The sequence below is a fragment of the Psychrobacter sp. CX21 genome (genome assembly GCF_057396255.1).
The window spans coordinates 1-115,343 of the sequence record NZ_JBXYJG010000001.1 but is presented as its reverse complement, the minus strand read 5'-3'; the positions used below and the strand labels follow the sequence as shown (position 1 = coordinate 115,343).

The window sequence follows — 115,343 nt, the reverse complement described above, 5'->3', positions numbered from 1 at the left end:
ACATACGGGTGCTTTATCCTCAAGATTTGGTAAACGCTCAAACCCATTTACAGGACGATCTTCTGAATTTCATCATGGATTGGATTTCAAAGGCTCAACCGGACAGCCGATTAATACCACGGCCGACGGGGTTGTAATTACTGCAGGCAGGTTAGGCGGTTATGGTTTGGCTGTAAAGGTAAAACATGGTTACAACTATATTACGTTATATGGTCATCTATCTGAGGTGGATGTAAAAGTGGGTCAGAAAGTAAAAGCGGGCGACATCATAGGTAAGCTTGGCTCTACAGGACGCTCTACAGGGCCTCATTTACATTATGAAGTACGCCAGGGTAATGAATTTTTTGATCCAGAGGGATTTATCAGCCTTAATTCTACGATATAACTTATACCATATAAATCTGATCCCATAAAAAACCATATATCATTCCTTTAAATTTAGTTCGTTCTACTAAACCTGTTAGAGTTAGTCCATTAAAGTTAGTCCGTTCAAACAAGTTAATAAATATATAGTCTACAACCAGTTACTTAATACGATTGATTAATGCAGTTTATTATTAGGGTTAAAAAATACGGTTAATAATTAGGATTAATTAATAAGATTGAAAAAAATATGCTTGTCAAAGCAGGTATGGATATGGACGAATAATGGTCAACGAATTTCTCTTATCTATGCTCAATACTATGCTTATGACTATGATCATGACTATGCTCGCCGCCATGCTATTGCCCAAGCTTTTGCTCATTTAAAATTAACACCAATTTCATTTAAAACAACTCCTTAAGGAATATAAATGTTCGGTAACCGCAACGATAAAGAACAAAGTAAAGCCAATCCCATTAGTTTTGCCTCTACGACCAGCTCAAATAGTATTGATACGCTAATCAGTGATGCATGTGAAATTCAGGGCAATATAAATAGCGATAAGTCTATAAAAATTGATGGCAAGGTTATTGGGGATGTGACCGTTAAAGGAACTGTCGTCATATCTACTAGCGGCTGCGTGACAGGAGATATCAATGCAGACGCTTTGATTGTGTATGGTACGCTCGATGGTGATAGCACCACACAAGATATTCACTTACAAGAAAGCGGTCATGTTGAGGGCAATATAAAGACTCAAAGCTTACAAGTAGAGCCGAACGCTACTTATAACGGTGTGGTAACAATGAGTGCGCAGTCTACTAATTCAAAGCCAGTGTTAAATTATGATCAGAAGAAAAATACGGCAACCGATGACGTAGCGTCCTAATCAGTGTTAATCTGCGTATTGGACGTCACTTCAATAGGCAGTATTAAACCCCGTGCATATTCATCTGAGATAACATAATTGAAGCGACTGGGTTCAACATGTGGCGCCGTATAGACCCTAAGTACACCGTCTTTTTCTGAAAAACTATGAGATTGATACCGATCACCGAGTTGATTCAATAATGCATCAACAGGCTCATTGCTTACCATACCTAGTGTTAAAATATGTTGAGCTTGCTGCGGGGTGATATTAGAAAAGGAAGCTTGCGCTTTGACAGGGGAGCTCTCTACTTCAAAAGGATAGTTGAAACTGCTAGGATCAACTGGTTCAATGCCTTTATCAACTTTAGACCAATCTATCTTAAGTACGCCATCAGGTGTTGAAGCTTTTTGAGGCATACCATCACTATTTATGTCCGAACCAGCATTCAAGTCAGCGTTTAAATCAGCATTCGAGTCAATGTTAACATCAATATCAACAGCAGCATCAGTTTCGTTTAATCCAGCATTTGAACTGGTGTTTGAATTGGTTAAAGTGCTATCAGAGGTGCTAGCTGGGTTTGAGGAGTCGTTACACGCAGTTAATCCCAATGCTGCAACGGTTGACATGAGCGCAATTGCAAACATTAATTTTTGACATGACTTTATAACCACAAATGATTGAGACAACATAATCAGAATTCCAAGATAGTATTATACCTTTTTTAAAAATAACCTATAGTCAAAGAAGTCTAAAATGGTTACAAGACAACCGAGTGCAAGTACTACTTCACTAGGATTAGCGAGGTTAACACCGTAACCGTTTAGTGGTTCGATGACTATATTTTTGTCAAACTCGCTGAACCTACCACTTGTAGCGATTGCATTCGTTATCTTCGATATCTAAATTTTAAGATTAGGTATTAGTTTAATCCAGCGCCGATGCTAACTCGACTAATTTGATAAATTCACGTCGACTTCCCGTACTGTCGTTGGGACTATCTATCCCTGATTTGGCCAAATTGGCAACGTCAGCATAGTTATAATCATTCACGTATTTACTTTGCGTTAGTAGTTGACCATATCCTGCGACTGCCATTGCAAAGTTTGTATCGGGTGATGCGACCGTGGTTCTGTTGGCTATTGGAAATGAAATAAGCTGTGAAGTATCACCATTTGGTGCTTTATAGCGAATCTTTAAAAAGCCCAACTCTTTTTTGTTAGTCATATTACTCGTTGATGTTTCCAAATTTTGGTAACGACTAGGTTCTAACAACCCTTTTTCACCAACAGGCGTGACTTCGAATAAAGCAACGACAGACTTACCCGCGCCAAGCTCTCCTGCATCGACTTTGTCATTATTAAAATCTTCTTTTGCTAATACTCGGTTTTCATAACCGATTAAGCGCCACTCCGATACAGTCGCTGGGTTGAATTCAACCTGAATTTTAACATCCTTAGCGACGGTATTAAAGGTTGCTGACATCTCATCAATGAGAACTTTTTTAGCCTCTGATAAGTTATCTATATAGCTATAGTTGCCGTTACCATTATTAGCAACTTGTTCCATCATATGATCGTTATAATTGCCTTGACCAAACCCAAGTGTCGATAGTGAAACACCACGATCGCGATTATCGCGTACGATGTCTAGCATTTCATCTACACTGGAGACACCCACGTTAAAATCGCCATCTGTCAGCATCAATATTCGATTAATACCTTGAGGTTTAAAGCTCTCATTAGCCTGTTGATAAGCCAGATTGATAGCCGCTTCACCGTTGGTAGAGCCTTGAGCGTTTAAATTATCGATGGCATTAAGAATTTTTCGATACTGATTGCCAGGCGTCGGTGGTAATACCACCTCCGTATTACCTGCATAAGTAATCAAGGTTATCGTATCTTTAGCATCTAAATGTTTGGTTAACATCTTAAGGCTAGATTTGGCCAATTGAAGCTTATCAGTTGAGCCCATGGAGCCTGACACATCTAATAAAAACACTAAGTTTGCAGGCGGTTTGATTTGTGAACCAATGGTCTCATCTTCTGATTTTATACCTACTTTTATAATACGATTGGTTGGATGCCAAGGTGCTTTAACCACTTCGGTGCTTACTAAAAATGGCGCTGAGCCCTGCTTTTGCGCCTTACTAAAATCATAATTAAAATAATTAATGAGCTCTTCTACCCTGACGGCGTCCGTAGGCGGAAGGCTTCCATTGTTTAGAAAACGCCTAACATTGGCATAGCTTCCGGTATCTGTATCTATGCTCAATGTCGCATAAGCTTGTTCACTAGTGGCATTGACCGCATTGCGTTCAATATCGGCATAGTTTTCATTTTCATCCAAGTTTATGGGCCTAACTTCGCTTGATGGCTCGACAACGATTGCGGGTGCATACAATGCCATGCTATCTCTATTTTGCGCAGGTGGCATGCGTTTTGCTTTACTTGTCATGGAACGCTGCTGAGAAGGGGCAGCCTGTTCGTTACTGATCGTTGATGAGCTTTCGGCTGATTCGTATTGTTGCTGTCCACAAGCAGTTAAAATCGCTAAACTAAGCACGCTCAAGCCACTTAATAAATAGTGACGCGGCTGTATACCACGAGTCTTAGTATCAGATTTATGAGCTTTTGCATGGTCTGGAGAATGAATCATTAAAATTTCCTTATTAAATGGCCTAGTATCGCATACAAAATTGTTATACCGTTTATATAGCTATGTGCAATGGCGTTACAATAAACGCTATTCACTAAACGCTATTCACCAAATAATATATGCGCTGTGACTCTATTCGCGTACTTATTTGGATACTAAAAAGACAGAAAAATACCGTTAAAAATAAATAAAAATTTGAGTAAATATCATTTATTTAGGCTCTATTCGATAACTAATTACAATCGCAGTATAGAAATAGTGCCCCGACACTATAAACTTTAACCTAATATTAAGAATTAATCATGGAAATATTTTGATTATTAGATGTAAATTTTGGCTCATAACGACACTGTAGGAAGAATAGCAATCTGATCATCATTATTTATAATAGCTATATTTATAGTTTATAACACCTATAACTATCATCACTAGATCAAAAGTAGCTTTTTTTATAGTAGTTTTTATAGTAGTTACATTCATCATAGCGGTGCAGTATGAGTACTAAACGATTGAGGAGATTTTATGGCAGGCGGTAGTTTATTATTGTTGCTCGACGATATCAGCTTACTGATGGATGACGTATCAGTAATGACCAAAGTGGCGGCTAAAAAGACAGCCGGCGTACTTGGAGATGATTTGGCTCTTAATGCCGAGCAAGTAACTGGTGTTAAGCCAAGTCGAGAATTGCCCGTTGTCTGGGCGGTGGCGAAAGGCTCTTTTGTTAACAAGCTAATATTAGTGCCAGCGGCGTTACTAATCAGTTATTTCATACCGTGGTTAATTACGCCACTACTCATGATTGGCGGATTATTCTTGTGTTTTGAAGGGGCAGAAAAGGTCATTCATAAATTTTGGCCAAAGTTATTGCCACATGATGAAGAGCATGAAGCGAGAATGGCGGCGAATGCGGATGGTAATGTGGATTTGGTAGAACTTGAAAAGAATAAAGTTAAAGGGGCCATACGAACTGATTTTATTCTATCTGCTGAAATTATCGTGATAGCCTTAGGAACGCTTACAGCGGCTAGCATGCTAAACAAAACACTTGTTCTATCCATTCTTGCTATTGGGGTAACAATTGGTATTTATGGTTTGGTTGCGGGTATTGTAAAAATTGATGACCTAGGCCTGCATTTGCTACAAAAGCCGGATTCAAGTGAAGGTATGAAAAAGGTAGGTGAATTTTTATTGGCGGCTGCACCAAAGCTTATGAAGTTTCTATCGGTAGTGGGTACTATTGCTATGTTCTTAGTCGGTGGGGGTATTATTGTACATGGGATTGGATATTTAGATCATGCTGTTGAGGATATTGCGCATTTAACCGGTATATTTGAAGGCCTTTCAACGACATTACTTAATGGAGTTATCGGGTTTGTCATAGGAGTAGTTGTATTGGCTATTGTGACAGGCATTCAAAAGGCCCGTGGTGCTCATTAACATTACCACATAATATAAAAGTTCTTTACACATAAAAATAGACCACTGTTTTACAGTGGTCTATTTTATTGCGCTAAACGTTTTAATAACATGAGTTATATCATAGGTAGCTCATATCTTTTATGAATAACATAGATTAGTCGTCATTATTACTGTTTGAATCTGCATCACGCTTATCATCATCACTGGTTTTACGGCTTCGTGATTTAGGTGCTTTATGTGATGTCAAATTCAACAAACCAGTTTGAGGCAGCAATTGCTCAGAGATGTTCTCAATCATGCTTTTGTAGCTCTCGATACTGGTCTTATTCGAATTATCCTCTTCTGATGCTTCTTGCTCCTCAGCACGTTGACTGTGGGAGCTTTGATCAGTTTCAGCATGACCATCAGCGTCTAACTCGGCAGCGTCTAACTCAGCAGCGTCTAATATCTCTGCATTGTCACTAGTGACGTGCTCTACATTTGGCTCATTAGTAAGCGCATCTGCAGGTTGATCTACGCTTTGATCCACATCGCTTTGATTGTCAGAGCTTTGTTCAACATGTTCATCTTTTTGCGATGATGGTTCGCTTGAGTCGTTAGATTGAACCGCAGCTAAGAACACATCCCAAGGCTGGCTTAACGCTTGTAAGAAGGCAGACTCCGTTTTACCCGACTCAATAAGCGTATTACCCTCGGTACCAAGTACTCTACTGACAAAATTACCAACATTAAGCTTTAGTAGCTCAGACATAACATCAGCGGCTGAAAGCTCTTTTGATGCTTGATGATCATCTGATTGTTTGTTTTGATCCTCTGATACATCCTCAGCCAAAGAGCTTGATGACTTAGTCTCCATTTGCGTATTTTGCTTATCAGAACTGACATCTTGACCGTCGTCGTGGACATATTGTTGCGCATTGTCCTGACTTGCACTTGATTCATTTTCAACAGGCGTATAATCAGGATGCTGCCCGCGTGGGTCGTTAGTAGCACGTGGACCTACTGGCATACTCTCAGTTTCAGTTTTGCCTTGTTCGGTACTGTGCGTTGCCACGGCAGAAGTCATTTTTTCAAAGCGCTCTAAATAACTTGGAGACAAAGACTGATAGCCATAATTCACAAAACTAAAGGTCTGTGGTGCTTTAGCCTCAGGGCTCTTAGACCTATTAACAGTGGATTTTGACGCGCCTGAACCTGACGTTTCTTTATGCGCATTTAAGGCCGCTAAGAAGCAGGTAATAACACCATCTTTAGCCAAGCGCATACTCGGCTGCGCTAAGTGAGTATGTATAAACTGACCCACTGAGCCGCTAATCGTCGTAACTCGAGACGCTTGCTCTTCTGCTGCCGGCTTAGAAGCTTTATGGTACGCTGCTTTAATAATGCGTGGATCATTAGCAGCTTGGCCAAACTTCTGAGCAGCAACGTAGCGATCAGCGAATAATGACTCGACATCGAAGGTTAATGATGTGGTATCTTCACTGTCATCAACATTAGCGTCTTTGACCTCAGCATCTTTAACCTCAGAAACGTCATCTTTAGTAGCACTAGAAGATGTGGCTGTTGACTGATCTTGCTGCGAGTCATCTTGATGAGGTTTTGACTTAGTATCTTGCGATTCAGATGACTTCTCAGACTGTACATCAGTCTTATCAGAGTCACCACTGTGCGAACCTTGATTATCAGTATCCACGGTTTGATGGGTATTTTGTTGCTCAGAATCTGCATTTTTAGAATCTGCAGCTTTAGAACCTGTTTCAGTAGCGTCTTCACCATTATCACTACTGTGTTTTTCTTGATTAGCAGACTTGTCAGATTTAGAGCCATCAAGTGATATGTGCACCACTTCCACTTCTTTAAGTGGGCTTTCAGCTTCTGTTACCCGTAAGTTTACTTCATTTGGATCTACCTGATTGTCAGTCTGTGCGCGCTCAGACTTAAATTGGTTCGTTTTATCATTCTGCTGAGACTTATGTTCAGAACGAGGCTCAGAACCATTTTCAGAACGATGATCAGATTTGGAAACCTGTTTAGCGTCACCTCTTTGTATTGGACCTCTTGATTCACGCTTGCTATTCGGGTCACGTTTTTGAAGTTCTGCTGAACCCAATTCACTTTGTACGTTTGATTTATTATTCGTACGATTATCTGAACGGTTGTCCGAGCGAGTGTCAGATTTTTGATGCCTATCGTTTGATTTTTTATCACTGTCTTTATCATGACGACGTCGATTATCTGATTTATGACGCTCATTACGTTTGTCATGTTTGTTACGATTACGTCCACGCGAGCGACGACGGTCTTTGTCATCATCTTTATCACTATCCGTCTTAGCTTGGGTCGACGCGCTAGCAGAGCTAGACTGATCCTTGGTTTCGGTACTTGTTTCTGACCCTGTCAATGCAGCCGCGCTTACATTACCAAATGCGCCGCGACTTTCAGCGCCCGAATTTACGATTGCTTCAATGGCTTGTGCCGCATCCGTACTGCTAATAGTAGATGCCATTTGTGCTTGCGGAGTTGGCGCAAACAAGTTCGATAGCCAAGCAACGGCCGCAGGCTTAGCATTATCAAGCTCAGCCTTGTTTTGATGCGTAGCCTGTGTTGATGAGGGCGGTAAAGTAGGGTTAGCTACAGCGCCCGTTTGTTTGTTATCAGCCGAGTTGCTATTAGCCAAATTTGAATTGTTAGAGGATGCATTGTTAGAGGATGCATTGTTTTGCGTTTTCTTACTTTGATCTTCCGCATCTTGTCTAGGTTGGCGCGTTGGCTGCTGCTCTGGACGTTCAGAATCAGCAGTTTGCCAATCAACATCATATCCAAGACCACTGGTTTCTTGCTGCTGAGTATCTGTAACCCGCTCATAACTTGCCGGCGCAAAGCCATGATGATTAAAATGGATATTAAAGTTAGGTGACTCTAGATGAGCATGCGGTAAAATTGTGATACGCGTGCCACTGTCCTGTTCTAAGTAGACTAAACTTTCACGTTTTTCATTCAATAAAAACGCTGCAATATCAGTAGGTACTTCGGCTTGTACTTCACCGTGACGCTCTTTTAGAGCCGTCTGTTCGATTTGACGCATGATAGAAAGCGACAACGAACGCAGGTCGCGAATCATGCCATTACCATGACAGCGAGGACATATGTAGCCTGTTGACTCTTCAAGTGAAGGACGCAGACGCTGGCGACTCATCTCCATCAAACCAAAGCGTGAGATATCTCCAAATTGAACACGGGCGCGATCGTACTTAGTGGCTTCAATTAAGCGCTTTTCAACTTCTTTTTGGTTTTTACTGTCATTCATATCGATAAAATCGATAACAATTAAACCACCCATATCACGTAGGCGTAATTGACGGGCAATCTCATCAGCGGCTTCTAAATTGGTATGAAAAGCAGTCTCGGCAACGTCGGCGCCTTTGGTGGATTTAGCAGAGTTAATGTCAATAGAAACCAAAGCTTCGGTTTGATCGATAACAATTGAGCCTCCAGACAATAGACGTACTTCACGCTGATAAGCCGTTTCTATTTGACGTTCAACATTAAAGCTTGTGAACATGGGCTCATAATCAGTGTACTTACGTAATTTATCAACCTGTTTTGGCATTACAGCTTTTACAAAGGTTTCAGCCTCAATAAACGCTTCTTCATTGTCTATCCAAATCTCAGAGATATCATCGCGCAAATAATCACGAACTGCACGTGTCACCACGCCAGCTTCTTGATGCACCAGACGTGGAGATGCATATTTTTTGTTTTGATCCTGAATGGCATTCCAGATATTGAGCAAATGATTTAAATCATGTTGCAAATCTTCTTGAGTTTTACCGATACCAGCGGTACGCACAATGACACTCATGCCCTTAGGTAGATCTAAATTGCCAAGCATACGCTTCATGTCTTCACGTAATTTACCAGAAATCTGACGGGAAATGCCGCCACCTTTTGGGTTATTCGGCATAAGTACAAGATATCGGCCTGCTAATGAGACGTAGGTAGATAAAGCAGCGCCTTTGTTGCCGCGCTCTTCTTTTTCGACTTGAACAATGAGCTCATCGCCTTCTTTGATGAGCTTACGGATATTTTCTTCACGTGGATTACCAGATAGATACTCACTAGCAATTTCGCGAACGGGAAGAAAACCTTGACGTTTAGAACCGTATTCAACGAATACAGCTTCAAGTGAAGGCTCTACACGCGTGACGTGACCTTTATAAATATTGGCTTTCTTTTGTTCGCGGGTGCGATTTTCAAGATCAAAGTCGTATAAATGGTTGCCTTTACATAGTGCAACACGTACTTCTTCGTTATGGGTAGCATTAATTAATATGCGCTTCATGGTGTGTCCTATTTGTCATGACACACAATGATTAAGGTTAGGATAGGAGCGTTTAACGTGATAAATGATTGAGAAATTTGATTTTCAAAATTTGATTCTCAATTGTATCGACGGCGTAGCCTTAGATAGCTTAAATAAAGCTAAAAAGACCGCGTTATTACTTACAAATTTTAAATATATTCCAAAGTCAAATGTAGATAATAATTAAGTTATGATCAGGTTATAAAATTAACTTTTTATAAGTAGTTATCTATTTATAAGTAAGCATCTATAAAGTATAAGTCTGCAAACCTTATATTTCAGTTGCGTTGTTATCCAAAGCCAAATAGGAGTGTAAATCCCTTTAAAAAATTCCAATCAAATTTATCTTGGAATAGGCTTTGTATAACTATTAGGCAAAGCGTTCATGTCTATTAAAGTTATTAGCATATGCAGGTGTTGTAGGCACCGTATAATATAAGCATTTTAACGCTAGTATTTGCTAAGACTAATATTTTGAACGCTAATAATGATTGCTAGTTGATTCTGAATACAGTCAAGGGTAGGTTTTTTTGACAAGATAAGTTGTAAGGTTACCTTGAGTCTAATTTGGCCACTTTAACAATACTGTCTGAAAAAGACTGTTATGTAGCGCCTCAAACCTATTTAAGCGTTGTATTCAATATACTTAATAAATCCTAACTTAATGTTTTTATAACTTGTGTCATTATAACTGCAGCTTATTAGGCAATCATTTATTAAATTGATCTGCCGATAAAGCTACTTTATAACTTGTAATTAAAAACTTTTAATTATTAAAACTTGAAACTCTAAATTTGTAAATGTGCACAAAGTTTGACGGGGCGTACTTGGCAAATAATAGTTTTTAAAATAATAAACGCAGGATTATTTATGCGCTTAATTACAATTATTTGACCGTCACTTAGGTGCAATCTCGTCTTTTATTTATCATGTTTTACCAAAACCAATCGTCGTTGTTTACAGTATCAAGCACAAGTTGTAAATTTGCACTAATAGAGGAACAACATCGGTTGTTTGGTGTTAAATAGCGATGGTTAATTAGTTAATAACCAATATCCAAGGCTAATAAATCCCAAAAACATTAAAACATTGTGTTCATGTTAATTTTAAAAGGGTAGTGGTGCCAAATAAGTCGTATTGACAACGGCAGTTGTAAGCTGCTTGAGCCACTTTACCCGTACAGAGTTTATAAAAATAACGTTGTGGGCTGACTTTAATAATTTTTAATCAATATAAGACGCCTTAAAAGTAGGTGTCTTATACGATGTACTTAAGAACCCAGTAAAGTAATAGCACACTCAAATCGAGCTTTTGCATATATCAATACACGGGATATAAAGTCAACGTGTTAGACTATACCAAATCTTTTGCAAAATACCTAACAAAATATGTCAAAATCTAATCGTAACCCTAATAAAAATACATATCAAAACCCTACCAAAGACGCCACTTTAGAGCGAGATATGGAAGGCCTATTGTCCAGTGTGGGGGCTAGTGTTGGGGCAGTTGTAGAGACCAATGTAGACGCTGAACAACTGACGACGCGCCGTAACTCAACCCGTGCTCGTCCCCAAAGTGCTGATGAGGATATCGAAGACTTTGGCCAAGTCAATCATTTGGAAGTTACTCGTAATCAGCATGGACAACGCATCGATAATTTCTTATTGGCCCGTCTTAAAGGCATGCCGCGCGCTCATATCTATAAAATGATTCGTTCAGATGAAGTGCGGGTGAATAACAAACGCTGCAAACCCTATGACAATCTCGAACGTGGTGATGTGGTACGTATTGCGCCAGTCAAACTTGCTACGCGTGAAAAGCCTGTCATCAGTAAAGAATTTGCAAACAGTCTGCTTGATCGGGTGGTTTATGAAGATGCGGGGCTATTAATACTTGATAAGCCGTCAGGTATGGCAGTACATGGGGGAAGTGGTGTGGATTTTGGCGTTATTGAAGCGCTGCGAGAGGTGACGGGTAAGAAATATCTTGAATTGATTCATCGTATTGATAAAGACACCTCCGGGCTTTTGATGATTTCAAAAAAACGCTCTACCTTAAAGCTTTTACAAAATCATTTGCGTGAAAAGACGATTCAAAAACATTATCTATGTATCGTAAAAGGTCAGCCCGCGCTTAATGACGTTAATATTGATGCCCCACTGCTTAGATATAAGTTACAAAGTGGAGAGCGCCGAGTTAAGGTGGATACTACTGATAAAGATGCAAAACCGAGCCAGACGATATGTCATGTCTTAGCTAGATTTGAAATTAACGGTCAACCAGTGAGTCTCATTGAAGCTAAGCCATTAACAGGTAGAACACACCAAATCAGGGTGCATTTGGCTTATATTGGTCATCCCATATTAGGTGATGATAAATATAATGAGCAAGACACGACAGGTGTGAGACGCTTATGTTTACATGCTTGGCAGCTTAATATACCTGAATATAGTGAGGCTATACGTGCACCGCTACCAAAGGATATGCAGTCTATCTTGCCATCAGATGTTAGCCTTTAAAAAAACCATTTAAATAGGTCTACTAGAACACTATCAGCTATAAGCTGACTTTAGTTGACTCGGTATAAACTTATCCGAGTATGACTCAAAAAGCTTTTCTAGTTATAAGCACTACTAATACAAGCACAACTAATATAAGCACTACTAATTATATGACTAAACCTCAATCTGCATTGAAACAAAAGTTGCAGGCTTATATTCAGCTGACGCGGTTCGACAAGCCTGTCGGTATCGAGTTATTGCTATGGCCAACGTTGTGGGCGGTTCTACTTGCAGCGTTAGGTGCTTCAGCGATAAATCATGATAGCGCTGCAATCGATTCGTCTATAACGGCACCTATAGATTGGTACACCCTAAAAGTCTTTTTTATATTCGCATTAGGGGCTATTCTTATGCGAGCAGCAGGCTGTGCTATTAACGACTTTGCCGATCGAAAAGTCGATGGTGCGGTTGAGAGAACAAAAGGACGCCCGTTAGCAGAAGGAAGGTTGTCTGGCACTGAAGCCATTGGGGCTTTTGTTATATTGACATTACTTAGTGCAAGTTTGTTATTTTGTTTGCCTATAGAGGTGTTTTATTGGTCTTTAGGCGCTGTAGTGTTAGCGTTTATTTACCCCTTTATGAAGCGCTTTACCCATTTGCCGCAAGTGTTTTTAGCGGCGGCATTTGGTTGGGCGATACCTATGGCGTATGTGGCCATTCAAGGAAAGCCAGACGGTTGGGCATGGATATTGTTTGTAGCTTATATGTGCTGGACTGTCGCTTATGATACGCAATATGCCATGGCAGATCGGAAGGACGATTTAAAAATTGGGGTTAAGTCCACCGCTATTCTATTTGGCAAATACGATGTGTTGATCATTTCGGTATTGCAAACCCTGTTTTTATTGCTCATGGGCGTGGTGCTGTATCACTACTTTGTAGATACTGTTCTTGGTCTTCTACCTATATTTGCATTAGGCGTGGTCGCAATCATGTTTGGTCAACAAAACAAAGCGTGTGCCACAAGAGAGCCAGCGGCTTGTTTTAGAGCGTTTTTGGCTAATATATGGGTGGGTAGATACTTATTTTTATTGATAGCGGTGAGCTATATTTGGGTAACTTGGTTTTGAATAAAGGTAGTTAATTTAGGGGTTCGGATTATACAGCAGTTAATACTTATAGCAGTTAGCGTTTAGAACAAACAAAGAATAAAGTGGCCAAGATTTGAGTGGCCAAGATTTGAGCGGCTAAAGAAAAAGCGGATGTCATATAAATGGTAAAACACACACGTCATACCCAGCTGGATAATAAAGACTTTGATGCCATATTAAAGAGTAAAGGTCTCACACGGGGGCAGATTATTGAGATGGAGCGTGGCTTAGCCAAGTTTGCCAATACTATGGACTCCGCAGTGCGCATCCCTTTTACTAAGCAAGGCGTCGGTGCAGATGCTGCCTTGTCGACTGTGCCAGTTGTAGGCGATGTGGCAGGATTGGTCTTGACAGGATATGCCTTTATCTTGGGCATTAAGATGGGAGTGCCAGTCAATAAGCTGACTCCGGCTGTTAGACTTGCATTGGTAGACTTAGTGGTGGGTATCGTGCCTGGCGTGGGCACACTCATGGATATATTTATCCGCCCAAGCCGCAGAACTCTTGAAATAGTTCGAGATCATATTCAGGATGAATACGGTATCAAAGAGACCTCGCACATCGACAGACCGTTTATGCACGAATCCCTGCAAGCCAAACAGCAACATTCTAAGTTTTGGCGAAATCCAGTTGTCGCATGGATATATTTACATATTCCAGATATTCTTGGCGTTATATTTTTAGTGCTTATTGGAGTGGTTATATGGACGATTGGTAGCTGGATTATTGATTTATTTAATAAATCATAGTACGGCACTGTATCAATAACTTATGCCTGTACGGTAATCACCAAACGTCTTCCATTGGCATGATTTCTATGCTCACACAAATACACCCCTTGCCACATTCCCAAGCCTAATTTGCCGTTTATTAGCGGTATCGATAGGCTTACCCCGAACATCATACTCTTAAAGTGAGCCGGTAGGTCATCAGAGCCTTCAAGTGTGTGGCGGTATTCGGGCTGATCACTAGGCGCTATTTTATTTAACCAGTCTTCTGTATCCATACGAACATCAGGATCCGCATTCTCATTTATAGATAGACTTGCAGAGGTATGCTGTAAGAATAAATGTACCATGCCAACTTCTGCTTCATTTGGTAGCAAATCACTTATAGTGCGCTCAATGATATTGGTAATGATATAAATACCACGCGCTTTTGCTGGTAGAGTGACGATGTTTTGATAATGTGCCATGAGCTTACCTGTTTATAAAAGCTATTAATTTCTTATAAAAGCTATAAATAATATTGCTTACTATAGTCAAAGAAATCTAAAATGGTTATAAGGCAACCGAGTGCAAGTACTACTATAGTAGGGCAAGCGAGGTTAACACCGTAACCGTTTAGTATTTAGCTGACTATACCTCAATGTTGTATTTAATCCACGTTAATAAATAAAAGTGACAGCCAGTAAAAAGCCTTCAAAGTTTAAAAAAGCCATTATCGAGTAAGTACTGAGCTTGTGAAACTTTGCTTTTTAAGGTGGTGTGTAGCGACTGTAACGTATCGGATGGGATAGTCCCAGTTTCATATTGCTGTTTCGCAGTGCGTTTTAATCGGATTAAGCAGTCGTTAAGCAGTTGTTGAACACGTGATATTTTTTGCGTTAAGAGTTGTTGCTGGCTTTCTGATAACTCAATATGTGCTTGGGTTTCACCATCTTTAGCTGCTTTAGATGGTTGCAAAATCTGATCATTTAGACTGGCACGAAGCAGGTCAGGGAGGGCTCTGGTAAGAATGTCGTTAAATGAGCTTAATGTCAAAGGATCGCTTAAAAGCGCATCGCTATACGTCTTGGTTTGTTCAGCAGTTAGCGTTAGCGTACCAAGCTGCTTGATGATCGACTCTCCCAAAGCTGAGGTATATTGACTAAGGGCTAAATGGCTGTCCGCTTTCTGAGCGGTTTGAGCTATTCGATCGGTCTGAGCATTATCATTTGAATCGTCGCTAGAATCATTTGACAGAGAATGGGAGATAGAATTGGACGTCAAGTTGGGTTGCAAGCTTGAAAATTGATGTGCCGAAGGGGTCAAATTGACTGCATTATCGCAGTCTTGCAAATAATCTTTGCCGCGCTCAAGTAGAGATTGTTCAGTAGGTTGGTCTAATTCACTACTTTGTGAATGTTCTGGTGCTTTTATGGTTTGTTGACCAGGGCCTGCATCTTCGCCTTGATGGAATTCACCATATACGGTTTGTAAATAATTACGATTGGCTAAAATGTTGCTCGCAACTTGTGCTTGTCCATCGTTTTGAGAACGCACCATAAAATCTAGCATAGATGAGAGTTGACCATAGGTAACGTCTTTACTCGTAAGGTCATGTTCACTATCAATAATGGTGTTTTCAGCGTAATCGATCTCTAGTTTTAGATAGTCGTCTAATATTTCAGGAAGGCGGGTGCTGGCTAGTTTATCCATAGTGAAACGCTGGTCAGGTGCTAAATTTACACTATTTAAAGTTACATATTGTGCATGAATTTTACCCAGTAATTGTCTAAAACTGATGGGTAATGAAGGATGTCTACGATAACGATCAATAGTCTCTGCAATTTGTAGTTGCTGGGCAGTTGCTTTCGTAGGCTGTCCAGAGCTGCCTTTATATCCGATATGTTGTTGCCCCTTATTCTTATTCGCTAGCAAATTCTGTGACGACTTTTTTCTAACAACAAACGCCGTTGGCACGATAACCAACATACTGACAATAAGTAATAAAAGAGGATAGGACATAATTAATAATCTTCAATATAAAAGGGTGATAATTAAATAAATTTAAGCGATTAAGAGAAGCTGTTAATCATAGTAGAAGAACTGATAATCAATGCAGTTTAAACATTAGAGATGGCTTGCGCATAAAAAAGTCAGATTCATATACTGTGATTTCATGGTAGTAATATTGACTACCCTTAACCAGTACCAGTTTTAGAATCTGACCATCAATTACGGCTTTAAATTTTAAAACCTGACATCATTAACTTATCAATGAGTTTTAAGCCTACTGAACCCGAGTTTGGTAATCCCCTGTACGAGTATCTACGCGAACCACTTCGTTTTGCTGAACAAATAAAGGCACGCGAACGGTGGCGCCTGTTTCAAGCGTGGCAGGCTTGCCGCCCCCGCCAGATGTATCACCGCGCACACCTGGATCTGTCTCTACTATTTCAAGCTCAACAAAGTTTGGAGCGGTAACAGACAACGGCACACCATTGAACAAAGTGATGGTACATAAATCGTTACCGTTTTCTTTTAACCATTGCTTCGCATCTTCCATTGCAGTAGCATCTGCCTGAAGCTGCTCATAGGTTTCTGGGTGCATAAAATGCCAAAACTCACCATCATTGTATAAATAGTTCATTTCGGTATCTACAACGTCTGCCGCTTCTAGACTTTCACCTGATTTGAAGGTTTGTTCCAAAACTTTACCGGTACGCAAGTTACGCAGTTTGACACGGTTGAATGCCTGACCTTTACCTGGTTTTACAAATTCATTTTCAATGATTGCACAAGGGTGGCCGTCATACATAACCTTTAGGCCAGCTTTAAATTCGTTGGTTGAAAAACTTGCCACAATATTGCTCCTGATACTAATTAAATTTATAACTCATAATCATTTATAATACGCTCCATGATAAACCATTTGAACAAACAAACAAACCTGAAAATACCGATTTACACCGCAAACACTAGTGATATCAAGCATGCAATCAGTGTAAAACAATGGGGATCCGCCCCAAACGCAGAAAAAAGCACTTGGCAAGCTAAGTTAGCGGATGTAATTACTGACGTCGATACTCTATTGTCGCTGCTAAATTTGAGCGAATACAAAAATGAGCTTTATGGGCCGTATCGTTCTTTACTGTCGGATAGCTCTGAGATAACCAGTAACTCTGAAATGATGCAAAGCCCTGATATGCCAAGTAGCTGGGAATTACCCCATGCATTTAAACTAAGAGTACCAAGAGATTTTGTCAAAAAAATGCAGCTTGGCAATATAAACGATCCCTTATTACGTCAAGTTTTGCCAGATCCTCGCGAATTAACAAAGATAACTGGATTTGTGACAGATCCGCTTGCAGAAAATGAGATGAACCCTATTCAAGGTTTACTACATAAATACCAATCACGTATTTTAGTGACCGTTACGGGGGCCTGTGCGATACATTGTCGCTACTGCTTTAGACAGCATTTTGACTATCAAGCCAACATACCTAAAACCGAACAGTTAGTAGTTATAAAGCAATATATTCGTCAACATCCTGAGGTTAATGAGGTCATATTGAGTGGGGGTGACCCTCTAAGTGTGACCAATCGCCGCTTGTTCTTATGGTTAGAAGCACTCGAAGATTTGCCGCAAATCACCACCATTCGCTTGCATACACGATTGCCCATCGTCATACCAGAGCGGTTAGATAATGAGTTGCTAAAACGATTGCAATCAAGCTGTTGCCATATAGTTATGGTCGTACATACCAACCATGCCAACGAAATAGATAATCATACGGCACACTATTTGATGCAGGCTAAGGCCAGTGGTATTACGCTTTTGAATCAGGCGGTGCTACTTAATAATATTAATGATACCGTAGCGGATCAAGTCGCACTAAGCGAGCGTTTATTTGAAGTCGGCATATTGCCATATTATCTACATTTGCTTGATAAAGTAGAAGGCGCTGCCCACTTTGATATGCACCAACAAAAAGCCGTCGCTTTGTACTGGCAAATGTTGGCCAAGCTTCCAGGCTATCTGGTTCCTAAATTGGTGCAAGAGCTACCTAATAAGCCCTTCAAAACCCCTGTAGATGTGTATCAATTTCAATCGAAGGATTAACCGGATATTGCTAGACTTTAAACTAGGGCGTGTCTTCATTTGGAACTTTAAGATTTATGGGCTAAAAGATGGCTATATTTTAGCCAAACTGTGTCTAATTTCTAGCTAATATATCTATATTATTTGCGAAATTATCCTTGTTTGACAAAAATCTATCTCACCTTTAGCCACATAATCCAATTGAAGACACGCCCTAATAATTATAGATAGCTTGTATCAAACCATCATTTCATAAATATAGAATAGTGAGTGTAAAATGTCTTTACGTTTTCATAGTTTAATTGCCAAAAAATGTGTTTTGAAATTAAATGAACACTCTAAAAAATCCAATCAGCTACTTAATAATCCTTTTTGCTTTAAAAGCCTCTGCTTTATAAGGCTGAGCTTTAAAACCCCGCTTCCTACAAACCTTAGCAGGTTGTCTGTAGGTATAGCCATTCTGACAATGTTTGGCTGTACACCAACACCGCCAGATCACCGAGCGCAGGTGACAGCGCCTATTTATGAAGGAGGTGATGCAGATAGAGGTAAAGAGCTGTACGAAGAATACTGTGAACAATGTCACACACTGCGTCCAGGCAGCAACAAAAAAGGCCCGCAACTCGTTGGGGTTTATCATTCGCCCTCTGGTGTATTGGATGATTATAATTATAGTGATGTCATGGACAATGCAAATTGGATCTGGGATTTTGAAACTTTAGACCCTTATATTGCTGACCCTGAAGCTGTGCTTCCTGATACGCGTATGCTTTCTGATCCAATTCCTGATGCGCAAATCCGAAAAGATATCATTGCCTACTTATCCACGTTAGGACGAGATGCGCCGCCCGTAGAGAATCAAAATCAGTAATTAAGGGCTTAATCCTAAGACGTACAGTGGTTGCGTCTTAAATTTTGCCTACCGCTATTTGTGCTTACCGTTATTTCTGCAATAGAGGGTAAGGGTTTACAGCACCTGATGCAGTGTATACTCCATAATGAAGATGGGGCGGGGTGCCTTTGGCATTACCACTATCGCCAACATAACCTATGATATCTCCAGCCTCTACCCAGTCACCTACCTTAATGTCTCCATAATCCTCAAGGTGTGCGTAATAATGACCGACACCCCCGGGACCAGTAATAGAAACAATATTGCCGCCTAGGGTATTCGTTCCTACTTTAAGCACAATGCCCTGAGTGGTGCTCATAATGGGCGTATGCCGCTCCGCAAATATATCTATCCCTTGATGCGATCGCCCATTACTACGTGCAGCCCCCCATGTATCTGTCAAATGAGCGCCCGCTACAGGATTCGGTAAACTATTTACCGATGGCGGCTCTCGCCTTAGAAGTTTTGTATAATTGATAGAGTAATTGATTCGGCTTACAGTTGATTCAAGTTCGTTTGTCACACTTTTGGGTAGTTTATCAGCTGCTTTGTCGATAAAATTATCTGACAAATAATCTAAAAATGGCTCAGGAATATAAGCGGCATAATAATGACTAGGAATAACCACAACTAAAGCCCCTGCCAGTACCATTAAAGATACTAATTTAAACACCCATTTAATCATCCTAAAAATGGGATTAGCACGTGAAGACGATTTGGCAGGTGAGACTTTTTTCGAAGAAGGTTTTAGCATAGAAAAATGTGACGTGACTGATAAATAGTTAAGATCGAAGAATGAAGCATAAAGCCTTAAAAGCTAAAAAATAGCTAATAATCGTCTAATTATTATCTAATAAATAGTTAAAACCGTACCATCTAGGTACGGCTGGTTTAAATCTTAATGAGTTTTAGGGTTAACTAAACGCCTAACCTTAGATAGAGTGACCTTAATCTAAGACAAGCTATCAATCCCAATATGGTCACAAAGTTACTAGTCATATGAACATCACTACGATGCAGTTAATCATCGTGTCGCTTGGATGAATTTGATTGGTTGTGAGCGTTTAAACGAGACTCAGCTTCCCGTTGATGATTTCGAGCCATACGCTGCTCAAGGGTCATCTCCGCATCACGAATTCTAGGATCTAAAGCTTCGACATCTGGATGGGCATCATTGAAATCTGTTTGATCAACGTTTTTTTGAATCGTATTTTGTTCATCGGCCATGGTAACATCGCCATCTTGCTCGTACCCATGTGCGCGATTCTCATCGCCAGTATGTTCCTCTATGTCTAAATTATTTCGTATACCCTCTTGTGCATCGTAATTATCAATGGCTTGAGCATCTTTATCAAGATCTTTAGCAATTGAATCAGAATGAGACGCACTCTTCGGGTTTGCAATGGCTTCGATGACATAAGGCGTTAGATTCTCAGCCGCATTTTCTAACGTGTGCGAATTTTCACGCGGCTGTGCATATTCTAAATGCTCATCAAAGGTGTCTGTTAATAAAGCATCAAAACGAACGGCGTTATACTCAATCAGCTGTTCTGATTCTTCACTTGTGATATTACCATCCCTAAGCGCGGTTAATACGTGATCCTCAAAGGTTAACCCCATGAACTTACCTTTGTGTTCAGCTTTTTTGAAGTTTTGCCATAAAGGTTCTACTTTGAGCAGCATTTGATACGCATTTTCTAAACGGCCCGTGGTGTCTTCAGGATCGGTCGTATAATAAACAAACTTTTTAAGCTGATCACGAAATGGGTTGTCTGCGCCATCCTGCATTATCAGATCACCCACGAGGCGTCTTAATTCATCACTAGGTTTATCAACAAACCTGCCACCAGGGAAGCAAACAAACTTAACTAGTCCTGCCGCCATACGGTTTGGAAAGTTGGCATAAAACTCAAAAAAGGCATCTTGGATAGTGTTTAAAGAATTTTCAAGCGCCAATTGAGCATGCTTTTTTTCAGATTCAGACTGAGTGCCATGCGCGTAAAACTGCAAAATGGCCGTCATAATAAACAAATGGGCATGAATGTCAGCTAAGCGACCAGAGAGCATCTCTTTACGTTTTATATCACCCGCCAAGATACCTAAGGCCATATCTGCCGTTAAGGCAAAGTTTGCACTCAAGCGGTTAATGGTCTTGTAGTAAGGGCGTGTAAAGCTGTCTGCAAAGTCAGGCGCTTTACTACTACCCCCAAAGTAACCGGCAATAAACGACTTAGCGCCGCGATTGAAGGTATATCCTAAGTGTTTAAAAAACATGTTGTCGAAATCTTTTAGCGCTTGCTGTTTATCATCGCTTTGAAGCATTTGTAGCTCATCAAACAGATAAGGATGGCAGCGCATAGCGCCTTGCCCAAATATCATGAGCGAACGGGTTAAAATATTCGCGCCTTCAACCGTGATAGAAACTGGAATAGCTTGATATGGCAAGGCTAAAAAGTTACGTGGCCCTAACTGAATGGCTCGTCCACCCACAATGTCCATACCATGATTAACCAAATCACGCATGGTTTCAGTCGCATAATACTTCGCCATTGCTGTCATAACTGAGGGCGTGCCGCCTTGGTTAAGACCACATGTTACCAAATGACGAAATGCTTCGAGCATATAGGTTTTGCTTGCGATGTCGCTACTGGCTTCTTGTACGCCTTCAAATTTGCCCACAGAAATTTTAAACTGCTCACGAATTTTAGAAAATGCACCGACATTTAAATAGCCCATTTCACCAGCTGCAGTAGATAAAGCAGGCAATGAGATACCGCGACCCACCCCTAAACACTCCATAAGCATACGCCAGCCGCGCCCTGCATTTTCAATACCACCAATAATAAAATCGAGGGGTATAAAAACATCTTTACCAACGACGGTACCATTCATAAAGGGTGAGCCAGGGTTATGACGTGGACCAACCTCTACCCCTTCATAATCTGCTGGAATAAGGGCGCACGTAATACCATAGTCCGTTTTGTTTTTATCCCCTAACAGCCCCTTTGGATCGTGAAGCTTAAAGGCCAGTCCGACCACTGTTGCTATGGGGGCAAGTGTAATCCAGCGCTTGGAGAAATTCATGTTTAAGCCAAGTACTTCTTCACCTTGATACTGTCCATAGCAAATAACGCCAGTATCAGGTATAGCGCCTGCATCAGATCCTGCTTCAGGTCCCGTTAAGCCAAAACAGGGGATTTCAGTACCATTGGCAAGCCCGGGTAACCAGCGCTGTTTTTGCTCCTCACTACCGTAATGCATGAGTAATTCACCCGGTCCAAGCGAGTTTGGAACCATACAGCTCACCGCTGCGGTCAAACTACGTGAGCCGATTTTGCTCATAACTCGGCTTTGTGCATAGGAGCTAAATTCACGACCTCCGTAACTTTCAGGAATAATTAATCCCAAAAACCCATTATCTTTAATAAATTGCCAAACGTGTGGCGGTAAGTCTTTTTCATGATGATGAATTTGCCACTCATCGAGCATTGAGCATAGCGTTTCGGTCTCATTATCCAAAAACGATTGTTCTTTATCAGATAGCGTGGGAAAAGGGTAGCTTGAGAAGGTTTCCCAATTTGGCGCCCCCATAAATAGCTCTTTTTCCCACCAGCTCGTGCCCGCATCCAAGGCTTCGCGCTCGGTATCGCTCATGCTTGGCATGGCTTTGCTTAACGTATTATAGACAGGCTTACTTATTAAGGATTTTCTTAGGAACGGAATGAATAGAATTAAACAGATCAAAATTATTGGAATGCCCAGTACTAATGACCAAGGGTTTATAAATGCAGCAGCGATGGCAACTAAGATAAGAAGCGCGGCGCCAACTGTTCGACTAAGTCCCATTAAAAACACCAGCAATAGTGCAAGAAGCTGCATTAATATTGCAAGTATCAGTAAGCCAACAAAAGAGAATGCGATCATAGTCATAAAACCAAAATAAAGTGTTTAAATCAAAAGTATTTTAAATATGCCAAAGTAAGCACGTCACACAAATAAAGCAATAACGAGAGCTTAATTTAAGCTTATATACTATTTATAACAAATTTAGCGTAAAAATTTATTGTTTTATAGTACAAAGTATGAAGATTTAACGCTTTATCAACGAAATTATCAGTTTGATAGCTCTAGCTGATTCTAACTGGCCGTTATTTATATTAATTTTTATAAAATAAGTTTTTGATAAAGTGGGTTTTTGATAAAATAGTTTTTGGGCAAGACAATGTAATCTAAGTGTGTTTTAAGTTGAATGAACAACTGGGCTGAAACGACAGCTTAGAAACCGTTCGTCTAGACAAAATTAAGTAGCAGAAAATGTAAAAATAGAAAGCTTTAAATAATTAATTTAAAACGACTATTGACTTAAAACGATGATCGACCTTAAACGGCTAATGATTCAAAACGACTATTGGCTAAAAATTAGTCTCAGCCAAAGCAAGCATTCTAGGGCATGTGCCAAATATAGACCATTTAATATGATTTGATTAATATGATCTTATTAATAGGGTGGTTTGATATGATTTGATTAATATAGTGGTTTGATATGTCCTGTCTAATAAGGATAAGTGCCTTGTTCGGCAAAAGACAAGGTTTGATTGCGCCCAACGATGATGTGATCCGCTAAGTTTAAATCAACAAGATCACAGGCCTGTTTTAACTTTTCAGTCAAATGAATGTCTGCTTGCGATGGCGTCGCGTCTTGATTGGGATGATTGTGAGCGACAATAAGCTGACTGGCGCCATGTTCGATCGCATGACGTAGTACTTGTTTGATACAGACTGAACAAGATGAAATGCCGCCCACAAATAGCACTTTATAATCCAGTAATGACAAGCCATTATCTAAGCACAATACTGCAAATACTTCTTGGTTCTCGCGGCGTAGCTGCGTAGTCACATAATCCTTGACGACCTGAGAGCGGTTCAAACGATTGCCCGTTTTAAGCTCACTATTTAAATAGCGTTTGCCCATCTCCAAGCTGGCGAGCAATTGGGCATATTTTGCACTACCAATACCATGACAGGACAGCACCGTCTGCTTTGGCGCAGCCAGTAATTCTGCGATACCTCCAAACTCATGAATAAGGCAACGTGCCAGATCAAGTGCAGAGTGCCGTTTGGTGCCTGTACGTAAAAATATGGCCAGTATCTCTGCATCAGTCAAACTTTCTGCACCATGATTCAGTAGCTTTTCGCGCGGTTGGTCGTCCTGATGCCAGTCTTTTATTGCCATATATAAGTAACTTGAGTAAAGAGGTTTAAAGAAATGTATAACAGACCCTAATTTATAGTCATAATATACAATTTAAGGCCGTAGTTTATCAAAACTCAACAGTATATGGGCTTAAATTGCGTTTAAATAATTGTAATTTAAAAAATAGTTTCAGTATATAAGTTTTCAGAAATTAAGCTTTTAAATTAATTAGCTTCAAAAATTGATTGGAACATTTGCAAAAAAGTTTCAATATAGTCAAATAAATCTAAAATGGTTACAAGGTAATCGAGTGCAAGTAATAGCATAGTAGGGCGAGCGAAGTTAACACCGTAACCGTTTAGTATTTCGCTGACTATAATAGGTGAGAGCAGTAACTTATTAAGATCTCTGGCCAAAAAGTTGTCCAAAATGCGTCTAAACTTGTTACCATATGCGTTTATGTTTTAGCTCACTAAATTACTCGAAAAATCTTAGCTCAGCTGCTATTAATAACTATAATCAACAATAGCTATCACCAACTGCAACAAAAGGTATCCTTACCCTATGAGCCAGATATTCACTCCGGTCACTACGCAAACCAACAGTATAAAAAATATCATTGTTGCAATTACTGGGGGTATTGCGGCGTATAAAGCGGCCATACTGGCCCGTTTGCTAATAAAAGCAGATTTTGAGGTACGCGTAATAATGACTCAGGGAGCAAAAGAATTTATAACACCGCTAACCTTTCAAGCTTTGACAGGTAATGAGGTTCATACAGAGTTGTTAGATACCACCGCTGAAGCTGGCATGGGACACATAGAATTGGCCAAGTGGGCGGATTTGATGATTATTGCTCCTGCTTCAGCCAATACCCTCGCGAGATTAGCAATGGGTATGGCGGATGATTTGCTAACTACGGTAAGTTTGGCCACTGCAGCACCGGTGGTAATTGCACCGGCAATGAATCAACAAATGTGGGCGCATCCAGCAGTTAGACTCAATATAGATACCTTGGCTGATTTAGGTTATGACGTCATTGAACCTGATAGCGGCATTCAAGCCTGTGGCGATACAGGATCAGGCAGACTTCCAGAGCCTGAGGTTTTGCTACAGCATATCTTATACCGCCAAGCCAAACGTTTGGTACCACAAACATTACAAGGTAAACGAGTCACCATAACGGCAGGGCCCACCGTTGAAGCGATTGACCCTGTAAGATTCTTGTCGAATCATTCATCAGGAAAAATGGGCTTTGCGTTAGCACGCGCGTGTCAGAATGCTGGTGCTGAGGTGACCTTGATTGCAGGCGGTAAGGTAAGCTTAGATACCCCGCTGAATGTCAATCGTATCGATGTTCTCTCAGCCAACGATATGTTACAAGCAGCGACCCAATCAGCAGAGTTAGGGTGTGATATATTTATTGCTACTGCTGCTGTTGCAGACTACCGCACTCGAGATGCAGCGCCGCAAAAAATCAAAAAAACACAAGAGACGATGACATTAGAGCTGGTTAAGAACCCTGATATCTTAGCGACTATTTCGCACGCTCATCCAGATATGTTTGTCGTTGGGTTTGCCGCAGAAACTCAAGATGTTGAAAAGTACGCTCGTGGCAAATTGGCATCAAAAAACCTAGATATGATTGCTTGTAATGATGTCTCTCGTTCAGATATAGGGTTTGCTAGTGATGAAAACGCCATGACGGTATATTTTGCAGATAAGTACCAGCAGCCACCTTCAGCCTTAGATAAAGCTAGTAAGTATAATATTGCAAAACAGCTGGTACAGCTAATTGGTGAAACTCTTTAAACGCAAACGTTTAAAAAAGCGTTATATGGCACACTCACGACTATAAGTAAATTGTTAAGGGCAGCAATGATGCAACATAATACGATGAACCAAAATGCCGTCGACCAAGCCGACGTTATGAACTCAACCATTAAAACATTATTAGAGCACCGCTCAGTGCGTCAGTTTACCGACGAGCCTATCAAACCTGAGGTGCTAACGACTTTACTTGAAGCCGGGCGTGCGGTCTCTACATCAAACTTCTCCCAAGCCGTTAGTGTGGTGCGTATTACCGAGCCGAGCCTACGTGAGCAATTCTTTCAAATCTCAAATAATATAGATGAAGACGCTTATCAAAAGGCCTTAGGGTCTGGTAAAAAATTTGGACATACTTACGTCAAGTCAGCGCCAGAGTTTTTGGTATTTTGTATGGACACACACCGTCACAACCAAGTAGTTCCAGAAGCACATTCCGATTGGATGGAAGTCACTTTAATAGCTGCGGTAGATGTTGCTTTGTTTGCTCAAAATGTATTAACTGCTGCTGAGTCATTAGGCCTTGGCGGGGTTTATATCGGTAGTATGCGAAATGATATTACCCGTGCTAGTAAACTGATCAAAGCGCCAAAGCATGTGGTTCCACTATTTGGTATGTGTTTGGGTCATCCAACTCCAGAGGCAAAACAGGTGGGGTTAAAACCTCGCTTGCCTTTGTCTGTGCTATTATCTGAAAACCAATACTGCCCAGCCAGTGATGAGGCCTTGCAAGAATATAACGACACAGTGCGCGCCTACTATGAGCAGCGAGGGGATAAAGCCTCAGACTGGACACAGCATATGGTCAAAACCTATGGCGAGCCATTGCGCCCAGATGTCATGGATTACCTAAATCAGCAAGGGTTTGCTAAACGCTAAATACTTTACTTATCTAAACGTTATAGGGAATGTAACCATGTTAAATATGACTATGCCTGACATTGGTTTGAAAACTCTAGATTCAATCAAACCCGATAATGTAGTTAGACCACAGCGAGTAAACCAGCATGCATCAAATTTGCAATTCGCTAATCAGCGACTTATAGGGCGGAGTCTAAAAGAGCTGCATCTTAATAATCGACATATTCACATGCAGTTGCTGTTTTAATATGTCAGCTGAAACGCTTTTAAATACATTTATCTTTACCATAGCATCGTTACTACATGGTATTAGCGGATTGGGAGTTACGCTCGTTACGACCACCGCTTTGGCAAGTATGTATCCGCTGCAATATGCCATCATTCTTATTATATTCCCCTCACTTGCGCTCAACCTAATGACATGGATCATCGGAGGCGGGCGCAGTGTCTGGGGTAATATTACCTATTACCTCAAGCACTATTGGCTACTGGCACTTATGAGCTTACTCGGCAGTCTGATGGGCGTTAAGCTGCTGATGTGGGTGGATAGCAGTTATATTTTATTATTATTGGCAGCAGTTATCGCCTTTTATGTTATCAGCAATGCGCTAGGTAAAAAAATCATATTGCCAGCCACCACCCCTGTTCTGATTTGCACAGGGTTGGTAGCAGGTATTATTGGTGGCTCAACCAATGCCATGTCGACCATTTTGCTTATGTATCTGCTCTCCATTACCGATGATAAAAACACCATCGCGAAGGTAGGTAATATGTGTTATCTGTTAGGTAAAGTGGCTCAAATTATTGTATTACGCGAGCCCATTATGGCGTTATCGAGTAGTGAGTGGTCACTCATTGCGCTATTAACTGTTATCTCTATTGCCAGTTTGCTTGTCGGTATCCGCTTGCGTCAGTATTTATCGCAGCAGCACTTTCGTCAGTTGGTATTAGTTATCCTTACCGTATTAGGTATAAGAGTCGGCTGGCAGGGAATTATGTCGCTGATATAAGTGATGCTGATAAGCGATAAAGATATCTTACCGATTTATGGAGTAGCCCTTTATGCAACCAACCTCTAACAATCAATCTTCATCTAATTCTACTACCCCTTTATCAGACGATATCATGACCATTGACGACCTTGATGAGTTAGAACAACACATTCGAGCCCTAATCAAGATTGAATCACGCTTTGCACCTGTATTTGCGCAAGTGGGCGTGCCTAGTTTGCGCCGTAACGCGGGCGGATTTACCGAGTTAATGCGGGCGATGGTGGGTCAGCAGTTGTCGGTTGCTGCGGCTCGTAGCATCTGGCAAAAGTTAGACAGTGCCCGGTTAACCTCACCACAAGCTATTGCTAACGCTGATGATGAGACCTTGCGAGCCAACGGGCTATCTCGTCAAAAAATACGCTATATTCGCTCATTGGTGGCGCACGATATCGATTATGAGGCGCTAACAACTTTAGCGGATGATAAGGTGATTAACACCTTAACCGCTGTGATAGGAATTGGTAAATGGACAGCAGAGATGTATTTACTGTTTAGCCTTGGCAGGGCAGACGTACTGGCCGTGGATGATTTGGCAATTAAGGTGGGCGCTCAAGTATTATTAGGGCTAGAGTCAAGACCTACGCCCAAACAACTTAAAGCATTATCGCAGCCGTGGTCGCCGCATCGCAATGCTGCCAGTTTGTTATTGTGGGCGTATTATGGTTGGCTTAAAGATCGGGATGCGATGCCGATTTAGCCCAGACAGTAGCGGTATACTGCCAGCTTAGGCGTGTTGCGGGGGCTAGGTTTTGAGAGCGTGTCGAGGTAACAGCAATCTCTCAAACTGTGCCCCCGCCACGCCTAGGCTGGGAGATATAGCGGATGGCTGGAGTGGCTACAAAATTAATTCTTATTTATCTTCTTGCAACTCAAGCAACCGCTTATACAACGCATTTTTCTTAACCCCAGTGATATCTGACGCCAACGCCGCGGCTTTTTTGACAGATAAATCCTCAAGCAGGCGTAGCAGTAAAGTGTCATGAATATTGTCATCGGCTGAGTCGCCGCCTACCTCACCGCCAACGACGACGACAATTTCACCTTTTTGTTGATTGTTGTCTGCGGCTACAAAATCAGCCAATTGTGCTAGCGTGGATTTTTTGACTGTTTCAAAGGTTTTGGTCAATTCTCGGCATAGAGTCGCAGGACGGTCAGCGCCAAATATACTTGCCATGTCATTAAGGCTTGCGACGATACGATGCGGCGCTTCATAGAAAATTAGGGTTTCCGTACGGTTGGCGTAGTGTTCTAGTTGTTTGACACGTCCGTGCGTTTTGGCGGGCAAAAAACCGACAAAGCTAAATTTATCTGAGGGCAGCCCCGCCACGCTTAAGGCCCCAATTGCTGCGCAAGCGCCAACAATAGGCACCACATTGATATTGGCTTGATGCGCGGCTTGCACCATTTGATATCCAGGGTCGCTGATCAGTGGTGTGCCTGCGTCGCTTATGAGCGCTACAGGGTGACCGCTTTGCAACATTTCGATGATTTTTGGGGTTTGCACCTCGCTATTGTGCTCATGATATGCCCAAGTTTGGGTGTCTATACCGAAGTTTGATAACAGTTTACCTGACGTTCGGGTGTCTTCGCAGGCGATAATATCCACTTTTTTTAGCGTCTCAATAGCGCGTAGCGTCATGTCGTTCATGTTGCCGATGGGCGTGGCGACGATATATAAATTAGCTGAGGCTGATGCTATCGAACTTAGGGACTTTTGAGTGTCGTCGTGCGCTACCATATAAAACCTTAATACATCTAAACTGTGTGAAAAGTGTTAAATATGACACAAACTGCGTAATCTAGTTAGATTTGCAGGCTGGGTCGATACTATCAGTTTAGCATGTTGTGTTAATATTAAATCATATTACATGCTATTAAGTGAGTATCATGCCTGCAAACCCATCCTTATTAAAATCTCCCACGCAGCGAAATGGTGGGCGGTATGAGCACCTGGCTTCTGAATTTTTGCAGTATCATGGTCTTACCGTGCTTGAGAGAAACTGGCAGCAACCTAAGGTGGGTGAAATTGATTTGATATTGATAGAGCCTGGGCGCACGTGGGATATTTTAGTCTTTGCTGAGGTGCGTAAACGTAAATTATCGGTTTATGGCACAGCAGCGATGAGTGTGACGCGCGCTAAACAAAGAAAGCTGATTAAGGTGGCACATTATTTTTTGAAGCAGCATCCGCAATATGCCAATCTTGAATGCCGGTTTGATGTGGTTGCCTATGATGAGTCTACAACCTATTCTAAAGCGCATTCTAATCAAAATGCGTTGTCTCAACAGGAGCTATCAAATGATAGGATAGTAGCGGCGCACGATATGAATTCGCCTGAGTGGATACAAGGTGCGTTTATGGCATCGGCTTGGTGAGTACCTTAATTACAATACGTTTTCTTGGCGAATGCTTTTAAGTGGCTGTTTACAAGTAACTGTTAATAGATGACTGATTAAGGGAATTTGTTTAAGGGTAACTTTTTAAATAGTTACGTAATGTGTCTTATAATATTATTGTTTCTAGTTAAACTAAAGCTACAATAATTGAGTGCTATAAAATAGGGCATGTAAAACAAGGTATTCAAAAACAGGATATTTAAAAACAGGGTATTCAAAAACAGAATATTTAAAAACAGGGTATGTAAGTAGCGTTCAATTATACTTTTAATAAATAGCCTTTAATGAATAGCGTTTAATGAGCAAATAAATTAAAGACGTATGAGCAAACATAAGGACATATTAATCATGGTGAAATCTGGTTGGCGTAGTAAGGCTACAACTAATAAAAGCGCGGGTATTAATATAAGTAAGGCTACTTTTTGCTTTATGTTAAGTGCTACATTCTTATCGGGTTGTAGTACGTTGCAGCCCAATCAACCACCAGGGACGTATGGGGTTCCCGCTACAGATCGCACGATTGCACAGCGCATTTTGGATAAAAGTATTGAAAATACGGCCAAAGCCAACATTCACGCCTTAGACGATACTTTATCTCAGCGCAGCCGTCTTAGTGTAGATAGCTTTTATAGTAATGTATTACTGACAGGTGAAGTTCCAGATAATGAAACCAAACAAAAGATTAAGCAGATTGTGTCATCAATGCCAGATGTAAAGCAGACCTACGATTATTTGAATGTTGGACCGCAAAAAGGAGCCAGTTATACGGTTCATGACGGTTATATAACTTCAAAAATATCAGCGAAGGTATTAAATAGTAATGTCCTTAGTATTTCACAGATTGATGTTATCACCGATGACGGTGTTGTTTATGTCATGGGTAAGCTTACCCCAACCCAACGTGGTCATTTAATCAATATTGTAGAGCGTACTGTGGGAATAAAAGAGCTCGTATTATTAACAGACTTGATAGACAATAATGGCGCCATAATTGATGAGAATAACATCAGTCAAGAAGAAGGGCTTGAACCGCCTTTTGAGCGCTATATAATTACGGACTCTGTAGCAACGCCTGCCCCTGCCGCACAACCAAACAGTTATGGTCAGCCTAATCCCAATATCCAGCCGTATAATCCATCCAACGCTGGATATAATCAGCCTAGTCCATCGTCATACCCAGCTAATCCAACTTACAACCCAGCAAATCCAAGTTTCAATACACCTAATACACCTAATACACCTATTCAGAATGGGACAATACCCAGCGCGCCTGCCCAAAGCGCGCCAGCGCAAGGCAATACAAGCCAGCAAGGATCAAATGGGGCTTCTACTAATGGTGCGTCAAGTAGTCCATATATAGAGATGTATAAGGATGAGGTACCTGGTTGGTAAAGAGTGTATGAGTTAATAGGGTCTATAGGTTAATAACACTTATTGTTTATTTATGAGTTATGTCGAACTATGCTTAATGAGCTGCGAGTTTAAATGTTTTAGGCAAATTTTGTTAAGCCTTGTTATAATCCCCTATTAACAGACCCTAACCATAATATGCATTATAATATCAACCCAAAATTTAATAATAGGTAGATTCAATGAGTATGAACGCTGACGATTTAATCGCTTTTCTACAGCCCCATTTCCCAGATGCATTTATTCAAGCAGCCAATCAAGGCAACAAATTTGATGTGCGTGTTGTCGATTCAAGCTTTGAGGGCAAACGTTTGGTGCAGCGCCAACAAGCGGTTTATGCTTTAGTCAATGATATTATTTCACGCGGTGACATTCATGCGCTCAACATTCAAGCATTGACACCCGCCGAATGGGAAGCGAAACAAGCGGGACAATAAATTCATTGATTTAAGGTATATATTGACTGTTAAATGAAATGTCATAATATACACTTTAGCCATCTCTTAGCCTTGTTTTTAATAACGTTTTTAGAGTTAATTCGATTTAATTTTGTATTTTATATCCACCGCATTTATAATTTTAGTTAGTCTAAGTTTATGCTCATTATAAGATAAGATATTGCATTACAGATGATTGGTAATGCCTTAAACATAACTGATTACAGATGTTTATCTTATCGTCATCCCAGTTAGGACCACACTCAATGGATCAGTTTTTAATTAAAGGCCGCAGCCGTATCGCCGGTGAAGTCACTATTTCAGGCGCTAAAAATGCCGCTTTACCCTTATTGGCAGCCATGATTTTGGCAGAAACCCCAACCACCTTGAATAATGTCCCTTCATTACAAGATGTGCGCACTTTAATCAAATTGATAAGTGGCATGGGCGTTACGATCAATAAAGAGGGGAATACAGTTACCTGTGATACCAGCACTATTGAGAACTATTTTGCGCCTTATGAACTGGTTAAAACCATGCGAGCTTCTATCCTAGTGCTAGGGCCTTTGTTAGCCAGATTCGGTGAAGCTGAAGTGTCTTTACCAGGGGGATGTGCGATAGGCTCGCGTCCTGTGGACCAACACCTAAAAGCGTTTGAAGCAATGGGTGCGATAATTGATGTCGAAAATGGCTATGTGAAAGCCAAAGCGCCTGAAGGTGGACGTCTGATTGGTTGTGAGTTTAGCTTTGATATGGTGACCGTTGGTGGTACTGAAAACGTCATCATCGCGGCAACTTTGGCACGTGGCACTACGGTATTGGAGAACTGCGCGCGTGAGCCCGAAGTAGTAGATCTTGCAAATATGCTGGTAGCCATGGGGGCTAAAATAGAGGGTATTGGTAGCTCAACGATGACGATAGAAGGCGTTGAAAGCCTTAAAGGTTGTGACTATTCGGTATTGCCGGATCGCATCGAAACAGGCTCATATTTAGCAGGCGCTTTAATGACACAAGGAGATGTAACGACATTAAATACAGACCCTAGCTTATTACAGCCCGTGCTACATAAGTTTGAAGAGATGGGTGCTACAATTACCACAGGGGACGATTGGATCCGTGCGCAAATGACGGAACGTCCAAAACCTGTAGATATTAGAACGCAGCCACATCCAGGCTTCCCAACCGACATGCAAGCACAGCTTATGGCGGTATGCTGCTTGGCTGAGGGGACGAGTACCATAAGCGAAAATATTTTTGAAAATCGCTATATGCATGTGCCTGAATTAAGTCGTCTTGGTGCTAATATTACTATCGATGGGCATACTGCCATTGTCCGTGGCGTTGAAGCATTTAACGCGGCTCCTGTTATGGCAACCGATTTGCGTGCTTCGATGTCTCTTGTAATGGCCGCCGCCGCCGCTGAGGGCGAGAGTGTCATCGATCGTATATATCATATTGATCGGGGTTATGAAAATGTGGAAGAAAAGCTGCGTGGCCTCGGGGTAAATATTCAGCGAATCAACCCTAACAAAGACAATTCATAATCACCGGTTATCCTAAGATTTCAAAATTTTATAAGACGCAGCCATCTATGACTGAACACAACGAACTACTTAATCAAGCGGACAGCGACTATGCAGGTTTAACGCTGGCACTCTCTAAAGGTAGAATTTTAAAAGAAACGTTGCCTTTATTAAAAGCTGCGGGTATTGAGTTACTCGAAGACCCTGAGAAATCTCGTAAACTTATTTTTCCAACCTCGCATGATATGGTGCGAGTCCTTATTCTCCGTGCTAGTGACGTGCCGACATATGTCGAGCATGGTGCAGCAGATTTCGGGGTTGCGGGTAAAGACGTGCTACTTGAGTATGGCGCTAAGCATGTGTATGAACTGCTTGATTTAAAGATTGCACAATGCAAGCTGATGACCGCAGGTATTGAAGGGGCTCAGTTGCCCAATCGTCGTCTACGTATAGCCACTAAATATGTGAATGTGGCACGTGCGTACTTCGCAAGCCAAGGTCAACAAGTTGATTTGATCAAACTTTACGGCTCTATGGAACTGGCGCCATTAGTTGGCTTGGGTGATATGATTGTTGATGTGGTTGATACCGGAAACACGTTACGCGCTAATGGTTTAGAACCAGTGGATCATATCTGTGAAGTATCTTCTCGCTTAATTGTTAATCAAGTGAGCTACAAACGTAAATTTGATCTTTTAGAACCCATTCTTGAAAGTTTTAAGAAAAGTATTGCCGATTAGAAACATGACGTCATTTAATTACTAGTTAACTATTAAAGCTCTATGATATAAAGCTATAATTATGTACAGCAAGATTTTAAAAAGTTAGTTGTTCTGAGTTAATTGTATGGTGAATGAGATACAATTACACTTATTGATGCAAAGCATCACTATCGTTAGTGATGCTTTTTTATGCACAAAACCTTAGTACACTATATGAGCGACTATAATCAGCGAAATACTAAACAGTTACAGTATTAACCTCGTTAAGCCTACGTGAGTAGCATTTGTACTCGGTTGCCTTAAAACCATTGTAGACTTCTTTGACTGTATTTTAAATTGAAATCATAGCATTTGAGCCCCATATTAGAGTCATAATACCTACTAAATTTATTTCTATCCCCTATCTTTAAAGTTTATTGAATTTAACAAAGGACTTCGTATGCGTATCTTAACCAGTTCCGATGCCAACTTCGATCAACAACTGGCTGATCTGCTCGCTTTTGAAACTGTTAATGATACTGATCTGCTCAAAACGGTTGATGACATTATTCATCAAGTTAGGCAAACAGGGGATGACGCGGTATTGGCGCTCACCCAAAAGTTTGATTCACACCCAGCAAGCTCAATGCAAGATTTAATTCTCACACAAGATGAGTTAAAAGCTGCCTATGATGAACTGGACGAGACGATAAAAGCTGCGCTAGATACTGCAGCACAGCGTATTAAAAGCTTCCATCAGCGCCAAGTACAGCAAACTTGGGAATATACCGATGAGTTAGGTATCCGTTTAGGTCAAAAAGTCACCCCACTAGATAGAGTGGGTATTTATGTCCCGGGTGGTTTGGCATCTTATCCTTCATCTGTATTGATGAATGCGATACCTGCTAAAGTGGCTGGCGTTAGCGACGTTATAATGGTGGTGCCTGCCCCAAAAGGGGAGCTAAATAAATTGGTTTTAGGGGCGGCATATTTATCTAATGTGGATAAAGTATTTACGATTGGCGGTGCTCAAGCCGTTGCTGCTTTAGCCTATGGCACACAAACCATTCCTAAAGTCGACAAAGTTACTGGACCTGGCAATAAGTATGTGGCTGCCGCTAAGAGAGCGGTATTTGGTCAAGTTGGTATTGATATGATTGCTGGACCTTCTGAGGTATTGGTATATGCAGAGGGTGAGGCTGACGATAATGCACAGTGGTTGGCCATGGATTTATTGTCGCAAGCAGAGCATGACACTGTGGCTCAGTCCATATTTGTCACGACCAGCCGCGAACAGCTGGATGCGGTTGCACGAGCAATTGATGACGCACTTGAACAGTTGCCTAAAGCAGAAATTGCAAGAGAAGCTTTAGAAAATCGAGGCGCTCTGGTATTGGTAAAAGATCGTAGCGAAGGGCTTGACGTTATCAATAAAGTTGCTCCTGAGCATCTTGAGTTATCCTTAGATGATCCAGATGCAGTTATTGATGATATTCGCCATGCAGGTGCTATCTTTATGGGTCGACATACTCCCGAAGCTATTGGTGATTATTGTGCTGGTCCCAACCATGTACTACCAACCTCGGGTACGGCACGTTTTTCATCACCACTAGGTGTTTACGATTTTCAAAAGAAAACATCGCTTATTTATTGTTCTACTGAAGGGTCTAAGTCTTTGGCACAAGTCGCTGATATTCTAGCGATGGAGGAAAATCTTGAGGCCCATGCACGGTCAGCCCGATATCGCAACCAAGAGTAATAAGTAAAACGACAACAACTGTCGCATTATTTTTCTCTAAGGCATTTATAAGGTAAATTTAGTATTTACCAGAGTAAATGTCATGATAATATAGCTAACGATTTTAATTAGTTATGGTGACATCGACTTACCTTGATAGGTATATCGCATTTTATACCAACTTATAAAGTCACATTTCTTTAATAGTCATTAGGCAAGATTAGATTGTAAAATAGGTCTGATAGTAGACTAAATAGACAGCGACTAACGTATTATTTCCAACGTTTTCTAATGATATAAGCCTTCTATTTAAAATAATAATGATGATGAAACTATGGAACAAAAAGTAGAGACTCGATTGTGGTCAATGAGAGCACGTAACCTGACACCCTATGTACCAGGTGAACAGCCAACACATGACGACTTATGCAAATTAAACACCAATGAGAATCCGTTTCCACCTTCTCCAAAAGTGGCTGATGCCATTGCCCAAGTTTTGCATAACCAAGCTGACGAATTAAGATTATATCCTGCGCCTGAGTCTACTGATTTGCGTGAGGCGTTGGCTTCTGCTTATGAGTTAGAACCAGATCAAGTGTTTGTGGGTAATGGCTCAGATGAAGTTTTAGCATTTGTATTTGCTTGTTTCTTCCTAAAGGAGCGTCCATTACTATCACCCGACATAAGCTATAGCTTCTATCCGGTATACGCAGAGACTTTTGATATTGAACTGGTAAAAATTCCATTACGCGAAGATTTTAGTATTCGTACTGATGATTATCGTCAACCTTGTTCGGGTATAATCGTGGCTAATCCCAATGCGCCAACGGGGCTGCTTTTACCTTTAGAGTCTATCGATAAACTTGCGTCAGAGCATCCAAACGCTGTGGTAGTCATTGATGAAGCGTATATCGATTTTGCGGTTTCAGAAGCGGATGAAGGCGTATCTGCGGTCAGTTTAATTAATAAACATGACAACTTATTAGTGACCCAAACGTTCTCAAAGTCACGTTCCTTAGCAGGTCTACGCGTAGGTATGGCGTTTGGTAATGCCTCATTGATTGAAGCATTGACTCGAATGAAAAATAGTTTCAACAGCTACCCATTAGATCGTTTGGCGCAAGCTGGCGCGCAGGCGAGCGTACTTGATACCGCGTATTTTGAAGAAACGTGTCAACAGGTCATTAAGCTGCGTCAGTCTTTAATCAAAGACTTAGAGGCCTTAGGTTTTGATGTCCTACCTTCTCAAGCAAACTTCGTGTTAGCCCGCCCTCAAGGGCTTGACGCTAAACAAGTGGCTCAGAATCTACGCGATCAGGGCATTATCGTACGCTATTTTGATCAGCCTAGATTAGACGAACATTTGCGCATTACAGTGGGTACAGAGTCTCAAAACAAACGTTTGCTTGACGCCCTAAAGCAGATGCAGGACTAACCAAACAAATTACTGAGTTTAAAAATTGCTAAATAAATTAATTAGTAAACTGACGAATAAACTAACAAATTAAAAGGACTGGCAGTAGCACAGCCCTTTTTTTATTGAATAAGTCAGTTGATGGCTCTTTAAACTCTATTTATGTCAGTTATGTCTGCAATAATATTGACAGAGTTTATTCTACAGAGCTGATTATTTTTTAAGTAAGTCGATTAAGTTTCCAACCTTATCAATACACTCTTGATATTCTAGCTGGCTTTCAGATCCCACAGTAATTCCTCCGCCTGCCCATAACGCGACAATACCCTGATTATCAGCTTGCAATGAACGAATCAGAACGTTCCAGTTGCCTGTGCCATCAAAATTCATAAACCCCATCGTGCCACAATATGCGCCTCGAGCGCCAACTTCTAATTCAGCTATAATTTCTACCGCGCGTTTCTTCGGTGTACCCGTTATTGAACCGGCGGGTAAACTGTTAAATAATAGCGTTAATGGATGTACGTCTTCCTTTAACGTCGCTGTAACCGAGCTTACCATGTGATGGACATTGCTAAAGCTTTCAATAGCAAAGAGTTTTGGTACTTTAACACTGCCAGTTTTGGCATATCGGCCAAAATCATTTCTTAACAGATCCACAATCATCACATTTTCTGCACGGTCTTTGTCGCTATTAGCCAATTGGACTTTGAGCCGAGCATCCTCCTCTAAAGACTGACCACGCGGTAGAGTCCCCTTAATAGGCTTGGTCAAAATCTGATGATCACCTTCATCGTTCTTATTAAAAACAATAAATAATTCAGGGGAGCAGCTCAATAATTCAAAGCTCATTTTAGAATGGATTGAATTTTCAGATGCTAAATAACTATTGAGTCCCAAATAGCCTGCATAGGGCGCTTTGGTATTGTTATAAAGTTTGGGCAAGTAGTTGACTAAAGGTGCTACATCTATATTAGCATCATTTATACTTACGGTATTTTGATCAGCGCTAAGGCTAGTGGAACGTTGGGCTGACCATTTTTGCGTTAAGTTTATCTGATAGCTATCGCCGTCATACAAATATTGCTGTGTTTTAGCGAATACGTTGGCATATTCTTGATAGGACCAATGTCTTTTTAAATGTATAGGAGGGGCGTGCAAAGCCAGTTTGTCAGCTTCTAATTCATGAGATAAAAAGACTTCGACTTGCTGTAATAGTTGAATAGCAGCATTGATGGCAGTGGGGTCACAATCTAACGTCCCACACAATTGCCAACTGTTATCATTGGCAGGTTTTAAATATATATCATAATGTCCCATAAAAGCAGCAGGTTGATTGCATAGCGCTATTGATTCATATCTCGGACTTAAAGATTTAGCAGCAATGTCATAACCGATAAAGCCCATTAATCCCTCGCTATAGCTAACTTGAAAATAGCTACCCTGAATATAGCTATCATCTAACAAGTCATCTTCATCTTGATCAGCGCTAAACTTATCAAGACCCTTACAATTATTATCTGATGTCAAAGTTGAAGCAGAATCATGCCGTTCAGAATACTCAATAAGCTCATTGATCCAGTTTGCGTATGACGTTTCATAAGTGTGATGAGTATAGTCAGTTAGTGTATTCGTACTGTCTACGATTTCATGAATACCAACCTCATCCTTAGTTGCTGTTATAGCCTCACTTAGACTCTCATTATTTTGACTACTTTCATGTGTATTCTTATGACATCGGGTGGGCGTCTGACGCATTCCTTTTATTATTTCAACTTTTATTAAGCTAGTCTCTGTTTTCAAAGTCCCTTTTGAAGCGTTATTACTAGGTATGTCATCAGCATGAGAGTTTTTATCATGCTCTTTTTTAGCATGAGAATATTTAGAACAAATGTTAAGAAAGTCAGACGTTGAAATCTCAGCATCTATTTGATTACGCTGTATATTTTGTTCGATATTATGTGCAGATGGAATTGGATTAACTTGCCAATAGACCTTAGGTAACAATCCAATAATAGGATCATGGTCGTTATTTAACCAGCATACTTGCCACGGCAATGACTGGTTTTGAAGCCAACGAGTAGCGCTATTATTCGACTCTATATTATTTGAAGTCTGAATATTTGAAGCGGTATCGTTTGACTGTGCTGCTAATAGGACATGTGTGATATAGGGGAGTAGCTCATGGGCAGGCAAGTGATTGAACGTAAAATGATGATAAATCATACAGGTTAAATATATCCTAAGAAAGTTACTGATTTAAGGTTTGTTTAGGTTGATTAAGTGTTAATAAATGGGTTTAAGATAAATATCAACATAACCCTTTTTACATTGCACCAAACCCTGATAACACTGTTTAAACTGATATTAAGAGAGTTAAATCCTATAATAAAATCATTATTTACATAATTGAATGGATAATTAATTAAGATTATCCTATTTTTATGGCAAATGTATATTTTGTAATTTACTTATAATTCATAATATTAAATATGGGATAACAAATATGAAAGACAATTCTAAAGGTTCTAAAGCACGTAAAATAGTGTTAGGCGGTATTGATACAGCGGGTCATATTGCACGAGATAATCTAGAGCGGTTTGGATCTTTATTAGATTCGCTTAATGCTAAGTCTGGTAAAGCCAGTAATTATAGGGCAGTTGATTTATCTAGCTATAATTCTAAATCTGTGGACAATCTTTTTAGTCAACAAGCTGTAAAGTCCTCACAACAGCTGATCGGTAAGCGTTTTGCAACTTATGGTAAGTATGCCAAAAAAGTCGTACCGAATAGTATTTTTGATAAAGCAACTGACAGTGCATTCACGCAAATAGCGAAACTTGCCGCCTCATGGAGCAAAGTTGATCTTCCCGAGGATCATCGTTTTGAAAATCTAGAAGATTTGGATGACCAGCAAAGAAATGCCTTAGCGCATGATATTGCCAACCAGAATCGCGCTTTAGCAACGCTTGGCGGTGTGACTGGTCTTGCAGGTTTACCAGGCATACTTGCGGACACAATGTGGTTGTTATTAGTCTCTCTACGCACGGTGTATCAGATATCAACCGTATATAACAAGCCGTTAGTGGGTAAAGAAGGCGTGAAAATGGCTTATACCATCTTGTCTAATGCTGATCTTAGCAAAATGCAAGAGAAGCAAGCGCTATTAGCAGGCCTTGGTATGTCAAAAGGGTTGTTGAGCAATGCTCAATCTTCAGGGTTACGCAATGAGCTTAATAACATAGGTTTGCAGAGCTCTAACGTCAAATACTATGCAGAACAGGTTGATAATTTAGCCGATCAATTCAATATTGATATCGATAGTATGAATTTGAATTGGATGTTAAAGTTATTACCCATCTCTTCGGTAATGATTGCGAGTTATTATAACAGTCATTTGATTGAACAGGTTATTGGTGTGGCTAAGGCGACATTCGGTCCTGAGCCAGTGGAAGCTAAAGAAGCCTTAACTGATCAACGCGCGTCTTCTTCTGAGGATAAGGCGTCTGATGATGCTATTACCTCTCATGACAACGTATCTGACGACTATTCGTCTGACGACAACTCATCTGACAAAAAAGATACTGATAATAAGACATCTGATGAAGAAAACACCTCTGATAAGAGCGCTGATTCAGCTGAGTCGTCAACTAAAGATTAAATAAATTTAGTATATCGTAAGATATCCATATGTCGTGAAGAGCTTAGCGGTGATTTTAACTTGCAACTGTGCTAAATAATCGGTAAAATCACCGCCTTAACTTCCCACTGAGGAAGGCTAGAGAAGCAAATGATTGGTGTTTTGTGCTGGAATAAGCCAGTGACAAGGTGGCTAATTATTAAATGCGCTAGTGCCTCAGTTACATACAGCTAAGCTGTATATCGGACATAGAGAGAAATTATTATGCGTAAAGATATCCACCCAGAGTACCAAGAAGTATTATTCCACGACACAAATGCTGACGTGTACTTCTTAACTCGTTCAACTGCTAAAACTAAAGCCACACGTGAGTATGAAGGTAAAGAATATCCTTACTATCCACTTGATATCTCAAGTGCCTCGCATCCTTTCTACACAGGCGAGCAGCGTAAAACGTCTAACGAAGGTCGTGTTGCTAGCTTTAACAAGCGTTTTGGTGCATTTGGCGGACGTAGTAAAGCTAAAAAAACTGACGCTGAGTAATACTCACTTATCTAAACTTAGTAAGTTAGTTAGTAAATTACAGCTTTTGAATAAATTTTATTTATTAAAATGCCACCGTTTATTGCGGTGGCTTTTTTATTGTATAAATTAGATCTTAGGGCTGCATAAAGTTAACCATGCTTAAGCTGATGCGGTCTAAAACCTGATGCTAATAACACAACGCCATACACAACTGCGCCGAGCGCACAAATAAGAAGCAATGCTATGACACGGTATAACTGTGACGAATGGGTAGGGAAATAGGGCAGTACATAATAAAGTGCGCCCGTCATCACTACACTTGCAGAAGCAAACTGTAAAATAAGCTTCCTCCAATGTGGACCAAAGCGGAACAAGTTGCGTTTGTGCAGTAGATAATACAAAAGCCCAGCATTAACTAAAGAGGCACCAGTGGTGGCAAGGGCTAGGCCACCATGTAAAGGCAGTTTAAAATAATAAAAAATACCCACAAATATTAAGCTAAAAATCATATTTGCTATGACGGTCACAATCCCAATCTTAACAGGGGTCTTGGTATCTTGACGGGCAAAGAAGGCAGGGGCAAAAATTTTAATGAGCATAAACCCTAATATCCCTCCTGCCATACTACGTAATGCAAACCCGCTCATATTAGCGTCCTCTAACATGAACTCACCGCGCATAAAGAGTGTTTGCATGAGCACATCGGACAATACAAATAGGGCACACGCCGCTGGCATGCCGACGACAATAATTAGACGCGCCGCCCAGTCGAGTGTCTTACGAAACGTGACATCATCTTTGTTAGCTTCACTGGTCGATAGGCTGGGTAGAATAACGGTTCCAATCGCCACACCAATCAGTCCCAATGGCAGCTCTGTTAACCGCTCGGCTGCGTACAACCAGGAGACCGATCCTGTTATCATCAACGAAGCTAGTATGGTGTTTAATAACAAATTTATCTGTGTGACAGATACCCCAAATATGGCAGGCAACATTAAATTTAAAATTCGGCGTACCCCTTCATGCTGAAAATCAACTTTAGGTTTGACCAATAGCTTTTGCATATAGAGCTGAGGCAGCTGAATAAAAAATTGCAATAGACCTGCAATGGCGACAGCGTAGCCAAGAGCCATGATAGGTTTATCGAACATCGGTGAAAATATAAGCGCACCCGATATCATACAAAGATTAAGTAGCACTGGCGCAATGGCTGGCGCGGCGAAGCGTCCATAGCTTTGTAAAATACTGCTCGCAAATGCAGTCATTGAGATAAATAATAAATAAGGGAAGGTTAAACGTAGCAAGTCACTAGCCATATTAAACTTTTGGGGATCGTCAGCAAAGCCCGGTGCAAATAATGTAATTACCCAAGGTGAGGCGAGCATCACAACGACGGTAAGCATAGATAATATTAGTAATAATGCGCCTGAGGTGCGGCTAACTAATATTTGAACTTTTTGGAGGGTAAAGCGTTCTTTATATTCAGATAAAACGGGGACAAATGCTTGACTAAAGGCACCCTCAGCAAACAGCCGCCGTAAAAAGTTAGGGATTTTAAAGGCTACCAAGAAGGCATCCATCAACCCGCCAGCCCCAAAAACACCCATAAGAACCATGTCACGTACTAGACCTAGTATGCGTGAAAGCATGGTCATTGAGCTTACAACCATTGTAGAGCGAAATAATTTACTTTTTGCCATGTAATCTAAGCGCCTTTGTTACAAAGTATTGTCTAAAATTGCCAAAAATTGCATAAAAAAAATTCGCAAAATTTCAATTTATTATAAAATTTTGCGAATTATATCATTAACTGTCATTCCTAATGATATTTTAAAGATAAGATGTCAAATGAAAGATACGCTTAAATTAAAGGACTGCGGCGCTAAATACAGTCACTAATAATAAAAACCACTACTATTAATAAAAACCCCTATTATTTATAAATTCACTACCATTTATAAAAAATCACTATCCATTTCTATAAGTTGACTTAGCTTTTGGCGCAATTTAACCCAATCAAAATGTTTGCCTGGGTCTGTTTTGCGCCCTGGTGCAATATCGCTATGGCCTGTGATATGGCGGCGGGTTTGAGGGTAAGCTTTATGAATAGCCGCAATAGCTGCCGTCAAAGCGTCGTATTGTGAATCACTAAAGTCACGAAAATCGGTGCCTTCAAGCTCAATACCTATAGTGTAATCATTACATTCAGGCGTACCCAAGTAGCTTGAACGTCCGGCGTGCCACGCGCGATCTTCAAAGTTTACAAACTGAGTGATTGCACCATTACGTTCTATAAATAAGTGAGCAGAAACCTTCATACCTTCTATAGTTTTAAAATAGGGATGAGCATCCCAATCTAACGTGTTGGTAAAAAGTGACTTAACATAATGCTGTCCCTTACTGTCTGTCTGTTCAAACTCAAAGGGTGGTAAGCTAATATTATGGATGACGATGGCACTAATGACAGTATCTTTAGGACGATCGTTAAAGTTAGGGGACGACAGCCATTGCGCTTCAAGCAATCTTCCAGAATCGATGCTTAGAGACACAGATGGGGTATCGTAAGTGGAGAATAGTTTATACATGGTCTCTACCAATGAAGGTCTCTATTAGGGTGTTACTTCAATTCGTATCATGACAAAACAATGGGCTAAAAATACCTAAATCTTGACATACATCGTCAAATAACGGATTAATATAATGATATTATCTGCGTTAATTTCCTTGTATGACTGCGATTTATCTTATATTTATCACCACTTTCAAACTGAGGGCACGCACTAGTTAAGGTGACTGTTTATTTAATGTACAACAATATAAAAATCAAACGAGATTATTGATGGTATAAAATGTTTCGCATGCTATTATTTAATCATTGTATTCCTAAAAGATTTTGATGCAGACAAGTGGTGTGCATATCTTGCAACATGATAATTAATAAGGTTTGTTATGTCATATTCAAATTTAACGTCATTTGTTTGTTTTAACTATTTAAAAAAGGCGGTTAATCATAGTAAAAACAATTATTTAGACTTTATAATATTACCTTATCAATTTACTACTAAATTTGCCATACCTTTTGCATATTTAATATGTACTATGAGTTTAGGGTTGTCTCAAAATGTTCAAGCTAGCGAAATCGCTTCAAATTATAACTTTAATAATAACTTTAATAATAACTTTAATAATAACTACCAAAAAACATCTAAACAAGAAACATCCAAACTAGAACCATCCACAAATACTGATCATCAATATCTTATTAACCAGTTAATTAAAAAAGCAGATGAGCAAAACCTTGCAACGCATCCTACGTGGCTACGTCTTCATTATTACAAAGGGGGCGAACAGAATTACGAGAGTCAAATCGATTTGCCTCATTTTTTTATTAGCCAAAATGGTAAAGTAGATCCAAAAGCTGAATTAATTGCATTTATTGAAGCATCCATCACTCAAGGGATTGATGGAAACGATAGTGTGGCATGTCGGTTTCCTGCAAGAATGCATTGGTTAAAAAATGAACTGGGTTTAAAACAAATAACTCCTAACTGCCCTGATTTCGACAATTGGTTCAAAGCACTTGACCCTAAACGGTTGTCCGTCGTATTTGCAGAAGAGTACCCTGATCGACCTGTGTCGGCATTTGGTCATACTCTGATGTTAATAGATTCAGCTAAAAGTCTGGCAGATCCTAAAGCGATTGATGAAGCGCATGCCCTAAATGATACTGTAGCGGGAGATCCTGAGGATTCATTTATCATGTACGGACTAAACGCAGCATTTGGTGGCTATCCCAACGAAATTACTATAGAGCCCTATCCAATAAAACTGGCTGATTATTTGCAAAATGATAATCGGGATGTCTGGACCTATGCGTTAGATTTGTCGCTAGACGAGGTTCAACAGATTTTGCGTCATGTGTATGAATCTAAAGACTTAGAACTGCCTTATTATTTTACAAAAGATAACTGCGCTTCGGAAATATTACGCTACATTGATATTATTCGTCCCCAAGGTAATTTATTAGATGAATTCACCTTAGCAGTGGTACCTTCTGATGTGGTTCGGTTGTTAAAACGAGAAGGATTAATTAAAGATTATGAGTATTTTCCAGCAGACCTTACCCTAAAGCAAGCGAAGATTAACAACTCTCAGTTAAAAGATATGCCACGTAGTAGTATTGACGATGATAATAAGCTGCAACCGACTAATTTAGTTCCTGTCGATAACAATCCCTTAAATGCACATGAATTGCAGCGAACGATGATTGGGGTAGGAACACATGATAATACTGTCTATATCAGCTTGGCGTATCGTGGCGGATTTAATGATCTATTAGATCGACCCAGTGGCTATCCGCAAAATTTCCATCTTGAAGCAGGTAATCTTGAATTAAGAGTATATAAAGATGACGCTAAGTCTAAAGGCAGCCATGACCATGTAGAGTTACAAGAATTAGCTATATTACGTGGCAGGTCTCTTAATCCATTGAATACCGCTCGTAACGGAGAGTCTTGGTTGTCTAGTTGGGGCGTAAATATTCAGGCCACTCAAGTAAAAGATGGTTCTAATATGAACCGCGATAATGCAGATAATGATCCACATACTAGCCACCTTGTAGGTAGCGTCGCCTTTGAGAAAGGGGGATCAGTCGCTTTTGGCAACCCTACGGTTGGTTCGGGTGAATTACCACCACAGCTATGTTACGCACTCGGTACGAGTGTGGCACAGGTGGGTAAAGGATTAAATAAAGGATATAGAGTGGGCGCAGGCGTTAATTTGGGATGCCGTTATCACCTTAATAGCCGTGCCAGACTGGTAGGAGAGGTCAAAGTGCCATACTGGTACCACGGCGACTCTAAAAATGATCGTATCAAAGACAGTTATTGGCAGCCTATTGTTAGTTTAGGGGCTCAATATGATCTGGGTAAAAATCATGCCATTAGATTGCAAGGTAATTATGAGTTGCAAGACGCTATTGAAGGGCAGGACGACATTCGATTATCTTATGTAAACTATTTTTAAAGCCTTTTAATTATGATTGTTCGATGGCTTTTACTGTTTAGGAGATGACGTTATGCTAGATTCTTACGACCCTATTAAATCGGCCTTACTAAAAGCTGGAACTTATAAGGCTGACCCTCTTACAACCGAAAGCTGTGAACCTGAAATTTATAAAGCGACACCAATATCAATTCCCGATTTTCTAGCAGGTATGTCTCAATTAGGGGTTATAGGTGTTATTGAAACCACAGGAATAGTAGAGGCTATTCATCGTGAAATCGTATTACGTCCCATTGGCTTATTGAATCATAAGTATGGGAATATTTGGAATAAGGGGATTAGTAGCCGCATTTATGGCTATATCAAAGGTATAACTTCAGTAGTAGGTCATAGCATTGCTTTTGGTTTTCGTCAATATAATAAAACTTTGGAACATAAATATTCTTATCCTTTACCTGATAAGTTTCATGAATTGGTTAATGTCATTAATGGGGTAATGGGTGATCATTTAGTGACTAATAAAAATCCTTTAGCACTATCTATGCAGTTATACGACAGCCGCGGCGAGCTAATACCTATTGCATATTATCCACCAAACTTTAAAAGTTCAGCATACTCATCAGAGCCCTTAAACAAACAAGCCATCTCATCAAGTTTACCTAAGTCGTCTACTTTGGCTTCCAACGTTGTTATTATCTTACACGGACTATGCATGGGTTATCAAAACTGGCATCCAAATGAGGCGGATGCTTTAGGCCTATCGATTTTGAAAAAGATACCAAATACTACCGTGCTTTATTTAAACTACAATAGTGGTCAACGTATATCTGTTAATGGTCGCGAGCTGTCTAATCTAATGCAAACCTTAGTACAAAATTATCCTAACATTGAAACCATTAATTTGATTGGGCATAGTATGGGCGGTTTGGTATCGCGTAGCGCTTTATTCTATGGTAGATCATTCCCTAATAATTGGGTAAATAAGGTTATTAAACTTATTACACTTGGTACCCCTCACCATGGCGCTGTTTTAGAAAGAATTGGAGATAGCGTACAGCAAACGATCAACAGGTTACCCTTTGCAGGATCTCTAAGTAGACTTGGAGATATACGTAGTGCCGGTATTATTGATTTACGACATGGTAGTATTCGAGATGAGGACTGGCATACTCTAACTACCCGTAGCGTACTTCCTAATCATGAGCGTCTGGTTACACCATTACCTAAACATATGACCACCTATTTGTTAGCAAGTACGTTGAGCGAAGAAAAAGACACGTCTAAAGTTAGCCAAGTGCTTGGTGATGGTTTGGTCGATATTAATTCAGCGCTTGGTGAGCAGGACGAATATCATAATTTGAATGTACCAAAAAGCCAAAAAGCTGTTTTGTACGGTGTCAGTCATATGGCATTGTTGTCAGATCCGCAAGTTGTTAAGCAAGCCATCACATGGTTATTAGAATAAAATTAGTTTAGTTGAACTAGTAAATTTTTAGTTAAAAAAGCTTAAGATTAAATAGGTAGCTTAAACGATAAAATAGGTAAATGCCTGAATAGTTTTTAATATTAATAAGTGTGTTTATCCTATACATACATCTTGCTTAACTGACTTAATTTATATTTAAAATAATAAAATAAGCTAAGGTGAGTTAAATGTCTCAAACCGATTCAATACAACCAACAACCGAACAAAATTTTTTAATAATAGGTCAGGGTGACATTGGATTGCCAGTGACCAATCAATTGGCTAATAATGGATTTGTGGTAACAGGTTTGGCTCGGGGCAGTCGCCAAGATTATGAGCTTAGTGACCACGCTTACTATATTCAAGCAGATGCACTTGAGATTACAGCAGATCAGTTAAGTCCCTTTACTCATATTTTGATAGTGGTAACGCCTGATAATTATGATGCTAAAGACTACCAACATACTTATTATGGTATAGCTGAGCATATTGCCAAGCTTGAGCCTCAGCTGCCAAAGCTTGAACGGGTAGTGTTTGTATCCTCAACAGGTGTATATGGTCAAGATAGGGGCGAGTGGATAGATGAGACAGTAGAGCCGTTGACACCAAAGCGAGAAGCGTCAACATATATATTGAAAGCCGAAGAGGTCCTACGCCATGCATATGGACAGCGGTCAGTGATTTTAAGACCGAGTGGTATTTATGGAAAAGAGCGTTTAATGCGTGTTCGCAAAGCGAAAGAAGATCCGAAGCCTGCAATGCCCCCTTTTGCGTGGACCAACCGTATCATGGACACCGATTTAATAAACATTATAGTTCAAATAATGTGCTTATCAGCAGAAGATGGGCTCAAGCCTATATATATTGCAACCGATTATGACCCCGTAACTTCTTATACGCTCATGAGCTGGCTTGCGAAGCGTGTGGATAGCACACCGCCGGATTTGGCATCTGATGAGGAAATAGAGCCGTCATCTCAGACAAGTTTGGATACAAATATTAAGATGAGTGGTAAACGTTTACACAGCAATATACCGCGTCATTGGTTACAATATCCAGATTGGCGAAGTGGTTATATGCATATATTGCAACACCTTTAACGATAGATTGTGGATGTAATATGGCTCTACGATACAAAATGCGTTAATACCTGTGTTAAGCAAATAATAGATAGCTAAGTCACTGATAGTCAACCAATTAGGTAATCACCCGAAACATACGATATAAAAAGTTAGTATTATGAATACAGATATCTACAATTTAGACGCTCCTTATCCAAAAGGTGCGCCTTTTGAAAGAAATAATGAGGATCTGATGGCCAAGTCGCTATTGCAAAAACAGATTGAACAAGCGGGCATACAACATCCGAATTATGATGCGTCTACGACTGCATTAAATCCAGATCGTCCTTTGACAGACATACCTGTGCCTGCCCCGCGTTATAAACAATCGCTTGATCAGTTGTTGTCTAAGCAATATCCAATGGCAGCAAACTTGCCAATTCAAAAGGATGATAACTCAAGGTGGAGCTTGATCGCCTCTCCTGAACTCGCTTCACACTTTGAGCTATTGCAATTGGGGGGATTGATTAATCTGCCTTCAGGGTTTTTTGAACCCAAAGCGAGTAGCAGCGCCCCTTTATTAACACCCTTGACTCAAATGACCTTGTTAGATATGTCAGACATATATAAGGCATTTAACCAGTATCCTAATTTGACCCGTTATGGATTTAGTGACGACACTAATCACCCTAAAAAATCTAAAAAACCTAACAGCTATGTCGCTGATAAAACTCAAGCTGATCAAACAAACTTTGCTAAAACAAACTTTGCTAAAATAAGCGCTGATAAAACAGACAAAGCGAGTACTGCACAATCAATAAAGAAAACATCGATCCATCAATTATCTGACCATCAATCAACGCTTGATAAAGTCTCTACTATTGAAGTATTTAATGTGGTGCCAGAGATGATCAATGATATATTTGCACCCAATTGGGAGACCATTTTATATCCTGAACGCTTTGATAATGGCGTCGATAGTATAGCGACAGATATATTGGCCTGTAGCACTGCGGTGCATATATTAAAGCAGTGCCAAACCCGTAAAACAGTCAATAGACGTCTCACCGTGGCGCAAATATGCCAACATATGCGCAGTTATGTACTTAGTCAGTGTAATATTCATCCGCAATTTGAAAACCAATACCGACAGATCAGACTGTTTGAAGGTCATGTTATTATGGCAGCAAGCTATTTGGGTATGGATGTTGTACATGCTAAACAGCACTCAACAGCAACCTCAAAGAATGCACAGGGTATGACGAGCGATAATGTAGGGCAAGCTGTTTATACCAATATATCCTCTCAATCTTCACTACTAACTCGGTATCCCAATATTAGTGACTATTATATTAATGGATGGTCATGAGCTAGGCTTTGCTGTTTCTAACCTAAATTAGCGCTATAATACGCGCATTATTAAGGTTGAAAATTTTAAGGTTTTTCTTTTTATATTTTGTTTTTATAGGGTTTTACATGGCAGCTTCTTCACACAACACGTTTAGTAGTAGTAAACTTATTCAATTAGCATTGTCCAATGATGTTTTGAAATTTGGCGAATATGTGCTTAAGTCAGGCCGTATTAGTCCTTATTTTTTTAACGCAGGCTTGTTAGCAACTGGAGAGACACTATCGTTGCTGGCAAATGGATATGCGCAAGCTTTAGCAGATCAAGTCAAATATGCAGACAGTGAGGAGCTCGTTATATTTGGCGCAGCGTATAAAGGTATTCCTTTTGTTGCTGCTACTGCGCAAGCGCTTTGGAATAACCATGGTATAAATGCACGATGGGGCTATAATCGTAAAGAAGCGAAAGATCATGGAGAGGGCGGTAGCTTGGTGGGCGCTGATGTTAAAGGTAAAGCGGTATGGGTGCTCGATGATGTTATTACAGCGGGCACTGCCATGCGTGAAGTGGTTGATATTTTAGATGCCGCCGGCGCTACGGTTTCAGGCATTATTGTGGCTTTAGATCGTAAAGAGCGCGGTCAAGATGCGCAATCTGCCATTCAAGAGCTGTCTCAACGCTTGAATGTACCTGTCAAAGCATTGGTAGATATTGATGATATTATTGAGTACGTGGCAGTAAATGGGGAAGATACTCAGCTTGCAAAAATGCGTCATTACCGTGAACAATACGGTGTATAAGCGCTAAGATTATTGCCTTTAGACTATTACTTAATACTATTGATTTAGAACTACTGATTTAAAACTACTGATTTAGAACTAGTCAAGCCAAATAAGTTTAATTATAAGTAAGCCGTATTTAATATAATCTAACCACTCAGACAAATCATTAATATAAATTTATGCCTAATAAGGCGTATAAATGGAGTAAGTTACCATGAGTCAAACGTCAACGAGTCACTCACTGAATATCTTGGTGGTAATGGATCCGATATCTACGGTAAATTATAAAAAAGATTCGACATTGGCGATGATGTGGGCAGCCAGCGATCGCGGTCATAGTTTGGGTTACTGCCAAATACATGATTTATGGTTAGATCAAGGTACGCTGAAAGTCGATGCACAAAAAGTAACTGTACGCCGTGATCCTGAAAATTTTTATACGCTTGATTCAAAAACGACCCAGCTCATCACCGATTATAATGTGATTTTGATGCGTAAAGACCCGCCATTTAACATGCGTTTTTTATATAGTACCTATATGCTCGATCATGCTAAAGATGCTGGTGTGCTTGTTGTCAATGACCCTCAAGCAATAAGAGATTGTAATGAAAAGCTATTTGCGACATGGTTTAGTGATCTTATGAGCCCCACTATCGTCACCAGTAAACAGTCTCATATTCGTAAATTTATCAGTGAACAAGAGGATGTCATTGTCAAACCATTAGATGGAATGGGCGGTACGGGCATATTTAGATTGACTGCAGATAGCCCAAATATAGGTGCGACGCTAGAGATATTAACAGAACTTGAAACACTTCCGATAATGGCCCAACGTTTTTTACCCGAGATCAAAGAGGGCGATAAGCGTATATTAATTATCGATGGAGAGATTGTGCCTTATAGCTTGGCCCGCATTCCAACTAAGGGTGAAACGCGCGGCAACCTAGCGGCTGGTGGTCAAGGCGTCGCTATGCCAGTCACCGATGAGGAGATGGCTGTGGCAAAGCAAGTTGCACCTATTGTTAAACAAAAAGGGCTTATGTTTGTTGGGCTAGATGTTATCGGTGGCAAAATTACTGAAATTAATGTGACCAGCCCAACTTGTGTACGTGAAATCAATACACAATGCGGAACCGATATTGCTACCGATTTAATGATTGCTATCGAACGTAAGAGACTGTCAGTATAGCGAATCTTATAACAATTGATGTGGCTTTAGCATGTCCTATACGTTTGAGGTCCTATACGCGTACAGTCCTATATGCTTAACGAGGAACTTATGATACATAATGCATTCATCCGATTCTGTTAGTCATATAGTGATACATAGTTAATATGAATATAAGTTTGGTTTATTTGTTATGTCATAAATAATTGTTTTTAATAGTGTATTTATACTAATAGTTTAGTATTATAAAAATTGATGCATGATGTACATGGAGTACCTTATTGCATCACTATAATTTATATAATGATTACATTATTTATAGTTAACATTTAAAAAGTGAAGACTAACTATTTAAAATAAGCTTTATATCTAAAAGCGCTTTAATTACTCAACAAGGATGTCATATGAATGCATTAGTAAAATCAATAGTACTTGTTACTGGTCTAGGTATTGGCTTGATGGCAAACGCAGCGGATCAGCTGAATAATACACAATGGACTACCTTTAATGATGGTAAGCCTGATGCCGTGCTAGAGTTTAAAGAAAGTCAAGGCAAACTGTCTGCTAAGATCGTTAAGGTGCTTGATCCGCGTGCAGCAGGTAAGAGTGTTTGCGATACGTGCGAGGGCAAGTTTAAAAACAAACCGCTAAGGGGTGCAACTGTGCTTTGGGGCTTAAAAGCAGATCCTAATAATCCCAATAAGTATGTCGGCGGTTCTGGTATTGAACCTGAAACGGGTATGACCTTCTCAGGTAAAGCTGAGTTAAATGGAGATACGCTAAAACTACGGGGTTATAAAGGTATTTCATTATTGGGCAAAACACGTATTTTGAAACGTCGATAGATTTAGGCGTACCCTGTACCCGTTTATACACATTTTATACTTAGTTTTTATTATTAATATTACTTACATATATCAGTACGTTAATGAGCCAAGTAGCACCTACTAAAAGCTACTTGGCTTTTTTATTATTTAAACTAAACTGCTTGGCTAATAGCAATTTTTCAAATAATAACTATTTTCAAATTGATAGAACTAACTATTAAATTTTATGTATGACGTCAATATTTTGGATTCAAACGGCTAAGTTAACTACCTTTAAGATAGTGATTTATAATAGAATTATTTGAAGTCTTAACTGATATCGAGTTTTTTTGCTTAATTGTTATCCGTCATAATGTTTGAATGTTCAACAGCCCCTAGTTTGTGGTATGATTTTTTAATTTAATTTTAAACCTTTTATATTTTGTGGTTAATCTACGATTAAATTAAGGTTTTAATGATAATTTTTCGAACAATTGGTTAGGAGCGTATCTTGTGTCTGTATCTTCTGCAGTTAGCAGCAGTCAATTAAGTTCAGCAGCGAGCGTTGCACCCCAAGTATTGATGATGGCAGCAGGTACAGGTGGACATGTATTCCCAGCGTTGGCCGTAGCTGAAGAATTGAGCAAACGTGGGGCAGATATTCATTGGTTAGGCACGCCCAGTGGTATGGAAAATGATTTGGTCAAACCAGTCGGGTATACGTTCCATGCCATTGAGATGCAAGGACTACGTGGTAAAGGGGTTGGACGACTCTTAAAATTGCCATTCACATTATCAAAAGCCATCTTAGCCAGTATTCAAATTATTAAAGCAAATCAAATTGATGTGGTGGTGGGTTTCGGTGGCTATGTAACGGCGCCTGGGGGTCTTGCAGCCAAAGCCACGAATGTACCGCTTATTATCCATGAACAAAATGCAATCGCTGGTATGAGCAATCGTTATCTCTCCAAAATATCTGCAAAAGTATTACAGGCTTTTCCGGATACCTTTGGTGACAGCGACAGTCCAAAAAATCCAAAGCTTGAAACCGTTGGTAATCCTGTACGAGACGCCATATTTAATATTAAACCGCCACAAAAGCGTTATGACCTAAATGATGAAAGCCCTTTACGACTATTGGTAGTTGGCGGCTCATTAGGTGCTCAAATATTAAATGAAACTGTGCCCGCGGCTTTGGCAAAACTTAACATACCAATTGAAGTCCATCATCAGTGTGGACGCAAACATGTCGAAATCACCCAAGCTAACTATACGTCTGTAGATAAGTCACTACATAACGTTGAAGTCATGCCGTTTATCGTCGACATGGCAAAAGCTTATGCGTGGGCGGATGTGATTGTATGCCGAGCGGGTGCACTGACTGTGACTGAAATTCAAAACGTTGGTTTAGCGGCTATATTTGTCCCTCTACCTCATGCGGTCGATGATCATCAAACAGCAAACGCACGTTCATTAGCCGTTGAAGATGCAGCCTATTTAATCCCTCAAAGTAAATTCTCTGCCGAATATCTGGCTGAAATATTAGTTGAATTAGATCGAGAAAAATGTCAATCAATGGCGATAAAGGGTAGAGAACTTGCAAACCCAGGATCTACGATGATAACTGCAGATTTTATCTGGTCACATATTGTACGCTAGTCAGTAAGCACATAATATTAACGTTTAAAGCAATAAATTTTTTAATAATAAAGTTTAAGATGCGACAGTAACGTCATATAAAATTTATCGACCCTCTAAATTTTATTGACTTTATTAATCCTATAAAGATGTACCGATGCTACTTTAGATTGCTAAATGTTTGAAATAGCAATGTGTTTAAAATAGCAATGTGTTTAAAATAGCAATGTGTTTAAAATAGCAAAGTATACACCAATCAGACTTTAAGAGAGACGTATGTCAAACAACACCCAGCCATTACGATTAATCGAAATACCTGAAATGCGCCGTATTAAATGCATTCATTTTATTGGAATTGGCGGTGCTGGGATGTGCGGTATTGCCGAAGTACTTAAAAACCAAGGCTATGATGTGAGTGGCTCAGACATTAAAGAGAGCCCCGTGACCAAACGATTAGAGTCACTGGGTATTAACGTTTTTATAGGGCATGACTCAACAAATATAAGACGTGCGGATGTGCTCGTTGTCTCTTCTGCGATAGATCGTAATAACCCTGAAATTCAAGCCGCGTTGAAAGCACGTCTACCTGTGGTACGCCGTGCAGATATGTTAGGGGAGTTGATGCGATATCGGCACGGCATTGCTGTGGCGGGCGCGCATGGCAAAACGACCACGACAAGCTTACTTACCATGATGATGACGGAAGGGGGGTATGACCCAACGTACGTGATTGGAGGTAAGCTTAATGCGTCAGGTAAGAACGCTGCATTAGGCGCAAGTCGTTATCTTATCGCTGAGGCAGATGAGTCGGATGCTTCTTTCTTGACCCTACATCCTATGGCCGCTATTGTTACCAATATAGATCAGGACCATATGGAGACGTATGAGAATAGTTTTGATAAATTGAAAGCGGCCTATATTCAATTTCTCCAAAATATGCCCTTTTACGGATTGGCCGTTGTATGTGGCGACGACAAAGAGTTGTCTGCTATGATAGATGATATTGGACGCCCTGTTCAGACGTTCGGTTTTGAGCCGCATAATAGTGTCCAAGCCACTAATGTACGCATTGAAGGCACTAAAACTCATTTCACCGTACTACGTAAAGACCGTGAACCTCTAGATTTAACCCTAAATATCCCTGGCGAACATAATGTACTAAATGCATTGGCGGCGGTGACGATGGCAACGGATGAAGGGGTAGATGACGATGCCATTAAGCGTGCTTTGGCGAAATTTGCAGGTGTAGGGCGACGCTTTGAGCAGCTCGCTTGTGTCGAAAAAGACGATGGTGATGTCCTATTGATTGATGATTATGGTCATCATCCAGTCGAGGTGGCGGCAACAATCAAAGCGGCACGTGAAAGCTATCCCGAGCGCCGCTTGGTCATGCTATTTCAGCCACATCGCTATAGCCGTACCCGTGACTGTTATGATGATTTTGTCGAAGTATTATCTCAAGTTGATGAGCTGTTACTACTAGATGTATATAGCGCAGGCGAAGCACCGATATTAGGTGCTGACACCAGATCATTAGCTCGCAGTATTCGATTGCGTGGCGAAGTAGAACCTGAATTAGTAGATATCAATAACTTAGAACCTGTCATGCAGCGCATATTAAGAGCCAATGATATGATTATTGCCCAAGGCGCTGGCAATGTCGGTCAGATCAGTCAAGAGCTTGCAGCCAATAATTTATATATTCTAGAAAGCCCCTAGTTTAATTCGATTAATTATCAAACCCGTGTCTAAGAAGTCAATAACTATGAACCAATCTTCTTCTAATTTACAAACCCACGATTCAATGCCGATACAAGATGCGAGTATTTTTGGAAAAGTCGCCGTTGTCTATGGCGGTAATAGTAATGAGCGCGATGTATCACTTGATAGCGGTAGTGCGGTATTAAAAGCATTACAATCTAAAGGCGTTGACGCTAAGCATTTTGACCCTAAAGATCATGACATTACTGAGCTTAGAAATTATGATCGAGTATTTAATGTATTGCATGGCCGCGGCGGTGAAGATGGTCAGCTTCAAGGACTTTTAGACTGGTTAGGCATTCCTCAGACAGGATCAGGCGTACTGGCTTCTGCTATTGGCATGGATAAGGTACGGACCAAACAGTTATGGCAAGGGTGCGGCTTATCTACCGCACCTTTTTCGCTGTTAACCTCCGATACTGACTGGCAACAAATTGTAAATACCTTAGGCCTGCCTCTAATGGTCAAGCCTGTTCACGAAGGTTCAAGCATTGGGATGAGTAAAGTTAATACTTTAGATGAGCTGCCCAAAGCTTATGAGCTTGCTTCTGGTTGTGGTGATGTGGTTATGGCAGAAAAGTGGATAACGGGCCGCGAATTCACGATAGTTATCATAGATGACGAAGCCTATCCTGTTATCCGATTAGAACCCGCAGACATTTCAAACTTTTATGATTATGAAGCTAAATATAGTCGTAATGATACTGCCTATCACATTCCATGTGGGTTATCAGATGAAGAGGAAGCATATTTACAGGCACTAAGCGTAGCCGCATTTAAAGCGGTTAATGCCTCGGGGTGGGGCCGAGTTGATGCGATGCAAGATGAAGAGGGAAACTTTTGGTTGTTGGAGATAAATACAGTCCCCGGTATGACAAGTCATAGTTTAGTACCCATGGCTGCAAAAGCAAGGGGTCTTGATTTTGAAGCGCTATGTATGCATATTTTATCGCAAACGCTTTAACATGCCATAGCTGATTTACAGTTGTAACTTTAATAAATTATAAAAGGCGACTATCTTAGTTTAGCTGATGTTAATATATGTTTTTATATTATTTTTAAAATTATTAGCATTGGTGTACATGCTATTTATAAACACAATATAAATATGTTGATATCAATAATTTAGCGCCTAGCGTGATATAAACGTAAGGTTTAGTCATAAAACGATACATGGCAAAGAGTCTTAGCGCTATCGCTTAAATACTAAATACGTTACAATTATATGTTGTATATTAAATAAATATAATGGTAGCTTCTGTGAATAAGTTCTCGGTGAATTTAAAAGACTCGGTATCTCCAAAAGTTTGGATAGCCCTAGGCATATTGATTTTTATTATTATCTTTTACTTAGTTTCTGTTCAAATATATAAGAGTCAGCCAGCGAGCATTGTGATCAACCCTGAAAGTTTAACTACATCAGAGCTTGAAGCGTTAAACAATGTTCTTGCAGACCAAGAAGTGGGTAGTTTCTTTACAGCAGTCTTACCAGATATTGAAAGTCTAGTGATGACTGAAGACTGGATTGGCCAAGTTAATATTAAGCGTCAGTGGGGAGAGGGTATTGTCGTTACAGCATTACCTCGTACACCAGTTGCTAAGTTTGGTAGCGAACATTTTATTGACAGTACTGCCAACGTATTCCAGCCTGTTAATTTAGCTCAATTAGATCGAAATGATCTCATCATGCTTCAAGGCGAGAACGAGCAGGCATCTCTGATTATGCAGCAAATGCAACAAGTTAATCAATGGTTTAGTAAGCTTGATATGCAGGTTGAAGATATTATCTTGACACCGCGTATGACCTGGGTTATTCGATTTGATAATGGGCTGCGCGTTATTGTTGATAATGAACGAACTTCTCAGAAACTGATGAATTTGAGCGATCTAATGCAGAACCAATTGGCCAATCGTCACGCTGATATTGTTTCGGTAGATTTGCGATATAAAAATGGATTTGTGATAGATTGGAGAGATCAAGCTGTTGCTCAGTATAGTTAACCTATTTTCACACTTTTACACGTTGTTTTGATGCTATCTGAATTTAGATTGTTTGAAACGTTTTAATTATTATTGTACACATATATGTTCTTAACTTTATGAGTAAATCTGAAAATCTTTTAGCAGTCATTCATTTAAGCGCCACTGCAGTCTATGTAGTTATTGGCGATATTGTTGCTGCTAATGATATTAGGATTAAAGGTGTTGGAGAAGCAAAGACTGAGGCTTTTCAGCAAGGTCAAATCAAAAACTTTAACCAATTAAAACATAGTATCAAACGTGCCATTGTTGAAGCAGAAGAGATGGCCAATTGCCGAATTCATAGCGTTTGGCTAACCCATGCTACTCCTGAGCTTCAAAGTGCTAATTCATTGGGGCTAGTAAATATAGATAGCGGCTCAGTCGAAACGCAGCATATTGTAAATGCGCTTAGTAATGCTAAAAGTAGTGCGCTGGCCAATACCCATTATTTGATGCATCACTGTCAGCAAGGCATCTTTGTTGATAATCAAGATGAAATGGTTGATGACGCTATTGGCCTGCATGCCAATCAATTGAATGTTGCTTACCATCTTATGATGATGCCTGCGGCAAGCAGAAATAATATTCAAAAGCTGATTCAGGCATGTGATGTTACGATAGATCATATGCTATTTGATGCGGTCTCTACCGCAGAATATAGTTTGATGCTTGATGAGCGTCAGCAAGGTGTCTGCTTAATAGATATTGGCGCTAGCACGACCAGTATTTGCGTCTACAAAGAAAACAAGCTTATTTTTACGCACTGTATCGCAGAAGGTGGTACAAAAGTAACTATGGATATATCTGCCGAGCTTGAGCTGACGATGGCGGAAGCTGAAAAACTTAAATTACAGCGTGGGACTGTGGATTTATTAACCATTGACCCAAGCCGATTTGAGGTCATACCAGTGCCAGGTACGGATGATGAGAAAACCGTTAATCATTTAGAGTTGGCACAAATCATAGAAGCACGTTATATTGAGATATATAGACAGCTGTTTCAGATTCTAATCGACGAAGGTTTAATTGATTATCTGGAGCGGGGAATTGTATTGGCAGGTGGCGGTAGTCAAATTGATGGTATGGTTTTATTTTCAAAACGCTTACTGAATTTGAAAGTTAATATGACTAATTCGCACAGCGCTATATCCGCTGATGATAGCTCTAATGATGATGAAAAGATTAAAGAGCTGAATAAAAGAGTTAATCAGCGAGTTTTGCAAACTGCTTTTGGTGCATTATTATATAGCCAAAGTGAACAATTCAGAAATAGCGAAAAAAGCTCTACAGAAGCTTTAAAAGTAAGCAAGCTTGTACAGATTAAAAATAGTCTAAATCGTTTTTTTAAAAATATAATTTAATTTTCAATATTTCACTGTCACCACCATTTTATTATTGGTTTTATAATAAGATAAGTGAAGTGACCACAAGGAGTGATAATGTCTAAGTATACAATGGCTGATAATAGCCAAGATTTGAATAATGGTCAGGCGCGTTTCACCGTATTTGGTGTTGGCGGTGGTGGTGGTAATGCTGTAGAACACATGGTACAACAAGGTGTTAAAGGCGTCACGTTTGTGTGTGCAAACACAGATCGCCAAGCTTTAGATAGATTGACAGCAGAACATAAGCTGCAGCTTGGCGCCAATACCAACAGAGGGTTAGGTGCTGGCGCAAATCCTGAAGTAGGCCGTGAAGCCGCTGAGCAAGAAGAAGACGCTATTCGTAAGCTTCTTGAGAACTCAGACATGGTATTTATTACCGCAGGTATGGGCGGTGGTACGGGTACCGGCGCTGCACCAGTTGTTGCTCGTATTGCAAAAGAGATGCAAATTCTGACAGTAGGTGTGGTGACGACTCCTTTCAAATTCGAGGGTGGTAAACGTGTTAAAGCTGCCAAAGATGGTATCGACCAATTATCAAATTTTGTAGATTCAATTATCACTATCCCTAATGATAAGCTGCTTAAAGTTTATGGTAATATCTCTATGCAAGATGCCTTTAAGAAAGCAGACGATGTTCTCATGCACGCTGTTCAAGGGATTGCGCAAACCATATCTAGTGAAGGTGTTATTAATATCGACTTTAATGATATACGTACTGCCATGACTGCCAAAGGTCATGCGATGATGGGTATCGGTCGCTCAAGTGGTGATGATCGCGCGCGTCAAGCTACCGAGAAAGCAATTCGTTCACCATTATTAGACAATTTGCTATTAGAAAATGCTAAAGGTCTTATCGTTAATGTGGTGTCGTCAGAATCAGTAACATTAGATGAATTAAACGAAATTACTGAAGTGGTTAATGACATTACGGATATTGAAGAAGCAAATATCTTTATCGGTACCGTAATTGATGAGAAGCTTGGTGAAGATTTGCATGTGACTGTTATTGCAACTGGTTTAACACTTGATGAGTCTAAGAACCAACCCAATCAAAATATCCCAAGTCCATCGAGTGCAGAAAAGGTGAACCCTAAAGAGCATGCATCCGCTTATAAGATTCATCAAAGTAATCAACCTGATACGCATCAGCAAGCGGCTACAAATAGTCCAGCAGCTAGTAAAGTTGAAACCAAAACAAACAGTATTCAGGATTATTTAAAGCGTCAACAAAATCGCTAAATTCAGTGTTGACTTAACTAGGTAGAATAATAGGAGTGGGTAGCGACTATATTTGGCTACAGTAGTTAGAATAGTACAATTTTGAATAGTATAAGTTAGATAATACGCTCCTTTATTCTCGTTAAAAGCCAAGCAAACACTTGGCTTTTTTTGTGCAAGTAATAGTACAAATAATAGTATTAATTTTAATATAGTGGCCGTAAACTCATAAATATAACAAAACAGCACCGTTCAATTAGGATTTATCCATGATGAAACAACGTACCATTGCAAACACCATTTCAGTCGTCGGTATTGGTCTACACAGTGGACAAGAAGTAACTTTAACGCTCAAGCCTAGTGATGAGAATACAGGCATACGATTTGTTCGCACAGATATAGATAATGCGCCATTTATCAATGCTGACGCATTTTTAGTAAAAGACACGATGATGTCCTCAAACCTAATCGTTGATGGCGTCAAAATAGGTACCGTAGAGCATTTACTTAGTGCGATAGCAGGATTAGGTATTGATAACCTCTTAGTAGAAGTCTCTGACGCAGAAATACCTATTATGGATGGAAGTGCTTCTCAATATATAGAGCTACTGCTAAAAGCAGGCATCAAAACGCAAACTCCCCCCAAACAATTTATGAAGATATTGAAGCCAGTTCGTGTTACAGAAGGTGACAAATGGGCAGAATTGATGCCTGATGATAAATTTAGTATGGATTTTAAAATCTCTTTTAATCATCCAGGTATTCCCAAAGATACACAGCATTATACATTCGATTTCTCTACCCAAAATTATATACAAAACGTCGCTAAAGCGCGTACATTTGGTTTTATGAAAGACATAGAATATATGCAAAGCAACAACCTTGCACTAGGCGGAAGTCTTGATAATGCTATTGTTCTAGATGATGACGGTATTATGAATAAAAATGGGCTGCGCTATAAAGATGAGTTTGTGCGGCATAAAATATTAGATGCTATTGGGGATTTATATTTAGCAAAATACAGCCTAATTGGAATGTTTAAAGCTTATAAGTCAGGGCATGGTTTGAACAATAAATTAGTTAAAGAAGTCTATTCGAACCCAAATAATTTTGAAATTGTAACAATTTATGACAACACTGAAATGGCGAATAGCTATAAATTATAAAATTCAAGTGTTTTTAATATCTTTTTAATACTGTGTAATACCATTTAAAGAAACATTTTGGAAATATCTATAGAGGTGTAAACTTCTACTGTAAACCTATTTTTGGAAATTTGATGAATTAATTCATAATCCCCTAATTTCAATGACTTGGAAAGTCTCATATCAAAATAACCCTTAATAATCAGCCCTTTGAATTAATTAAATTTAGCTAAATATATTCCTAAATCCCAACAAAACCCCTTAAGAAAGCCACACTCTATTACAAAAAATAACTTTACAGATAGGTTCTAGTAGTGTTTTAAAAGCCTTTCAAGACTCCTTTTTAACCGTTTATCTTTAATGACATGCTTTAATGCGTGTGTTATAGTTCTTCTCGTTGTTTCGGTTAAGCCCTGATTAATATGGGTTTCACCTTTACAAGCAGTCTTAGTCGATTGCAAGGAATGTAGATTAGTATGTTTTTGATTCCCATCACTATGATGAATTGAAGCAGAATAAGTTACGATTACTTCTATATCTTTTAGTTGGCTGAATGTTAATGATTGTTCTTTTAGTATATTGATTAGGTTTTGAGACTGATAGTTAAGATGATTAGCAGCAGTTTGAGACTGGATTGAAATTACCAAACACTCATTTTCGTATTTAACTACTGTTAACGAATTTAAAATCTCTTCTGGTAATCCAAATTTGAATAAGGTTTTAATTTCAGCAGTTAGTTTTTTTAGCCTCAAGTATTGATCACCTAATGTCTTCGGTAAAGAAGATGCTGAAGATTTTTGATGATCAATACGCTTTGCTAAATGATTAGGTTTTACTTTATTGTTCATCTTGATTCTCAAATATAATTAATAAGTTATCGCCTAGTATTATCATAAACAAATTATGATTTAGTTTTGGCTTAAGTTTTTGAGTATAGATATAGAATAATCGATTGTTCATTATATGTCACTTAAGTGGATTTACGAGGTTAGTTAGCCACTTTTAAGTACACTCGATATAGTGAATAAAGATGTATTTATATTTCGTAATATTATTTTGACTTTAATGATTTAATTGAGTCATAAATGAAATCAAATAGCTGTTAGACAGGTAAGTTAAGCAGCTCATTAAAAGTTTAATTTTAGGAGCGTTATGAAAAAGTCACTTATTATTTTGTCGTTAATGGGTCTTAGTGCCACTCAAGTAAATGCATCTGTTCAACATACATACCAACCAAGCACCCCATTAGCATCAGTTAGTAATACTTCTATTACGCCCCTGTTGAATTCAGCAGAAATTACTAGGGTTAATCAAATCTCAACCTTAGCGCCGACTAACAGTCATATTCAACGGGTACAAAATCTTGAGCTATTAAGTGCTCAAGCTCAGCAAAAAGAAGATAAATTATCTGCTTTGGCTGAAAAATTAAATGAAAAGTATGCGACGACATCTTTTGCGACTACCGCAAATAACCCGTCTCGTTACTCAAATCAGCTTGATAGCTCAGCACCACCAGCGATTGCTGCTGCACGTGCTGCAAGAGCAGCTCATTCTAGAACGATTGGCTTATGTGCACGTTATGTACGTAAAGCATTACAAGCTGCTGGATATAGCTTTACACCAAACCCATCGGCTTATCAGTACGCAACTCGCGGAACTTTAGCGCAAGCTGGATTTGTTAAAATTAGCAATAACTCTGCACCTCAAGTAGGGGATGTAGTAGTCTATAACCGTTCTGCAAAACATCCACACGGTCATATTCAAATTTTCGATGGTAATAATTGGGTTTCTGATTTCCGTCAAGCTAAGAAGAGTCCTTACAGCGCAAATTATTCTTATACAACATGGCGTGATGCCCGTTATATGGATAATGCTTCAAACAGCGGCATTTATTTGGCTATGGACGAATAATAGTTATTTTGAACAATAGCTATTTTGATTAATTGTTATCTAGAAAAATGATTATTTAAAGGTTTAAACAGCTATCGTTGATTTAAATATCTTTAATTAAAGCAATCTAAAGACAGTCCATCAAAAATTAAGCTCAGCATTTGCTGAGCTTTTTTTATATGTAGTCCTTAACTTTTTAATAAAGGCTAACCCTAAACTAATCTGCACTAAACTCAAGTTTTAAGCTTTAGTCTTAAGCATAAGTAAAGCCCAAAAAAAAGACTGCTAATTTATTGCAGTCTTTTTAGTCGTTTTTTATACGATACTAAGAATGATTTATTCACTGTAACGAATAAGGTTTGAAAGCTTAGGATTTGCATTCGGATTGCGTCTAAGAAGTAGTGCCATACGACCAATGCTATGAATAAGCTGTGCATCTGTCTTTGCTGCCAGTTCATCGCCAAATGCTTCTCTTTCTTCTTTACTGCCTGGAGGAGTTTTAATTTTGATTAGCTCATGATCGTTAAGAGCCCGATCAAGCTCATCAACTACGGACTCACTCAAGCCATTACCGCCGATGGTTACAACGGGCTTTAAGTGATGGCCAATGCCTTTTAATCGGCGCAGCTCAGTGGTGTCTAGTTTAGAGGTTGCTTTGTTTGAATTACTCATATAATCTCAGTATTGGTTATTAGGCCTAACTTGATCAGCCATTTGATTAGATGATTTAAATATTTTATTAACGTAGCTATATGATCGTAGCTATATGTTCTCTATAAACGATATGCAATTAAACTCACATAATTACGATCTTGCCTCAATTAAAGTCACAATGTAAATAACTCTAATCAAAGCTCGCCTAGTATAATGAAAATTGTATAAAATTGCATATAAGGTTTGTTGAATAATTATTAGCTCAGTCAATAAATAATAATAAAAACAAGCGACTGCTTAAGATCTAATATTATTTAATGAATATCCGCATTGAATCTTGTATAGTCTGCGAAATACTAAACGGATAAGGTATTAGCTTTTTTTAAGCCTACTATAGTAGTACTTTCACTCGGATGCCTTGTAACCATTTGAGATTTTTTTGACTTTAGTTAATACCTCATTAAATATTATATGAAAGCTCAATATCCCATGCAATTACCCTTACGTCATTTAAGCGATTGATGTAAAATTAATATTTAATTCTTAGCATACGTCATGTTTTGATAAAGTATCACATCCATTGAAACTGAGAGAGAGTTGTGGCTACTCGTATTACAAATAAAGGCTTATCCAAAAGTAGTAAAGCTTGGATGAAAGAGCATCTTGAAGATCATTACGTTTATCTTGCGCAAAAAGAGGGTTATCGTGCGCGTGCTGCTTATAAATTATTAGAGATAAATGAGAAAACCAATCTCATTAAAAAAGGCATGACCGTTGTCGATCTTGGCAGTGCGCCTGGCAGTTGGTCACAAGTCGCTGGAAGATTGGTAGGAGATAAAGGCATACTTATTGCATCAGATATATTAGAGATGGATGCTTTAGAAAATGTCACATTTATTCAAGGTGATTTTAGAGAAGAGGAAGTCTTCGATAAGTTAATGGCAGAAGTCGGCGATAGAGAAGTGGATGTGGTGTTATCAGATATGGCCCCTAATACCAGTGGTCACAAAGCTGTGGATCAACCGCGAATGATTTACTTGTGTGAACTCGCGGTAGATTTTGCCCTAAAAGTATTGCCTAAAGGGGGCTCGCTCATCATGAAGGTGTTTCAGGGTGAAGGCACTCAAGCACTTCGTAACGATATGCAATCGCAGTTTTCAAAAGTTCGCAGTATCAAACCTGCCGCTTCTCGAGCACGTTCAAAAGAGATGTTTTGGGTGGCGACCAAATAAACGAAGCTATCTAATCATTACACCCACCATGTAAGACCCAAAAAAATAAGTCCATTTAAGTGTTGAAGAGGATAAAAGTGCATTATGTTCTTGATTATTTATCATAGTGACCTAATAAAGTAAGTATTAGATAAAATAAATATAAGATACATTTTGCTAGATAAAAGCTTTCTTAAATTTTTTTTCTAGTAAATTATCCTAAATTTTTTCCAATAATTTTACATATATCGTTTAAATCAATTCGCTAAACGTAGCTTTATATAGATTGATTTTTATATATAAACAACAGAAACATATTCAAGATGTATAAAGCAGGTGACGATACGTCATTGTAAGTGTGCACCGTGATATAATGGTAAATTAGACATAATTTTGAATACATCAAAAAGTAAGGGATGGTATAGCTTGTGAGCGACATGGTAAAAAATACCTTATTGTGGCTGGTTGTTATCGGCGTTTTAGTGCTGGTATTTAGCAACTTTGATAGCGGTAATGAGCCAGATGCGCTCAATTACTCTGAGTTTGTAACTCAAGTCACTGAAGATCAGGTAAAAAGCGTAAAAATAGACGGTGAGCAAATCACTGGTGAAAAAGTGAATGGCTCAGAGTTTGAGACAATTCTTCCGCCCGTAGCAGATGATCAGTTAATGCCTACCTTACGTGAGCATAATGTTGAAATTCAGGGTGCGGCACCAGAGCGTCAAAGCGTGATGATGCAATTATTAATCGCAAGCTTCCCTGTTTTGCTTATTATAGGTATCTTCTTATTCTTCATGCGTAACATGCAAGGCGGTGCTGGCGGTAAAGCGGGTGGCCCAATGAGCTTTGGTAAATCTAAAGCTAAAATGCTTGGCGAAGATCAAATCAAGGTTAATTTTGATGATGTCGCTGGCGCTGAAGAAGCAAAAGAAGAAGTTGTGGAAGTTGTCGACTTCTTAAAAGATCCGGACAAATTTACTAAGCTTGGTGCGACCATTCCACGAGGTATTCTAATGGTAGGCCCACCAGGTACTGGTAAGACTTTACTTGCAAAAGCCATCGCTGGTGAGGCTAAAGTACCTTTCTTTTCGATTTCAGGCTCTGATTTTGTTGAGATGTTTGTTGGTGTCGGTGCTTCACGTGTTCGTGATATGTTCGAGCAAGCTAAAAAGAACGCACCATGTATTATTTTCATTGATGAAATCGATGCCGTTGGACGTAGCCGTGGTACAGGTATGGGCGGCGGTAACGACGAACGTGAACAGACCCTCAACCAATTATTGGTTGAGATGGATGGTTTCGAAGGCAATGATGGTATTATTGTAATAGCTGCAACCAACCGTGCAGATGTTCTAGATAAAGCATTATTACGTCCAGGTCGTTTCGATCGTCAAGTGCATGTCGGATTGCCTGATATTAAAGGCCGTGAAGAGATTCTTAAAGTTCATTTGCGCAAACTACCCAATACCGTTGGGGTGAATGTAAATGCTTTAGCACGTGGTACGCCAGGGTTCAGTGGTGCTCAGCTTGCCAATCTTATTAATGAAGCTGCGTTGTTCGCTGCGCGCCGTAATAAGTCTAGTGTTGATATGAATGACTTTGAGGATGCTAAAGATAAGTTATACATGGGTCCTGAACGTAAGTCTATGGTATTGCGGGAAGAAGAACGCCGTTCTACTGCTTATCATGAAGCAGGTCACGCACTAGTCGCTGAGATGCTTCCTGGAACAGATCCTGTGCATAAAGTTACGATCATGCCACGTGGTTGGGCATTGGGGGTAACTTGGCAGCTACCTGAATTTGACCAAACTAGTATGGATAAGTCTAAAATGCTAAACGATATCGCCATATTATTTGGTGGTCGTATTGCTGAAGAAGTATTTGTGAATCAAAAAACCACTGGGGCTTCTAATGACTTTGAGCGGGCTACTAAGATGGCACGTGCGATGGTTACCAAATATGGTATGTCTGATGCACTAGGCATTATGGTCTATGAAGAAGAGGATAGCTCTCAAGGTTATTTTGGTGGTATGACACGTACTATTTCTGAAGCCACTCAGCAGAAAGTGGATGACGAGATACGCCGTATATTAGAAGAGCAATATGATATCGCTCGTGAAATCATAGAAGCTAATAAAGATAAAATGCATGCTATGGTTGATGCACTTATGAAGTGGGAAACCATCGATAGAGATCAATTGCAAGATATATTGGCAGGTCGAGAGCCACGTGAACCAAGAGATTATCAAGAGGTTGACGTTACTCCAAAAAAGGATGAGGCGACAACTAGCAGTCCAACCCCGCCACCGCTTCCAGCGATGTAACTTAACTGTCGAATATTTTCATACTTTATGTCAAAGCCTTCTCAACTGAGAAGGCTTTTTTATTTTTTAAGCTTGTCTATTCTTTTATTAATATCTAACTGTAATATCTTTAACTATGACACAAACGCTATGAGATCGTTTTTAAGCGGTAGGAGTATTAGGATAGAATTAAATATCTGTTAGAATAGCTAACTATTGAACATAGGTGCTTATATACTTAGAATTATTCGCCATCTATATCCTAGCTAATCTTATGACTAAAAGATAATCTTGTTATGCAATTACATCACCTTCCAGATACCGTCCTATCGGTTACTACAAATAGCGGCTCGCATAAGACATTGGATTTATCCAAGCCTCATGTCATGGGCATACTTAATGTTACCCCTGATTCATTTTCTGATGGTGGACAATTCAACAATATAGACAACGCACTACAGCATTGTAACCGAATGCTGGATGAAGGGGCAGCCATTATTGATATCGGTGGTGAATCTACTCGACCTAATGCAGACGTGGTTGCTGAAAAGGAAGAATGTGAACGGGTAGTACCCGTAGTCGAAGCCATACGTAAGCGCTTTGGTGAATCGATATGGCTGTCTATTGATACCAGCTCTCCTGTCGTTATTGAAAAAGCGGTACAGTCCGGTGCCGATATATGGAATGATGTACGTGCACTAAAAAAAGATGGCGCTATGCAAATGGCAGCCAAGCTTCAAATTCCTGTTATTTTGATGCATATGCGTGGTGAACCTACTACGATGAATGCTAAAGCCCATTATGAAAATGTGGTAGATGAAGTGATTAAAAAGCTTGATGAGCGCATTCAGCTAGCATTAGAGACAGGAATAAAACCGCACAATATAATTATTGACCCAGGGTTTGGTTTTGCAAAAAATTATACGCACCATAAAGGGTTACTTAATCAAATTAGTACGCTGCATGATTTAAAGTTCCCTATTTTATTTGGTATTTCACGCAAGCGATTTTTAGGAGAAGTATTGAATCGCTCTGGAGCTCCTGCATTTGATAATCATCACGCCATTGATCGAGACGGTGTGGGGATGGCCGCAGCGCTACTGGCAGTTCAGCAAGGGGTAAGTATTGTTCGTACTCATAACGTGGGACTAACCAAGCAGGGCTTAGCATTATGGCAACAACTAAATAATTAATGGGTAGATATTCTTAATACGTTATAATTAAGGTCTGTTAAACGACTAATTAAATCAGTCATATAATAGAGCATGAATTTAAGACTCATTTAAGGAGTATTATTTTGTCCAGTAAACCAGAACCGACTAATGAACAGCGCCGTATTATTTATCAAGCACGTCGCGGCTTAAAAGAGCTCGATTTTTATATTGATCCCTACGTTAAGGATCATTATTTGACATCCGATAGCGACGAGCAAGCGGCATTTGCTCAGTTATTGACCTATGAAGACCCTGATTTGCTGAACTTTTTTATGAATCAAGACACCCCCAATGAGCCAGAAGTCGCTGATTTGGTATTAAAACTAAAAAATATTCAACATGGGGATAAACTCTCTTAGGCCTGAGCGTTTATACATATTAAACGTTTATTCATATTTAAAAAGTTTATGTTTGTTGCCAATGAATACTATAGATGCCAAAGTATATCCTCAGAGCCGAATGGTTAAATATTATAGTATTGGCTATTTATTTATAGTCAATGTTATGGGTATGGTCATAACTGGCACATGGTGGGTAGGAGCAATACTGCTTATATTTAGTGTTATCACTTATATGATGATTAAAAAACCTGAGATGCCGATTTTGCACATTACTAGTCCTAATGTGGATAACTTTGAAAGCAAATGGCAAATACTGTTCAGCGGCCGTAATAATAAAGAATTGTGGGAGATGGAGCTTACTGATATTAAAGGCTTCGGCAATTTTATTCAGTTAAAGTTCAACGTTGTCCATCCGATGCCGTCAAAAAAGACGATAGTTCTGTGGCGAGATCAAGTCAATAATGAGTCGTGGCGCAGACTACAGGTGTTAAGCCGTTGGTAAGCGAGCTTTATTAAAGTGCATTAGTTATAAGTTGAGTTCTAACTATGCAAAGTTATTAAGTTGTTAAATTCAACAAGCTTTATGAATATTGGTTTAATCTAAAGGATATGTTTGTATTAAGTAGATAATTAGCACTTATTAATGAGTTTTACTTGTGGTTTTGATATAGTTTGTTTTTGAAGTGATTTATAAATCGATATTTTTTAAATCGATAGTTCTATAAATCGATAGCTCTATAAATAAATAACTGTTTTAATAGATTACAATTAAAGCAAACTAAAAGAAGATATCTGCCTCACTAATTAGATGCGCAAATTGATTAGATGTTTACAGCAGATATGGTCATATCGTTTGTTAGACCTATTTAAAATAAAACCAAGGAGAAATCATGAGCCTATTAGGAAACTTAATTACCCAGGTTGCACGTCAAGCAATGGATCCAGAAGACGCAAGACGCAATCCTATTAATCAGCGTACTACTGGTAGTCAATCAGGCGGGCTGGGCAGTATATTAGGAAGTGTGCTTGGCGGCGGCGCTCAAACCAATACACGTGGCGCAAGTAATGGCTTTGGCATGGACGATGTGCTTGGAGGTATGATGAATAGCCAAATGGGTGGCAATAGTGCGGGTGGACTTGGGTCTATCCTAGGTAGTGTGCTCGGTGGTTCAGGCGGTATGAGCCGTTCGGGTATGGGCGGCGGTAAAGGTATGTTGGTTGCCGCACTGATGCCCATGGTATTAAGCTGGATACAGCGCAACGGCGGATTATCAGGTGCATTATCAAAGATTCAAGGTATGGGTCATAGCAATCAAGTACAATCTTGGATGAGTACCAATCAGCAAAATGAAAATTTAGATCCAAACGAAGTTAATCGCTTATTTGATAGTCACGAAATTCAGCAAGTTGCTCAGCAAACTGGCGCGGATGAAGCAGAAGTTCGTCAAGGCATCTCAGAATTATTACCAGAAGTATTCAATCAATTAACGCCAACAGGTGGTTTGGATAAAGAACAAGAAGCTAATTCTGAAATTAATGAAATTTTAAGCCAAATTTCAGCAAACTTACCAAGATAGTTTTATTGATTGGTTATTTATAACTGTATGAATATCAATAAATTAAAGTAGCTCTTAGTTTTACACGTTGTTTATTCTCTATATTTTTTGATTGAACAGCGTCATACCAGATAACTTACATTAAGTTATCTGGTATTTTTCAATTAAATGGTTATATTATCCAGAGATAAACCCTTATTGCGAAATAATACATGCGATAAGAAATACTTAAAATGAAACACTAAAAACAGATACTAAAAACAGATATTAAAAACAGATATTAAAAACAGATACTTAAAAAGAGACGCTTATGTTTTTGGCCGTAGATACCGTTTTTGATCAATGCTCTGTAGCGGCAGTTTCAAAAGAGCTGACTGTTTTAAGCTGTCATACTCAAGTAGGTAAACGTGAGCAAACGAAGCAAATTCTGCCAATGATTGACACAGTAATGCAGCAAGCAGATATAAAGCTTAATGACTTAACAGCGCTTATTTTTAATCGCGGGCCAGGACCGTTTAGTGGTATTCGTATAAATACCGCTGTTATTCAAGCCCTTTCTGTTGCTCATGATTTGCCCTGTGTCGGTGTGTCTAGTCTTGCGGCAATTGCACAGGCAGCACATAGCAAATATGATTTTACCCATGTTTATACTGCGTTAGATGCTCGTATGAAGCAGGTCTACTTTGGTCAATATGAGTTTACTGAGTATAATGCGAATGGTGTCGATATGGGAGTGATGACGCTTGTAGAGGGTACAGAGGAGTCACTCTTAGATTATGATAGTAAAACCAAAAGCTCGATACCCATCCTTGGTAATGGGGCAGAACTGTTAGTAGCTCAAGAGAGTCAAAAAGTTGCATCTGATATCACACCCACTGCCGTCGATATTGCAAGACTAGGAATTAGACAATTCTTTGATATTGGCGGTGTGCCAGCAGCAGAAGCCCTCCCTGTTTATTTACGTAATAATGCATGGAAGACGTTAAAGGAACAAGGTAAGGCTTAGATCAATCCAAAAGCGTTAATCTATCGATAAATTGACCTAATATAAGTGAGTAAGAGTTTTGGATTTATTACTAATATTGCAAGCAATCATCATGGGTATTGTTGAAGGTATTACCGAATTTCTACCCATATCTAGTACCGGATATTTGATATTATCTGCGGACTTAATGAACTTTTGGACCAAAGAAAAGGCCGATCTTTTTATTGTTGTGATTCAGCTAGGGGCTATTTTAGCGGTAATCTATGAGTACTGGGGGCGTCTATGGCATGCTCTAATGGGTTTGTTAACTGGTAAATCTGAAGGGCCGAACGCCCTTAAAAATCCACGTCAATTAGGTCTAAGTCTCATAGTAGCTACTATTCCAGTAATGATTGTTGGATTTACCATGGCCGATCAGATCAAACAATATTTATTTAACCCTTATACTGTAGCCATAATGCTTATATTGGGAGGATTGCTAATCTTCTATGTTGAGCGTAAACCTATTCCTGTAGTAGCAGAAGAAGCAGAAGAGGTTAGCTTGAAAACGGCGTTAATGGTTGGGTTATTTCAATGTTTGGCGCTAATTCCTGGAACATCGCGGTCGGGTTCAACTATCATTGGTGCATTGTGGTTAGGGGTTTCTCGCAAAGCTGCCGCAGAGTTTTCTTTCTTCTTAGGGATTCCCGTTATTATCGGTGCAGGCTTATTGGACTTTATAAAGCATAAAGAAGCTTTAACTACGTCTGAAGACTGGATAGTACTAGGTGTCGGCATTCTAGTTTCTTTTGTAGTTGCTTTAGTCTGTATTCGTTGGTTAGTAGACTGGGTGAGTCGTAGGGACTTTACGATTTTTGCTTGGTTACGGATTATTACTGGAGTAATTGTACTATTTGTAGCTTGGTTGTTTGGATATACCATTCAAGGTTAGTAATACAAAACTAGAAGAGGTTAAAAGGTAGCGATGATCGATATAGGTTATGACGATAAGATCACTCTTATTTATCCAGCCGCTATCTGCGATCATGCTGACTTAAGTATCGAATTATTACGGCAGTTTTGTGAAAACTTAAAACTGCCATTGATTATTCAAGATAAAGTCATAGAGCAAAAACTAACTCAAAAAGTTCGTAAACAAATTAGTGAAACCCATGACGAGCCTGTGTTTATTATTGATGAAAAGTTACAGTTGTCTTTATTGACCGAGCAAATCAGCGTATCGCCAGAATGGAAAAGTTTACAGCGACGAGTAGTTACTGCCGGACGAAAATCTGAGATGCTATTGCAAGCCTGTAAATTAACTGCCGAAAGTCTTGTTTTAGATGCTACTGCAGGGTTTGGTCATGATAGTTTAATATTAGCGAGTACAGGCGCTAAAGTCACCATGTTAGAACGCGATCCTAGGATGGTTTTACTGTTATATTATGAGCAACACGTTATGTCGGAGCAAAAAAACTGGACAAAACTTATGTCTAGACTGCACATTATCTATAGGGATGCAGTGCAATATATGACTGCTGATAAGTCTAGTTTAGTACAATCGCTTGTGAATTTTGATGTGGTTTATTTAGACCCAATGTTTCCACAAGATAGTTATGAAAATACTACCACTGGTAAAGGTGCCAAGGTAGGTAAACACATGCAAGTATTGCATAATATTGCAGTTACTCCTACTAAAGACGAAGAAGATAAGCTATTAAAACACTCATTAAATAGTGTGGTCAAAGGAGGACGAGTAGTGGTTAAGCGTCCTATAAATGCTTCTTTATTTGCCGGCAGTCAACCCAGTGAAACTTGGAGTAATAATGTGCTCCGCTTCGATGCTTATTTTAAATAAGTAACTAGTTTAAATAAGTAACTAGTTTAAATAAGTTACTAGTTCAAATAAGTTACTAAGATGGGTAGCCAAAGATTAAACTTATGACTCAAATCTTTGAATTTTGGATGACTCAAATCTTTAAATTTTGATAGTAAAGTGCTGTTTTCCATAAACAGTATTAGGGCTTACTTAAATTTTATATAAATGCTAAGCTAACTGAAATTATTGTCCTAAATACACACCGTTTTATATGCGTTCTTTCAACAATAAGCAACTCTAACTCAATCATGACTCAATCTACCTTAAAGTCCAATAAAGATAATAGCATCTTTAATTTACCGAACAATCTAACCATTGCTCGAATTTTGATGATTCCGTTGTTTGTTGCCATTGCCTACTGGCCTCCCGCACTAGGTATAGGCGTTCCCATGATTTCAGATAACGCCATTGCAAATATAGGCATGAACATGGATGCGTTTAGCGATAGTATGCTACGTCATCTTATTTTGACCTTATTGTTTGTTTTGGCTGCAATTACAGATTGGTTAGATGGCTATTTGGCACGTAAAATGAATATTGTGTCTGCATTTGGACGCTTTTTAGACCCCGTCGCTGATAAGCTGATGGTCGCTGCTGCCTTAATTATACTTGTACAATGGCATCCAAACATCATTATGGCGATAGCAGCTATAGTCATTATTTCTCGTGAAATTGCAGTATCAGCGCTGCGGGAATGGATGGCAGAGCTTGGCGCACGTACCAGTGTGGCTGTATCATTCGTAGGAAAGCTCAAGACTACTTTTCAAATGGTGGCGATTACTGTATTACTTTTAAATGTTGAGTCCCTAGAGATCTTAGGCTACATACTTATGATTGCTGCAGTGATATTAACCCTATGGTCGATGATGATTTATCTAAAAGCAGCTTGGCCACATTTAAAGGAAAATTAGTATAAAGTTTATATTTAATTTCTACGAGTTTTTGATAAGTGCATCTATTATCATCAATTTATTAATTAATACTTTTATAACAAATTTGGTTATTCTTTAACTAAAAAAAAGCGCTCAAATCTTTAATAGATTAGAGCGCTTAAAGTAGATTAGTTAGATATAGATTATTTTAAATATTTACTACATCCAATTAGTCAAAGTCTACCGTACCATTATTGCCGATATCTTCAGCAGTTTTACCGTCTTGGACCATAGCGCTTACCATCTTAAAGGCATTAATCACTGAGCTACCGCTAGTCCAGAATTCAGCACCGCGTGGTATAACTTTAATTAACTGTACATCTTCATCTTCTTTACCCTGCTCAAAGAATGAGTTGTAGATAGGTGACCATAGCTCCTCTAGCTTTTGTTTATCTTCAACTAACTCTACATCACCAGTTATAGATACAAAGTTCTTTTCGTCAGGCGTAGCATACGACAATCCAACATTTTTGTTGGTTTTCATATCGCCGACGATATCAGACGACTTATCACCGATGAACCAAATAACTTGGTTTTCCAAATCTGCTTTAGTAGTAGTCATAGGCCAGGCGTGAACATCACCTTTAGCATTCACAGTACTAAACATAGCGTACTTAACATTGTCGATAATTTTTTTAATAGTATCAATATTATCTTGCTTACTCATATATAAATCCTTTATTTAATGGTTTTGAGTTGATGATAAGTCAAAAGTTATTCGAATTATTTAAATAAATTTATTGGCTAGATTGTATGCCGATTTAAGTGTAGATAAATACTATGACATTTCGTAGTTAAAGCACGTAATACGATGTTAGACTTTGTAAAATAATAATGCTTTGAGTAATTCTAAATCATTAAATGAATTAGAAATTGTTATCGGTTCTTTAGCCGTTGTCAGTCACTTCTTGTTATAATACGCTTTTAATAATAGTGACTCAAATAGACAGTGACTTAAATAGATAGTGACTTAAATAGATAGTGACTTTACTAGACAGTGACTTTACTAATAGTGCTTATAATTACGGAAATTGCCTTATGATGATCCTCGCCGGACACCGTTTTTTAACCGACTTTCAAACCAAACAACTGATTGATCAGTTAAATAACCAAACGTCATTGAGAATATCAAGTATAGATACCCAGCAAATTTATGTCTTATCGCGTGAATTAAACGAAACCGAGCATAAAAAAGCCTTAGATTTATTAAATCATGGTACTGAAGTTAAACGAATGGAGGCAGCTGCTGGACAAAGCCAAGTTATTGTTAGCCCTAGATTTGGTACAATTTCACCTTGGTCTAGTAAAGCAACAGATATCTTTAATAATTGTGAGCTTAAGGTTGAACGGGTCGAGCGAGTCATTGTCTTTACCTTATCTGGCGACAATTTACCTAACGTTGCATCAGACAAACTTCCAAAACAAGCCGAACAAATATTGCATGACCGCATGACTCAAAGTTTAGTTTACGACTTTGCAAAACTTGAGCAGTTATTTGATGATCATAGTCCAGTTCGATTAAACCAAATTGATGTTATCGGTAAAGGCCGTAGTGCGCTAGAAGCAGCTAACCAAGAGTTTGGTTTTGCTTTATCAAGTCAAGATATTGACTACTTAATGGATGCGTATACCAATCCTGAAGGTGAATTAAATCGCAATCCAACCGATGTTGAATTAATGATGTTTGCTCAAGCAAATTCTGAGCATTGTCGCCATAAAATCTTTAATTCAGAATGGACCATTGACGGTGAAGTGCAACCGAAATCATTGTTCAAAATGATTCGTAACACGCATGAGAAAAATCCTCAAGGAATCCTGTCGGCTTATAAAGACAACGCAGCGGTTATGCAAGGCTTTAAAGCCCAGCGTTTTTATCCGTTACCTACCGTACAAATGGGCAGGTCGTTAGGTGAAGATGCTTTATCTACCGAGATGCATCAGTACAACTTTCATAACGAAAACATCGATATATTAATGAAAGTGGAAACTCATAATCATCCGACGGCCATTGCACCATACGCAGGTGCTTCAACCGGTGCAGGTGGTGAGATACGAGATGAAGGCGCTACTGGTCGCGGAGGCAAACCTAAAGCAGGTTTAACTGGTTTTAACGTCTCCCATCTACACCTACCTGATCTACCAGAGAAGTGGGAGCAGTCCGGTAAGGTAAATAGTAAAGACTATGGTAAGCCCGATCGTATGGCTTCAAGCTTAGAGATAATGACCGAAGCCCCTTTAGGTTCGGCCAATTTCTCAAACGAATTTGGGCGTCCTAACCTTTGTGGTTACTTCCGTTCTTTCCAATTAGATACCAGTAAAGATCAAGATGGCAGCCAGATGCGAGGCTACCATAAGCCAATGATGATTGCAGGCGGTTACGGTAATATTAAACGCAACTTAGTAGAAAAAAACAGTATCCAAGAAGGTGACTTGTTAATCGTACTGGGTGGTCCTGCGATGCAAATTGGTCTGGGCGGCGGCGCAGCATCTTCTGTTGATAGTGGTGAGCTGGATGAAGGTTTAGACTTTGCTTCGGTTCAGCGAGACAATGCTGAGATGGAACGTCGCTGTCAGGAAGTTATTGACCACTGTTGGTCTCTGGCTGGTGATGATATAGGAGCCAGTAATTCAGGTAAGGATGGCAATCCAATTGTTTCTATTCATGATGTGGGTGCAGGCGGCTTGTCTAATGCCATGCCAGAGCTTGTCGATGATCATGATATGGGCGCGCATTTAAATCTACGCCGCATACCTTCTCTCGAAGCGGGCATGTCGCCTATGGCCATTTGGTCTAATGAAGCACAAGAACGCTATGTATTGGCGATTCACCCTGATAGCGAAGCATTGTTTGATCATATTTGCAAACGTGAACGCTGCCCATACGCCATTTTAGGCACAGCCACTACCGTTCGTCATCTACAGGTAGACGATGACTTACTAGAAGATCAGCCAGTAGATATGCCTATGCAAGTACTGCTTGGCGGTACTCCGCAAATGAAGCGTTCGTTTGAACGTGAAACTGTCGAATTACCACCGTTAGATCTAGCAGGTTTGGGTGAAAGCTTTAATTTAAAACAAGCGGTGCATGATGTTCTGCGTCATCCAACAGTAGCTAGTAAGTCGTTCTTAATTAGTATTGGTGACCGTTCTATCACCGGTATGGTTACTCAAGATCAGTATGTAGGTCGTTATCAAGTACCTGTCGCAGACTGTGCTGTGACCAGTTCAGGTCTGTTGGCAGATACCGGTGAAGCCATGAGCATGGGGGAGCGTCCTCCCGTAGCGTTAATAAACCCTGCTGCTTCAGCACGTTTAGCAGTCGCTGAAGCCATTACCAATATTGCGGGTGCTCGTATTGATAAGATTTCAGACATTACGTTATCCGCAAACTGGATGGCCGCTTGCGGTGAAGACAAAGAAGATGCCGCTTTATTTGATGCAGTATATGCTATCGGTGAAGAGCTGTGCCCAGCCTTAGGTATCGCTATCCCAGTTGGCAAAGATTCGTTATCTATGCGAGCTGGCTGGACCGATGAGGGAGAAGAAAAATCTGTCGTGAGCCCAATGAGTCTGGTAATTACTGCTTTTGCCCCAGTCACTGATGTCAACAAGACGTTGACGCCAGAGCTAAAAAATACCGATTCTGCCTTATACCGATTAGATTTATCAAACGGTCAGTTCCGATTGGGCGGTTCAATACTAGCGCAAACCCAAAGTCAGCTTGGCAACGAATGCCCAGACTTGGCCAGTCCTCAAGACTTAATTAACTTCTTTAATTTTGTCCAAGCAGGTAACGAACAAGGTGTTATCAGTGCTTATCATGATATTGGTGATGGTGGGTTATTAGCGACGGTTGCTGAAATGCAGTTTACCAATCGTATGGCGATAAATCTAAACTTAACTGATGAAAACCTTTTAGGCCAGCTATTTGCCGAAGAGCTTGGCGCTGTGATTCAGGTATTGCCAGAAAATGTTGAAGCGATCATGGCACTTTCAGAAGAGCATAACTTTGCTGATATGCTAAGCCTAGTGGGTCAAACTATTGAGACACCAGTAGGGGGCGCAAACCAAGACAAATTAACCCTAATTACTCCATTGCATCAAGCTGACAACGCCTTTGTATTTAACCGCAGCGACTTACAGCAAACATGGACTCAAGTTAGCTATCAAATTGCCAAACGTCGAGATAATCCAGAATGTGTACAGCAAGAGTTTGACTTAATCGCGGATCCAAACCATCACGGTTTAATCGCTCAAGCCCACTTTGACTTAAATCAAAAAGTAGAAGAGCCGTATTTAGCAAGCCGTCCTACGAAGCCAAAAGTAGCTATCTTGCGTGAACAAGGGGTAAATGGTCAGTTAGAGATGGCAGCAGGTTTTGAGCGTGCGGGGTTTGATGCGGTAGACGTACATATGAGCGATTTGCTTGAAGGTCGTATAGATCTACGTGATTTCAGTGGCTTAGTCGCTTGTGGAGGTTTTAGTTATGGGGATGTCTTAGGCGCAGGTTCTGGTTGGGCCAACTCTATTTTATATCATGATGATGTACGTATGCAGTTTGTACGTTTCTTCACCCGTCCCGATACCTTTAGCTTAGGCGTGTGTAATGGGTGTCAGATGATGGCGCAATTAAAAGACTTAATACCAGGGGCGGAGAACTTCCCACGCTTTGTCTCCAATAAGTCAGCTCGCTTTGAAGCGCGTACTGTGAATGTCAAGATTGAGCGTACCAAATCTATCTTATTAAAAGGGATGCAAGACAGTATTTTACCAATTGCGGTAGCGCATGGCGAGGGTCTAGCAACTTTAAATGAGACAGATATCGAAGGCATGTTTAATCATGGTCAAGTAGCGATGCGTTATGTAGACAGTCAGGGCAAACCTACTGAGACTTATCCATTGAATCCAAACGGTTCAGTAGATGGGATAACAGGTATCTGTAGTACAGACGGTCGTGTCACGCTTATGATGCCACACCCTGAACGTAACTTACGGGCCATTAATCACAGTTGGAAGCCTGAAGAATGGGATGAGGACGGCGCGTGGATGCGGATGTTCCGTAATGCAAGAGCGTTTGTTCGTTAAGCAGTTGTCTAACTTCAAAGCCATTACATTGTCAATTTCGCTCGATGTACAATATGTACAATGTATACATCGTCACTCGATTTCCTAGTACTGGCGCCAAATTGAACCAACTGTAGGTTGATATTAAAAGGTGAGTCACTTAGTGGCTAACTTATTTTTGTAAAAGTCATGTTGTAAACTTAATTTTTATAAGTAAACTTACATTTTTTTGATTATAACTACAACTTAATTTATTGATTATTAAAATGATCTTAGTAGACTGTTAACTAATATTATGATAATTTAAAATTGGTGATAATCAATATAAAAAGTAACTTTTTTTACATACATTATTTGGTTTTAAATTTCTTGATTACTGAAATTCGTCGTTTAAAATCAAAATCTTTCTAGTATTTAAAATAACATATACATTTAAGGACGCCTTTTGAAATTTATTAATAAAGTAAAAGCAACTTCAATTATTACTACTATTATCGCCCTAGCTGGCTGTACCACAGTAGCTGATATGGCAGGATATAATACTGCTGCTTTAAATAATGATGCTGCTAGAAACTATAGTCAGGTTGTAGCGAATGCGAGTAGTCAGGGAGCTGTAGATAGAACATCGAACACGGCTATTAGAGTTCAAAAAGTATTTGACCGTCTTAAGCCCTATGCTGAAAACGCTAACCAAACTGGCGTTCCCTTTACTTGGGAGTTGACAGTAATACGTTCTCCAGAGTTAAACGCATGGGCTATGCCTGGCGGTAAAATGGCCGTATACACAGGTATAGTGGAAAAATTGAATCTGACAGATGCTGAAATCGCTGCCATTATTGGGCATGAAATGACGCATGCTTTAGAGGAACATAGTAAAAAAGATGCAGGTCAAAACATTCTAACTGGATTGGCGATACAACTAGGTGGCGCTGCTATTCAGTCTAAGACTGGCTTGAGCTCAGAATCTATAGGTATGATTAGCAATCTTGGTATCGATAAGCCTTTCTCACGCGGTCAAGAATCAGAAGCCGATGCGGGTGGTTTACGTTTGATGGCCCAAGCTGGCTATAACCCTGCCGCTGCAGTTACGGTTTGGGAAAAAATGGAAGCAGTAAATGGGCGTACCAATGCTGTGGTTACTTTGATGTCGACGCATCCTAACTCTCAGCAACGTATCTCAAAAATTAAGGCTTTACTTCCTGAAGTAACTCCAATTTATCAAGCTGCTAATGCTAATTAGTGATTTACTTATAGGTTTATGACTTATAGGTTTATGGCTTGTAGGTTGCTTATACGCTATATGCACTATTAACGTTAAGAATTAAGTTAAATAGGGTCTGTCGCTAAGTCGCAGATCCTATTTATTTTGTATATATTTCTTATTTAATGCCTTCAAAATAGCATAAGTCTCTAAATCCATTTCTCCATCGACCTTTTGAGGTCTAAAGTGCAGTTGGAACGCATATATCACATCACGGCTAGGCTTGTCCCACGCCTCGCTATCATTAATTGCATATCCATAATCAGAGAATAGCTGCTTAATCTCGGTGACGGTCACGGATTCAAAATCTGAGCATTGCATAAAGTAACTTTTATCAATTTCATCGTACCACGCGCCAATGCCGTATTCATTATACAACCGCTCCCAAGGAAATTTAGCCCCGGGATCAATCTTACGAGATGGCGCCATGTCTGAATGACCAATGATATGAGTAGGGTCAATCTCATATTTGGACGTTAACTGCTCAATAAGCTGAGCCAGCTTTTGAACTTGAGTATCAGTAAACTCGACAAAATGCGCTGAGGGGTGATAGCCATCATTGTCCGTATTAGTAGCATTGCGATATTGTTGTTTAATGCCCTCATTAACGATTTCTATGCCAATTGAGGTGTCGTTTAAAATACGCCTACCTGCAAACTCGCCAACACCAGCATGCCATGCCCGCTTATGGTCTGGGACTAATTGATAGATTTTATCGTCATTATTGATAGGAATAAGGTAGTGTGCGCTGACGTTTGCAGTGGTGAGTATGTGAAGGGAGTCTGCTTCATTTTCGGCGGTGTAGTGCAGGATGATGGATTTGATACGTTCGCTCTGACCTTGTGCGTGATAGCTGGTATTGTCTATAGCATAGGGTAGGGCAGTGTCTGACGCGCAGCTACTTAATAAGCACAACGTTAATAGGGGTAATGTTAATAGCGGCAATACAACATTTAATCTTGTCACTGAGGTGGGGTATAAAGGTTTGTTCATATATTTTAAGAGCATAGGTTTCACTTTTACTGTGTAGGTTATTTTAGAGGCAGTTGTCTTCAATACATTCAAGTTTTGATTAGTGCTTTTTAATCTTAACCAAGTATTATGAAATCCTAATCCATAAGGATGGTATTGTAGGAGATAGGCCTAATTGTTGCTGATAAAAATTTGAAGCTTAAACATACTTCTATCGCAGCACGTAAATATGATTTGAATAGGTGAGTTATAAATAATAGTGAGTATGTATTTGATATAACTCAATTAAAGCGCTCTTTTAAAAGGCTGAAATACCGAGTTTTAGGGCGTTGATTGCTTATATTAGCACTTAGATGATGGGTACTAAGTGAATTTTTAATCCCTTTTCAGCAACATTTATACCATATTGTTTCTTGAATAGAGGGGTTTAGATAATTTAATTATAAATGAACAATTTTTCGGTTTTTTTGTTCGACAAATGAAATTTTACATTGTATTATGAGTTTAATTTCATAAATAGACCTCATATAGTTAGGTTATCTTATTCATTTTATTAGAATTCTACCTTAATCGATAAGCTCTTTACTATTTGTGTTAGTTAATTTTTATAGTTCTTAATTTCATCCCTTAAATGGATTTTTTATTTTCGATAGGAGTCGATATGAAACGCTTAACTACTTTACTTGCTGCAACTGCTTTAACTGGTCTTTTATCTACTACTGCGATGGCGGCCTCACTTAACGGCACTCAGTGGCAAAGTGTTGATGATAAAACTAAAGAAAAGAAAGCCGTTATTAAAATGACGGAATCAAACGGCGTGGTAACAGGCAAAATCATTAAGGTTAATGATGCTTCTAAAGCGAATGAAGTTTGTACATTGTGTAAAGGGTCGTTAAAGAACAAGCCTATTGTTGGTTTACCAATTTTGACTAAACTTAAGTCTCAAGGTAACAATACTTGGTCTGGTGGTGATTTGGTCGATCCAGAAAGTGGTAAAGTGTACGGCGGTACGGTTAAGCTCGCTAGTAATGGTCAAACCTTGAAGCTAACTGGCAATATCAAAGGTATGCCTTTCTTGAAGCGTAGTCAAACATGGTCACGCATTAACTAATTTATCGCATTAATTAATTTATCGTGTTAACTGACAGTTTTTGTATTAGCTAATAGCTATTAAATAATCTAAGTATTTTTTAGTGCTAAAAAAGGATAAAGACTGAGTCTTTATCCTTTTTTTTGTGTGTTATGTTTTTATAGGGTTCTATAGTCAAATAAATCCAAAATGCTTACAATGCAACCGAGTATGAGTACTATTAAAGTAGGCTGTTCAAGGTTAATACCTTAACCACTTAGTAGTTCGCTGACGATATAGAGTGTGGTTTTAGCGTATGCTTTTATATGCTACGGTTTGGCAATCTATGATTTGAAGGCTATGATTTTGAAGGTTATGGTTTCGTTCACTATAGTTGTTTGGGCTACAAGTGACGTAGCATTTGGCATCATCAGTGTATTAGGTCAAACAATCTAACGTATCTGAGGGCTTTAAATTTCCATCCTTATCAAACCGATTGTTCAAGTCCCTCTTTGGAATCACCGTCAGCGTGGCATCACTTTCAAAAACGACTGCGGCAACATCATCATGATCGTGAATCCCCTGACCCCGTAATGCCCCTTCTATCTCTTGCTTGGTGAGCCGCTCTTGACGCATTGCTTCTGGTAAAAACTCTCCTTGATAAAAGACAACTCTAGGCTCCGATAAGATAATGGAAGCAAATTCGGTCGAGATGGAGGCATATTTTGTCACCATATATTGAAGTAGCAGCAATGTCACAATAGACGCCATACCTTCTATAACAGGCACACTTTTACCAACAATGGTGCTGCCACCGATTGCACCAATCATGACAGTAACGACCCAATCAAAATTATTGAGCTGAGAGGTCGATCGCTTCCCCGAGAGCTTGTGCAATACGACGATACACACATAGACAAACACAGACGCAATCACAATTCTAACCAGCGTCTCCCAACTGTCAAAATAAATCCTCTCCATGATCTGCTCCGAGTCGGTTCGATATAAAGCTATGTCTTCACTTTGTACAATACTATTAATATAGGCTAAGAATAACTAAAAAATTAGTGCTGCGCCGTCCAATCTAACATAGTATCTAATACATACCTAGCGTTGTAGGTATTGATCTTGTCTGAGCTGTTGATGATGCCGACTACCACATAAGTCTGACCTGACTTACCATAGACATAGCCTGCCATAGAGGTGACATTATTCAATGTACCCGTTTTTATCCAAGCCCGTCCTATCGCATTTGAATTAGGTTTTCTTTTTGCATGCTCTTTGATGGTGCCGCTCACCCCTGCGATGCCTAACGAATTAACATAGGTATCAAAATCTGGATGTGTATAAGCCGTACTTAATAGCTCAGCCAAATTATCAGCTGTAACGCTACAGTTTCGGCATAATCCTGAACCGTTGGTCATGATAGGCGGCGGCGTTTCTAGGTTATTTTGCCACCACTGATCAATAGTGCTCAAAGCATTGACATAGTTAGCAGAATTATAATTGTGAGAACTATAGTGGTTAGAGCCATACGCTGTTGGAGGTTTTTGACTGTGTTGTAGATCATCGGTTGCCTCAGCGTCTGATCTGGTCTGTGCTATTTTATTTGCATAAACAGGTAAGGATAAAGTGAGCTGCTCAGTCATGACATTATTTGAGTAATGATTGATGTCATGTATTTGTTTCGATAAAGGCAAAGAGGGGTAGCTGACAAAGGGTATCGGGAATGACGTTAATACTAAATCGTTTGTTTTAAGAGTGCCATTGTCCGTATTATCCGTTGTTTTGTCCATGTCTTTATAGGTTCCATAACGGGTTTTGAGTGGATGCTCGGTATTGATGATATCGCCTGCAACAGTGTTACTTAACCCCAAAAACTTAATGCTACCAGTCAAGGTATTGCCTAAGCTTACCCACTTCTGTTTGACAACTCGCTTGGCAAATTCTTTGGCATCTGGATAGGCAATATAAAAGGTATGCGCGCCGCAAGACTCTGGCAATGAGATATTAAAGTGTAAGCTATCCTGACCCCATTTAGGCGATAAGGCCTGTTTGATGGTGGTACATCGGCCTGATTGACGCACATTAATAGTCTTGGGCAGGGTGTAATCCGCTAATTTGGGTTTATAAAGTAGGCGAGCTATGTGTTGTTGGCTTTGGTTCGCCTCTTTATTTGGATTATCTTCATCCTCTTTATGCGGTATTGTGGTGACTTCGATACTACTAAAATTAATTAATAAACCATCTGGACTTGCGTTGTAAGGACGCAGTGGATCATTATCAAATGCCGCAGGGTCTTTGCTGATACCTTGGAATATAGAACTATCAAGGATGATATCGCCGTTAATATGCTGAATACCTGCCCGCCGAACTTGCTCTAGCATCATGCTTAAGCGCTGGTGGGTAAGCTTTGGGTCGCCACTGCCTTGAATGATTAAATCGCCATATAGCGTGTTGTTATGAATATGGCCGGTGTAAAATACGTTGGTAAACCATACAAAGTCCGGCCCTAACATATCAAGCGCTACAAAGGTCGGTATAAGCTTCATAGTGCTGGCTGGCGTGCGCGGCACATCTACTAGGTGTCTAATTGGATACGTCAATGGATCAGTATCAAATGTATGGTTTACAGGTGCGGATTCTACGTAGGTATCGAGCGGCGCTAGGATAGTGTCGTTAGTCAAATTGTCATCTGATTCTACATCGTTGGTATTATCACTTTTTATACGGCTATTTGAGTCACTATCTACAGATTGATTTGGAGCTAAGTTGTTTGAAACTGAGCTGCTAGAATTAGAGCTACTTGAATTAAAGCTACTTGAATCCGAGTCGTTTGAATATGAGTCGTTTGAATATGAAGCATCATACGGTAGTCTGGTCTTTGCTATGGCTTTGTTTGCATGGGCTGTGTTTATAGAGACTTTTGAATCAGAAGATGCTGTATTAACATCCGCCATCGCGTCTTTATTTTCTACTGCCATAATTATCAAACTAAGATCATCTTCGCTAATATTAGCATTGTTTATAGCAGAAGCTATGGCCTCTGGAAGCTTAGCGTGAAGTGTGGAACAGGCAAGAGTAAATGGCACAAAAAAAGCCACAGTGCGAATGGCATGACATAGCGACACTGATGTTGTAGAGGGTAAGATCATAAAATTAACAGTGAATAAAAATGATGAGTAAATTAAGCAATATCTATTAATTAGATACAAGTATATAAGTCAATAGCAGCAACACTTTGCTTGTTGCTAGGACTTCGCCCTAATATTCAGTAATTTAGGTACGCCAAATCCTGCCTATTATAACGTCAAACAGCCTGAATACATACTATATCAAAAAAGTATCTAAAGATTTATGTTTATACCTTTTCTGAAAAACAACCTATCTTTGTCAAACTAGCGGAACCTACTACTTGTAGCGTCTGCACTCGCTTTCCTCAATATGTTAATTTTCAGATTTGGAATTAATAGAGAATCGAGTGTTCATTTACGCCATGCGAATAGAGGAGAAGCTCAGCTCGCTGTCACAAGATGCGCTATTGTTTGAGATGTAAAAAAGCCATTGCCGTCATGACCGCATCATTATAAGCGTCATGAGCCTCTAAGTCAGGAAGCTTTAATTGCTGACAAATGGCGGTTAAATGCTGCGATTGGTGTGCCACACCTTGTGTGCGATTGCCACTATAGCGGTTGTAAAGTGTACGTATATCAACAATGGTATTAGGTAGTGCCGTGCCCATATAGGCTTTAATGAGTGGGTTTAGAAAGCCAATATCAAGCTCTGTACAAAATCCAACGATGGGACGGTTGCCAATAAAAGGCAATAATTGATCAAGCATTTGCTCATAGCTTAAGCCATTTTCTACATCGATCGGTCTTAATCCATGAATAATTATGGTGTCTTTTTTTGGCATAACAGGCGGTCGACATATGAGATGAATACCTTGACCTGTATCAATACGTGACCCGTTGATATGTATCGCAGCTATAGACAACAGGTGATCTTTTTTAGGGTTTAGTCCGGTCATCTCACAGTCTATAGCAACCCATTCATTAGGACGAGGCGGGTTAAACATCGGCATCAACTCTGGGCGAGTCAGCCGTTTTTGATACCAGTTTGACTTTAACTGATTAAAAAAGCGCATACTAGCTAACCTCTAAATGATAGCGCTGACTAAGCTCATTTTTAAAGCTTTTGACCACATTTAAGCATTCTTTTAGCAGATCGCGTTCTAGGGCGGATAACGTGCTCGGGTCAACTTGACGCGCAAGCTTGTCCTCAGTCGTTAGCGCAATATCTAGACGTCTAGCCATAAAGAACTCTAACGCTTCGTTTAAGGTTTCAGACCGGTTTTTGTTGATGACCCCTGCTCTTACTAATTCTTGCAAACGGCCTTTGGTGCTGGTGACCTCAAAGATGTCATTTTCAAGCGCCATCGTACGGATACCATGCACTAATGGGAAAATTCCTGCTTTTTTAAGATCAATATCTTGCGGTGCAGGCTTGCCAATTAGGGGCATAAATTTTTGCCACCACTGGTTCACATCGCCAAACTGTAACGCCGCTTTAGCAAAGTTACGAATTAACATAGGGTCTGAGTTGTGAAAAGCCAGCTGGATATGGTCTCGTAAACTGTTTAATAAACTTTCATCCCCGCATACATAAGCGGCATCGAGAATAGATGAGATCCAAATGGCGTGTTCGGGCTCGCTTTGATTAAACCAAGTGGTAATTTGGGTTTTGAATCGATTGATTGGCAAGCGCCATATCGGGTTGGTTATCATGATGTTGCCATCACAAAGCGGATAACCCATATCCGCTAAGGTATGGTTAAAAGTATGCGCGTACTCTGCCATATTAGGGTCGTTAAAACCATTGCGGATGATCAAAGCATTGTCTTGATCGGTACGCATGATCTGCTCGCCGCGCCCCTCTGAGCCCATAACGATGATACAGGAATTCTCATATACCATATCTGGAACAATTAGACGCCATAGCTTAGCAAATACCTGAGCATTTAGCGCTTGTACAATACGGCTAATTACACTAATTTTGATACCATTTTTGTGCTGCGCGCGAATGTATTGTCCAATTAAATCTACCGGCTGCTTTAACATCTCAATGCTGCTGGCTTGTTCAATCTGAATGGTAATAAGCTGTGAATGATGACTTAAAAATGCTAGTAAATCTGTTTGACCCAGTACCCCAATGATGTCTTTATTATCATCAATGACAGGCAGCCGATGTACTCGATAACGTATCATTGCTAATAAAGCTTCGCTAATGTCTTGATCGTGTGAGATGGTATATAGATTGAATTTAGCGTACTTACTACAAAGCACATCGCTCATGTCTTCGCGCGCACTAACCGCTCGGCAAATATCAGCATCGGTTAATATACCTAAATTGCCTTGCTTTGAACGGGTAGGGTGGTAATCGACAGTAGGCTCGCGTTTTACTAAGACGTGTTTTAATCCCGCTTGGGTCATGGTGCTTGCCGCTTCATATAAGCTTGCTGTGTCAGATATGATATGCACATCGAGCATGTTTATGGCGGTAACGGGCTGCAGCATAAGCTGCTGCGATTCGGCTTGAGCCGAGTTCAAACTCTTATCAGAATGTGCTGATCCTGACTGTGTAGATGCACTTTGAGCGCCTACGCCGCGCTGCTTGTAGGCTTGCATTCTATCGGTAAGATCGTCACTGAGCAGGTTTCTAATATGACGATTTTGGGAGGAGAGTCTATCTATGGCTACTGGATTGACTTGTAATAATAAGCTGTCTTCAAGTGCCAGATAGTGATAAGTGTTATTAGGAGTGCCATTAGCTAAAAAAGAGCTTTCGGCCAGACCGTTATGTTCGTTATAAGTTTGAGTAGCGGGCTTGGCAGGAGATTTGCGAGCATCAAACCAATCGTTGCTATATGCAGTCGCAGCATAGTCGCTAAGCTCAACTTCATTGAGGCTTTTTTGAATACGGCCTTTTAAAACCACGTAGAAATACTGACACTCATCCAAGCTCAACGGATCATCTTTGGCGACATATAGTATTTGAGTTTGATTTTTTAAGCTTTCACGTTCAGCGGGTGTTAATACATCAAACGGTGGCTGCTTAAAGTCTAACCTATTCATAAACCACTCCTTGGTTCATTGGTCCCACACACAATATAGCGATTATAGTGTTATTTCACATTGTTTCTAGCTTACCACTTTATCATTGAGGATTTCACAATAATCTTCTATATGAATATATAGTATGCAAGCTTGATTGGGTCATCGATGAATACATTATCACTTAGCAGTTAGAGATTATAGAAATTAAAGCTTAGCATTTTATTTATATAAGTTATTCTTGATTATGTGCCCTTAACCGCGCCTATCGGCGTCAAATAGTATTTATAGCTGCAACAATTTTTTTATACGTTTTATGGCTTCTCGGCTTTCATCTACACTCGCAACTAATGCCAAACGTACAAATCCTTTACCCGGGTTAAAGCCATCGACTTCACGTGATAAATAGCGTCCTGCCAATGCATTTATATTCAGCTCTTCATATAGAGCTTTGACGAAGGCTTCATCGTCAGGTTCGCCTTGGCTGTCTGTAAACTTACTAGGCGCTTGAACCCATAAATAAAAGCCTGCATCAGGTTTAGTTAAGTTTAAGGCATCCCCAAGCTCGTTCATCCACAAATCAAATTTTCGTGCATATAGCTCACGGTTATGCGCAACATGTTCTTCATCTTCCCACGCAGAAATTGACGCGAGCTGATGATGAATGGACATGGCGCAGCCTTGATACGTGCGATATTGTAAATAGGGCTTTAATAGACTGGCGTCACCGGCAATAAACCCTGAGCGTAACCCTGGTAAATTCGAGCGTTTTGATAACGAGTGAAACACCACGCAGTTTTTATAATCATGTCGACCCATATTAGCGCACGCTTCAAGTAAACCAACAGGCGGCTGTTCAAAATACAATTCGCTATAGCACTCATCACTTGCGATAATAAAATCATGCTGATCAGATAAAGCTATCAAAGCTTGCCAATCCGATTCAGTCATTACTGCACCCGTTGGATTGTTAGGGCTACAGACAAAAACCACTTGGGTACGATCCAAAATATCAGCAGGTATAGAAAGATAGTCGCCTTTGAAACTGTTTTGTTTGGTACAAGGAATAAAGTAAGGTTGAGCCCCTGCCAGTAAGCATGCTCCTTCATATATTTGATAAAAAGGATTGGGCATGACAACTACTGGTTCAGATTCTATGGTTTTAGATTTTGTAGACTGTAAAACGTTATCTACTTCTGAGTCTGTATTTTCATGAATTAAATCGAAAGAACTTGTATCAATTGCTGATTGAACAAAACTAAAAATGGCTTCACGCGTTCCCATCACTGGGATAATCTGGCTGTCTGGATTGATAGTATTTAGATGAAAACGACGGGTTAACCACGCAGCTATTGATTGACGCAGCTCAGGTAAACCATTGGTCGAGGGATAATTCTGCACTTTTAGCAAATTATCAGCAAGTGTTTCTATTACGAAACTAGGCGGCACGTGTTTTGGCTCACCTATACCCAGTTTTATGACCTCATACTCTTTAGCAGGCGTTGAGTCGGCTAATAATTTGCTCATTTTGGCAAAGGGGTAGGGGTGTAATAAGTCTAACTTTGGGTTCATGCTAAGCCTACTTTATTCGTTTGGGGTAACTCTAGAGCGCCCCTAATTGTATTGAACTAAATGTCTAATACTATCTATTTAATTAAGAATAAATAGTACTAAACAGCTTTAAATAAATAGATGATAGTAATTATGATAATAACTTATTTATCACTAATCTTGTGCTCGATCAGTCTTGTACTTGATTTGGGTCTAGCACATCAATTAATGCAGATTTTAATCGTTCGAGCTTATCATCGTTTAGGGCTTTATCATCTATATCGCTGATATAAAACAAATCTTCAGCCCGCTCGCCAAGCGTTGTGATACGCGCGGCATGCACTTCAATATCTTCATTCAAAAATATTTGACCAATACGAGCCAACAATCCTGGTTGATCAAGCGTGGTCAAACTCATGACATGTTGATGACTTGCTGCATTATAAGTAAAATTAATGGTGGTAGGAACTTGGAAGTTCTTGAGACGTCTTGGCAACCGCTTTTTGACAAGCTTAGGTGTTTCTGGGTTTTTGAAGGCATCAATAAGACGGTGCGTCAGCTCTGCTCTTGATTCGGGGTCGGTCAATAATGTACCTTGACGATCGAGTAGGACATACGAATCTAAAGCAAAGTCGCGAGTCGCCGTAATAATACGCGCATCTAGAACATCAAGGTTCATTTGGTCAAATACAGCCATCGTAACTGCAAATAGATTGGCCTGATCTTGAGTGTAGATAAAAATCTGCACTGCATCAAGGGCTAGTTCACGGTGTTCACGCAGGGCTATTAAAGGTTCGCTATTGGCATCAGAGGCTCGGCCAATTGGAGGATGATTTAGGATAGCTTCTGTATGCCACATAATGGCTTCAGGTATTTCACGCAAAAAGTACTCATCACCAAGTTCATCCCATAGCGCCAATACCTCATCACGTTTCATGTGCTGATTGTCCACCTTATCCAACATCGCTAACGCCTGTTTGCGCGTAGTTTCAATCATTTCTTGACGATTGGTGGGGGCATCTAAGTCTGCGCGTAAGATTCGCCGTGTTTGCGTATATAGCTGTCTCATCAAACTGGCACGCCAGCTATTCCATAGCTGTGGATTCGTGGCGTTCATATCAGCCACCGTTAAGACATACAAATGGTTAAGATGAGTGACATTACCAACGATATCTGCAAATTTTGCGACCACCTCAGGGTCAGAGATGTCTTGTTTTTGAGCGGTCATCGACATCAATAGATGATAGCGGGTCAGCCATCCTATAAGTCTGGCGTCCGCCTCGCTCATACCATGTGCTAAGCAAAACTCAATTGCATCGGCTTCACCCAGCTCACTGTGGTCGCCCCCACGTCCCTTAGCAATATCATGAAAAATCGCCGCTAATACGAGAATCTCTTTGCGCTCGATACGTTGATATATAGAACTAACTAGGGCAAACTCGTCTTGATATTTTGGGTCGGTGAAACGGTGCAGCATACGTATCAGCAGTAAGATATGCGCATCTACCGTGTAACGATGAAACAAATCATATTGCATCAGTCCAATCAAGTCTTTGAACTGGGGCATATAGTTGGCGAGCACCCCATAACGTTTCATAATACGTAAACGTTGGAACAGATAGTTTTGCTCTTTTAAATTATCTATAAACAGTTGTTTGTGAACTGGGTTTTCCCGATAAGCGTGATCGATACCTCGAGCTGCGATTTTTAAAGCGCGCAGAGTACGGGTACGAATATATTTAATGCCATGCTGACCCATTAATAAAAACATCTCTAAAATGGCTTCAGGATGCTGTGCAAAAACATGATGATGTGCGATGGCAATAGCGTTGTTGCCAATCTTATTAAAACGGGCGTTTAATACTATCTTTTTGGGACGTTCCGCTTCAGGCAGACGCGCTTCGATCAACGTCTCATAATAATGTGACGTTAGCATTTCTGACAACGAAGATATCTGCATAGCGCAGCGGTAGTAATCGCGCATAAAGCGTTCAACAGCGGCATTTGGCTCATCATCTGGCATTTGGATATAGCCCATACGCTCACCAATATCACGCTGATAATCAAACAGTAATTTATTTTCGTTACGTCCAGTCAAATGATGTAGATGATGACGTATCAACCATAAAAAGCCTTCGGCAAACATCAGCTCATCAAACTCTTTTTCCGTCATAAATTCTTGCGGTACAAGATCATATAATTTACTGATTCTAAAATAACGTTTTGTAATCCAGCCTATGGTATGAATGTCACGCAGACCACCTGGCGACTTCTTAATATCTGGCTCTAAATTATATTCCGTCGCGTTATGACGTAAATAACGCCGACGTGCTTCCTCCATTTTTGCGTTAAAAAAATCCTTTTGCGACCATACTTCTTTTACGATCTCGTTTGGTACTGTGCTCAAAGTGTCGTTGCCAATTAGTAAACGTGTTTCTAACATATTGGTAGCAACCGTGAGATCTTCAGCCATATTGAGACAGTCATCCACACTGCGTACCGCCAAACCAGGCTCTATGCCTACATCCCAAAGGCTTGCAACAAACGCATCAACTTTCTTGCCATCCTCAGCATCGACGATTTCTGGTGCGAGGAGTAGAATATCAACGTCCGAATAGGGCGACAGTTCACCCCGCCCATACCCACCAACGGCAAATAGCGCTAGGCTTGTTTGTGTCAGGCCATGATGTTTAAAAAGTGCCTTAAGTAGAGTATCTATGGCATGAGCACGCGCTTCAACAAGTTGCCGAATATTTACCCCTTTTACTAAAGCCGCTGATATATCGGCTTCGACAGTTTTAAGCCACTGCGGTATACCTAAGTTTCTTGAGTCACTATCAGACAGATTAGGTAATGGTGTAATAAGGGGATCAGTTTGTTCGTCAATAAACATAGTAATTACGGGTTCCAAGGGCTAGTGTTCTATACTTATCTAAAAAGCTATAAGTCTAAAAGGCTATAAGTGTTATTAAAGAATACGCTACGATTAAAGTTAGGTTGTGTGGCAATTGAGCAATCAATCAAATGTCCTCATACGCATATATATCTTACATACATCTCATTCTATTAATATATAATGAATTCAATAACATTTCACTTAATAACGTTCTATTTTTGAAAAAGATAATTGAAAAAAGGTCATTTTTAAAAAATAAACGATACCAAATAAACGATTAAAGATTATCGATAATAATGCCAAAAAAAAGACTGCCTAGGCAGTCTTTTACGTGTACTAAGTAGTTATAAAACTTAAATCTTCTTCTGGACGTGTGGTAAATACCTCACAGCCATTGTCAGTGACCATTAGGGTGTGTTCCCACTGTGCCGACAACTTACGGTCTTTGGTGATGGCAGTCCACTGATCAGGGAGTATTTTAGTTTTCCACGTGCCTTGGTTAATCATGGGCTCAATGGTAAATGTCATACCAGATTTGAGCTGCATACCCGTGCCTTTACGTCCATAGTGCATAACCTGTGGTTCATGATGGAATTGATTGCTAATCCCATGACCACAGAACTCTCTGACAATACTAAAGCGTTCAGGCTCGACTACTTGCTGAATCGCTGCACCAATATCACCAAGATGCGCACCATCTTTTACAGCGGCCATACCCGCGTACAAGGCTTTTTGTGCCACATCACAGATACGCTGTGCCATGATTGACCCCTCACCGATGATCCACATCTTAGAGGTATCTCCATAGTACCCATCTTTGATTACGGTAACATCAATATTGATGATATCACCCTCTTTTAATACTTTATTTTCCGTTGGAATACCGTGGCAAACAACGTGGTTAACCGAGGTGCAAATTGACTTAGGAAAAGGGGGTTGTCCGTAGTTTAATGGAGCTGGTATACCGCCTTGAACATCTACAATATAATCGTGCGCTAAAGTGTTCAATGCTTCGGTAGTGACACCTGCTTTTACGTGCTCATCAAGCATAACCAGTACATCGCAGGCAAGCTTGCCGGCCACTCTCATTTTCTCAATAGCATCAGGGGATAGAATTAAATCTTTTGAATCGTTCATAATATAATTATTTTTCGTAGATGGATTTAGTAGTATGTGTACTTAGAAGTTGTTTATTCAAGGATTTGTATAATTATTTGATTAACTATTTGCCTAACTTTTTGTTTGATCTATAGACATGAGGACTATTGATACCTTAATAATTAATCAAATAATAGATGTTAGTTCGAAATGGCATATGCAATTAAGCCAGTCGTTTAATGACTTGAGCAAGTCGTAAAAAAGTTTTTATTATTAAGTAAAAAACATTTAGGGTGCTATATAGGCTTATGTCATACAGCCCTATATTGTTTAGATTATTAAGGTGAGTATTATAGCACACACCTTATAGCACGCACCCATATACTTTTGTTTAGGTGATTATTTGTTTGGGTAATTTTTGTTTAAATGATTATGAAACTAAACCTCATAAATTTAGATAAAGAGTATATAGAATAAGTCACATTAATATTAATCAGCATTACTTCTACTTGACAACTATTTATGTTAAAATATGCGCCTTGTTTTATTTCTAAAAATTGTTTGCTGAATTCGATTAGAAAATGGTAGTACGTTTGATGTTTAATGCTTTTATCGTTGAACGGCTTTATTACTCTTAATCGATAAATTCAAAGAACAGTGAATTGAAATAAAAACGAGTATTTTAAATTTACATATAACCAATGACACACACATTGCGTTTAAGAGTTGCTGGGTGTTTGTCGACTTGATTAATTTGTTGTTTGTTAGTCTTATAGATAGTCTTCTTTTAGAGTTAGAGTATTCCTTGGACTAAATTATAAACAAATGCGTGTCGATAAATCGGTAATTTTTGCAGTGTGGAGGCATAACCCATATCTTAAGGAATTCACATGTCAAATAGTCCAACTAAAATGCCAATGCGCGACCTACTACAGGCTGGAGCACACTTTGGTCACCAAACTCGTTTTTGGAACCCAAAAATGAACCAGTACATCTTTGGTGCACGCAACAAAATTCATATCATTAATCTTGAGCATACGGTTAAAGCTTTTAATGAAGCATTAACGTTTGTAAACAACTTAGCTGCTAAAAACAACAAAGTATTATTTGTTGGTACTAAACGTGCTGCAAGCGAAATCATTCGCGAACAAGCTCAGCGTGCTGGTCAACCATATGTTGATCATCGCTGGTTAGGTGGTATGTTGACTAACTGGAAAACTTTACGCCAGTCTATCAACCGTCTTAAAGAATTAGAAAAACAAGCTGAAGATGGTACATTTGCTAAGCTTACTAAGCGTGAAGCTTTAGAACGTACCCGTGCTATGGAAAAACTAGAGCGCTCTTTAGGTGGTATTAAGAACATGGGCGGCCTACCTGATGCTATCTTTGTTGTCGATGTGGATCACGAAGCAATCGCTATTAAAGAAGCTAAGAACTTAGGTATCCCAGTTATTGGTATCGTTGATACAAACTCTAATCCTGATAACGTTGATTACGTTATTCCTGCAAACGACGATGCTATTCGTGCGGTAAGTCTATATGTGACACGTATGGCTGATGCTATCATTGCTGGTAAAGAATATGCTAAGACTCAAGCTGGCGGCACTCCTGAAGCACCAGTTGCTGAAGATGCGCCTACACAAGAAGCGCCTACACAAGAAGCGCCTACACAAGAAGCGCCTAAAGAAGAAGTGACTGCGACTGAAGCACAAACTGATTCAGCTGAGTAATTGATAAGTTAAGTAGCGACAATTATTTACAGAATAATTATTATTCACTTTATATTATTGTCTTTTACTTAAAGATATAGATATCAAATGACTTAGAGTGGCATGATGTGGTAAACCTCGTCATGCCCTTGTCATTTTCTGAACTTACACTCAGCTTTCATGATTTTTTAATTTATAATCATAATGACTCACTATAGAGGGAAAAATATGTCAAAGATTTCTGCTAAATTAGTAAAAGAGCTTCGTGACCGTACTGGCCTTGGTATGATGGAATGTAAAAAGGCACTAGAAGAAACAGGTGGTGACGTTGAAACTGCAATCGATAACCTACGTAAATCAGGTCAAGCTAAAGCGGCTAAAAAAGCGGGTAATATTGCTGCTGATGGCGCCATCATTATCAAACATGAAGGCAATAAAGCCATCTTATTAGAAGTAAACTGTCAGACTGACTTTGTTGCTAAAGATGACAACTTCACAGCCTTCGCTGAAAAAGTAGCTGAATTAGCACTTGCAAATGATACGACAGATCCAGAAGCTATTGCTAACTTACAGTATAGCGATGATCAAACCGTTGAAGAAGCGCGTGTATCTTTGGTTCAAAAAATCGGTGAAAACATTCAAGTACGTCGTGCCAAGATTGTTGAAGGTGAAAACTTAGCTTCTTATCGTCATGGTCTACGTATTGGTGTAGTAGTATCAACTGAAGGCGGTAACGAAGAAAGCGGTAAAAGCTTAGCAATGCACATTGCAGCATTTAACCCAGTTGCTGTTAATGATACCGACGTACCTGCGGATGTATTGGCGCGTGAAAAAGATATCGCTGAAGCCAAAGCACGTGAATCAGGCAAGCCTGATAACATCATTGAAAAAATGATAGAAGGTGGTCTGCGTAAATATCTTGATGAAGTGGTATTGGTTCGTCAAGCATACGTTATGGACAATGACAAAAAGGTTGGCGATGTCCTAAAAACTGATGGCGTTACGATCAAAGATTTCGTACGTTTTGAAGTGGGTGAAGGTATCGAGAAGAAAGAAGAAGACTTCGCTGCTGAAGTTGCTGCTACTCAAGCTGCCGCTGCTAAATAAGTTCAATGATGAGATCCCATCTCGTTATTTGCTATTAGTCAGTTAGCCAAACCGTTGACACAGTTACAATATATTGAAACCCATCGCTAAAGTTAGCGGTGGGTTTTTTTATGCAAGTATGGTTTTATTTACGTTGGGATTTATTTTTTTTAAAGAGTAATTTAGCAGGTAGCTAATAAATAGTTAACATCTATAGTCAAAGAACTACTAAACGGTTACTGCGTTAACCTCGCTAAGTCTACATGAGTAATACTTGAACTTTTAACCATGTTTGCAATCTATTTTGGCTCATTAAAGCAGAAATCTGCACTACATAATTAAAGTTTAAGTCGTTTCGCATTATTGGAATTAATTAGCATCATATTACTTATTATACTCATCAAGATATAAGCAAACTATCCTAGCTGATTTAAAACACTAAAAGGTTTTGAGATTTTATCAAAATCTAAATTAGACTCAAGATGATCGAGATGTTGCCTGATAAGCTCAACTAACCGTTTCTCATCCCTTTTTTTAATAGCATTTACGATTTGCGAATGTTCCTCTTTCGGACATATATTGCTCTTAGACTGGGCGTATAAACCAATAATTAACGTCGTTCGTAACGTCAATTCATACAAGATACGTTCTAAAACCTTATTGCCAGCAATTTGCGCCAAGCAAATATGAAACTTACGTGATAAGCGCAGAGCCAAAGGGTTATTTCCCTTAAAGGTCGCCTCATGCTCTTCACTTATAAAAGTATGCAAGTCCTCAATATCTTTTACCGTTGCATTTTCAATAATCCCTGCCCCAAGACTACATTCAATAACACGCCGAGCTTCAAAAACGTGACGTGATTCTTTAGGCGATGGTATTGAAACAAAAGCCCCGCGATTGGGTTCTAATTGCACAATATTCATTGTCGCAAGTGTAGACAGCGCGCGCCTGACGTTCGCACGATTACAATTAAATAAGTCGCTCAACATCTGCTCCCCAAGTTTGGTACCTGCGGGTAAACGTTGTTCTGCAATCGCATTAACAATGGCGCTGATTATATCCTGCTCTGGAAACATAACTCTCTTTATGTTGTTTGATAATACTTACGGATAATAGTGACATTATAAGAATAGCGAGGTAGTGAAACAACAAAAATTAAAAATATCTATTGAATTGTTAACAATTATAGTTAACAATAAAAAACATTAGCAAACATTTTTTAACAAATTGTAGAGAGCTTGCATGAAAATTTTAGTGATTAACCCAAATTCAACCCAGTCTATGACGGATAAGATTGTAGAAAGTGCACGCCAACGTGCAAGTTCTGGAACAGTTATTATCGGTGCTTCTGGAACAGATGCGCCTGCGAGTATTCAAGGTCACCATGATGAAGCCTTATCAGTACCAGGGCTTATTAAACGATTGAAACAAGCTGAAGAAGAGGGAATAGATGGGGTGGTGGTCGCTTGTTTTGACGATCCAGGCATCGGCGCTTGTCGAGAAGTTTTCTCCGGTCCTGTTCTAGGTATCTGTGAGGCATCTGTAAAAGCCGCCAGTATGATCTCTACGTCATTTAGTGTGGTGACTACATTGCCACGTTCGGTACCCGTCATTGAAGACTTGATCCATGGATACGGCTTATCGCATCGATGTAGACGGGTGCGTTCGGCATCAATACCAGTGTTGGCACTTGAAGAGCCGGGGTCTGGTGCTAAAGAAAAGGTACGTGATGAAATACTAAAAGCGATACGTGAAGACAATTGTGAAGCTGTAGTTTTAGGATGCGCGGGAATGGCAGACCTAACAGAATGGTTATCACAAGAGACAGGTGTGCCTGTAATAGATGGCGTGGTTGTTGCAACGCGCATGGTTGAAGCGCTCGTTGGTTGCGAACTTAAAACCAGCAAAATAGGGGCATATGCTGAACCTATCCAAAGCTAAGTGCAGCTTAGGACAAAGGTTTTGCATATATAGGATGTCAATGTAGGTCATTTTAAGGGTTAAAGCTAACAGTTCACTATTAAATAGAGCTACTAAATCAAGCTAATTTTTGAAGAGCTAGCTGTTATCGAACTACGTTGCGCCTTTACATTCATGGAAAGTTAACATTAGGAAAAATAATATGGGTCAAACAAACATATCTACTGCTCACGTTGGCGTGGATGTCATTGAAAATAAAGCAGTGGGTGAAGAGAGTCTTGCACCTCAAGCAACGAGAATTATGGGCCCTTGGTCTTATTTATTTGCGTGGCTAGGTGGTTGTGTATCTATCGGAACGTTTACAGTAGGTTCAGGGCTGGTGGGAACTCTGAACTTAGTACAGGTTGTGGTTGCCATCGCAATCGGTTGTACCGTCATTGGTGCCGCTTTAATGATCAACGGGCAGGCGGGTCATAAATATGGTATCCCTTTTATGGTGCAAGCGCGATCAGCATTTGGCTTTGGGGGTACTCGTATACCTGCATTGGTGAGATCGGTGCCAGCGATTGTCTGGTTTGGGTTTCAAAGCTGGATTGGCGCGGGCGCTTTAAATCTAGTATCGGCAACCTTATTTGGCTATGACAACCTTATTGTGTTTTTTATTGGATTCCAAGCCTTGCAAATAGCGCTCTCTGTACTTGGATTTCATGGTATTAAGTGGCTTGAGAACATCGGTTCTGTATTTATCATTGGCTCTTTGATCTATATGTTCTTTAGCGTTATAAACAAATATGGTGATGCCATTTCAACCAACTTAATTTCAATTGAAGGGACATGGGGTGCGCCATTTTGGGGAGCGACCATGTTGTTTTTGGGTGTATATAGCACCATGATATTAAACGTCTCTGACTATTCAAGAGAGCTACGTGAAGATGTAGGCATATTTCGCCAAGTAGCTATTTATGCCAACTCTATTTTACCAGCCACCCTTTTTATGGGTTTGATTGGGATCATGGTTTCAGGCGCAACGGGAGAAGTTGATCCTATCAAAGTATTCTCAAGCGCGGTAGACAATAAGCTGTTATTGGTTGTGACATTATTATTTATTGCCTTTGCTCAGATAACAACCAACATTTTAAATAATGTGGTACCTGCAGCGTATGCGTTAATGGACGTGTTTAATTTAAAATACAAAACGGCAGCCGTCATCGTTGGATTATTAGCGTTTTGTACGTTCCCCTGGGAGCTTGTAAAAGATGAATCGGCAGCGGGTCTAAACCTGTTTATCCAAACCTATTCAGCCTTTTTAGGACCTATTTTTGCTATATTGGTAGTGGACTACTACATCATACGTAAGCGGACACTTGATGTGTCTAAACTTTATGATAAAAATGGTCCGTATCGAGGCGTTAATATGGCGGCGGTTATTGCAATGGTTATCGGCATCATCGTTGCGTTGACATTTAATAATATATCTTGGTACGCAAGTTTGATTCCAGCCGGAGCGGTTTATTGGATTTTGATGCAAAAGTTGCCTTCTTCTAAGCGCTTTTTGTCATAATGCTATATCATTAGTAAAAGATATTACTTGAAGATATCATTAGAAGTAAAATTAGCAGATATAAACCTCAAAATTATAAAACCCATCATTGATTATTATTCAATGATGGGTTTTTAATTAAGCGTCGTTTAATGAGCTTTTATAGTCAAAGAACTTTAAAGTAGTCATAAGGCAACCGAGTGCAAGTACTACTAGGGTAGGCTTAACGAGGTTAACACCGTGACTCTTTATAAGTTCGCTGACTATAGTTAAAGCTATTTGGGTTCTTATAAATTTATAAACTACGTTTTACATTATCTATTTCACGGTTAAATAGTGCATTTAGTACAATGGCTGCTAAAGTCGCTGTACCGATTCCGCCCAAATCAAATTCACCTATATGCAGACTGAAATTACCTGTGCCCATGATAATGGTGACTGCGGCAATAATAAGATTACTGTTCTTATTAAAGTCAATATTATTGTCAATCCAAATTTTAATGCCTGCAACGGTAATTAAACCAAAGACCACAATTGAGGCGCCGCCCAATAGTGCCGCTGGAATACTTTGGATCAGCGCGCCAAATTTTGGTGACAGTCCTAAGAAAATAGCAACCAGTCCCGCCAGTACAAATATCGTTGTACTATATACCTTGGTGACTGCCATCACTCCGATATTCTCAGCATACGTGGTCAACCCAGTACCACCAAACCCAGCTGAGAAGGTAGTGGCCAGTCCATCCGCTAAGAATGAGCGTCCTATATAAGGAGTGACATGCGACTTAGTCATACCTTCCACTGCCTTAAAATGTCCAAGATTTTCAGCAATTAGAATAAAGGCGACTGGTGCTATTAGTACGATGGCGTTTTTATCAAACTGAGGGGTATGCAGGCTAGGCAGTCCAAACCAAGCTGCTTGATGTACGCTACTAAAGTCAATCGGGGTGCCATATCCCATCATATTGGTTACGACATAATAAATAATGTAAGAGAGTATTAAGCCAATTAATAGCAACAAGCGTCTTAACATGCCACGAGTAAAAATAGCCACACAACTGATGAGTATTACTGTTAGGGTAGCCACCCATGCATCAAACTGATTAGCAGATACACCCTGTATAGTGACTGGTGCAAGGTTTAAACCAATAATCATAACGATAGCACCGGTTACGATAGGGGGCATGAGTTTTTCGATCCATGCCGTCCCTATTTTCATCACGAGCAGACCAATAAGAGCATAAATAGCACCGCAGACCATAATCGCGCCTAGCGCAATATTAAGGTTTGGATTGGCGCCACTACCTGCATAAGCCGTAGCAGCAATAACTGGACCGATAAAAGCAAAGCTAGATCCCAAATAGCTTGGCATGCGCCCGCCAGTGATTAAAAAGAACAATATGGTACAAATACCTGACATTAATATAGCTAGGTTGGCATCAAAGCCCATGAGTAGTGGGGCTAAAACCGTAGCACCAAACATAGCAAATGTATGTTGTACTCCAAGCACAAAGCTTTTACCCGGGGGCAAATATTCATTGATAGCCACGGCATGCTGATCTAAATCACCTTGGAAAGGCTTCCATTTTGGAAACCATTTACCATTGTTAAAATCTGGATCATTTTTAAATGGTGTCGATTTGGCTGTTTGATTAGACAAAGGTTGATTAGACGAAGGTTGGTTATGCGAGGCGCTGGGTTTAGGTTCCATAAGAGGTCCTTTGGGTCTATAGCGGGCAATAGAAAGTACATTAAAAATTTTCTTGATTATATTATAGACGACTCACCCTATGGTAGTGACCACAATAGCGGACGTATATAAAAACGAATAGTCATTATTGCGCCATCAAACTTGCTGAACCTATAATTTGTAGCGTTTGCACCCGTTTTACATGGTATGATTTTTTTTAAAATTTAAGTATGACATCTAAATTCTATAGTTTTAGTGATAATAAAAATATCAAATCTAAAAAAACAAGTTAGACAGGTTTGATAGAGATAGAAATAATTCTTTGAGATAGTTGACCATAAATAAGCCTACACTTCATATTCTATTTATTGTATTTTAAATCTACTCAAACCTGAATAATTTAAAGCGAACATTAGTTATATGATGATATCAAAAGACAGTAAAAGTTTTAAACAACAGCATGGTAGAACCACCGCGATAGATCATCATGATGATTTACAGGTTTTAAGACGTATCCGAAAATATCTGCTGCCGAAAGACTTTAGAGTGTCGCAAACGCTACTCGATGAGATGACCCAAGGCTATAATATTGGAGATCCTGTTGTCGATAGGCTTCTTAAGACTAATAAAAAGTTTGCTAAACCTTTACAAGCCTATGTACTTAATAGCTTACCAGATGCTAAAGCCTCTAGTACGACAACCTTAAAGTCTTCTTCAAAATCATTTTCTTCAGCATCATCTTCAACAACATCAAATAGTGAATCTTTAAACCATACTGAAAAACCTAGCGCTGAAAATACAACGAGAGAGCATAATATAGACTCAAGCTTAGTCTATGAAACTGATTTTCAGCTTCTGGCGGCGCAATTTTCTGCCCATCCTAAATGGTTTGATTCGGACTTAGCAGAAGTCGGCGCAAGGGCATATAGACGTTATCCCTTGATGCTTATTTGGTTATTAAGAAATGTTGCTTTGATGGCAGGCTATAGCATTCCAGCATTGTCGGTACCTTTGATTAAAACAGGGGCGCTGGTCCATGATGCACTACCGAGGTTGATGCGTACATATTCCTATATATTAGCCGTATCTGAGCATCCAGAGCTGAACAATGCTGATAGTGTTTTGGCTATTGGTAGTGAAGGGTGGCGGCAAAGTATACAGGTTCGCCAAATCCACGCCATCGTCCGTCATAAACTAATTAAAGAGGGATGGGATACTCAATATTGGGGAATCCCTATTAATCAAACCGATATGGTGGCAACTCATCTGCAATTCTCTTTATTGATTATGCGAGGATTGAGAGTACTTGGCGCCAGAATTAGCAAAGAAGAAGCTAAAGGCATTCTACATCTATGGCATCTGGCCAGCTGGTGGATGGGTATTGATTTAAAACGACTACCGAATAATGAAGCTGAATGCTGGACATGGCTGTATACATACCTTGCAACTCAGCGTTTGGAGTTTAAGGTTGGCAAGCCATTGGCAGATGCTTTACATCGCTTGCCTTCACAAATTATGGGCGAAGATAATAGGAAAGGTAGATTTGTTGAGCTTGTGAACGCCAGTGTGACCCGCACCCTCGTTGGAGATGATATCGGTGATGGTCTAGGTTTACCAAAGTCGCGCCTGCGCTATGGCGTTCTAGCAAGCGTGCCCATTTTATTTGGACTAGATACCCTTAGGCTGCATAACACCAAAGCTGCCCATAAACTTGAAGACTTTCGTGCCACACGTCAAAATAATATGAACTGGTGGCTAAGACAAAACGACAGTTATTACAAACAGTAAGTCTTTGACTTAATTAAGAGCTTTTACTAAGTTTACGGCTTAGCGTTAATAAAGAAATTTTAAGGGCTTTAGCTGATTTGTGATTTTTAGAATATTGAAGACAACCACAGTCTAAGCCTTAGTGACCATTTGGGTTGAATTCCCGTCAAGCCCTGAGTCATTTCACCTTCTTTTAATATCACATATGACGGTGTCACTTGCCCTTGCCAATCGCTGAATATCTTACCTGTCTCATCGTTTATCGTAGTGAAAGAATACTCATTGTTTTGCAGATACGTTTGTAACGCTTTATTATTACCGGATTGCGTGGCAATTGTCACGATGGGATACTGCCCAGTCTGTGCTAGTGAATTAATGGTGGGAGAGGTTACTTTACAAACCCCGCACCATGTACCCCAAAAATAGACCAATACTGGTGACTCGTGGCTCATTTTTTCAATGTCCACCATCTGACCATGAGTATCCCTCAATTGCAACTCTGGATGGACTGGCATGACAGGTTGCCGCCACCAGTTGATAACGGTATAAATAACTAAAAACACCGCCGCATATTTAAGCGTCGTGCCAACCCACGATATCCATTTTGGTCGGGTGTCTGGTTTGTTATTCATATTGAGCCTGCAAAATTTCATAGCAATTGGTTTAACGTTTGTTATAAGTCTTATCATTTTTTTAAGTATTTAAAAGTTGGACAAATTTAACAAGCATTAAATCCGCATAATTAAACACTTAAAAGTTGACACTTGATTTTATAAAACTTTTTCTAATTTTATAAAACTTGGTCTAATTATCGAACATACTCTAATCTAGGTTTGACGATACAGCTTGCTTGGCTAGAGATTGTCTTGCTTTTTTCTTCCATTTCAAGGTAAAGATATCTTCACGGCGGTCTTTAAGGTTATTGACCGACCCTTCATTTCGCACATGAATAAGCTTGTCTAGATTTAGATCAGAAAAGAATACCATTTCGGTATTGGCTTCGGTTTCTGCCATTATGGCATCATGAGGAAACGCAAAATCTGAAGGCGAAAAGACACTGGACTGCGCATATTGAATGTCCAAGCTCTCCACTTGCGGTAAGTTACCTACCGAACCACAGATCATTACATAGCATTCATTCTCAATCGCACGCGCCTGAGCGCAGTGACGCACACGCAGATAGCCGTTTTTGGTATCTGTCCAAAAAGGTACAAATAAAATGTCCATATCCTCGAGTGCTAATAGACGGGCAAGCTCTGGAAATTCAACATCGTAGCAGATTAAGATGCCAATACGGCCAGCGTCAGTATCAAACACCTGAACCTTATTGCCGCCCTCAATAACCCATGCACTTCTTTCATGCGGTGTAATGTGAATTTTGCGCTGTTCTTCAACAGTACCATCACGGCGGCATAGATAACTGACGTTGTATAAAATTTCATCATTCTCATCAAATAACGGCATGGAGCCAGTGATAACGTTCACGTTATAGCCCACTGCGAGATTAGATATTTCATATTTAAACCACTCGGTATAGTCTGCTAAAAATCGAATGGCAACATTTTGATCGGTTGATTCACACAGTCCCATTAACGGTGCATTAAAAAATTCGGGCAGGCAAGCAAAGTCCGCATTATAATCCGCCATAATGTCTACAAAGAACTCTACTTGCTGCAAAAGCTCTTCAGGCGATTCGACTTCACGCATCTGCCACTGGATGCCTCCAATACGTACTTCAGTTTTTCGAGTGTCAGGTCTATATACTTGAGGTTCATAATAAATATTTGCCCATTCCAGTAAGGTGGCAAAGCCTTTGGAGTGTTTATCATCTGGTAAATAACCGGACAAAATGCGCTTTACAATAAATCCATTTGAAAGCTGAAAAGATAGGGTGGGATCATAGATTTCACGTGCTTCAACGGCATCAATATATTCTCCAGGCGTGAGATGCTGATGATTGATGTATTGGGGGATGCGCCCGCCGGCCAATATCGCTCTAAAATTCATCTGGCGACACAGCTCTTTACGCGCATCGTACAAGCGTCGACCCAAACGATATCCCCGGTAGTCGGGGTCAATAAGCGCGTCTACGCCATATAATGCATCCCCTTCTGGGTTATCTTTAATAATCTCTCGTTGACCGAGTAAATCATCGTAAGTATGTGGGTTCGAAAAACGTTGATAATCGACACGCATGGTTAATACCATTCCGATGAGCTTATCATGATCGAACAAGGCTATTTGACCTTCTGGGAATGAATCGATTAACGCTGTGATAGTGTTTTTGGACCAAGCGCCGCCGAGTGTTGTATACACACGATCCATTAGACTTTTTAATTGTGGATAGTCTTTTTTTCTAATCTCAGCTATTTTTAGATGAAAATCTTCGTTCTTTGACATAGTTGGCTCTAATGAATTGTTTTAATAATCAAATGTTAGCTCTAATGGTAAGTTAGTGCTGAGTGTTAGTACAAAGCTTAAAATAAGGTTGAATGATAGATGTTAATTTTGTAGTGGCAATATACCTAATGGCTATATATTGATAGTTTAATTTTATTATAATCATTCAAGGGCTATTAACCATACTCGTTATAATTGCTTTAATGCTTATTTATAAACTATATGCTTCAAGCTAGACAGCCCCTAATACCAATAACGACTAAACGTCAAATAATTTACCTCGATTCATAATATTGTTTGGATCGAATACTTTTTTGATTTGTTTTAAGTACTCTATCTCAGTGTCACTACGGCTATAGTGAAGATATGGCTTTTTGGTCATGCCAACCCCATGTTCAGCCGATACGGAACCCCCATATTTTTGCACCGTTTTAAATACCAAATCGTTTACACTTTTACATTTTTCAAAGAACTCATCTTTGGTTAAGTTAGCAGGCTTTAGAATGTTTAAATGTAAGTTACCATCGCCAATATGTCCAAACCAGCAAATTTCAAAATCAGGATAATTGGTATTTACTACCGCTTCAATATCATGGATAAATTGAGGTACGTAGCTGATTAGTACGGACACATCGTTTTTGTAAGGTGTAAATACAGAAATGGTTTCAGAGATATACTCACGCAGCTTCCAAAGCTCGGCAGCTTGACTCAAGCTTTGACTCATCACCCCATCTACGATCCAGCCTTCTTCCATACACTGCTCAAACATCGCCATCGCCTTGTCCATAATAGGCTCATAGGGCGCTTCAAATTCTAAAAGTGCATAGTATTTTGTACGGGCTTCAAAAGGTTGTTGGACATGACCGGTTGCCATTAGCTTGTCTATTGCTACCTCATCAAAGAATTCAAATGCGGTTAGATCAATCTTCGATTGAAAAGCGCTCAAGGTATTCATAACATGATCAAACTCATCCATCCCAAAGACCATAACTGTTAAATCTTGCGGGACACGTTCAAGTTTGATTTGAGCTTTGGTGACAATTCCTAAGGTTCCTTCTGCCCCAATAAATAGATGACGTAAATCATATCCTGTGGCATTTTTTATCATGCCTTTATTAAGCTCTAATATGTCTCCATTACCAGTTACGACAGTCAAACCTAAAACCCAGTTGCGGGTCATGCCATAACGTATCACTTTAATGCCGCCAGCGTTCGTGCCAATATTCCCACCAATCTGACTTGATCCAGCAGAGGCAAAATCTACAGGATAATATAGTCCTTTGTCTTCGGCGAACTGCTGTAGTTGTTCGGTAATAACGCCGGCTTCGATTTCTACCATTCTATCCGCTGGATAAAACTCACCTATTTTGTTCATTTTGTCCATACTAAGCACAATTTCACCATTACTGGCTACTGCACCAGCAGATAAACCGGTACGCCCCCCACTTGGTGTAATAACGACATTGTATTGATTGGCAAGCTTAATAATAGACTGTACCTGTTCCGTCGAATTTGGAAAAACAATGGCTGAAGGTGCTGGCGCGAAATGTTTGGTCCAGTCTTTTCCCCAGTGCGCTAAGCTTTCAGAATCTGTTTTAATTTGATTGGCAGTAAAGCTGTGCGTATTGATTAACTGGTCGATAAGCTTTTCAATAACAGGTGACGCCACTTGTGAAGAGGTGTTTAAATCTGGGTCATTAATATGAGACTGATTCGCACTGTGTGCTTGTTCGTGCGCAGGTGTGGTGGCTTCATTGCTGATGTTTGAGGCTTCACCAATGTTTGAGTTTGAAGTAGCTGTCATAATTAATCTCTATAAAGGACTTAGGTACCGTAAATTATAAATAGAATACGATGCGGGATCATAAATCCATAAAAAATTTAAATATAAGCAAAAGTTATTGGATATATTCATAATTGGCAAGGGTTTACTTGAAATAGGGACTGCCAAATATAGTCAAAGAAATCTAAAATGGTTACAAGGCAACCGAGTGCAACTACTACTATGGTAGGGTGTGCGAGGTTAATACCGTAACCGTTTAGTATTTCGCTGACTATACATATAATATGTTATAAAATTCCTGTATTATGACATACTGATATTAAACTATCTAAATTGCATGAATATAAATATACAGCCTATTCATTTAAAGTTATTTAATTTTAAGAATAGGATGTCGTAAGTTTTTACTAGTCGTGAGTTTTTACTAAATAAATTACGTTCTATTATATTGATTTTACATTTAATGTGTAAAAATATTAGGGTATGATTTTACACCTGAATTTATCAAACTATTTAGAATAAGGGCTAAAATATGGCATTATCGCTTGATAAAGACAAAATACGTTTTTTGCTATTAGAGGGTGTGCATGAAAATGCACTAAAAGTGCTAGATAAAGCAGGATATACAAATATCGAATATCTATCGCATGCACTTGATCCAGAAGAGCTTGCAGAAAAAATTAAAGACGCTCATTTTGTAGGCATTCGTTCGCGGACTCAATTAACCCGTGATATTTTGGAACAAGCCAACAAACTGATTGCTGTTGGTTGTTTCTGTATCGGAACGAACCAAGTGGATTTAGAAGCGGCTCGCGAATTTGGTATTCCAGTATTTAACGCGCCATATTCAAATACGCGTTCGGTAGCCGAATTGGTATTGGCAGAAGCGATTATGTTATACCGCGGCATACCTGAGAAAAACGCAGTTGTGCATCGTGGCGGATGGGGCAAGTCTGCTAAGAACTCGCATGAAGTGCGCGGCAAAGTGATGGGCATTGTAGGCTATGGTTCAATTGGCTCGCAATTGTCTGTTCTTGCTGAAAGTCTAGGGATGAAAGTTATCTACCACGATGTGGTGACTAAATTACCTATGGGTAATGCAGAACAGGTAGGCAGCTTAAATGAGCTATTGAATAAAGCGGATATTGTCACGCTACATGTGCCGGATGTGCCTAGTACGCGTTATATGATAAAAAAAGAGCAATTCGATCAAATGAAAGAAGGTAGCTATTTCATTAATGCAGCACGCGGCACTTGTGTAGAAATTGATGATCTGGCAGATGCGCTTGACTCAGGTAAAGTGCTCGGCGCTGCGATAGACGTATTCCCTAAAGAGCCTAAATCTGCTGATCAAGAATTCGAATCACCATTACGTAAATTTGATAATGTGATTTTAACCCCGCATATTGGCGGTTCTACTCAAGAAGCCCAAGCCAATATAGGACTTGAAGTAGCTGAAAAATTTGTTAAATACTCAGATGCAGGTGATACGACAACGTCTGTTAACTTCCCTGAGGTTAGTATACCAGTCAGAGAAGGCTCGCACCGTCTACTTCATATTCACAAAAACGTGCCCGGCGTTTTGTCGCAAATTAACAACTCATTTGCAGATGCAGGAATTAATATCTTAGCTCAGAGCTTAATGACTGAAGGCGATGTGGGTTATATGGTTATGGATGTGGATGACAGCAGCTCAGAGGAAGCACTTGTTAAATTGCGTGATATTGAAGAAACGATCCGCGTTAGAGTGTTGTTTTAATTTAAAAGGGTTTTATTTAAAAACGGCTGTATATTTTAATTAAGCATTATGAGTTTAAAGAAGCTGGCATCTGCCAGCTTTTTTATTAATTTCAATTTTGTTATTAATAATCCTTATTGAAGCCATATCTGGATTAAATTGAATTTTTAGAATAAACACAAACATAAACTATGTGTCTTGAGATAAATCAATACACTATATTTTCGGTTTAAATATGTGAGTTTCTAGAATTAGAAATAGAGAGTAGTAAAGAAGTATAGGTATTTACTATTTATTTAACAGTTATTTAAATTTACACGCCGATAAATGTTTATATTATATATTTATGTATAATATTTTATAGTCATAATTGCTTACTAATTCTCACTTACTAACTCTCATTAATTGCAAACTCTCATTAATTGCAAACTCTGAAGGTGACTCAAAATGTATGTTGAATCCTTTTTACATGACGATACTGAAACCTATACGCACGTTTTAATTGATACCAATAAGAAGGTATGTGCAGTCATCGACCCAGTACTCGATTATGATTTTAAATCGGGTCATACCAGTACCGAATTTGCTGATCTAGTTATAAATTATATTAAGGATAAAGACTTAGAGGTTAAGTATATTATCGAGACGCATGCCCATGCCGATCATCTAAGCTCAGCGCAGCATATTAAACATCACTTAGGAGGTGAGTTGGTAATTGGGAAACATATCACTGAAGTTCAACGCATATTTAAAGACATTTTTAACTTTGATTACAGTTTTAAAACGGATGCCAGCCAGTTTGATAAGTTAACTGACGAGGGCAGTGAGTTTATGCTTGGAGATATTAAACTTAGTGTCTTGCACGTTCCAGGTCATACTCCTGCAGATATGGCTTATATAGCTGAAGACACTACCAATAGTAACGAAGCGCTGGCTGTATTCGTAGGCGATACTATTTTTGCGCCAGATGTTGGCACTGCTCGGGTAGACTTTCCGGGCGGGGATGTGGATGAGTTATATGCTTCCATTCAAAAGCTACTATCTTTACCAGAAGATACCAAAATATATTTGTGTCATGATTATCCTCCTGAGCACCGCTCGCATTCACCCGTCACCACTGTAGCAGACCAAAAAGCGCATAACAAACACATAAAAGACAGTATAAGTAAAGAAGAGTTTGTCAGGTTGCGTACTGAGCGTGATGCCAAACTTGAGATGCCACGTCTTATTATTCCTTCCGTTCAAGTTAATATACATGCTGGTAAAATGCCAGAACCTGAAGATAACGGAGTACGTTATTTGAAAGTGCCGATCAATACGCTTAGTTAATTAACTTCTTTAAAAGCCAAACCGTAATAATTCTATTATATAATATTAATCGATAAGTGCATTTTATGCAGTATTGTTAATTTTTTTGAGCCAGAAATTTTAATTTTATTTAAGCTAATATTAATAAACTACTGAGTTTACTGTTTTGATTTTCCAATAACTTATGACATGCGTATAATATAATAGTTTAATTCTTTTTTAGAAGTCATTAGCTTATACAGTACAAGTTGTAATATTACTTCACAGCACAAACTATTTAAATAATCTTCATTTCATATCACTTTTAAGTTTTATACCGCCATTTAACCACACTATTCATCTATTAACCGAATGCAAGCTTAAGGGGTACAAATTGTATGAAAAACACAAAATATAAACTACTAATCAGCGCAGTCCTATTGTCCATACTAACCACACAACCAGCAACAGCAGAACCAACAGAAGCGTCAGTAGTCTATAACCCGAATAGCATGCAGCACGTACAATGGTATAAATCAGGTAACACCGCCTATCAAGAAGAGGTCGCGCTTAACCTGCCCAATAACGAAACCAACCTCATATTCGTCAGACCCCTAGACGCTGATGGGATAGACACCAGTGCCAACATCGCCATCGATGACAGATTCCAAGTCAGCCTACAACCAGGACACTACTCGCAAATCAGATATTGCAGTGGCGTGCACAAAATAGACATCGCCACCACCGAAACCAACCTCAACAACTTTGAATTAGCCACAAGCTACCAAGTAGACTTTCCCGCCCAGCAAAACAACTACATCTATGTCGACGTAGATGACAGCACAAAGCAGCCACAGCTAAGCAAGCTCACACCAGAGTATGCCAAAGAGCTTATCAGCACCTATCCAGAACAAACCCATCAAATCAGCCGCGTACAGCGAAACTGTCCAGAAGTAGTCGTACCTGAGCCTGTCATCAAAGTAGAAATAGACAAACCAATCAACCTAGAAGTCCTATTTGAATTTGACAAAGCCATCGTACAACCCGTATTCAACCAGCGCATCGAAGCGGTTGCCAACTTCATGAAGAAATATCCAAACACAACCACACTCATAGAAGGTCATACAGACAGCATCGGTAACGACAGCTACAACATGGACCTATCACAGCGCCGCGCAGAAGCTGTCAAACAAGAATTTGTCAACAAATTCGGCATAGACGCTACAAGATTAAGCACGCAAGGCTTTGGAGAAACCAGACCTGTTGCGACAAACGCTACAGAAGATGGGCGATATAAAAACAGACGCGTCGTCGCCACCGTAAGTGCAACCGAATAAGCAAACTAATATAAGCAAACTAAAGAACAAACAAAATTAAAATTCAGAAAATAGGAACACCTCATGAGCACAGTAATCGTAAAAGTAAACAACGCCGTACAAACCATAGCAGAACATCAAGTTGTCACCAAAGACGGACAACCAACAGTCATAAAAGCGACTGAAAAAGCAAACTATGAGCTTGTCAATCCGCAAACTGGCGTAGCGCCTGATCACATAGTGACCAAACGAGTGGGTAAAGATCTACATGTCTCAATGGAAGATGGTGGTCAAGAAAGCGATCTAATCATAGAAGGATATTATGATCAGCCAGATGGCGCATTGATTGGCCAAGCAGAAGATGGCAGCTACTATTACTATGTACCAGATACAGGTGAGGTGGCCGATTATGTGACTGAACTTGAACCTGGTGCAACAGAGGGTCAAGCCTTAGGGGGTAATGCGCAGCCTACTCCTTACTGGGTAGGTGCGACTGAAGATGGCGGATTTGCATGGTGGCCATGGCTTGCAGGTCTAGCGGGTATTGGCTTGATAGCTGCGGCGCTTGATGACGATGATGATACACCTACGCCTGCACCTGCACCTGATACCACCGCGCCTGACGCGCCAACCGTAGACAATATCATCAACACTGATACAGATGGAGATGGCGTAGAAGACACCACAACATTAACCGGTAAAACAGAACCAGGCGCTACCGTCACAGTTAAGGACGAAGATGGCAATGTCATTGGCACCACAACTGCGGATGAAAATGGCGATTACACAGTAGACGCACCTGTAATTGATGAAAACGAAACCGTAGACGTGACAGCAACAGATGATGCGGGTAATGAATCTAATCCAACAGAAGTACAAGGTACTGATGACTCTACAGCCCCAGATGCCCCTTCAGTAGACAGCGTAACCAATACTGACACAGATGGAGATGGCGTAGAAGACACCACTACGTTAACGGGTAATACAGAACCAGGTGCAACGGTTACAGTAACTGACGAAGATGGTAATGTCATCGGCACCACAACTGCGGATGAAAATGGCGATTACACAGTAGACGTACCTGTAATTGATGAAAACGAAACCGTAGACGTAACAGCAACAGATGATGCGGGTAATGAATCCAATCCAACAGAAGTACAAGGTACTGATGACTCTACAGCCCCAGATGCCCCTTCAGTAGACAGCGTAACCAATACTGACACAGATGGAGATGGCGTAGAAGACACCACTACGTTAACGGGTAATACAGAACCAGGTGCAACGGTTACAGTAACTGACGAAGATGGTAATGTCATCGGCACCACAACTGCGGATGAAAATGGCGATTACACAGTAGACGTACCTGTAATTGATGAAAACGAAACCGTAGACGTAACAGCAATAGATGATGCGGGTAATGAATCCAATCCAACAGAAGTACAAGGTACTGATGACTCTACAGCCCCAGATGCCCCTTCAGTAGTTCTTGGTAACGGCGACGACTTCATCACTAGCGACGAAATCGATGATAACGGTAACGTACCGGTCACAGTCACCCTACCAGAAGGCGTAGAAGTTGGTGACACGCTAAGTGTCAA

88 protein-coding genes and 1 pseudogene (1 of these 89 running past the window's edge) are annotated in these 115,343 nt (G+C 39.8%); 60 read left to right on the top strand and 29 right to left on the bottom strand.

All coding sequences use genetic code 11. The annotated features are described in order from the left end of the window. The 3 genes from AC2SLP_RS00445 to AC2SLP_RS00435 all read left to right on the top strand — a co-directional run. Positions 1 to 385, top strand: the 3' portion of a protein-coding gene (locus tag AC2SLP_RS00445) for a M23 family metallopeptidase (RefSeq protein WP_486534602.1). It extends 695 nt beyond the left edge of the window; the window shows 385 of its 1,080 coding nt (coding positions 696–1,080); its start codon lies off the left edge, out of view; it ends in the stop codon at positions 383 to 385. A gap of 232 nt (positions 386 to 617) precedes the next feature. Next, on the top strand, positions 618 to 785 hold the full coding sequence (locus AC2SLP_RS00440; protein ID WP_486534600.1) for a hypothetical protein: 168 nt from the start codon (positions 618 to 620) through the stop codon (positions 783 to 785). Between the two features lie 9 nt (positions 786 to 794). Beyond that, complete coding sequence (locus tag AC2SLP_RS00435) at positions 795 to 1,253, top strand: bactofilin family protein (protein WP_486534598.1); 459 nt, start codon at positions 795 to 797, stop codon at positions 1,251 to 1,253. On the opposite strand, the gene AC2SLP_RS00430 is transcribed toward AC2SLP_RS00435, so the two are convergent. After that, the gene (locus tag AC2SLP_RS00430; RefSeq protein ID WP_486534596.1) at positions 1,250 to 1,924 is read right to left on the bottom strand and encodes a hypothetical protein; all 675 of its coding nucleotides are present in this window, start codon (positions 1,922 to 1,924) and stop codon (positions 1,250 to 1,252) included. The genes AC2SLP_RS00435 and AC2SLP_RS00430 overlap by 4 nt on opposite strands. A 235-nt stretch (positions 1,925 to 2,159) precedes the next feature. Further along, a complete protein-coding gene (locus AC2SLP_RS00425; RefSeq protein ID WP_486534594.1) occupies positions 2,160 to 3,890 on the bottom strand; it encodes a vWA domain-containing protein in 1,731 nt (576 codons plus the stop codon). Between the two features lie 522 nt (positions 3,891 to 4,412). Here AC2SLP_RS00425 and AC2SLP_RS00420 point away from each other — a divergent pair. Then, the gene (locus AC2SLP_RS00420) at positions 4,413 to 5,327 is read left to right on the top strand and encodes a DUF808 domain-containing protein (protein WP_486534593.1); all 915 of its coding nucleotides are present in this window, start codon (positions 4,413 to 4,415) and stop codon (positions 5,325 to 5,327) included. A 136-nt stretch (positions 5,328 to 5,463) separates the two neighbouring features. Here the strand turns inward: AC2SLP_RS00420 and AC2SLP_RS00415 are convergent, their stop codons facing one another. Next, positions 5,464 to 9,651, bottom strand: coding sequence for an Rne/Rng family ribonuclease (locus tag AC2SLP_RS00415; protein WP_486534591.1), 4,188 nt, complete (start codon positions 9,649 to 9,651; stop codon positions 5,464 to 5,466). A 1,409-nt stretch (positions 9,652 to 11,060) separates the two neighbouring features. Here AC2SLP_RS00415 and AC2SLP_RS00410 point away from each other — a divergent pair. The 3 genes from AC2SLP_RS00410 to AC2SLP_RS00400 all read left to right on the top strand — a co-directional run bounded on the left by AC2SLP_RS00410 (position 11,061) and on the right by AC2SLP_RS00400 (position 14,073). Beyond that, positions 11,061 to 12,191, top strand: coding sequence for an RluA family pseudouridine synthase (locus AC2SLP_RS00410; protein ID WP_486534590.1), 1,131 nt, complete (start codon positions 11,061 to 11,063; stop codon positions 12,189 to 12,191). Between the two features lie 152 nt (positions 12,192 to 12,343). Further along, positions 12,344 to 13,303 (top strand): 4-hydroxybenzoate octaprenyltransferase, encoded by a 960-nt coding sequence (gene ubiA, locus AC2SLP_RS00405; RefSeq protein ID WP_486534588.1) that lies wholly within the window; start codon positions 12,344 to 12,346, stop codon positions 13,301 to 13,303. A 143-nt stretch (positions 13,304 to 13,446) separates the two neighbouring features. Beyond that, entirely contained in the window at positions 13,447 to 14,073 is a 627-nt protein-coding gene (locus tag AC2SLP_RS00400) for a DUF4112 domain-containing protein (protein ID WP_486534586.1), read from the top strand. Between the two features lie 20 nt (positions 14,074 to 14,093). On the opposite strand, the gene AC2SLP_RS00395 is transcribed toward AC2SLP_RS00400, so the two are convergent. From AC2SLP_RS00395 to efp, 3 genes are all read right to left on the bottom strand, one after another. Further along, positions 14,094 to 14,519 (bottom strand): secondary thiamine-phosphate synthase enzyme YjbQ, encoded by a 426-nt coding sequence (locus tag AC2SLP_RS00395; RefSeq protein ID WP_486534584.1) that lies wholly within the window; start codon positions 14,517 to 14,519, stop codon positions 14,094 to 14,096. 226 nt (positions 14,520 to 14,745) lie between these two features. Further along, positions 14,746 to 16,053 (bottom strand): hypothetical protein, encoded by a 1,308-nt coding sequence (locus AC2SLP_RS00390; protein ID WP_486534582.1) that lies wholly within the window; start codon positions 16,051 to 16,053, stop codon positions 14,746 to 14,748. Positions 16,054 to 16,318: 265 nt separating this feature from the next. Continuing rightward, positions 16,319 to 16,891 (bottom strand): elongation factor P, encoded by a 573-nt coding sequence (efp, locus tag AC2SLP_RS00385; protein WP_486534580.1) that lies wholly within the window; start codon positions 16,889 to 16,891, stop codon positions 16,319 to 16,321. Positions 16,892 to 16,948: 57 nt separating this feature from the next. On the opposite strand from efp, the gene epmB reads away from it, so the two are divergent. Next, positions 16,949 to 18,151 (top strand): EF-P beta-lysylation protein EpmB, encoded by a 1,203-nt coding sequence (gene epmB, locus AC2SLP_RS00380; RefSeq protein ID WP_486534578.1) that lies wholly within the window; start codon positions 16,949 to 16,951, stop codon positions 18,149 to 18,151. A 256-nt stretch (positions 18,152 to 18,407) separates the two neighbouring features. Next, on the top strand, positions 18,408 to 19,001 hold the full coding sequence (locus AC2SLP_RS00375) for a c-type cytochrome (protein ID WP_486534576.1): 594 nt from the start codon (positions 18,408 to 18,410) through the stop codon (positions 18,999 to 19,001). Between the two features lie 70 nt (positions 19,002 to 19,071). On the opposite strand, the gene AC2SLP_RS00370 is transcribed toward AC2SLP_RS00375, so the two are convergent. From AC2SLP_RS00370 to radC, 3 genes are all read right to left on the bottom strand, one after another. Beyond that, positions 19,072 to 19,674 carry a M23 family metallopeptidase gene (locus AC2SLP_RS00370; RefSeq protein WP_486534812.1) on the bottom strand — a complete coding sequence of 201 codons (603 nt, stop codon included), beginning with the start codon at positions 19,672 to 19,674 and terminating at the stop codon, positions 19,072 to 19,074. A gap of 368 nt (positions 19,675 to 20,042) precedes the next feature. Then, positions 20,043 to 22,946: an acyl-CoA dehydrogenase gene (locus AC2SLP_RS00365; RefSeq protein ID WP_486534574.1), complete on the bottom strand. Its 2,904-nt coding sequence runs from the start codon at positions 22,944 to 22,946 to the stop codon at positions 20,043 to 20,045. 628 nt (positions 22,947 to 23,574) lie between these two features. Beyond that, positions 23,575 to 24,255: a RadC family protein gene (gene radC, locus AC2SLP_RS00360; protein WP_486534573.1), complete on the bottom strand. Its 681-nt coding sequence runs from the start codon at positions 24,253 to 24,255 to the stop codon at positions 23,575 to 23,577. A gap of 525 nt (positions 24,256 to 24,780) precedes the next feature. Here radC and coaBC point away from each other — a divergent pair. The 5 genes from coaBC to AC2SLP_RS00335 all read left to right on the top strand — a co-directional run bounded on the left by coaBC (position 24,781) and on the right by AC2SLP_RS00335 (position 28,653). Next, positions 24,781 to 26,028 carry a bifunctional phosphopantothenoylcysteine decarboxylase/phosphopantothenate--cysteine ligase CoaBC gene (gene coaBC, locus AC2SLP_RS00355; protein ID WP_486534572.1) on the top strand — a complete coding sequence of 416 codons (1,248 nt, stop codon included), beginning with the start codon at positions 24,781 to 24,783 and terminating at the stop codon, positions 26,026 to 26,028. Between the two features lie 66 nt (positions 26,029 to 26,094). Further along, on the top strand, positions 26,095 to 26,922 hold the full coding sequence (gene nfsA, locus AC2SLP_RS00350) for an oxygen-insensitive NADPH nitroreductase (protein ID WP_486534571.1): 828 nt from the start codon (positions 26,095 to 26,097) through the stop codon (positions 26,920 to 26,922). Positions 26,923 to 26,959: 37 nt separating this feature from the next. Further along, positions 26,960 to 27,151 carry a hypothetical protein gene (locus AC2SLP_RS00345; RefSeq protein WP_486534570.1) on the top strand — a complete coding sequence of 64 codons (192 nt, stop codon included), beginning with the start codon at positions 26,960 to 26,962 and terminating at the stop codon, positions 27,149 to 27,151. Position 27,152: 1 nt separating this feature from the next. After that, positions 27,153 to 27,914: a sulfite exporter TauE/SafE family protein gene (locus tag AC2SLP_RS00340; protein ID WP_486534569.1), complete on the top strand. Its 762-nt coding sequence runs from the start codon at positions 27,153 to 27,155 to the stop codon at positions 27,912 to 27,914. 52 nt (positions 27,915 to 27,966) lie between these two features. Continuing rightward, positions 27,967 to 28,653, top strand: a complete 687-nt coding sequence (locus tag AC2SLP_RS00335) for a DNA-3-methyladenine glycosylase family protein (protein ID WP_486534568.1) — start codon at positions 27,967 to 27,969, stop codon at positions 28,651 to 28,653. A 153-nt stretch (positions 28,654 to 28,806) separates the two neighbouring features. Here the strand turns inward: AC2SLP_RS00335 and rsmI are convergent, their stop codons facing one another. Next, entirely contained in the window at positions 28,807 to 29,694 is an 888-nt protein-coding gene (gene rsmI / locus AC2SLP_RS00330) for a 16S rRNA (cytidine(1402)-2'-O)-methyltransferase (RefSeq protein WP_486534567.1), read from the bottom strand. 149 nt (positions 29,695 to 29,843) lie between these two features. Here rsmI and AC2SLP_RS00325 point away from each other — a divergent pair, with 149 nt between their 5' ends. From AC2SLP_RS00325 to hisC, 7 genes are all read left to right on the top strand, one after another. Next, positions 29,844 to 30,332, top strand: a complete 489-nt coding sequence (locus AC2SLP_RS00325; RefSeq protein ID WP_486534566.1) for a YraN family protein — start codon at positions 29,844 to 29,846, stop codon at positions 30,330 to 30,332. Between the two features lie 369 nt (positions 30,333 to 30,701). Beyond that, a complete protein-coding gene (locus AC2SLP_RS00320; RefSeq protein WP_486534565.1) occupies positions 30,702 to 31,745 on the top strand; it encodes a BON domain-containing protein in 1,044 nt (347 codons plus the stop codon). Between the two features lie 200 nt (positions 31,746 to 31,945). Further along, positions 31,946 to 32,200, top strand: a complete 255-nt coding sequence (locus AC2SLP_RS00315) for a BolA family protein (RefSeq protein ID WP_486534564.1) — start codon at positions 31,946 to 31,948, stop codon at positions 32,198 to 32,200. 266 nt (positions 32,201 to 32,466) lie between these two features. After that, complete coding sequence (murA, locus tag AC2SLP_RS00310) at positions 32,467 to 33,744, top strand: UDP-N-acetylglucosamine 1-carboxyvinyltransferase (protein ID WP_486534563.1); 1,278 nt, start codon at positions 32,467 to 32,469, stop codon at positions 33,742 to 33,744. Between the two features lie 47 nt (positions 33,745 to 33,791). Next, positions 33,792 to 34,463: an ATP phosphoribosyltransferase gene (hisG, locus tag AC2SLP_RS00305; protein ID WP_486534562.1), complete on the top strand. Its 672-nt coding sequence runs from the start codon at positions 33,792 to 33,794 to the stop codon at positions 34,461 to 34,463. A gap of 421 nt (positions 34,464 to 34,884) precedes the next feature. Beyond that, the gene (hisD, locus tag AC2SLP_RS00300; RefSeq protein WP_486534561.1) at positions 34,885 to 36,183 is read left to right on the top strand and encodes a histidinol dehydrogenase; all 1,299 of its coding nucleotides are present in this window, start codon (positions 34,885 to 34,887) and stop codon (positions 36,181 to 36,183) included. 313 nt (positions 36,184 to 36,496) lie between these two features. Then, positions 36,497 to 37,597 carry a histidinol-phosphate transaminase gene (gene hisC / locus AC2SLP_RS00295; RefSeq protein WP_486534560.1) on the top strand — a complete coding sequence of 367 codons (1,101 nt, stop codon included), beginning with the start codon at positions 36,497 to 36,499 and terminating at the stop codon, positions 37,595 to 37,597. A 192-nt stretch (positions 37,598 to 37,789) separates the two neighbouring features. Here the strand turns inward: hisC and AC2SLP_RS00290 are convergent. Beyond that, a pseudogene (locus AC2SLP_RS00290) lies at positions 37,790 to 38,998 on the bottom strand (anthranilate synthase component I family protein); the annotation flags it as partial. 1,084 nt (positions 38,999 to 40,082) lie between these two features. Between AC2SLP_RS00290 and AC2SLP_RS00285 the strand changes: the two are divergent. Further along, the gene (locus AC2SLP_RS00285) at positions 40,083 to 41,237 is read left to right on the top strand and encodes an EcsC family protein (protein WP_486534559.1); all 1,155 of its coding nucleotides are present in this window, start codon (positions 40,083 to 40,085) and stop codon (positions 41,235 to 41,237) included. Between the two features lie 243 nt (positions 41,238 to 41,480). Continuing rightward, complete coding sequence (locus tag AC2SLP_RS00280) at positions 41,481 to 41,759, top strand: type B 50S ribosomal protein L31 (protein WP_077449633.1); 279 nt, start codon at positions 41,481 to 41,483, stop codon at positions 41,757 to 41,759. A 131-nt stretch (positions 41,760 to 41,890) separates the two neighbouring features. Here the strand turns inward: AC2SLP_RS00280 and murJ are convergent, their stop codons facing one another. Together murJ and ampD are read right to left on the bottom strand one after the other, a co-directional pair. Further along, complete coding sequence (gene murJ, locus AC2SLP_RS00275; protein ID WP_486534558.1) at positions 41,891 to 43,441, bottom strand: murein biosynthesis integral membrane protein MurJ; 1,551 nt, start codon at positions 43,439 to 43,441, stop codon at positions 41,891 to 41,893. A 255-nt stretch (positions 43,442 to 43,696) separates the two neighbouring features. Continuing rightward, positions 43,697 to 44,326, bottom strand: coding sequence for a 1,6-anhydro-N-acetylmuramyl-L-alanine amidase AmpD (gene ampD / locus AC2SLP_RS00270; RefSeq protein ID WP_486534557.1), 630 nt, complete (start codon positions 44,324 to 44,326; stop codon positions 43,697 to 43,699). 364 nt (positions 44,327 to 44,690) lie between these two features. Between ampD and AC2SLP_RS00265 the strand changes: the two genes are divergently transcribed. From AC2SLP_RS00265 to lpxC, 14 genes are all read left to right on the top strand, one after another. Beyond that, positions 44,691 to 46,766 carry an Lnb N-terminal periplasmic domain-containing protein gene (locus AC2SLP_RS00265; RefSeq protein WP_486534556.1) on the top strand — a complete coding sequence of 692 codons (2,076 nt, stop codon included), beginning with the start codon at positions 44,691 to 44,693 and terminating at the stop codon, positions 46,764 to 46,766. 52 nt (positions 46,767 to 46,818) lie between these two features. Beyond that, entirely contained in the window at positions 46,819 to 48,210 is a 1,392-nt protein-coding gene (locus AC2SLP_RS00260; RefSeq protein ID WP_486534555.1) for a PGAP1-like alpha/beta domain-containing protein, read from the top strand. 188 nt (positions 48,211 to 48,398) lie between these two features. Further along, positions 48,399 to 49,310, top strand: a complete 912-nt coding sequence (locus AC2SLP_RS00255; protein ID WP_486534554.1) for an NAD-dependent epimerase/dehydratase family protein — start codon at positions 48,399 to 48,401, stop codon at positions 49,308 to 49,310. Positions 49,311 to 49,449: 139 nt separating this feature from the next. Next, positions 49,450 to 50,640 carry a hypothetical protein gene (locus AC2SLP_RS00250; protein ID WP_486534553.1) on the top strand — a complete coding sequence of 397 codons (1,191 nt, stop codon included), beginning with the start codon at positions 49,450 to 49,452 and terminating at the stop codon, positions 50,638 to 50,640. 107 nt (positions 50,641 to 50,747) lie between these two features. After that, complete coding sequence (gene pyrE / locus AC2SLP_RS00245; protein ID WP_486534552.1) at positions 50,748 to 51,419, top strand: orotate phosphoribosyltransferase; 672 nt, start codon at positions 50,748 to 50,750, stop codon at positions 51,417 to 51,419. A 196-nt stretch (positions 51,420 to 51,615) separates the two neighbouring features. Continuing rightward, entirely contained in the window at positions 51,616 to 52,590 is a 975-nt protein-coding gene (gshB, locus tag AC2SLP_RS00240) for a glutathione synthase (RefSeq protein WP_486534551.1), read from the top strand. A gap of 383 nt (positions 52,591 to 52,973) precedes the next feature. Then, a complete protein-coding gene (locus AC2SLP_RS00235) occupies positions 52,974 to 53,414 on the top strand; it encodes a DUF2147 domain-containing protein (RefSeq protein ID WP_486534550.1) in 441 nt (146 codons plus the stop codon). Positions 53,415 to 53,957: 543 nt separating this feature from the next. Further along, positions 53,958 to 55,034: an undecaprenyldiphospho-muramoylpentapeptide beta-N-acetylglucosaminyltransferase gene (gene murG / locus AC2SLP_RS00230; protein WP_486534811.1), complete on the top strand. Its 1,077-nt coding sequence runs from the start codon at positions 53,958 to 53,960 to the stop codon at positions 55,032 to 55,034. Positions 55,035 to 55,289: 255 nt separating this feature from the next. After that, complete coding sequence (murC, locus tag AC2SLP_RS00225) at positions 55,290 to 56,732, top strand: UDP-N-acetylmuramate--L-alanine ligase (protein WP_486534549.1); 1,443 nt, start codon at positions 55,290 to 55,292, stop codon at positions 56,730 to 56,732. A 91-nt stretch (positions 56,733 to 56,823) separates the two neighbouring features. Beyond that, positions 56,824 to 57,738, top strand: a complete 915-nt coding sequence (locus AC2SLP_RS00220) for a D-alanine--D-alanine ligase (RefSeq protein WP_486534810.1) — start codon at positions 56,824 to 56,826, stop codon at positions 57,736 to 57,738. A 296-nt stretch (positions 57,739 to 58,034) separates the two neighbouring features. Next, positions 58,035 to 58,775: a cell division protein FtsQ/DivIB gene (locus tag AC2SLP_RS00215; protein WP_486534548.1), complete on the top strand. Its 741-nt coding sequence runs from the start codon at positions 58,035 to 58,037 to the stop codon at positions 58,773 to 58,775. 98 nt (positions 58,776 to 58,873) lie between these two features. Further along, positions 58,874 to 60,157, top strand: a complete 1,284-nt coding sequence (gene ftsA, locus AC2SLP_RS00210; RefSeq protein WP_486534547.1) for a cell division protein FtsA — start codon at positions 58,874 to 58,876, stop codon at positions 60,155 to 60,157. A 78-nt stretch (positions 60,158 to 60,235) separates the two neighbouring features. Next, positions 60,236 to 61,420: a cell division protein FtsZ gene (gene ftsZ, locus AC2SLP_RS00205; RefSeq protein ID WP_486534546.1), complete on the top strand. Its 1,185-nt coding sequence runs from the start codon at positions 60,236 to 60,238 to the stop codon at positions 61,418 to 61,420. A 248-nt stretch (positions 61,421 to 61,668) separates the two neighbouring features. Next, the gene (gene lpxC, locus AC2SLP_RS00200; RefSeq protein ID WP_486534545.1) at positions 61,669 to 62,565 is read left to right on the top strand and encodes a UDP-3-O-acyl-N-acetylglucosamine deacetylase; all 897 of its coding nucleotides are present in this window, start codon (positions 61,669 to 61,671) and stop codon (positions 62,563 to 62,565) included. 287 nt (positions 62,566 to 62,852) lie between these two features. Here lpxC and AC2SLP_RS00195 read toward each other — a convergent pair whose 3' ends face one another. Continuing rightward, a complete protein-coding gene (locus AC2SLP_RS00195; RefSeq protein ID WP_486534544.1) occupies positions 62,853 to 63,392 on the bottom strand; it encodes a hypothetical protein in 540 nt (179 codons plus the stop codon). A gap of 304 nt (positions 63,393 to 63,696) precedes the next feature. Between AC2SLP_RS00195 and AC2SLP_RS00190 the strand changes: the two genes are divergently transcribed. Further along, positions 63,697 to 64,455: a CHAP domain-containing protein gene (locus AC2SLP_RS00190; protein ID WP_486534543.1), complete on the top strand. Its 759-nt coding sequence runs from the start codon at positions 63,697 to 63,699 to the stop codon at positions 64,453 to 64,455. Positions 64,456 to 64,770: 315 nt separating this feature from the next. On the opposite strand, the gene AC2SLP_RS00185 is transcribed toward AC2SLP_RS00190, so the two are convergent. Then, entirely contained in the window at positions 64,771 to 65,106 is a 336-nt protein-coding gene (locus tag AC2SLP_RS00185; RefSeq protein WP_486534542.1) for a YhbY family RNA-binding protein, read from the bottom strand. A 581-nt stretch (positions 65,107 to 65,687) separates the two neighbouring features. Between AC2SLP_RS00185 and AC2SLP_RS00180 the strand changes: the two genes are divergently transcribed. From AC2SLP_RS00180 to pgsA, 10 genes are all read left to right on the top strand, one after another. Beyond that, complete coding sequence (locus AC2SLP_RS00180; protein ID WP_486534541.1) at positions 65,688 to 66,320, top strand: RlmE family RNA methyltransferase; 633 nt, start codon at positions 65,688 to 65,690, stop codon at positions 66,318 to 66,320. A 416-nt stretch (positions 66,321 to 66,736) separates the two neighbouring features. Next, entirely contained in the window at positions 66,737 to 68,623 is a 1,887-nt protein-coding gene (ftsH, locus tag AC2SLP_RS00175; protein ID WP_486534809.1) for an ATP-dependent zinc metalloprotease FtsH, read from the top strand. Between the two features lie 275 nt (positions 68,624 to 68,898). Beyond that, positions 68,899 to 69,795 (top strand): dihydropteroate synthase, encoded by an 897-nt coding sequence (folP, locus tag AC2SLP_RS00170; RefSeq protein ID WP_486534540.1) that lies wholly within the window; start codon positions 68,899 to 68,901, stop codon positions 69,793 to 69,795. A 104-nt stretch (positions 69,796 to 69,899) separates the two neighbouring features. Further along, positions 69,900 to 70,175 (top strand): FAD assembly factor SdhE, encoded by a 276-nt coding sequence (locus AC2SLP_RS00165; RefSeq protein ID WP_486534539.1) that lies wholly within the window; start codon positions 69,900 to 69,902, stop codon positions 70,173 to 70,175. Positions 70,176 to 70,236: 61 nt separating this feature from the next. Then, positions 70,237 to 70,659, top strand: coding sequence for a hypothetical protein (locus AC2SLP_RS00160; RefSeq protein ID WP_486534538.1), 423 nt, complete (start codon positions 70,237 to 70,239; stop codon positions 70,657 to 70,659). Between the two features lie 388 nt (positions 70,660 to 71,047). Further along, the gene (locus AC2SLP_RS00155; protein WP_486534537.1) at positions 71,048 to 71,734 is read left to right on the top strand and encodes a YidB family protein; all 687 of its coding nucleotides are present in this window, start codon (positions 71,048 to 71,050) and stop codon (positions 71,732 to 71,734) included. A 289-nt stretch (positions 71,735 to 72,023) separates the two neighbouring features. Continuing rightward, on the top strand, positions 72,024 to 72,719 hold the full coding sequence (gene tsaB, locus AC2SLP_RS00150; protein ID WP_486534536.1) for a tRNA (adenosine(37)-N6)-threonylcarbamoyltransferase complex dimerization subunit type 1 TsaB: 696 nt from the start codon (positions 72,024 to 72,026) through the stop codon (positions 72,717 to 72,719). Between the two features lie 58 nt (positions 72,720 to 72,777). Beyond that, positions 72,778 to 73,629: an undecaprenyl-diphosphate phosphatase gene (locus AC2SLP_RS00145; protein WP_486534535.1), complete on the top strand. Its 852-nt coding sequence runs from the start codon at positions 72,778 to 72,780 to the stop codon at positions 73,627 to 73,629. 33 nt (positions 73,630 to 73,662) lie between these two features. Beyond that, positions 73,663 to 74,535 carry a class I SAM-dependent methyltransferase gene (locus tag AC2SLP_RS00140; protein ID WP_486534534.1) on the top strand — a complete coding sequence of 291 codons (873 nt, stop codon included), beginning with the start codon at positions 73,663 to 73,665 and terminating at the stop codon, positions 74,533 to 74,535. 269 nt (positions 74,536 to 74,804) lie between these two features. Continuing rightward, the gene (gene pgsA, locus AC2SLP_RS00135) at positions 74,805 to 75,467 is read left to right on the top strand and encodes a CDP-diacylglycerol--glycerol-3-phosphate 3-phosphatidyltransferase (protein WP_486534533.1); all 663 of its coding nucleotides are present in this window, start codon (positions 74,805 to 74,807) and stop codon (positions 75,465 to 75,467) included. 190 nt (positions 75,468 to 75,657) lie between these two features. Here the strand turns inward: pgsA and AC2SLP_RS00130 are convergent, their stop codons facing one another. Continuing rightward, positions 75,658 to 76,155, bottom strand: coding sequence for a pyridoxamine 5'-phosphate oxidase family protein (locus tag AC2SLP_RS00130; protein WP_486534532.1), 498 nt, complete (start codon positions 76,153 to 76,155; stop codon positions 75,658 to 75,660). Between the two features lie 371 nt (positions 76,156 to 76,526). Here AC2SLP_RS00130 and purL point away from each other — a divergent pair, with 371 nt between their 5' ends. Beyond that, positions 76,527 to 80,573: a phosphoribosylformylglycinamidine synthase gene (gene purL, locus AC2SLP_RS00125; RefSeq protein ID WP_486534531.1), complete on the top strand. Its 4,047-nt coding sequence runs from the start codon at positions 76,527 to 76,529 to the stop codon at positions 80,571 to 80,573. A 424-nt stretch (positions 80,574 to 80,997) separates the two neighbouring features. Continuing rightward, the gene (locus AC2SLP_RS00120; RefSeq protein ID WP_486534530.1) at positions 80,998 to 81,792 is read left to right on the top strand and encodes a M48 family metallopeptidase; all 795 of its coding nucleotides are present in this window, start codon (positions 80,998 to 81,000) and stop codon (positions 81,790 to 81,792) included. A gap of 117 nt (positions 81,793 to 81,909) precedes the next feature. Here AC2SLP_RS00120 and AC2SLP_RS00115 read toward each other — a convergent pair whose 3' ends face one another. Next, the gene (locus AC2SLP_RS00115; protein ID WP_486534529.1) at positions 81,910 to 82,821 is read right to left on the bottom strand and encodes an N-acetylmuramoyl-L-alanine amidase; all 912 of its coding nucleotides are present in this window, start codon (positions 82,819 to 82,821) and stop codon (positions 81,910 to 81,912) included. 625 nt (positions 82,822 to 83,446) lie between these two features. On the opposite strand from AC2SLP_RS00115, the gene AC2SLP_RS00110 reads away from it, so the two are divergent. Then, the gene (locus AC2SLP_RS00110) at positions 83,447 to 83,896 is read left to right on the top strand and encodes a DUF2147 domain-containing protein (protein WP_486534528.1); all 450 of its coding nucleotides are present in this window, start codon (positions 83,447 to 83,449) and stop codon (positions 83,894 to 83,896) included. Between the two features lie 396 nt (positions 83,897 to 84,292). Here AC2SLP_RS00110 and AC2SLP_RS00105 read toward each other — a convergent pair whose 3' ends face one another. From AC2SLP_RS00105 to map, 7 genes are all read right to left on the bottom strand, one after another. After that, positions 84,293 to 84,835, bottom strand: a complete 543-nt coding sequence (locus tag AC2SLP_RS00105) for a DUF421 domain-containing protein (protein ID WP_486534527.1) — start codon at positions 84,833 to 84,835, stop codon at positions 84,293 to 84,295. Positions 84,836 to 84,918: 83 nt separating this feature from the next. Then, positions 84,919 to 87,009 carry a D-alanyl-D-alanine carboxypeptidase/D-alanyl-D-alanine-endopeptidase gene (locus AC2SLP_RS00100; RefSeq protein ID WP_486534526.1) on the bottom strand — a complete coding sequence of 697 codons (2,091 nt, stop codon included), beginning with the start codon at positions 87,007 to 87,009 and terminating at the stop codon, positions 84,919 to 84,921. 383 nt (positions 87,010 to 87,392) lie between these two features. Then, complete coding sequence (locus tag AC2SLP_RS00095; protein WP_486534525.1) at positions 87,393 to 88,001, bottom strand: 3'-5' exonuclease; 609 nt, start codon at positions 87,999 to 88,001, stop codon at positions 87,393 to 87,395. A 1-nt stretch (position 88,002) separates the two neighbouring features. Beyond that, a complete protein-coding gene (locus AC2SLP_RS00090; RefSeq protein WP_486534524.1) occupies positions 88,003 to 89,988 on the bottom strand; it encodes a DUF294 nucleotidyltransferase-like domain-containing protein in 1,986 nt (661 codons plus the stop codon). Positions 89,989 to 90,252: 264 nt separating this feature from the next. Beyond that, complete coding sequence (gene dapC / locus AC2SLP_RS00085; protein WP_486534523.1) at positions 90,253 to 91,539, bottom strand: succinyldiaminopimelate transaminase; 1,287 nt, start codon at positions 91,537 to 91,539, stop codon at positions 90,253 to 90,255. A gap of 169 nt (positions 91,540 to 91,708) precedes the next feature. Beyond that, on the bottom strand, positions 91,709 to 94,411 hold the full coding sequence (gene glnD, locus AC2SLP_RS00080; RefSeq protein ID WP_486534522.1) for a [protein-PII] uridylyltransferase: 2,703 nt from the start codon (positions 94,409 to 94,411) through the stop codon (positions 91,709 to 91,711). 339 nt (positions 94,412 to 94,750) lie between these two features. After that, the gene (map, locus tag AC2SLP_RS00075; protein ID WP_486534808.1) at positions 94,751 to 95,554 is read right to left on the bottom strand and encodes a type I methionyl aminopeptidase; all 804 of its coding nucleotides are present in this window, start codon (positions 95,552 to 95,554) and stop codon (positions 94,751 to 94,753) included. Positions 95,555 to 96,402: 848 nt separating this feature from the next. On the opposite strand from map, the gene rpsB reads away from it, so the two are divergent. Further along, entirely contained in the window at positions 96,403 to 97,242 is an 840-nt protein-coding gene (gene rpsB, locus AC2SLP_RS00070; protein WP_486534521.1) for a 30S ribosomal protein S2, read from the top strand. Positions 97,243 to 97,449: 207 nt separating this feature from the next. Continuing rightward, the gene (gene tsf / locus AC2SLP_RS00065) at positions 97,450 to 98,328 is read left to right on the top strand and encodes a translation elongation factor Ts (RefSeq protein ID WP_486534520.1); all 879 of its coding nucleotides are present in this window, start codon (positions 97,450 to 97,452) and stop codon (positions 98,326 to 98,328) included. 395 nt (positions 98,329 to 98,723) lie between these two features. On the opposite strand, the gene AC2SLP_RS00060 is transcribed toward tsf, so the two are convergent. Continuing rightward, positions 98,724 to 99,383 carry a GntR family transcriptional regulator gene (locus AC2SLP_RS00060; RefSeq protein ID WP_486534519.1) on the bottom strand — a complete coding sequence of 220 codons (660 nt, stop codon included), beginning with the start codon at positions 99,381 to 99,383 and terminating at the stop codon, positions 98,724 to 98,726. A 166-nt stretch (positions 99,384 to 99,549) separates the two neighbouring features. On the opposite strand from AC2SLP_RS00060, the gene AC2SLP_RS00055 reads away from it, so the two are divergent. Both AC2SLP_RS00055 and AC2SLP_RS00050 read left to right on the top strand, forming a co-directional pair. Next, a complete protein-coding gene (locus tag AC2SLP_RS00055) occupies positions 99,550 to 100,248 on the top strand; it encodes an aspartate/glutamate racemase family protein (RefSeq protein WP_486534518.1) in 699 nt (232 codons plus the stop codon). Between the two features lie 181 nt (positions 100,249 to 100,429). Then, the gene (locus AC2SLP_RS00050) at positions 100,430 to 101,788 is read left to right on the top strand and encodes an NCS1 family transporter (protein WP_486534517.1); all 1,359 of its coding nucleotides are present in this window, start codon (positions 100,430 to 100,432) and stop codon (positions 101,786 to 101,788) included. A 274-nt stretch (positions 101,789 to 102,062) separates the two neighbouring features. On the opposite strand, the gene AC2SLP_RS00045 is transcribed toward AC2SLP_RS00050, so the two are convergent. Then, complete coding sequence (locus AC2SLP_RS00045) at positions 102,063 to 103,475, bottom strand: solute carrier family 23 protein (RefSeq protein WP_486534516.1); 1,413 nt, start codon at positions 103,473 to 103,475, stop codon at positions 102,063 to 102,065. Positions 103,476 to 103,874: 399 nt separating this feature from the next. On the opposite strand from AC2SLP_RS00045, the gene AC2SLP_RS00040 reads away from it, so the two are divergent. Further along, a complete protein-coding gene (locus AC2SLP_RS00040; RefSeq protein WP_486534515.1) occupies positions 103,875 to 105,242 on the top strand; it encodes an oxygenase MpaB family protein in 1,368 nt (455 codons plus the stop codon). 86 nt (positions 105,243 to 105,328) lie between these two features. Here AC2SLP_RS00040 and AC2SLP_RS00035 read toward each other — a convergent pair whose 3' ends face one another. The 3 genes from AC2SLP_RS00035 to AC2SLP_RS00025 all read right to left on the bottom strand — a co-directional run bounded on the left by AC2SLP_RS00035 (position 105,329) and on the right by AC2SLP_RS00025 (position 109,425). Next, positions 105,329 to 105,853: a protein disulfide oxidoreductase gene (locus AC2SLP_RS00035; RefSeq protein WP_486534514.1), complete on the bottom strand. Its 525-nt coding sequence runs from the start codon at positions 105,851 to 105,853 to the stop codon at positions 105,329 to 105,331. Positions 105,854 to 106,043: 190 nt separating this feature from the next. Beyond that, positions 106,044 to 107,621 (bottom strand): GNAT family N-acetyltransferase, encoded by a 1,578-nt coding sequence (locus tag AC2SLP_RS00030; RefSeq protein WP_486534513.1) that lies wholly within the window; start codon positions 107,619 to 107,621, stop codon positions 106,044 to 106,046. A 259-nt stretch (positions 107,622 to 107,880) separates the two neighbouring features. Next, complete coding sequence (locus AC2SLP_RS00025) at positions 107,881 to 109,425, bottom strand: FAD-binding oxidoreductase (protein WP_486534512.1); 1,545 nt, start codon at positions 109,423 to 109,425, stop codon at positions 107,881 to 107,883. Positions 109,426 to 109,936: 511 nt separating this feature from the next. On the opposite strand from AC2SLP_RS00025, the gene serA reads away from it, so the two are divergent. The 4 genes from serA to AC2SLP_RS00005 all read left to right on the top strand — a co-directional run. Beyond that, complete coding sequence (serA, locus tag AC2SLP_RS00020; protein ID WP_486534511.1) at positions 109,937 to 111,163, top strand: phosphoglycerate dehydrogenase; 1,227 nt, start codon at positions 109,937 to 109,939, stop codon at positions 111,161 to 111,163. Positions 111,164 to 111,589: 426 nt separating this feature from the next. Beyond that, complete coding sequence (locus tag AC2SLP_RS00015; protein WP_486534510.1) at positions 111,590 to 112,471, top strand: MBL fold metallo-hydrolase; 882 nt, start codon at positions 111,590 to 111,592, stop codon at positions 112,469 to 112,471. 356 nt (positions 112,472 to 112,827) lie between these two features. Beyond that, positions 112,828 to 113,766 (top strand): OmpA family protein, encoded by a 939-nt coding sequence (locus AC2SLP_RS00010; protein WP_486534509.1) that lies wholly within the window; start codon positions 112,828 to 112,830, stop codon positions 113,764 to 113,766. A 63-nt stretch (positions 113,767 to 113,829) separates the two neighbouring features. Further along, the coding region (locus AC2SLP_RS00005; protein ID WP_486534508.1) for an Ig-like domain-containing protein at positions 113,830 to 115,343 on the top strand (1,514 nt) is incomplete at its 3' end.

What these genes read in the sequence shown, in the direction of transcription:
- AC2SLP_RS00435 (WP_486534598.1), top strand. Translation starts at nt 795, where the DNA reads ATGTTCGGTAACCGCAACGATAAAGAACAAAGTAAAGCCAATCCCATT.
- AC2SLP_RS00430 (WP_486534596.1), bottom strand. Translation starts at nt 1,924, where the DNA reads ATGTTGTCTCAATCATTTGTGGTTATAAAGTCATGTCAAAAATTAATG.
- AC2SLP_RS00425 (WP_486534594.1), bottom strand. Translation starts at nt 3,890, where the DNA reads ATGATTCATTCTCCAGACCATGCAAAAGCTCATAAATCTGATACTAAG.
- AC2SLP_RS00420 (WP_486534593.1), top strand. Translation starts at nt 4,413, where the DNA reads ATGGCAGGCGGTAGTTTATTATTGTTGCTCGACGATATCAGCTTACTG.
- AC2SLP_RS00415 (WP_486534591.1), bottom strand. Translation starts at nt 9,651, where the DNA reads ATGAAGCGCATATTAATTAATGCTACCCATAACGAAGAAGTACGTGTT.
- AC2SLP_RS00410 (WP_486534590.1), top strand. Translation starts at nt 11,061, where the DNA reads ATGTCAAAATCTAATCGTAACCCTAATAAAAATACATATCAAAACCCT.
- ubiA (WP_486534588.1), top strand. Translation starts at nt 12,344, where the DNA reads ATGACTAAACCTCAATCTGCATTGAAACAAAAGTTGCAGGCTTATATT.
- AC2SLP_RS00400 (WP_486534586.1), top strand. Translation starts at nt 13,447, where the DNA reads ATGGTAAAACACACACGTCATACCCAGCTGGATAATAAAGACTTTGAT.
- AC2SLP_RS00395 (WP_486534584.1), bottom strand. Translation starts at nt 14,519, where the DNA reads ATGGCACATTATCAAAACATCGTCACTCTACCAGCAAAAGCGCGTGGT.
- AC2SLP_RS00390 (WP_486534582.1), bottom strand. Translation starts at nt 16,053, where the DNA reads ATGTCCTATCCTCTTTTATTACTTATTGTCAGTATGTTGGTTATCGTG.
- epmB (WP_486534578.1), top strand. Translation starts at nt 16,949, where the DNA reads ATGATAAACCATTTGAACAAACAAACAAACCTGAAAATACCGATTTAC.
- AC2SLP_RS00375 (WP_486534576.1), top strand. Translation starts at nt 18,408, where the DNA reads ATGTCTTTACGTTTTCATAGTTTAATTGCCAAAAAATGTGTTTTGAAA.
- AC2SLP_RS00370 (WP_486534812.1), bottom strand. Translation starts at nt 19,674, where the DNA reads ATGGTACTGGCAGGGGCTTTAGTTGTGGTTATTCCTAGTCATTATTAT.
- AC2SLP_RS00365 (WP_486534574.1), bottom strand. Translation starts at nt 22,946, where the DNA reads ATGATCGCATTCTCTTTTGTTGGCTTACTGATACTTGCAATATTAATG.
- radC (WP_486534573.1), bottom strand. Translation starts at nt 24,255, where the DNA reads ATGGCAATAAAAGACTGGCATCAGGACGACCAACCGCGCGAAAAGCTA.
- coaBC (WP_486534572.1), top strand. Translation starts at nt 24,781, where the DNA reads ATGAGCCAGATATTCACTCCGGTCACTACGCAAACCAACAGTATAAAA.
- nfsA (WP_486534571.1), top strand. Translation starts at nt 26,095, where the DNA reads ATGATGCAACATAATACGATGAACCAAAATGCCGTCGACCAAGCCGAC.
- AC2SLP_RS00345 (WP_486534570.1), top strand. Translation starts at nt 26,960, where the DNA reads ATGTTAAATATGACTATGCCTGACATTGGTTTGAAAACTCTAGATTCA.
- AC2SLP_RS00340 (WP_486534569.1), top strand. Translation starts at nt 27,153, where the DNA reads ATGTCAGCTGAAACGCTTTTAAATACATTTATCTTTACCATAGCATCG.
- AC2SLP_RS00335 (WP_486534568.1), top strand. Translation starts at nt 27,967, where the DNA reads ATGCAACCAACCTCTAACAATCAATCTTCATCTAATTCTACTACCCCT.
- rsmI (WP_486534567.1), bottom strand. Translation starts at nt 29,694, where the DNA reads ATGGTAGCGCACGACGACACTCAAAAGTCCCTAAGTTCGATAGCATCA.
- AC2SLP_RS00325 (WP_486534566.1), top strand. Translation starts at nt 29,844, where the DNA reads ATGCCTGCAAACCCATCCTTATTAAAATCTCCCACGCAGCGAAATGGT.
- AC2SLP_RS00320 (WP_486534565.1), top strand. Translation starts at nt 30,702, where the DNA reads ATGGTGAAATCTGGTTGGCGTAGTAAGGCTACAACTAATAAAAGCGCG.
- AC2SLP_RS00315 (WP_486534564.1), top strand. Translation starts at nt 31,946, where the DNA reads ATGAGTATGAACGCTGACGATTTAATCGCTTTTCTACAGCCCCATTTC.
- murA (WP_486534563.1), top strand. Translation starts at nt 32,467, where the DNA reads ATGGATCAGTTTTTAATTAAAGGCCGCAGCCGTATCGCCGGTGAAGTC.
- hisG (WP_486534562.1), top strand. Translation starts at nt 33,792, where the DNA reads ATGACTGAACACAACGAACTACTTAATCAAGCGGACAGCGACTATGCA.
- hisD (WP_486534561.1), top strand. Translation starts at nt 34,885, where the DNA reads ATGCGTATCTTAACCAGTTCCGATGCCAACTTCGATCAACAACTGGCT.
- hisC (WP_486534560.1), top strand. Translation starts at nt 36,497, where the DNA reads ATGGAACAAAAAGTAGAGACTCGATTGTGGTCAATGAGAGCACGTAAC.
- AC2SLP_RS00285 (WP_486534559.1), top strand. Translation starts at nt 40,083, where the DNA reads ATGAAAGACAATTCTAAAGGTTCTAAAGCACGTAAAATAGTGTTAGGC.
- AC2SLP_RS00280 (WP_077449633.1), top strand. Translation starts at nt 41,481, where the DNA reads ATGCGTAAAGATATCCACCCAGAGTACCAAGAAGTATTATTCCACGAC.
- murJ (WP_486534558.1), bottom strand. Translation starts at nt 43,441, where the DNA reads ATGGCAAAAAGTAAATTATTTCGCTCTACAATGGTTGTAAGCTCAATG.
- ampD (WP_486534557.1), bottom strand. Translation starts at nt 44,326, where the DNA reads ATGTATAAACTATTCTCCACTTACGATACCCCATCTGTGTCTCTAAGC.
- AC2SLP_RS00265 (WP_486534556.1), top strand. Translation starts at nt 44,691, where the DNA reads ATGTCATATTCAAATTTAACGTCATTTGTTTGTTTTAACTATTTAAAA.
- AC2SLP_RS00260 (WP_486534555.1), top strand. Translation starts at nt 46,819, where the DNA reads ATGCTAGATTCTTACGACCCTATTAAATCGGCCTTACTAAAAGCTGGA.
- AC2SLP_RS00255 (WP_486534554.1), top strand. Translation starts at nt 48,399, where the DNA reads ATGTCTCAAACCGATTCAATACAACCAACAACCGAACAAAATTTTTTA.
- AC2SLP_RS00250 (WP_486534553.1), top strand. Translation starts at nt 49,450, where the DNA reads ATGAATACAGATATCTACAATTTAGACGCTCCTTATCCAAAAGGTGCG.
- pyrE (WP_486534552.1), top strand. Translation starts at nt 50,748, where the DNA reads ATGGCAGCTTCTTCACACAACACGTTTAGTAGTAGTAAACTTATTCAA.
- gshB (WP_486534551.1), top strand. Translation starts at nt 51,616, where the DNA reads ATGAGTCAAACGTCAACGAGTCACTCACTGAATATCTTGGTGGTAATG.
- AC2SLP_RS00235 (WP_486534550.1), top strand. Translation starts at nt 52,974, where the DNA reads ATGAATGCATTAGTAAAATCAATAGTACTTGTTACTGGTCTAGGTATT.
- murG (WP_486534811.1), top strand. Translation starts at nt 53,958, where the DNA reads ATGATGGCAGCAGGTACAGGTGGACATGTATTCCCAGCGTTGGCCGTA.
- murC (WP_486534549.1), top strand. Translation starts at nt 55,290, where the DNA reads ATGTCAAACAACACCCAGCCATTACGATTAATCGAAATACCTGAAATG.
- ftsA (WP_486534547.1), top strand. Translation starts at nt 58,874, where the DNA reads ATGAGTAAATCTGAAAATCTTTTAGCAGTCATTCATTTAAGCGCCACT.
- ftsZ (WP_486534546.1), top strand. Translation starts at nt 60,236, where the DNA reads ATGTCTAAGTATACAATGGCTGATAATAGCCAAGATTTGAATAATGGT.
- lpxC (WP_486534545.1), top strand. Translation starts at nt 61,669, where the DNA reads ATGATGAAACAACGTACCATTGCAAACACCATTTCAGTCGTCGGTATT.
- AC2SLP_RS00195 (WP_486534544.1), bottom strand. Translation starts at nt 63,392, where the DNA reads ATGAACAATAAAGTAAAACCTAATCATTTAGCAAAGCGTATTGATCAT.
- AC2SLP_RS00190 (WP_486534543.1), top strand. Translation starts at nt 63,697, where the DNA reads ATGAAAAAGTCACTTATTATTTTGTCGTTAATGGGTCTTAGTGCCACT.
- AC2SLP_RS00185 (WP_486534542.1), bottom strand. Translation starts at nt 65,106, where the DNA reads ATGAGTAATTCAAACAAAGCAACCTCTAAACTAGACACCACTGAGCTG.
- ftsH (WP_486534809.1), top strand. Translation starts at nt 66,737, where the DNA reads ATGGTAAAAAATACCTTATTGTGGCTGGTTGTTATCGGCGTTTTAGTG.
- folP (WP_486534540.1), top strand. Translation starts at nt 68,899, where the DNA reads ATGCAATTACATCACCTTCCAGATACCGTCCTATCGGTTACTACAAAT.
- AC2SLP_RS00160 (WP_486534538.1), top strand. Translation starts at nt 70,237, where the DNA reads ATGAATACTATAGATGCCAAAGTATATCCTCAGAGCCGAATGGTTAAA.
- AC2SLP_RS00155 (WP_486534537.1), top strand. Translation starts at nt 71,048, where the DNA reads ATGAGCCTATTAGGAAACTTAATTACCCAGGTTGCACGTCAAGCAATG.
- tsaB (WP_486534536.1), top strand. Translation starts at nt 72,024, where the DNA reads ATGTTTTTGGCCGTAGATACCGTTTTTGATCAATGCTCTGTAGCGGCA.
- AC2SLP_RS00140 (WP_486534534.1), top strand. Translation starts at nt 73,663, where the DNA reads ATGATCGATATAGGTTATGACGATAAGATCACTCTTATTTATCCAGCC.
- pgsA (WP_486534533.1), top strand. Translation starts at nt 74,805, where the DNA reads ATGACTCAATCTACCTTAAAGTCCAATAAAGATAATAGCATCTTTAAT.
- AC2SLP_RS00130 (WP_486534532.1), bottom strand. Translation starts at nt 76,155, where the DNA reads ATGAGTAAGCAAGATAATATTGATACTATTAAAAAAATTATCGACAAT.
- purL (WP_486534531.1), top strand. Translation starts at nt 76,527, where the DNA reads ATGATGATCCTCGCCGGACACCGTTTTTTAACCGACTTTCAAACCAAA.
- AC2SLP_RS00115 (WP_486534529.1), bottom strand. Translation starts at nt 82,821, where the DNA reads ATGCTCTTAAAATATATGAACAAACCTTTATACCCCACCTCAGTGACA.
- AC2SLP_RS00110 (WP_486534528.1), top strand. Translation starts at nt 83,447, where the DNA reads ATGAAACGCTTAACTACTTTACTTGCTGCAACTGCTTTAACTGGTCTT.
- AC2SLP_RS00105 (WP_486534527.1), bottom strand. Translation starts at nt 84,835, where the DNA reads ATGGAGAGGATTTATTTTGACAGTTGGGAGACGCTGGTTAGAATTGTG.
- AC2SLP_RS00100 (WP_486534526.1), bottom strand. Translation starts at nt 87,009, where the DNA reads ATGATCTTACCCTCTACAACATCAGTGTCGCTATGTCATGCCATTCGC.
- AC2SLP_RS00095 (WP_486534525.1), bottom strand. Translation starts at nt 88,001, where the DNA reads ATGCGCTTTTTTAATCAGTTAAAGTCAAACTGGTATCAAAAACGGCTG.
- AC2SLP_RS00090 (WP_486534524.1), bottom strand. Translation starts at nt 89,988, where the DNA reads ATGAATAGGTTAGACTTTAAGCAGCCACCGTTTGATGTATTAACACCC.
- dapC (WP_486534523.1), bottom strand. Translation starts at nt 91,539, where the DNA reads ATGAACCCAAAGTTAGACTTATTACACCCCTACCCCTTTGCCAAAATG.
- glnD (WP_486534522.1), bottom strand. Translation starts at nt 94,411, where the DNA reads ATGTTTATTGACGAACAAACTGATCCCCTTATTACACCATTACCTAAT.
- rpsB (WP_486534521.1), top strand. Translation starts at nt 96,403, where the DNA reads ATGTCAAATAGTCCAACTAAAATGCCAATGCGCGACCTACTACAGGCT.
- tsf (WP_486534520.1), top strand. Translation starts at nt 97,450, where the DNA reads ATGTCAAAGATTTCTGCTAAATTAGTAAAAGAGCTTCGTGACCGTACT.
- AC2SLP_RS00060 (WP_486534519.1), bottom strand. Translation starts at nt 99,383, where the DNA reads ATGTTTCCAGAGCAGGATATAATCAGCGCCATTGTTAATGCGATTGCA.
- AC2SLP_RS00055 (WP_486534518.1), top strand. Translation starts at nt 99,550, where the DNA reads ATGAAAATTTTAGTGATTAACCCAAATTCAACCCAGTCTATGACGGAT.
- AC2SLP_RS00050 (WP_486534517.1), top strand. Translation starts at nt 100,430, where the DNA reads ATGGGTCAAACAAACATATCTACTGCTCACGTTGGCGTGGATGTCATT.
- AC2SLP_RS00045 (WP_486534516.1), bottom strand. Translation starts at nt 103,475, where the DNA reads ATGGAACCTAAACCCAGCGCCTCGCATAACCAACCTTCGTCTAATCAA.
- AC2SLP_RS00040 (WP_486534515.1), top strand. Translation starts at nt 103,875, where the DNA reads ATGATGATATCAAAAGACAGTAAAAGTTTTAAACAACAGCATGGTAGA.
- AC2SLP_RS00035 (WP_486534514.1), bottom strand. Translation starts at nt 105,853, where the DNA reads ATGAATAACAAACCAGACACCCGACCAAAATGGATATCGTGGGTTGGC.
- AC2SLP_RS00030 (WP_486534513.1), bottom strand. Translation starts at nt 107,621, where the DNA reads ATGTCAAAGAACGAAGATTTTCATCTAAAAATAGCTGAGATTAGAAAA.
- AC2SLP_RS00025 (WP_486534512.1), bottom strand. Translation starts at nt 109,425, where the DNA reads ATGACAGCTACTTCAAACTCAAACATTGGTGAAGCCTCAAACATCAGC.
- serA (WP_486534511.1), top strand. Translation starts at nt 109,937, where the DNA reads ATGGCATTATCGCTTGATAAAGACAAAATACGTTTTTTGCTATTAGAG.
- AC2SLP_RS00015 (WP_486534510.1), top strand. Translation starts at nt 111,590, where the DNA reads ATGTATGTTGAATCCTTTTTACATGACGATACTGAAACCTATACGCAC.
- AC2SLP_RS00010 (WP_486534509.1), top strand. Translation starts at nt 112,828, where the DNA reads ATGAAAAACACAAAATATAAACTACTAATCAGCGCAGTCCTATTGTCC.